This window comes from Sporosarcina sp. Y838 (genome assembly GCF_056786515.1).
Window position 1 is genome coordinate 57,672 of sequence record NZ_JBXCJD010000002.1, and the last position, 93,794, is coordinate 151,465.

Here is a 93,794-nt window from a genome sequence, read left to right on the forward strand (position 1 = left end):
ACCCTTTTCCTGCTTTTCAATTGCCTTTTCAACCCGTTCTCCTAATTCCGACGATGCGTTGTGCAGATACGTCAATACGATGCGTTGCGTTTCAAGGGATATGCCGGCGAGATCAGCAGAAAGATTCGTTATTAGGTGCTCTTGCTGCACAGGGGGAAGCGCGTTATAATATTGCCCAGCTTGCGTAAAATCATCTTGTTTTGGCAAATCGGATCGTACGAGATGACCTTCCACATATCTGCCATTTCCACTTGTCACTTGTGTTGCGGGCGTCCAGTCACTCTGGTGATTGATGGGGATTTTGCGGAAGTTGGGTCCGAGCCGCCGACGCTGAGAATCCGAGTAAATATTGGCGCGCCCTTGCAGCATTTTATCATCAGATAATTCGACCCCATCCAAAAGATTGGACGGTGAAAATGCCACTTTCTCCACTTGTTCCATATAGTTATCCGGATTTTGGTTCAACATCAGGCGGCCAACCGGGATCAACGGGTACTGCTGTTCATCCCAAATTTTCGTATCATCCAATGGATCGTAGGGTAGAGTGGTTGCGTCTTGTGGATTCATGAGCTGCACGTAAAGCCCATAGACAACGAGCTTTCCTGAAGCGATTGTGTCATGTAAGTCCTTACCTGCAATATCCGGATCCTCACAGTTCCACCTGGCCGCTTCTTGAGCGTCTATATACTGCTCCCCCGCCTCAGGAATCCAGTGGTATTTAACATAACTGCGAACGCCTTGCTCATTCCTCCAAACGTAGGTGTTCACACTGTGACCCGGCATGTGGCGAAAGCTTTTTACTGTGCCTGCATCAGAGTACAGCCGAACAACGAAATGGGTTGCTTCTGGCGCTGTGGCTATGAATCCCCAGAATCGTTCGGGATCCATCAAGTTATTTACCGGCGAGGGGAGAAAAGCCTTAATGGAGTCCGGAAAGCGTATGGCATCTCGTACCAAAAATACAGGGATGTGGTTGAAGACCAGATCAAAAATACCCTCTTCTGTATAAAACTTAGTAGAAAACCCACGCACATTTCGTGAGGTATCCGGTGTGCCTTTCGTGCTTACGGCAAACGAAAACCTCACCGTAACCGGGACTTGCTGCCCGGGATTTTGTAAAAAGCTAAGTTTTGTGTAATTTGCCATGGAATACACTGTCTGAAAATATCCGAAAGCACCAAAGCCTTTCACATGAACGGGTCTTTCTATAATTTTTGTATGGACAAAGTCCTCCAATGTTTCATGCAAAATACTGTCCTGCTCCAGTACAGGACCTCTTTCACCTACAGTCTGCGAATTTAATATATTTCTGTTTAGTTGCGTGGGAGAGATTGATTCCCCTCCATGGTTTTCTCTCATAGTAATTCCTACCTCCTGTATCCACATGTTAATTCTGTTAGATACAGTATTATTTATGTGAGGGGGTGGGCGATTATGAATGGGGATGGATGAGTGGACGGGTAAAAGAGGTTGGGAGTCCGCTTTTGTTGGAGGGTTTGCAGGGGTGGTTGGACGGTTGGCTGAGTTGGGTGGAGTCTCTCCGAGGTTTGTTGGACACTTCAGTGAGGTACCAAAACTAATCCATAAAAAAGAAAGCAGGTAAATTTCCCACTTTCAAAACACATTAGTTAAGAAACCCATTCTTTACCTCATCATAGAATTCACCTTCAACTCCCCTATTAGTTATCTTATTCCACGATTATTAATTCATTTAATCTTTCCTCTTCTTCCGATTCTGGAGAATAATATACATAGTAAATCGCTGCTGGGAGGTCTTTAGAATCCTTAATATGGGCAATGAATTGGTTGAACTTTTCTTCCATTACTATGTTTTCTTCAGCCGGTTTCAACAGTTCTAGATCGATTTCAGGAAGATACAGTGGGACTATAGAAGAAATCTCTTCGTCTCGCATATGTTTATCCAACATTTCTTCTATATTCTTTACATCTTCAAATTTCCCTAACTTGTAATCTTCGGACAAAGAAAATGCCAGTTTACGCTCTTCTTCTTTACTCTCAATGAATAATGATCTTTTTGCCTGAACACTTACACTATCAACTTTAACTTTTACATTGTTATCAAATTCCCCAAGCCTATCTAATTCCTGTTCATAAGCTTGCTGAAAAAGGTTTGTTAATAGAAATTCACCAAGCATACCTAAACCGTTTGCACCATTGCCTTCAATATCGACGTCTATGAGTTCCATCGTTCCGTCATCTTTTCTATGTATTTCCGCATCCGCATTAAATGTGAAGATTGGTTGATTTTTCGTCTTCACAGGAATGAGCACCCGTTTTTCATTGACGGTCGGGATTCCATGATTTAAAGCAAACTTGGCTTTTTTCATATTCGAATCCAGTTCAAGGTCGTATTCTTTTTCTCCTTTATCCAAAATTATTTGCTCAACTTCTTGCTTAAAGTTATCTGTCTCAATAAACTGCTTCGCTTCTTTCGATGCACAGCCGACGAGAATTAAGCTAGCCATAACGACAAAAAGAAAACCATACTTCTTCATCTTCTCACTCCTCGACATAGCATTCTTCGGATCAATAACTATTATAGCGTGATTTCCTTGTTGGACAGCGTCAGGTTTTTGTTAAACAAGTTGAAGAGTTTTTTGGAACATTTAATGAGTACCTAGAACCTCACCACTTCGCTTTAGCGGTCGGAATTGTTCAGCCATACTTTCATATACTCAATAAATTTTTGAGCGGCCGGAGAAATGGTTTTGAAAGATGGGGCTGCGATGCCGATAGAGCGATAATGTTCTCCTTCTAAGCTCAGAATACGAACGTTATGCGGAACGCGGTACAAAACCATTTCTGGAAGAATACTAATTCCCAACCCATTTTGAACCATTGAAATAATCGCTTGATCATCCGCAAGTTCAAATTTAATATTAGGGGTTACCTTGTTTTCATGATAAATTCGCATCAAATCATTATCGCTCCCTTTCTTCGACATAATCAGCATCTCATCTTTAATGTCTGCAACACTTACCTCCTGCTGGTTTGCGAGGCGATGCTCGTCAGAAAGAATGCACAGCATGCGGTCTTTTTTCAAGAAAATCACATCAAATGACTTCGAAGTCGGTAACGAAACAAAGCCAAAATCAACCGTACCCGTTGCGATCCAATGCTCAAGCGTATCGTAACCCCCCTCTAATAACTTAATATCGATAGCAGGAAAATCCGCATTAAAACTTTTCAGGATTTCTGGTAGCCATTGAATGGAAACACTCGAAAAAGTTCCAATGCGTACGGTACCAATTTCCAGACCCTTAATGCTGGAAATTTCTTGCATCATTTGTTCATTTCTATTTAATATTTCATGGATATGCTTTAATACGCGTTCTCCATTACTAGTCAACTTGATCCCTGCACGTCCTCTGATCAAGATGATAAATCCCCATTCGAATTCAAGACTAGCAATTGCATGACTCACAGCGGATTGCGTTAAATCAAGAATCTCTGCCGCTTGTTTGAGACTCCCTGATTCTACAACTGTACTAAATATTTCAAACTTGGTAAGAGACAACCTCCTCAATCCTTTCACGTGAATTTTATTCAACTAACGACTTAAAAACATTCATTTTTATTATCTAAATACTACATGTATACTAAAAACTAATCAATAACTATCGTTGAATTTAAATAATAAATGGAACTGGAGGCGTAATATGGATAATTCAATAAGTAAGGGTACACAAGTAAAAGCGGACTTGATGATGGTCATGGTGACAATGTTCTGGGGGGCGTCCTATTTGTTTATGAAGATGGGCCTCGATACGATTCAAGAGTTTAACTTAATTGCATTACGTTTTGGAATTGCTTTTCTTGTAGCTGCACTTGTATTTTATCGACGCCTTCTTAAAATTGATGCTAAAACAATCAAGCATGGATTTTTACTCGGATCGCTTTTATTCTTATGCACTTCCGTTGTAGTGATCGGATTAAAAACGACTTCAGTATCAAATGCCGGATTCTTATTTAGTCTTGCAGTTATCTTTGTTCCTTTGTTATTAGCACTCTTTTCTCGAAAGAAACCTGAAAAAAGAGTGATGGTCAGCTTATGTATCTCGATTACAGGAATCGGTCTATTAACGTTAAACCAGGCATTTACCATCAATACTGGAGATTTCTTGTGTATCTTAGGCGCGTTGTTTTACGCCCTTCACATCATCGTGACAGGGAGTGTAACAAAAAATGCGGATGCCATCTCCATTGGAGTCATACAGCTTGGGTTCGCAGGTGCATGGGGCCTTCTTTTTTCACTGTTATTCGAAAAACCACAACTTCCAAGCAACATGGAATCATGGAGTGCAATTTTAGCATTAAGCATTTTGTGTAGTGCAGTTGGATTTATTGGCCAAACTGTAGCCCAAAAACATACGACACCCACACGTACAGGTCTGATTTTTTCATTAGAGCCCGTATTTGCAGCATTCTTTGCCTATATTTTCGTAGGGGAAATCCTTACAAATAAAGGATATGTAGGGGCTGTCCTAGTGTTAATTGGGGTGCTTGCTGCGGAAGTCAATGTAAAGAAACTATTTAGGAGAAGAAACTTCGTACAAACAATGATTCGGTCTAGAGCAAGCGGACGTAAATTGCCAGGTATCCAGAAAATCTAGAATTCAATGGATACTTGGCATTGTTCATGATAGGTTTTGCATTTTTTTGGGGGTGGTTGGACACTTCACCGAGTTCGTCGGACACCTCCCCGTTGGTTGGACACTTTGAGGCGTTCGTTGGACACCTAGCCAAGTTCGTTAGAAAACTCCCCATCCCACCCCCAAACACCAAAAAACAGAGTCATCCCACAGCCCGGTAATTTCCCGACCCATAGGACAACTCTGATTAATTAAAAGCTAAAAGTTACGAGTTAAAATCATATATCTGACCTTTGATTAAATACGCTGCACTCTCAGCGATATTTGTGATATGGTCTGCTGTTCTTTCAAGGTAACGATTTACAAAGATTAATTGGACAAGCTGATTGGTTTCTTCTGGATGTTCACTTAGATAATCAGTCAGTTTTTTATAGTTGTCACCACTTATTTCATCCACTTCATCCTCTAAGTCGCCAACTTCTTTAGCAAGTACCATATTTTCATCGAAAAAGGATTGGAGTGCTTTTCCAAGCATTTCAACTGATAGATCTTTCATCTTCTCTAGTTGTGTTAAGTCCAGTAAAGATGTTGCTTGACCAATTTTAATCGTTGATTTTGCAATATTGACGGCGAAATCGCCAACTCGTTCAATTTCAGATGAAATTTTAAGTACTCCAATGATTTCACGCAAATCCCTTGAAATCGGTGCTTCTTTAGCCATAATCCAGATGGCAAACTGGTTAATATCCATTTCGATATTATCAATCGCAGTATCGCCCTCGATGGTTTTAATAGCCAGCTCAACGTCTTGTGTTTTCAAGGCTTTGATTGATCTTTCTAGGGCAGTAATGGATAGTTCGCCCATATAGGTAATTTTCTTTTTCAATTCCTCTAAATTCTGCTCGAAGTTTTCACGCATAATCCTCAGTTACCCCCTGTTATCCGAATCGACCTGTGACATAATCCTCTGTTCTTTGATCCTTAGGTGTAGAGAAAATATTATCTGTATCATCGTACTCAACAACTTCTCCGTTCAAGAAAAAAGCTGTTTTATCCGAGATTCGTGCTGCTTGTTGCATGTTATGAGTAACAATAACAATTGTAAACTCTTTTTTCAAATTTGTAATGAGTTCTTCTACTTTTAATGTAGAAATTGGATCGAGTGCAGAAGTAGGTTCATCCATTAAAATCACATCCGGTTTCATTGCAATGGCACGTGCAATACAAACACGCTGTTGCTGACCACCAGACAGACCCAGTGCTGAGGTTTTAAGACGATCTTTTACCTCATCCCAAATGGCTGCTCCGCGTAAACTCTCTTCTACAATTTTATTTAATTCTTTTTTATTAGTGATGCCTTGCCCTCTTGGACCATACGCAACATTGTCAAAAATGCTCATTGGGAATAAATTCGGTTTTTGAAACACCATTCCCACTTTAGTCCGTAATTTGATGACATCACTTGAACTATATATTCTTTCTTGATCAATGACAACTTCACCTGTAATTTTCACACCATCAATTAAATCATTCATGCGGTTTAATGTACGTAAAAAAGTCGATTTGCCACACCCTGAAGGTCCAATTAATGCAGTAACCTCATTTTCACGAATAGCAAGATCGACGCCGAACAGCGCTTGTTTCTCACCATAGAATAAATTCAAATCCGTTACATTAATTTTCGATGTACGTCCTATATTTTGCTCCATATGCGCAAATACCTCTCCTGATTGATTTTGTGTGATCGCTGGTTCCATTACTGCTGTAGTCATCGATAAGCACTCCTTATTTGTTGGTTCCTTTGTTTAATTTCTTTGATATGTAAGTCGCTGAAAGGTTGATGATTAAAATGATAACGATTAGAACAATACCCACTGCCGCAGCAAGTTCAATGTCTCCCGATTCTTGTGTGACTAAGTAAGAGTGAACCGTCAACGTTCGAGCGGATGAAAAGATCCCCTCTGGCATGGCAGCAACAGTTCCTGCAGTTAAGAAGATGGCAGCTGACTCACCAACAATTCGTCCTACAGATAGGATGATACCAGACAAAATTCCCGGCATGGCATTCGGTAAAATCACCTTATATAAGGTTTGTAGCTTCGTTGTTCCAAGTGCCAACGAACCTTCACGATACGAAGCAGGTACTGTTTTCAAAGCTTCTTCCGTTGTTCGGATGATGACAGGTAGAACAATAATCGTTAATGTCAATGAAGCGGCAATAATCGACATGCCTAACTTTAAGGTTGTTACAAAGAATACTGCCCCAAACAAACCGTAAATAATCGAGGGGATTCCTGTCAAACTTTCTGTTGCAAAACGTATGACTCTTACCAATCGACCTTGTTTCGCATACTCTTGCAAGTAAACGGCCGCTAATATCCCAATAGGTGTTGCAATGATCAATGAAATAACAATTGTGTAGATTGTTGTTACAATCATTGGCCAAATACCGCCGCCACCAGTTGGTGAATAATCGCCAAAGATGAAATCGAAACTGATTAAACGAAATCCTTTATAAAAGATGAATCCAACAATCATAACGAGGACTGCAACCGATAAGATTGCCGAGAACCATAAAAGGCCACGCAACAAGTTATCTTTAAATTGTCTCATCTTAGTTGCCACCCTTCGAACTGATTCTGGCTAATACAAAATTCAAAATCAATATAAATGAGAATAAAACAATTCCCGTTGCAAACAACATTCCCTGATGTGTGCCGAATGCATAACCCATTTCCAATGCAACGTTCGTCGTAAGTGGTCGAACACTGTCTGTTAGGCTCGTAGGAACGATTAAACTATTCCCAGCAACTAAGATAACTGCCATCGTTTCTCCGATTGCTCTACCTAACCCTAAGACGACTGCCGTCATAATTCCCGACTTAGCTGCTGGTACAATGACTTTAAAAATGGTCCCAATATGGGAAACGCCAAGTGCCAATGATCCTTCACGATACGTTTGAGGGACAGCACGAATCGCCGTCTCTGCTACAGTTACAATTGTCGGTAACATCATGATTGCCAACACCAGAATAACAGCGAGTAAGCTTTGTCCTTTCACTAAACCGAACGTATCTTGTAAAAATGGAACAATGATTGCAAGTCCAAATACACCATATAATACAGATGGGATACCCGCTAGCAATTGAATGGCTGGTGAAATAATTTTAGCTACCCGTTTAGAGGCAATTTCTGCTAAGAAAATAGCTGTAAATAAACCAATAGGAACTCCGATAATCAATGCGCCAATTGTTGCGTAAATGGAAGCAACAATCATTGGGAATATACCGAATTTATCTTCACTCGGTATCCAATCAGAACCAAAGATGAAATCTATAAAGCTGTAGCCCTCTGCGACAAAGGGATGAGCTCCTTTATAAAATACGAATCCAATGATCAACAATAAAGTGACGACTGAAAGAAGCGCACAAATCAAGAATACTCTTGAAGACACCTTTTCTAACATATACTTCCTTTTATTCGCTTTACCGATTGCTACGGACTGCTTGTTAGTTGTTGGGATAGACACACTTTATTCCTCCAAAATCACGCTAAATATGATGTTTTTGTCATTCTTCATTTTATTGGAATGGCTCCTGTTTCAGCTGCAATGAGTTGTCCATCTTCACTTAAGATGAAATCTATAAATCGTTGACCTGCTTCTGATAACTCGCCTTCTTTATGCACAAATAAGAAGGGTCTAGACAAAGTGTATTGTTCTTTTAGAACATTTTCTGCTGTTGCTGCTACGCCATTAATATCGATTGTCGAAATGGACTCATCGATATATTCAAATGAAACAAAGCCCACTGCATGTTTATTGTTCCCTACTGTTGTTTTAATATTACCGTTACCACTTGCGATAATAGCATTTCTTATTAATTCGCCAGAGCTGAAATCAACAATTTCTTGGAAAGCATCACGCGACCCTGAACCATCCTCACGAGAGACAACAACAATTTCCAGATCATCTCCACCGAGTTCTTTCCAGTTCGTCACTTTACCCGTAAAAATTTCCTTTACTTGCTCCATCGTAAGATCTTTTACTTTATTCGTTGGATGCGTTACTACGACAATTCCATCATAAGCAATAACGATTTCTTTCAATCCACTCGCTCGTTCTTCTTCCTTTAAATCACGTGAAGACATACCGATTTCTGACACACCACTGATTGCATTGGTAATACCAGCAGATGAACCAATTTGGTTTATTTCAATTTTTGTATTATCCTGCTCTGAATAGGCGTGAGCAAGCTTTTCAGCAAGCGGTCCTACAGAGGTTGATCCTGAAATAGCAACTGTGGCATGACTGCCTTTTGACCCTTGTTCGCCGGGTTCATCATTGCTGTTACAAGCGGATAATAAAGTAACCAGAGACAACATTAATATCCCCGTTTTTACATTTTTCAAACTAATCATTTGTGACCTCCTAAAAATAGAGTAGGAACTTTTATGTCGTATTTTGTCTAATACTAGAATAATCGCTTTGTGTAAATTTTCAACAGGTTTATTGTAAAGGTTTTGTAAATTTCGTTAAAAACAAGTGACTTTGCGTTAAAGATTGTTAAGAATTCACTCTTGAGATGATCACTTAGGATGCGTCGATATTACGGTTTAATCCTTTCCATTTATTTCAGAATTGATGATAGGTATTTGTATAGTTAAAAGGCTAGAAAACCGCTATCTTCACTGGACTATGTCGATTGGTTAGAAGTGACTCCCTTTTCGGTTTTCCTGTTGTGAATATTCGCCTGCCTCGTCCCTACAATATCCTAGTGATAAATGCAGTTATTTTAAAAGAAATGAATAGATGACTTCCTATTAGAGAATGTAAATGCTTGAAGATGCAATTTACGACAATATAAGCACCTTGTACATTGTATTCTCTGCTTTTCCCTTAAGCAAGTGACAATTCCTTTAACGGAATATAGAGATATTATAAAGAGGTATAAATTGGATATTTATAGTAAACTAAGGATGAGATTGTGAAGGTTTCTACTTAAAATTAAGAGAAATAAATGCAAAAGAGGTGAATGAGTTGGATTTACATTACCAAGAGTATGGGGATAAGAATGCATCATTAATGGTATTTTTACATGGTGGTGGCGTAAGTAGTTGGATGTGGGATGAACAAATTCAATACTTCAGTCATTATCATTGCGTCACAATTGATTTACCAGAACAAGAAAACTTTTCAATTCAATTAAGTGCAGAAAAAGTAAATGACTTGATAGGGATAATAGCAAACGGTAAAAAAGTAATTGTTATTGGATTTTCATTAGGGGCACAAGTAACGATTCAAATGTTAAGTATTCAACCAAATTTAATCAATTTTGCATTCATAAACAGCGCCTTAGTAAGACCGAATGCATTTGTTAGAAATATGATTAGGCCGGCTATAAAACTAACTTTTCCATTAGTGAAAAATAAATCTTTTTCAAAGCTTCAAGCGAAAGCACTCTACGTTGATGAAAAACACTTTGAAACCTATTACAAGGAAAGTTCTCAAATGGAGGCAGATACTCTAATTAGAATACTAGAAGAAAATATGTCGTTTACAATACCCAAAGATTTCAGCAACGCACAGTGCAATATAGTCGTTACGGTTGGCGAAAAAGAAAAAGCCGTGATGAAAAAGTCAGCGATGGACATCGTTTTGGCGAATGCAAATTGTACAGGAATCATTATCCCTAACGTGGGCCATGGAATACCCTTGGTGAATCCTGATTTTTTTAATCAAATGCTTGAAAAGTGGATCCAGGGAGGTATTTTGCCACAAGGTATGATAACAATCAAGTAGATCATGTTTGTATGCGCTAAGGGGTAGCTTTCACTCCCCCATCAGTTAGACATTTTCGAGCTTTCGTTAGACACTTAACAGGGTTAATTGGACATCTTCAGAGGTTGCTTGGACACGTCGGAGGATTGGTTGGAAACCTCTCGCTTCAAACCACCCAACGGAAAAAGTCAGGAAACTGTCCGGTTATTATGGGGCCACTGAAAAAGTTCTATACTATAGTAAGAACTAGTTGATTGTAGTGGAGAGCGGCAACTCCAGCGGGAACAGCTAGGAAGAGAAAGAAGTTCACTCTTCCCCAGCTGAAGACCCAGCAGAGGAACGCAGTGACGAGGAGGCTGAAGCCGTGCCCGCGGAAAGCGTCCGCTCGGAACGGAAATCAACGGGATTGAAGGAAATCGGAATTATTCAGTGCCCGGTTATTATTCAGGTGTTTTGCGCTAACTCAACCCCACTTATTCGAGAGAAATAAAAGGATTTTGCTTCAATTAAACCCTCTTAGTTGAAGATATTTAGCAACATGACATCAAACTATAAAAACAGCTGTGAAATACTTTCCTTCTCCAAGGGAAGTATTTCACAGCTGTTTTTAGATAATGCTAAAGCTGAGTTATTTAAAAAAACGCTACATATTTTTTAATAACAAGGGAAGAATAAATTTGTCATGATTTAATTAACAATTTTCACATACAAATCATCTCTATTTTTAAAAATAGCTGAGAGGCGGTCTTATATACGATGGATAAAGGAAAAGTTAAACTATGGACAAACCAATATTTAATTATTATATTATTGTCTTTAGTAATGTTTGCTTCATTTTATATGATTACAGCAGGTTTCCCGATTTTTGTATCAACCATTAGTGATGATCCTACGCTTGCAGGAATCATGACCACGACCTTAATGACAGCATCACTAATTACGCGCTTCTTTGCGAGTGTAATTATCCAAAAAGTGAATATGAAATTGCTCCTTATCATATCCCTAGTTTATTTCATGAGCACAATCGGGCTTACTTTTATTAACGACTCCATCGGATTTTTAATAGTCATTAGAGCACTACAAGGGATTGGATTTTGTATGCTGACCAGTTTAGTCTTTACGATATCAAGTAATATTGTTCCTAAATCTCGGTTAGGTGAGGGCATTGTCTATTTCGCAATGTCTACAAGCGTCGGGACAACAATTGGGCCACTAATCGCTATTTCTTATCTCACAACTTATTCATTCCGATCGATGATGATGGTAACTCTAGGTCTTATGTTTTTTTCATTTTTGTGCAGTTTTTTCACAAAAAATACGCTTAAAACAGAAAAGGAAAGTCCACAGGAGTCAAATAAAGAACCTTTCTATACGTACATGTTCGATAAGCGTGTCCTTCTTCCATGTATATTGGTATCCTTCAATTATATGGCAATTGCAGGAACTGTAAACTTTATGGGTCCGTTTGGTAAAGAAATCAATGTTGGAGGAAGTATTTCACAGTTTTTTATCGCACAGGGAATTGCAATGGTATTAGTTCGTGCTTTCTCAGGTAAAATATTCGACAGATTCGGTCACAGAATTCTTATTATTCCTGGTGCCATTTCAGGGGCAATAGGTTTAATCTTGTTAGGTCTCTCAACTAGGATGTGGATGGTTATCGTTTCAGGGGTATTATTCGGTATCGCTTTTGCCATAATCCATCCAATTATTCAAGCTTGGGCATTAACCCTTATTCCACCCGAGAAAAAAGCAACAGCCAATTCTATGCTTCTAATTTTTATTGATTTTGGTTTGGCCGTTGGATCAGTAGGGCTTGGCTTCTTAGCAAAAAATGTTGGGTACGGCATGACTTTTACTTTTTCTGCAGCTTTTATGATTGTTATTCTGTTATTGTACCTAATTGGGAGCAAGAAAACGATGGCATTAGAAGCTAATAAGGAAAAAACAGCCTGAACGAAACATACTTGCATATGAAGGGGATGAAACATAATAAACTGGGGCTGTACCATTGTCAACATTGACTTTGGGGACAGCCCCTACTTTACTTGTTGCAGAATTTTGTTTTAACTTTAATTATACCAAAGTGTTTTTTCACCTCAGACTGTTCATTCATTTTCTGATTTTGCACTAAATGAAGCCTATTTCACTTATAAAAATTCACTATGGTTCTACTGTATATTTTGACAAGAAGTACCCATGCTATATACATAACATTAAAGGAGTGTGACCCTACATGCATTTAGAGAGAGTTGAGTTAGGTAAAAACATGGGGTTAAGTGATGAAAAGCATGTTAAACCAACGGAGTTAGTTACAAATTTCCCCGTCGAACACGAAGAACCCAGCCGCCTGGAATTGAATATGGTGATGGAACTTTTGAAAACTGGATCTACCGATGAACAACATAGGCTTGCACAGACACTATTGGAAATGGTTCGGAAAGTATAAAGTGTGGAAGTAGTTTGATAGTCTAAAATGGGAGAGTTGATAGAATGAGGTATGCGAATCCTAGTTGCCCACAAGAAGCTCTTTCGGAATGGAGACCATCGTCTTTTGGATAGCGGATAAAAACTGGGTCAATCTTTCTAAGTAACGTAAAATGATATTCCTGGTTTAAGAGATAGCGAAATCAGGTTCAAAATAATTCGAAGACGAAGAAAGGAAAGCAAGAACATGGAAAACGCATCAATAGTAGATAAAGTGGAATCCATTAAATCCTTTCAATCGACAATCAATAAATGCGAAAAGGCCTTAGCTCAGATGACTCAGAAAGGCGCTAATACGACCTTATTAATGAAACGACTCAATGCTCTTTACATCGGCTTAGCCATGCTAGATAACGTTTGGAATCAATTACCCCATTCTTACACCCAGGAAGATTTAGCGGAAGCTCGCAATGTGCTTACCGGTTTTTTCCCATCAATTGAGAACATTTATGCTAATTCAAAGGCAGGTAGTTCACAGAGAACGCTTTTAGAAAGAAGAATTAAAGCATTGGAACTAGCTGTTCAAGCAATCGATGATTTTTTCAATGAATAACTTATCAAACTAATAAGGATGCCTTCTTTAACAATTTTAAGGGAAACCCATTATCCTAGGGTTTCCACTTCTTTTGCAATAACTCTATCCTTTTTTGAAATAATTTAACGAGTCGCTGCATAGTAAATTACATACAGCCAGCTAAACAAACCGTGTATACAAGCCCACAATATAGATTTGTGTACACTCCAAGAAATTGCAATAGCTAAAGCTGAACCGAATGTAATGCCTGTAGAAACAGTTGATTTAGTTTTGTTATTCATTTCTGCACATCCCCTTTGTTTCTTATTTCGTGTCAAATGCGACCTAAAAACCCCCATTCTCTTCTTCAGTTGCTGCTGCAATCTCCTGTATGTTTTCTTTGTGCAGCCCAGTCTATTGCCTTAAGAACTAATTCATTAACAAATTCTTGTTTTTCATCTTGATACTTATAATGATTTTCTGGAAACTTTTTTGCCAGCTCTGTTTTAACTTCTCCATACCTTTTAGCATATTCCGGGTGTTCTACTAAGTATTCTTTGAAATCTAAATGTGTCTTTATATTTTCATTACCTACTTGAAATATATGTAGGTGATGGGTTCTATTTTCATTCCCCTTCGGAAAGTACCTTCTTCCTGTGATCCCATTCTCACCTTTAGGTTCATATCCAAATCTCCATAATTCTTCATTAAATAAATCAACCTTTTCAATATTCTTAACGACAACTAAAATATCAATTATTGGTTTTGCGTAACCTACTGCTGGTACAGAGGTGCTTCCGATATGATAAATATCAACTAGTTCATCAATCAATATCCCTTTTAATAATTTCTCTTCGTGACTATATCGCTTTTCCCATTCTTCAGTCCAAGGATGGATTTCAGTTTTCCTCATAATAACTTCCCTCCATTCTTCTATATAAATCTAATAAAAGGATTGAGGGATTCTCCCAACAATCCTTAAAGGCGTGCCGACTTCAAGCGAACATTTAAAACGCTCAAGTCTTGCTCATCGAATTCGATTTATGCGTTTAATTTTATTTTTTAAATGACAACCCTTCTTCTTCTAAAAAAGTTCTCATAGTAGGTAAGGAAGCTGGTCCGATGCCATGAATTTTTAAGATTTCTTTTTCAGTGTACTGTGATAGTTCTTTCAACGTGTCAATCCCTGCGTGAATCAAAGCATTTCTTGCTGGTGAACTAAGTTTCGAGAGGAAGCCATTTTCAGGCTTATTCTCTTTGTCGCACGTAGGACAACTTGTACACTCACTGCTTTTGTAATACGTATGTCCCTTTTCACAAACCCTTGCACTTTTTTCTACTGTCAAAATGATCACTCCTAACAAATTTTGTATCAAATTTCCTCTTAATTTTATTGTATATTAGTTGTACAATCTCGACAAAATCTATGTATGTCTTTTCAGCAATCCTGCCAGTTGATTGAATTTGAGATGCCTTACTGTTGTTCCAGGAAAGCAGCGATGACTTGAATTTAAAAAAGGCTATACTTTTAGTAAAGTAAGCACCTGTTAGTTCAAAATCATGAATTTAAAGTTTCCAGTGAATCGGTCACTGACTTCCATGCCAATGATGACGGATCGATAACCATGAAATGTTCCACCTCTGGAAGTACTACCAAGCGAACTTTATCGCCCTTTTCGATAGCCCTACGATGATACTCAATACTTAATTCAACTGGAACATGGCGGTCTAATTCACCATGAATTAAAATTTGGTCGACATTCATAGGCAACAATTCTATCGGTGAAGCTGATCTATAACGTTCAGGTACTTCTTGGGGTGATCCACCAATGAAAGAAGCTACGGGACTAATCATCCCTTTTTCCTCATGAATTTCCCACATCTTTCTCAGATCCAAGACCCCTGCCAAACTTATTACACTCCGAATAGGTATAAGCAGAGTATTACCAATCTCGTCCGTTTGAACTTTGTTAATTCGGGATGCTAACCAGAGTGCCAAGTGTCCCCCTGCTGAATGCCCAAGGATAATCACCCGAGAGAGATCGAGCTGAAAGCGTTCCTCTAGCTGGATGAGATGATTTACAGCATCAATAACATCAATAAATGTTCCTGGCCAACCCCCACCATCTTCTCCAACTCGACGATACTCAATATTCCAAGTAGCATATCCACGTCGAGTTAAATCTCCAACAATTGGGGTATTTTCTTCAAGTCCGTATTTCGATTGCCAAAAACCACCATGAATCGTAATAACTACTGGACTAAGTCCGGAAATATCTGGCATATGCAATACACCAAATTGGGACGAGTGGTCTCCATATGGTATATGAAAAATTTCTGTCAATGTAAAAACCTCTTTCACTCTATGTTCTTCTACACCACACTACTTCTTTAATTCAACAAGAAAAACCACATCTCCTCTATTCTTGAACTAGTCTGCCTGTTAGTGAAAATACGCCTCCACTTATTGTAGAAACGCACCTGTTACTTTAATAATATTTACACAAGCCCTCACTTATTAAATTCAGCTTTCAGAAGATAAACAACGTCATAGTCTTCTAACTCATTCATATGACCATCAACATTTTTATAAAAATCGGTAGTAAGACTGCCTATCCTTCCATCACTTGAATAACGGATACTCCCTAACACTACCTCTCCTTCAATGATATTGTTCTTCTCTGGGAGGCTGTCCCAAACACTTGACATAGCATCTAAATCATCTGACGTTGTCTCGAAGTCACTTATATAATGCATGCTATCATTACCGCTAATTCCAATATTAAATGTATGTTGCTTTCGACTGCTATCTGCTTTTGAGGTTGCAAAAATAATAGAGCCATTTCCCTCTACCTGTGTTGTTACAGAGCTTATTTCATCATTAACCAATTTACCCGATTCATATTTTTCAATCCACACGGACACTTCCTTATATTCATTGTCAATATTGAAGTCAAAAACAAGTGATTTGTCTGAAGTAGTCGATAGTATTGCATTCTCTCTCTCTGTTAATTCAACAGCAGAAATAGTATTTGATTTCGCATCGTTGTTAATGCAGGCACTTAAAACAAATACCAGTAGGGTTATTAGTGTAAATAACCTTTTCATTATATTTCCTCCCTTTTAGACTTTATCGAGACAAATACTTCTTCAACTAGCCTCCCCCTTAGTTGAACTAGAAAAGGGTACTTAACTCCTATTTGAAGTAAAGCACCCGTTAATGGAGGAAAGTGTAAGCTGAAACTGAAAGTACAAATACTGATGTTATAAACGATATAATCACATTTATTTTTCGTTACCTACCTCACTCGTGACTTCTAATTGAACCAACCTGCTATGTTCAATAATTAATTATTGTACATGAATCGATTTTCGTAAGTCTTCTAAAAGTGGGGACATCGCATCTGCACCTTCTATTGGATATTGAAAAGTAATCACTAGTGCATGTTCATCAATCTCATATGCAATAAATCCTTTCATTGGATGGTCGCCATAAAATTGTGTTTTTCCTATCAAACCATTTTCTTCAACCGGTGTGCTTTTCAATTCATAACCTTCTTCAAAACTTTCTTCATATCCTTCTGTTTCAAATCTTTCTTGCAGGTTCGATACAGATTTTTCAAGATTTGTGTGTTCGATCATTTCTAATGTGATCTTATAGTCATCGTATTGAGTTGAATAAGTTATTTGGTTGTTGCTCACTTCAGGAACACCGAATACTTCATCTAATTGATAAGCAACACCATAGGTTGGTATATGATAATTAATAACTTTAATTTCCTGGTCCTGTCCTTCATTTTTTCTAATGACTGTTTCGGTAGAGCCTGTATGAATCTCCATGCTAGTTTCATTTACTTCAACCACATCTTTTGAATTCGATTGATTTTTATCATTTTCCGGTATTTCTTTTTCCACTTGTTCTTCATCATCATTCGTATCATCGCTGATTAGATTATTATTTGTTTGATTCCCCTCGTTATTACAAGCCATTAATAATCCAATTATTGTAATAATACCCAAAAACTTTTTCACCATTATTTTTCCACCCCTTTAAGTTTAAATTAAGTACTTACAGGCACCGATAAGGAAAAACTTTTGTTAGTTCAGTTAGCAACTAATGGAGCTGAACCTGATTATTCTTTAATTAGTTATGAACTTGATTATTGGTTAAAACAAAAAAAAATTAATGTGTAGTGAACCTTTACCTTATCAAGTAAGCTGATAAGGCTATTGTTTCATATAATAACTTTATTGGTTCGGAGAAAGATTCTGAGATGTTTCTAATGTATGTTTAATTAAATCCTTTAAAACATCGGTATCGATATCAGCTAATTTATTAACATAAATACAAGCCTTACTCTTCGTGTGTTTACCAAAGCTAGCTAATAATTTTTCTCTTTCCTCACTTTCATAGGCCAAATAAAGACTAATTTTTGCCTTTCTTGGTGAAAAACCCACTAAAGGCGCATCCCCTTCATGTCCTGATGCATACTTATAGTGATAGCTACCAAAGCCTATAATGCTAGGACCCCACATTTTCGCGTCATAACCAGTTACCTCTTCAAAAATTTCTAATAACTGAAAGCCATCTGCCTTCTTCTTCTCATGTTCCACACTTTCAATAAATTCAATTACACTACTGTCGGTTTCTTTCATCTTCGGTTCATACATATATGCGCCCTCCTATCCTCTGAGTAAATAATTGTTTATATTATTGTCATAGCTATTACATTCTTGAATACAAGTCCAAATCCCTGCCAAAGAGAATAATCTTTAAATATCCTTTGAATAACCAACTATTCTACAAATACAGAACTTCATAAACTTGCCTCTTATATAAAACATTTTCTACCAAAGTTCCAGTTTTTCGATACTTTTCTATTCATTTTTACTCAAATATGTTGCAGGAAATTTAAAAGTCTTTGTTACTGCAAACACATACCTATTCTATTCATATATTAATTAAGTGTGAATTCTGTTTCAAGAATAGTAACTACATCATTCCAATCTTCTATCATACCGCTCATTCTCTTTCATAGACTATCTCCTATCCCGTATCACCTAAATTAATTCGTATCAAAATAAAGGGGTACCTTGTTCAACTAAAGGGCCGTTAGTTGAATAAGAACAAAGACGCTTATTAAACAATCGCGCCCGTTTGTCTAATATTGTTTCTCTTTATTATTCAGATACTTAGACACTATAATTTGAAAAACAATGATAGCTGCACCAAGAATCAGAATGAATATTGGTCTTTCACTTCGGCTGTAAATATTAAAAATAAAGAATACCCCAATTATCCAAGTAAAAAAAAGAAATGATAGCTACAATTATTTTTGTTCGTTTCAAGAATCCTCTCTCACTTTCATCTCTTTTTTTATAATTCTATTCAACAATCGCACCCTTTTCTTGAATAAACAATAGGTATTATCCTAGCTGTTATTGTTAGATGATATTGTTGTTCTCTTTTTTTCCGAAGAGTAGGGATGTGAAATAAGTAAGTATAGCTGTTAGTAGACCTGTACCAAAGAGTATGCTTCCAGCAATTACAAAGTTGTTTTTATGTGTTTCAACAACCATGTCGTATTCGCTAGTATCAGCGATACCATCTTCTTGGTTAAGAAGCCAAGATGATCCTAGAGAAGTTCCAAATGAAATACTCGAAAACATCAAAACTAATCCTGCGATTGTTAATAAAGATGAAATAATAATTAATCCTTTAATATGTTCTTTTATCAATCGGATACCTCCTCTAAGTTTTAAAACCTTATTTAAGTATCTCGCACGATGATTGAATAAATCTTTTCTTTTCCCATTACTTTTCTTGTTAGTCTTGGTGGCAAACGCAGTCATCAAAACCATAAAAACAGGAAAGAAACTTCCTAAAAATATATACTCTAAAAAAACGCAAATTTCGGTAATGATAGCCTCAAATAGATCTGTAGATATAACATCAGAAACAGGAAGTTAACCAATAATGATCATTGGCTCTTTTTCTTGATCAATTCTTTGTATTCGGTAATCGTATATTCATCCGTTTTTACAACGGTCCATCGATCATTTTTAAGTTTCAGGGAGATTTCTATTAAAAGTTCCCCTCCTGACTCATCGAAATCATTACGCACATAACCAATGCCGCCATGAACCAGAACAATGACCTCTTCGTCGTTTACGACCTTTACTTTCAATCGGTCACGACTTTCAATACTAAAATTGGCATCTATCAATTTAAAACCTTTGTTTAAGGATTCAACTTCATATTTCTCTACATTAACACCTTTTTGAAAATCATAATCTACCTTTAAGTCTGGATACTGATTCCAAAGGAGACTAATATCGTTATGTATCACTGCTTGTGTTCTGTAATACATATATTTCATGATAAGCTTATTATATTTCACCCAATCAGACGCTTCAGGTTCAATAAAACCGGCTACACTCTCTTCTTTAATCTGATTTACTGTTTCACCAGGATTTTGTTGACATCCAAACAAAGAACACACAATAGCAGCCATTAATATTCCGAAAAGATATTTCCTCATATTTCACCCCATCTATTCATATAGCATTGCAAAATGCTTCTTTTCTGTTAAAAGAAAACCAATATTTTTCAACATGACATACCACTACTTCACGGGGCCCTGTCCTTTTGTTCAATTAGAAAAAAGAGCAGCCTAAGCAACCTTATGAATTTAACTAAAGCAAGTTAGTTGAAGATAGTTTTATCTATCTAATTATTTGTCTTATTTTAATTTCCTCTCCATCACTTGTGCGATTTGTTGAGAATTCATATCCTTTTCCTCATATAGTTTATTAACGATGTTCTGATAGTCCTCTTCGTTACGATTTTGACTTAGTTTATCGACAGCTTGAATTTCTTGGACCTTAATCTTAAATCCAACAATACCTTTTAGTTCTTTTTCTAATAACTGTGAAGAAAGTTTTTCCCACAAAATAGGACTCTCTCGATGTTTTTCGTATTTTTGCAGCAACAATGTCAGGTCCTGTTTTAACTCTTCTTCGTTCAAAATGATGGCCCTGCCATATACATGGACAGCTTGATAATTCCATGTCGGGACATTTTCCTGTTCATACCAAGAAGAAGAGATATAAGCGTGCGGTCCTTGGAAAGTAATCAATACATCTTCACAGGTTTCGAATGTTCTCCATTGAGGATTCCCATAAGCCATATGCCCTGTTATATAGTAATCTTCTCCCTTTTCATTCAACTGCAAGGGTAAGTGAGTTGCAATTGGTTTCCCTTTTTTGGTAGTGATAAGTGTTCCAAATGAATTCATTTGAATAAATTCCCTGATTTCCTCAAAATTTGTGACCTTAAAATGTTTAGGTATATACATGATGTTTCTCCCTTCATCAATAATTAGAGTGTTTTGGTCATTATCAGTTATTGTTTCGGTACAACTTGATTGAAACCTATCCTAGCATAATGCAATTTTATTGAAGTAACCTGCTACTTTTAGTGAATAAGAAAAAACAGCCGTAAGATTTAACAAAAATGCATACTAAGGACGCCACGTGGCAAACTAAAATCATGGAGGTGTATATAGTGAGCAACAGCCCGAAGAACAATTTAAGTGCTAACGCTAGTGATGAGCAAGCGGCTAGGAAGAATTTATCAAGGGAGTTTGATCATGAACTTGCAAACAAACCCTTGACACCAGCAGAGAGACATAATAATAAGAAAACGAAGAAGCGGCAATGAGCTAAAATGATGTAAGCCCGATTATAAAAAATAAGCGTCCCATTTTTTAAATCGAATGCACGGCTTACTTCATTTATTTACTATATTCCGCTTAGAACTCTGATTTAGATTAAATATGTCCTCTAGGTCAACCAGAGGACAACGACTGATTACAGCATTGTGCTTTGTCATTCGTTGTCCTCTTTTTTGGGGATTCTGACCTTTATTTTAATTTCACAAACCTGTTAGCCATCCACGCTGCACCACAGACTGTCGCACTCTATACGAGTAGCACTCATGGGAGATTAATCCTATTCTGATTTTTTCACTAGCCTGCCTTTATTATAAGAAAAATGGAGTTGGTTCCTGATTTAACTATCAACTAGGCTCGGAATTCTTTTTCAAGAAAAGTAACTACATCAATCCAATCTTCTATTGGTGAATGTTCTTCATATTCAAATGCTCCAAAATTCACATTAGCATCTGGTTCATCTTCATAAAGTGAAAACTCTCTTATTAACGCACCATTTTTTATTACTATAAGCTCTGCATTCAAACCTTCATCATAGTAAACATAGATAACAGATCTACCATTTGCCAGTTTCGTCCATGCCTGATTCGATAAACCAAAGAATGCTCCTCCTTCAAAGTCCAAAAAATATGTCCATCCATCTTCAGTTTCAGAAATGTGTACTGATTTATCAACACAATTCCCGTACTCATCCAATTCAAATTCAATCTCTTCATTCATCCAACTACAATAACTTTTTTTAGCTTCTTCTAAAGATAAATTAATCTTAAAACAACATTCTTTCATGTTGATTCATCATCCTCACTTCGCTTTACAATTCACCTTTACTTTTCATTCGTATTGAACAATCCTGCCTAGTTAGTTTAATAGCAGAATAGTCAGTCGTTAGGTATAGCGTAACACATTTACAAATATTGGTGTAGAGAGGTGATATAGAAGATTGGTGTTTGCATAACAACCATGTGATTTATAATTTCCTATTACCCAAAGAATCCTAAGAACCACTAGCAGGCGATAGAGTCATCGCTCTATCACTTATCTATGTGTGAAGGCATAACAAAAGGACTTACATATATGAAGTTTAATCATAAACGCAAGTCCTATTCTTCTGAAATAAAGCTACCCGTTAGTGAAACAACCACTTTATGGTTAAATCAAAATCATTTTCTTGATCAATCTTATGAATTCTTCCTGTTTTTGCATTTATCTCAACTTCATATGTCATGTTCTGAGGTGTTAAAATGAAGCCTTCATAGAACAAAATACCGTTTTCCATATCCAGGTCTACATGTAGAACCTGCCCAGGTATCATTTGAAGGGCGATTTGTATTGCCTGTTCGGTAGTAATTCGCTGACTATTATTAGGCATTTGGTTTACCATTGAAAATGGCCTCCTTTTACATAATGTATCTGTATATTATGCAAGAGAAGAGTCATTAGTAACTCCTTATTGAACTAACTCGCTTCGTTAGTTTAAGTGTATACATTCACAATCAGGTCATCTGTTAAGAATAGTTAAATAAACTTTTCAGAGGTGACTAATTATTATGTCGTTTGTTAACTTCAATCGTAATGAACTCCGGCAAATAGCTAGGAGTACATCCTTTTGCTACTATTTCATCTTTGTAAAGACCCGTTTTCTCACCAAGTTTAATACAACGTGCACGATTATTTTCATCATAAACGCCTATCCAGCATGCGGTGAAATTCATAGCCCATTGAACTTCCGGTTCTTCCTGCGTAATATTAGCTTCTATTGCAGATAGCAAGTCTGCGGTGTTATCAGGCGGTGTTTGTCCAGTCCATCTCAATCGTCCTTGATAATACCAGTAAGCTCGCCTTTGAAGAGCAGAAGGACTATTTTCCCATGACTCCATCAATGCAATTTTCTTCTTGTCTTTTGTGAGCTGATTGGCCATTAACCAATCCATTAAGTTATTTCGCTCATCAAAAGTGTGAGTCTGCATATCCTTATCAAGCTTATTTAGCACATCTTGTGAAAGAAGTTTTTTGTCCATAATTAAGATTGCTAATAGTCTGGGCAAAAACTCTTCGGTTGCCCAAAGTTCCATAGCTAGTTCGTGATCTTTTTTAATGTCCTTCGCGATTTTTCGTAAGTCGCCTAGCTTAGTTTTACTATTGATCTGAGGGAGAATATTTTCTGCTTTTGAAGAGCGTTTTATTTCTGTACCTTTATTTTCATTCATTTTATACAACTCCATTATTAAAGCATTGTTTCATGATGTTACCTCTGGCAACCCCATTATTTTTCACTTAAAGCACCCCTTAGTTCAACATAGTTACTTACTTTTATTATGCAGTTCAAATGACTCTTCAAAGTCATCCCATTTTACATTTACTTTTATAACTTCGTCTTCCCCTACTTTTGCTCCCCCTTTTGAACGGCCTGAAGACGAAAACGTTACTGTTGATGGGGGTTCCGTGAACTCTTCAGTGCTATCCCCTCCACTACTATTAGTTTCATAAGAGTATTCAAGTTTTTGTAATGAAGACAACTCTTCTAAAGTACCTTTATATTTTAATCTAAACTCATAACTATCTTCGTTCGAAGAACCGTCTTTTCCTCCCGATTTTTCAGTTCCTTTATAGGAGTATTCAGCTTCCCAATGTTCACTTTCTCCACTAAATTTATAATCATTGTACGTAGTCTCTGAACAAGCTGTTAAAAGCACTATTGTAAATAATAAAGTGATTATTTTCGTCAAATCAATTCTCCCCCCAAAAAAATGTTGAATTGAATTATCTACATATATTAACTATTTCAACACGCCTCTAAAAATACCTCTTCTTCCACTAACCTGCTTCGTTAGTGGAAGAAGAAAAAAGGCTTTACTCCTTCATGAAGTAAAGCACTCGTTAGTGAAAATTATATATATTTTCACAGTACAAATTTTATATATGATATGACCATTCTTCAGTTGTTTCTGTATAGACATCCGTTTGCAATTTGTTATAAATCGACCAACGAGAAAAATGTTCTTGCGTTCATTCATATTGCCTCAAAGTTCTAGGGGGCTTACTCGCCCACCATACCGTCATTATCATTATCGCGCATATAGGGGTATAACCAATGATCGCTCGTTATTGGCATACTAAAACCTGCTGCTTTTGCTTCTTTGATCGTCACCTGTCCATTACCGTTTGTATCAACACTAGAAATATCACCGTTTGTGTTTGAACTAGTTGAATCAGAAGGCTCACTACCTGTTAAACCGAGCGATGCGTTTACTTCATCAGGGTTCACATTGTCAAATATATCAACGATCTCGTTACCCATTAAAGTATAGGTATACTGATAACTCGAAGGAATCTGCGTTTTCGTATCCGGATATGTGATTATTGCCTCAAAATTCGTAGCTCCACCCGTGCTACGAATCACGTTTTCCATATAAGCTTGATCACCATGTCGGTTGAGCGTACTATCTTGTGGGGTAATATTATAAGCATTCGATACACCTCCGAGAGAATCCGCAATTATATGTCCTTCATCTAAAACGTCACTTTCGACGCCAGGAACCTTTGCCTCATCAGAATAGTATCTGCCAGACGATAATACAGTTTCATTGCTGTCATCTTGCATAATGACTTCGTCGGCAATGACACGTACTAGTTGCCCGTATTCATTAGTAAATGCCCAATATTCACGGTCCCCGTAACCAATGTCAACGACGACGTTAGGCTCACGATATCCAGACAAATCACCACCATCAACTTCAATAAGTTTATATCCTGTGAACAGTTCCTTATTTGGTTGGGTTGGTGTTTCCTCTACTACTGGTTCTTCAACAACCGTAGTGATAGATTCTTCTGTGGTTACCTCTTGTGGATCTGTTTCTACTTCTGAAATGGATGCTTCTTCTAAGTTGGTACAACCCACCATAAAGATAGTCGTTAACAGTAAGATTAAATAGTTCATTTTCTTTTTCATTTCAGGATTCTCCTATTTCTGGAATTTCTTTAAATTTTAAGCTGTTCTTCAATACTTTCTTCTCCGATTCCAATATAAGTAACCTTTTTCTCAGTTATGTCCACACGATAGGTTACAATTCCACCCTCAGCAATCTCTTCTAAGAAGGCTAAGAAAGGAAGTGAGATGTTAGAGATTGCCTCAAATACCTTATTTCTATTAAATTTATCTGAGATAACCAAGCTTACTTGGGAATCTGTTTTAAACTCCGCATGAACTCCTTTATATGTGGCTTGACCCGTAGCAACTTCTATTTCGTATTCATTTATGCCTCTTTGAGACAGTTCTTCTAAGAATTGCGAAAAGGTTGTCTCGCCGTTACTTCTTCTACGGATAATCTCTTGAAACTCACTTTCTGTTATGTTGTCATTCATACATATACCTCCTATTAGAATTAATTCTTAAATATCCTTCATCTCTATTCTAACCTGAGTAGCACTTCTAATTCTTGTAAAAATGGGACATACTCGTTTATTCAACTAACCTGAAAAAGAGTTACCTAAGAAAACCCTCGTTTTTTAACTAAACCACCCGTCAGTTGAACAAGGTATCTCAATAAACTAGTTTCTTCGAAAGATAATACTGTTGATTATCTTTATTAGGATGTTCTTCTATTATACCAAATACTTCATAACCATATTTTTGATAGAAATTTGGTGCTTGAAAGCTAAATGTATCTAGTTGTATGCGTTTGCATCTATTTTCTCTTGCAATATCCTCTATATTATCTAATAACTGTTTTCCGTATCCTTTACCTCTTAGGGATTCATCAACCCATAAGAAATCAATATGTAAGTGATACCAAAAAATCGTTCCTGTAATGCCACCTAAAATTTTCTCCTCTTCATCTCTAAGGATAAAGCTAATGTTTTTGACTGGGTGTTTTACATCATCCGGTAGTTTAGAAAGATTGTGTTCAATTACCTTTTTACGAATAAAATCACTGTCTTCTTGATTCCATTGCTGAGTTATTTTCATAACTATCCCTCCATTTAAGTTTTTGAGTATATATTTTATCATAAAAAATGAACCTGAATTTATAAATAATCCATGTTTGCTTATTGATGTAACCTCCTGCTTTAGTGGAACAAAAAAAGAGCCGTCTAAGCAGCTCAACAATCTTCAAGTAAAGCACCCGTTAGTGGAATAACACCTTCAGCAAAACCTGAACTTATTGATTCCCATTTTATCTCTTCCTCTTCATTGTACCTGGTTTGCTTTTAACTTTAACTATACGTTGCACAATAAATCCAACTATTAAGCCGATAGCAAGAGGAAGTATTGCAATATTTGCATCAAAAATCAACCCATTTTCTAACGGTTCATTTAGATCAATTGAAAACCTAAGAAGAGATAAATTAAATTTATTTCCAATCCAATATAATAGAGCCATTGTCCCAACTGATGATAATAACGGAAACCATATAGTTCTCACAAAAAATCTCCTTTCAATACTTGTTATTGAACAAACCTGCCCCGTTAGTAGAATACGCTCAACACTAGACAGGTATTACTCGATAAAATTCCTACAAAAGTACTTAGAGAATTGCATCAATTTTTTTTTGATAAACAAAGGGCAAAATCGAACTTACGAGTAAACCTATTATGATTGAAGAAGTTACTAAAAGTCTACATTTTCGAAGCGATATTTCTTCCCTTTTATAGGCAATATTTAATACTTTAATCATGAAATAAACCGTTATAAATATTATTATAGCTGAGAAGATACTAATCAAGATTAGCTCCATTTTAAAACTCCTTCATCGATTAAATTTTGAACTAACCCTTATTCAACTAAACTGCCTCGTAATCACCAACTTCCACCAATCAATATTTCTTCCATATGTAGTCAACAGGGCAATGAATCCTACATATAACGTAAATTTAAATAATCCAAAAAGGATTTTCATACCATCCCTCATTCTTTTAAATTATTAGTTGGTATTATCCCCTAAATTAACTACTAACAATATTAAATCTGTAACACCGAAAAAAGATAGCATTTAGTCAAATTTGTTAGTCCACTCCTGTTAATTACATAAACAATACTAACAACAAGCATATAATCACTTCACTGGATAAAAACGGATTGAACTAAAAAATACCTTTTTTACAGTAAGGAAAACTGAAATTCTTGTTCAGCTAAACTGCTGTTAGCCATACATGTAGCGCAAAATCAGCGCTACACCCCAGAGGATGAAAATGTGTGCAGAACGGGTATAGATTAGGACGGCTGGCGAGGAAGGTCGATGAACTATGGTGCCATAGAGCCCATCCGTTAGTCTGACTCCAACGACCACGGTGCATCACAGACTGTCGCACCCTATACGGGTAGCACTTATGGGAGTTCAATAACTTTAAATCTGGTGCAGTAAAAGGCTTGTCGATTACTTTATCGGTCAAGCCTTTTTATAATTAACTGTTTAAAGAAGCAGCGCCTTTTTTAAAATATTCCTTCCTATTTGCACCTGATACAGCTTTTAATGCCATTAATCCGAAAAAGAAGAATGCAAATGAACCTATTAACCCCACAGGACGAATCGAAGTTAATTCAGCAGCTAAACCAATTAATACTGTTAAAGCAACAATGAAAGATGCTTCAATAACACTAAAGATGCTTCCGAACCTTCCCATCATCCTCACAGGAACATGATTTTGGTAGAAAGTCAAATACCCTGTATTTGCAAACGTTACAGCAAACCCAATTAAAAATACACCAGGCGCTGCACTAAAAAAGCCATTCGAACTATAAAGTACTATATAACCTATTGAGGTAGAAATGGTACCAAAACCTATTAAAAGATTAACCGCAAGCTGTTTTGAAAATACTGAATTAATAATAGACCCTATTATAATTCCAGCTCCAAAGACACTTAATAAAAACCCATAATTGGTATCTGATATTGAAAGTACTTCTTTAGCAAATGCTGCCTCAAGAGAATCTATTGCAGTCATGAATATAGTAGTACCGCTAAATAATAAATATATCTTTGTGACATAGGTATAGTCCTTACTGAAATTAAAAACAACCCGAAAATCATTTTTCATCATATCCCATGTAAGTCTTTGTCCCTCTGTCTCTTTGAGTCTTGAATCAACATTAGGTAACATCATAATAATAAGTGCCGAAAAAAATAAAGCCACTGCATTCACATGGATGGCAGTATAAGGAGTACCCATCCAAAATAAAACCCCAGCAATGGTAGGACCTATTAGTGAACCACAAGAGTTGATAAAATTACGTAGTGCATTAAAGCGTTGTCGATCTTTCTCAGGTATTAGTTTAGTCATATAAACCATAGATGTAGGTTGAAAAATAGCACTTCCCATATTAATGATAAACGCTAGTATATAAACATAAATAAGTGAAGGTAAAAATGGAATTAACGCAATAAATAGTGCCCGGAAAACATCTAATCCCATCATAAGTCGTCGTGTATTTACCCGATCAATTAAACTACCTGCCCAAGCATTCGAACATATAGTTGCAATTGGACCCAGTATATATAATAAAGCAATCGCAAGTGGAGAACCTGTTTCATTCAATATAATTAAATTTAGTGCGATTAGGTAAACCCATCCACCCACATTTGAAATTCCTATTCCTCCTAATAGCATTAACGGATACTTCCATCTCGACATGTTCACCACTCCTTTTTATTTTTTTGTAAATCAAAATAAAAAAACTCACCCCCAAGATATTTATCTTGGGGGCGAGTCATGTCGCGGTGCCACCCCAGTTCACCTCTACATTTCTGCAGAAGCCTAATCGAGTACTGCTTTATGAATATATCACCTGCGATACTCTATCTCGTTAACGTGAGAATACGTTGCATCATCATTGTTCAAAACAAACAAATCCAATGCACAGCTCCAAGCCTTGTTTCAACACATTTCCTATCCCTCTTTTTCAGCAACCAGAGGTCTCTGTAGATAGTACGTGTGTTTACTCTTCTTTTCACAGCTTTATATATATTTATACATATATTACATTATACAGTAATTATTTACTTCATGCATACCACAGCTTACTCTTCTTCAACTAAACTGCTTCGTTAGTTCAATAAGAAAGGTACATGCACCTTAGGTAAATTAATAGAATTATACAGATCTCCCCCCTCTCGCCTTAGGTTTATTACTCTGTCTTTTTTTACATAAATAATACAGTAAATTAATATACGTTTAATACCTGTATCTTATAATTTAACTACATACTAGAAAGGAGTGTATTTTATGAAATTAAAATCATTAACCGGAATGATCATGATTGCATTTGCTGTAATTTTAATTACAACTAGCTTCACCAATTCCTCCGTTCAAGGGAAGGCCAATGAGAATAAAAAGCTGCAATTCAACTCTGACGGTAAGTATAAGATTGTGCAGTTTAACGATATCCAGGATGATGAGGATATCGATTCCCGCACGATAGAATTGATGAACACGGTGCTTGATGAGCAGAACCCGGATTTAGCCATTTTAAATGGTGACATGCTTACTGCTGAGATTGATACAGCCGAAGAAGTGAAGCAAGCCTTGGATACCATTGCACAACCAATGGAAGATAGAGGCATCCAATGGGCTGTTACTTTCGGTAATCATGATGAAGACCATACACCGAAGACCGGAATGAACGAAGCGGATATGCTCGAAATTTATATGTCTTATGAACACAATGTAAACAAGCCGGGACCCAAGGATATTACTGGAACTGGTAACACAAATCTAGTTATCAATAACTCCAAGAATACAGATCCTGCCTTTAACATTTGGCTATTTGATAGTGGCAGATATGCCCCAGATGAAATTGCAGGACAGAATTTTGAAGGATACCAAACATGGGATTGGCTCAGCCACGATCAAGTCGAGTGGTATTATGAAACGTCAGAAAAACTGGAGCAAACAACCGGACATAAAGTTCCATCACTGGCATTCATGCATATTCCTCTACCTGAATTCGAAAATATGTGGTATGCAAGTCCATCCGACAGAACAGACGAAAGTCATCAGAAAGCAGTAGAGAAACATAACATTGTAGGTGAAAAAAATGAATGTGTATGCACAGGTCCTTTTAACAGCGGCATGTTTGCAGCTATGCTAGAAAGAGGCGACGTGAAAGGTGTCTTCTCTGGTCATGACCATATCAATACATTTGTTGGTGACTATTATGGAATCAAATTGGGCTACGCAGGAAGTGTTGGGTTTGGATCCTATGGCCTTGGCGGCGAGGAAAACGACAGGCTGCGCGGTGCACGGGTATTCAACTTAGATGAAAATGTGGAAGATGTGCTTGTTGACACAAAAATGATTTTCGCTGAGGACTATGGGATAAAATAAACTGATAATTGCTTGGTAGAAAAATATTATTAGCTAAGCCACCTTTTATAAATTTGGGTGGCTTTTTATATGCTTCCCTCTAAAAAAGTGACAGACATCCTGACTATAAAGACTAATGCGGAATTCCACTAAACTTCCCTGTTACTTCAATAAGAAAAAAGAGCCCCCTAAGAAGCCCCTGTTTGAAGTACACCCCAAAAGTTAGAGTCAAAATCTAACTTTTGGGGTGCACTTCATTTGTTCAACTTTTTCTATCCCAAACATTAGATGTACGTTGTACGAATAACAACAATGAATAAAACCAAACAGAAGGCCACTCCATTTAGGATAACTCCTATGAGCTTAACGACACCTTTTTTACCTAAGAAGGCAGATATCATCCCTAAAAGCGGAAACAGAACCATTAAATAAATTAAAAATTCACCAGAAGTACCAAAATTGATTGCATTTATCATCATAAAAGGCATTAAAAAACAAGCAAACAAAAATACAAACGAAAGCAAACTATATATTTTCTCCATAATAACCCTCTCCCTCTTATCTGTTCAGTAAACTACCCCAACCCAATAATTGAAGAAAATACTCTATATTATACATAATCATTACGCTAAACATTAGAAAAATAAGTGTAGTAACATGTTGTTTTGAGTCCTTCAGATACTTCCACTCCAGAATAAACTGAATACCAAATGTTAATATAAAATGGAGAATCCAATACACTAAAGCAGGTTAGTTAATGAAAGTTTTATTGTCTGATTATTTGTCCTTTTTTAAATTCCGCTCCATCATTCGTGCGATTTACTGAAAGTTCATATCCTTTCCCTCATATAGTATATTAACGATGTTCAGATAGTCCTCGTTAAGTTTTTGACTTAGTTTATGTAAAAAATCCGTCACTTAAAGAAGGAAAAAGCGATACATACTTCCGGAATAATCTCCCTTATTTTACCAACTGTATCTCTCCAAACAAAAATGCTAAAGAAAGATCGATTTTACTGTTTAAATCATAATTCTTGAAACTCATCCACAGTCACAAATTTATACCCATCGTTCGTAAGTTCTCGTAAAATATCTTCAATCGCTTGGATTTCCTCACCTGTTTGATCGTACATTGGATGCAGCAAGATTATCGAGCCTGGTTTAATGTTATCCACTACATAATTTACTTTTTCATCAGCATTTGTGTAATAGGTATCCGGTTCTAAAGACCACATAATCGTCTCTCTGTTGTGCTTCTTTAAATAATAGGGTAATCCCACAAATTTCTTCCCATAGGGAGGTCGAAAGTCAATTTCGCTCTTATATCCAGACTTTCTAATTAACTCATCGGTTTTTTCTATTTCCTCTTTAATGAAAGAAGGTGATTTTAAAACCATTCTTTCGTGTGAATAGGTGTGATTTCCAATTTGATGCCCTGCTTCTACCAATTTCTTTGCTTCTTCAGGGTTTTTTTCAATATCATTCCCGATAAGAAAAAAAGTAGCTTTTGCTTTGTATTTATCCAATAAAGGTAGAATTTGAACCACGTTCTTTGTCGGACCGTCATCAAATGTTAAAGCAATGACCTTGTTTTCCGTTTCAACTTGGTATGTTAACCCTCCAAATAATTGAAAGGTCCTTAGTTTCGTAACTTTGAACGTTCCTGCGAATAAAAGAGCCATTATTAAAAATCCAATTCCCAAAAATGTGATTTTCTTTTTCATCTGTGTTTCCTTTCTTTCAAAAGCTATTATATAACGCTTGTATTTTAGCATAATGCAACTTTCTTGAAGCAACCTGCTGCTTTAGTTCAATAAGAAAAAAAGTCATCTAAGCCGCTCAACGATTTTCAAGTAAAGCACTTGTTAGCTTAATAAACTTCCAAAAAAATATAACGACATCCAAGAAAGCTGATAACCTCAAAGTAATAATTACAGTAGTTATACTTCTCGTCATCCCTTTCCAATCTTGAACACCCGAAAAACCTAATAATCCTAAAACGAAAGTTATCAATGTAATATATAAAACCAGATTTAAAGGGTGTGTACCCATTCTTTAAATAATTTCAGAATCTTTCAACTTGTAATTCCATATTAATAATAACACATTACTATCTCTCGTTTTGGGTCATTTATGTCTCTGTAATACAATTAAATCTAAGAAATTTGGGGGGATTTTATGAGAGCTATAGTTTGTAACAAATATGGATCACCTGACGTACTTGAATTAAAAGAGATAGAAAAGCCTTTGCCTTTAGAGAATCAAGTATTGGTAAAAGTTCATACAGCATCCTTGAACTTTAGTAACTTGGTTCTTTTGAAAGGCAAACCGTTCTTAGCTCGCTTTGCTTTCGGGCTACTGAGACCAAAATACGCTGTACCGGGAGGTGACATAGCAGGTATAGTTGAAGCTGTTGGCGAGAATGTGAAGCAGTTTCAACCAGGTGATGAGGTATTCGGTGACCTCTCAGGTTGTGGCTGGGGTGGTTTTGCTGAATATGTGTCTGTCCCGGAATTCGCATTAGCTTTAAAGCCAACCAACATCTCCTTCGAGGAAGCTGCTGCCAGTCCTATGGCAAGTGTGACAGCCTTACAGGGGCTACGTGATAAAGGAAAGATTAAGTCGGGACAGAAGGTATTAATTTATGGGGCATCTGGGGGCGTCGGTACTTTCGCGGTACAAATAGCAAAATCATTTGGGGCTGAAGTAACAGGTGTATGTAGTACAAGAAATTTAGAAATAGTGCATTCAATAGGAGCAGACCACATCATTGATTATACAAAAGAGGATTTCACCCAAAAAAAGGAGCGTTATGATTTGATCCTTGGTGTTAACGGGTCTAATTCCATTTCAGCTTATAAACGTGTATTAAAACCAAATGGGCATTTTGTTCACGTAGGTGGAGCCGAATCCCAGATGTTTCAAACTTTAGTTCTTGGACCTTTTATTTCAATGACTGGGAATAAGAAAATATGTAACCTTTTACAAAGAGCAAACCAAAAAGATTTATTTTATATAAAGGAATTACTTGAGACTGGTAAAGTGAAACCAGTAATTGATAGACGGTATAAGTTAAGTGAAGTATCTGAGGCATTCAACTATTTTCAGGAAGGTCACGCTCAAGGTAAAGTTGTCCTTACTGTCTAATTATTAGCTGAAAAATATACCGAACGCACAATTTTAACCTATTAAAAATGTGCGTTTTCTTCATCTTTAAAGAAGGTGACTTTCCTTCAGAATAAAGATTTGACCTCTCTTATTAAACTAACCTGGCCCGTTAGTTCAATGAGAAAAAAGAGCTACATTACCAACTCGATGATTTTCAACTGGCGCACCCGTTACCTCAATTTTTTTTATCTATTCATCATTTTAATCTTAGTGAAGCCTTATCTGATTAGTTCTATTATCGTTGAAATTATAAAATATGTTAAACATCCTAATAGAAAAAACTTTATATTTCCTTTATTAATATATTTCCTCATTTGTACTACTCCCTTCTCCTTTCGTTAGAAAAGCCAAGAGCGTCTAGAAACCCCGAATGCCAATGTGATAATTGATGTCAAAAATGAAGCATACCAAAGTAAAAGCATACTAACCCCACCCTTGTATTTTTCCACCCGGTTTTTGAACACAAGATAAACAATACTCTTCAACTAACGCAACCGTTAGTCGAAGTACATTTCTTCACAAACTAAAAAAATTGAAAGTAACAAAGAGTCGTACTTTCATTTTAACTAATAGTACTTATTTGATTTCCTCAGCCAACTCCAAAATAATTCCCTCTGGACCACGAACATAGCATAATTTATAACTTTCTTCGTATTGCTGTATCTCACTAAAGATTCCCGTGCCCTTCTTTTTCAATTTGGCAACAACAGCTTCAATATCTTCCACAGTAAATGCAATATGTCGGATACCTAGTGTATTTGCAAAGCTTTGCTGAATATCTTTTTCATCTAACGGCGTATAAAACTTGATTAGCTCTATCCATGTCTTACCTTCTGGCATTCCCAATCCTACACACGCAACTTTAGCACCATTAAGCCCAACTGCATATCCCATCAACTCTCCTTCCATTTCCCATTCCCCTTTCACCACAAGTCCAAAATCGTGAAAAAACTCCTTAGCAGCAGAGAGATCATTTACGATTACACCGACATGATCTATTCTTTGAATCCTCAATTTTCATACCTCCTATGTTCCTGTTAATTTGTAATATCCTTTATTCAAATTCTAGTATTAACAAATGGACGATTACTATGATAAAAAGACATCTGCATTTCTGATTGTGCGTGCATTCTACTCATCATTTCTACCTACAAGGAGAATGTTGCATATTTTACCGAAACTTTGTTATTCAGCAATCCTGCTCCTTTAGTTGAACAAGAAAAAGAGCCGTCTAAGCAGCAAAGCACTCGTTATTTAAACACTCCTTGTTCTTTCCATTGATCGAAATACTTTTGATAACCCATTTCTTCAGCAGTCATGGTGTATTGCGTATCCTCCAATGTAAAAGTATGAGATCCCGACAAGGCTTCATAGGTTGGACTCCCTTTTACACCCTCGAATAGCGTTTCGAATGTATTTACATCCACTGATGTTGTGTTTCCATTCTCGTAGGTTTCAAATAGAATGAAATCAACCACTCCTTTATCTGTTTCACCCTTAAACATCAAACCTGCTTTACTTAATGACAAATATAATTGGTTCATAATCAACCTTCACTCTCCCTTTTGTAAGGTATTTAAGAAGAGAGTTAGTTTCCTAACTCTCTTGTTGTATGTGCGTAATCATATAGCTGGTAAAATAGTTCTTTATTTTTTTGAAATTTAGTGCAGTGTATAGGATAATCCCTTGTGCATCATGATCGAACGTTAAAACCATTTCATCACCTGATTTGAAAATTCGATTACGGCCAGTTCGGATATCCATCTTATTTTGAGACACGATGAATGTGTCGTTTTGATAGGCTAAGTAAAATAGCTCTTCGAACACAACTTTTAATTCATCGGTATTTTTTACTGTTAAAAAGAAACCTGGGACCTCTGCATGATACATTCCTTTTGAAGAGAGGGTAAACACACGCTGTCCGGAGTCTATATATTCTACAGCATACTTTGCCCAATCCTTTTGCATTTGATGCTGCTCTCCATCGTGCGTTTCAATATAAATAGACAATGGATAAACATAAAGGTTTTCAATTGTTTCAAAAGCAAGTTTTTCTATACAATCATAGTCCGTACTAATATAATACGATTTAGCCTGTTCTTGTAAATCTACATCACACTCTCTATCATCTTCACGAATATAAATTTCAAGTTGAATTGGTAGCTCTTTCACCGACAACACATTACATGACACAGGCACTTTTTCATAAAAGGACACATGTCTATTAAAATCAGCAATCGCTTTGTCTTTTTCATCATATACAACGCTTGTACATTCACTAATATTATTTGCTAAAATCCAACTTCTTGCTGCGTCGTCTAAAAAGAACTTGTAGCATTTACCATGATGATCTGTTTTTACTCGCTTATTTTTAAAAAGCTTCTTCATTTGCTTTATCATCTTTTCTTCATCTAAACCTCGGTATACCAATATATCCACAGTAGAGGCCTTCGTAATAAAATAATCAAAAAGCATTTCCCGCTGATTTTCAACTTCGTCATTTCGCACATCGAACTCAGGTAAATCGGCATCCCATTCGTTCGTTTGATCTAAAATATACATCACTTCACCTCAAGCTCCGTTTATTAAACTTTTTCATTACATCTCCACATACCCATAAACTCAAATGACATTGTTAAATACTTCTCCTGTAACATACATTCCTTTAGATAATTTCATTCTTTATTTCATCATGATATTTTTCCGGAACTTCAATCATTGTATAACTTTCAATAATATCATTCGGAATCAGAATTCGATATCTTACAAATTAATCGTCCTTAATGAAAACTGAACCATTATTTATACAATAAAGAATGATTATATTTCACAATCGCACTCGTTAGTTGAACAAGAAAAAAAGCTTTACTCCATTCTTGAAGTAAAGCACCCGTTACTTTGCATTAATTATTTACAGTTGCTAATACTGTTTGTTAAAACACTTGGTCCTAACTGTCCTGTTTTAGAATTTGAGAGGCGTACCTGAACTTCGACATTCTTCATTTCTGCAGTAATTAAATCAAATCGTCCAGCCCAACTTGGACCATTATCCTCCGGGGTTGGATAAAGCTTAAAACGCCAACTTATTTCTTTGGGAATAGACGCAAAGCCTTCATAGCTATCGAAGTCACCATAAGTAGATGGTTTGGGAAGATGAACAGCAAGAATACTTATACTAGTTCTTGCAAAACTTTGTGGGTTTAATTGCACTTTATAGATTAATGCAACACCTTTTGCATTCGTCAGACTTTTATCAACAGGTTCCAATATTAGACTACACGGCTCTGAAATGGCTTCTAATAATTGTTGCTTCTCTTTGTTTATTGCCTTTACTTTTGTTGTTTTTTCCCAAGTTACATATAACAACGTTGTTAGACTTAATAGTAATAGTACACATATTAATGATATTTTTTTCATCTAACCACCTACCTAATTTTAGGTAGTATATCCTTGTTGTAAGACAATATTCTTGTTCCACTAAACCGCCCTTTAGTTGAACAATAAAAAGAGCATTCAAAGCACCCGTTAGTCCAATATTGAAATAGACTATTTCAGACTTAATTCATAATGATAATATTGTGAATCCCGAATATATCCATTTTTTTCATATAGCCTTTGGGCATAATCGTTATCTGGTGCTGTACTCAGACTAATACTTTTAGCGCCTGATTCAACAGCGAAAGATCTAGCTTTGTGTAAAAGCATTTCTCCAACTCCTTGTTTTCTGGCTTCATCATCTACATATAAGTCATTTAGTATCCAAGCTCTTTTCATAGATATGGATGAAAATGTAGGATAAAGCTGCGTAAATCCTACATACTTTTGTTTGGCTTTGACGACAAATATAATGGATTCCTTGCCTTCAATACGTTCTTTTATGTAATTTTCAGCACCTTCTAAATCTGATTCCTGTTCATAAAACATCCGATACAAATTAAACAAATTTGACACACCTTCTAAATCCTCAATCGTCGCTTGATATATCTCCAACAATTTCCCCGCCTTTCCTTAACCAAATTTCACATTAGATTTGGTGTTTTTGTTATTGACTAAAATTTCCGTTAGTTGAACAAGGTTTCGTTGAATGGCTGTGCAGGTATCGAATTCGTTAGACTATTGCATTCTCAAATGAAACTTTCAATTTCCGGCTTGTTTTTTACAATCTTTACTAAATTCTAACTTTTTCATTTCCAATTCTACCTTTTTTTCTTCAAGCTCTAATTCTTTCATTTTTAAATCAGTATCTTTTTTCTTAACATATCCATAATAGATAAGAGAAAAAACAATAATTAATACAATATAAAAAAATAAATCCAACCTTTCCACCCCCTGATATATATAAATAGCAGCACATTTTCGATTTTCAAGTAAAGCACCCGTTAGCCATACATGCAGCGCAAAATTAGCGCTACACCACAGAGGATGAAAATGTATGCAGAACGGGTATTGGATACTACGGCTGGCGAAGAAGGTCGATGAACTATGGTGCCATAGAGCCCATCCGTTAGTCTGACTCCAACGACCACGGTGCATCACAGACTGTCGCACCCAATACGGGTAGCACTTATGGGAGATTAATCCTACTCTGGTTACTGCACCAGCCTTGCCTATATTTTCTGTAGGATGGAGCTGATTCTTGATTTACCTTTCAATTCAACAGCAATAAGAAAAAAGAGTCCCTAAGAAGCCCCTGTTGTTCGACTAAAGCACCAGATTGTTGAATAAGAAAGGGAAACTATCTAATCTGTTCTTCCTAAAGTGGACCTCCTTCAAAACCAATAGGCCATCCATTTTCTTTGAATTTTACTTTATACTGAAATGCGTAAGGATAATCTCCATGAATAAAAGCGATTGTAAAGCCCCTAAAGAGATACTCATCAAAATTAATCATCTCTCCAAATGATATTGTGGATTAATCATAGTCATCCAATTCTTGAGTAGGAAAGAATTCATTTAAAGATACTTGAAAATAAACAGGCATATTTTCCGAATACTGTGTTTCCAATCCATTTCAAAACCTAAGTAAGTTATGTAAAATGAATTGGCTTTTTCAATATCAAAAATTCGAAAGATAGGTGTAATCATGTAATATAGCACCCCTGTTTCATTCATTTTAGTTAAGTGATTTAATTATGAAGTTCGAGTACTCCTTCTTGAAGTAAAGCTACCAAGTTAAATCATTTAAGAATGTTAGAATATCTTTGTTCACATCGTTAATGTCCGTGCCTAATGTCATTAAATGTTTAGAGTTCGGATACCCCTTGATTGTTTTTTGATGCGTCGCAACGCTTTGAAATATTACTTCTGCGCTCTCTTTATATAATGGTTCATCTAATTCACCATACATAATACGAATTGGTGATTTTAATAGTGTTAATTCATCCATCGTACTATCAATTAGCTGTTGGAACTCAACTAATGAATCGATAGACATATTTTGAAGACGTTTCATTTCTAAATTGATTTGTTCTTCATTTTTCCCTTCAAGTTGTTTGTATCTTTTTGCATAATGAAAGACACGCTTTTGTAGAAAAGTAGCTTCTCTATGTATAGGCACTGACATTGTCACAACGCCATTTACCTCCAACTCCTGACCCACTTTTAATGCAAACACACCACCAAGTGAAAGACCAATCACAGCTATTTTTTCAAACCCTTCATCCTTTAACAACTGATACCCGTTTAGTACATCTTGCCACCAATCTGACGGTTTATATGTGAGTAGTTCTTCCGCTGTTAGACCATGTCCACTGAATAATAGTGCATAACAAGAGTAATTTTCCTTTTGTAAATACTTCCCCAACTTTTTCATATCAGAGGGATTGCTTGTAAATGAATGTAAGAGTAATACAGCTTTCTCTCCACCTTGATAGAAAAAAGGCTTAGGGGGTACTATTTTCATCATTATTTTGGATACCTCACTTTGTATTTTAAAAGGTCAAAATTATTCGTTCAATAACTACTTCTATGAACTACTAGTAAAAACCTGCTACCTCGCAGTGTTAGCGAATAAGAAGGGCATTATTGTTCGATCAATAAAGCAACCAGATAGGCTAATGTGATTTTTTTCAGTATAATGAGTTCATTCAGAAACGGGGGGAATTATCATACCATTTTCAATATCACCGTTTACTCCATCTATGAACTTACATAAATAACAGAATAAGAATCTGAGGGCTATACGCTCTTTCGCAGATTTGAAGGAGAATACGATGAAATCTAACATTCAGTTCTTACTGTCAATGATACTCTTCGGCACAATTGGTGTATTTGTAAGATACATTGATTTATCTTCGAGTGAAATCGCTTTATTGCGTGGTTTAATTGGCGGTATATTTTTAACAGCAGTCCTGTTCATCATGAAGAAGAGAATTTCATGGGCTGTGGTTAAAGTAAATGCTTTAGTATTGATACTTTCGAGTATTGCACTCGGGGGAAATTGGATTTTCTTTTTCCAGGCATTCAAGCATACGACCATTTCCAACGCAACATTAAGTTACTATTTTGCACCTGTGATTTTCCTGATTCTTTCACCACTTGTCCTCAAGGAAAAGTTATCTGCTAAGAAAATAATCTGCATTGGTATAGCCATGCTAGGGATGTTATTCATTGTTGGTAATATTGGGATTAGCACGTCTGGAATGGATGATTTAATTGGGATTGGATATGGATTAATGGCAGCTGTACTATATGCTTCATTGATGCTATTAAATAAATTCATCAAAAATATGGATGGGTTAGAAACCACATTACTTCAACTTGGAACGGCGACAATACTTCTCATTCCGTATGTTTTCTTTACGGAGGGATTCGGAATTTTGGAAGTATCGAGCTCCTCCATTCCATTTATTTTAATCATAGGGATTGTACATACAGGTATTGGATTCTTGTTATTCTTCTCAGGTATGCAGAAATTAAAAGGGCAAAGCATCGCTGCACTAAGCTACGCAGATCCAATCACATCATTACTAATTTCAGCTATTATCTTGCAAGAGCAAATGACATTTATTCAAATGCTAGGTGGTGCATTGCTTTTAGGTGCAACATTTGTGAGTGAAACGAAATCAATGAAATTGTCTAAAGGTAAATTAATTTAACAAAACAGTGTGAGGCAAATGCTTCACACTGTTTTGTATTTTAAAGCGATTATGTTACATGACTAAAATCTCGAAATCATGGCTAATTCGCTTCGACAAACATACGATATATATAATCAAGAAAGTTTCTCGGAAGGGATTTATACAATTATGCAACGGATAAAGTTTGCGCTTAAACAATTCCTATACGAGCCTATGTGGTTTAGAATATTAATCTCGACAACTTTGCTCATTTCAGTAATTTTTAGTAGTTCATTTTTCTCGAGTAATGCTTACTTTCAAAGTAGTTCCAAATTAGCCGCTGCTATCTTTTTTTGTGCTTATGGTATTAAAATGAGAAGAAATTTTAGAAACTCCTTCATTTTATTTACTTTAGCACTAATATGTATTTCCCTATCAATCCTAGCAATATATTAGTGAGTATATTCCTCTAAATAATTTCCAATCTGCCCTTCGAAAAAACACATCTTGGTCAAAGATAATTGGCTTTTCAGACTAACGAATGGAGCTGGAAAAATGGATTTATTTTTGTGGATTACTGTTTTCTCAGGTACCTTTATCGCAATTTTCGCCGCTAAAAAGAAAAAGAAAAAATGAAATTTGTTTATGTTGAATCAGGACTGTCGATCGACAACTTGCTGTCTAGGTAGTGTGAATTTCTTGGTATTGCCAACTTCATTTCCTCTTTTGTTGAAGAGCATAAATGCCTACTTTGCACTTGTTAGTGGAAGCTAGACGCATTTCATAAACTAGGTTCCACTAACAAGGCTACCTCGAATACATTTATCTAACAAATGTAATAAAGTCGATATTAACTGGTTCAAAACCATCTGCTCGAAGTCGTGAGTTGATCTGTCCTCGATGGTACTGACCATGCAATGCTACATGAGTCAAAATATCCCTTGCAGATTCCTTAAACTCTGTTCCTTTGCTATTGGTATAGACTATTAATTTATCTATATCAGCTTCTACTAAATCAGTAAGATACTCTTTAAAACTCACTTCATTACGCATTACAAGTTCTGCACAGATTTCAATATCAACGTCTTCCCAGACCGGCAATTGTGAACTGTCCATTCCTTGTAATCTGGCAATCCAAATTCTTTCTCCAAACAGGATATGAGAAAACAAACGATTTGCCTCTTGATTTCCACCTTCAATACTTTGCAATGTTTCAAGGATACGTTGGTTAGCCCAATTTAAATGGTCATACATCTTTTGAATCGTTTTCAATGAGAATCACACCGCCAATGATTGAATTTTTCAATAGTATTTCCCCTTATAAAAATCATAATTCCCCAAACATAATATCACAACATAACCCCATTAGTTCGAGAGATTTAAAAAGATTCCTCTTCAACTAAATTGCTTCATTAGATCAATAAGAAAAAAAGAGTTGCCTAAGCACCCCATGTTATTCAACTAAAGTAACCGTTAGTTTAATAAGAACAGAGACGCTTATTAAACAATCGCGCCAGTTTGCCTAATATTGTTTCTCTTTATTTTTCAAATATCTAGACACAATAATTTGAAAACCAATGATAGCTGCACCAAGAATCAGAATAAATATTGGTCTTTCACTTCGGCTGTAAATATTAAAAATAAAGAATACCCCAATTATCCAAGTAAAAAAAGAAATGATAGCTACAATTATTTTTGTTCGTTTCAAAAATCCTCTCTCACTTTCATATCTATTTTATAATTCTATTCAACAATCTGGCCCGATTTTTGAACTCAAGTTAAACAACACTCTTCAACTAACCTGCTCTTTAGTTCAATTAGAAAAAAGGCTTTACTCCTTCTTGAAGTGAAGCAACCATTAGCGAAAAAAGAAAATAAATATATATGTTAAATTAGTTGTACTAACTCTGGATTAAAGGCTACGAAATGAGGCATCCAACAATCAGAGTGTTCCGTACCGATTTCGTGATTATTTAAGCAATTCCTATTCATACCATCACAACCATCTAATCCGCAACAACCGTTTAATCTGCTTTGATCCGAATGATAGTTTGAATTGATTAGATCCTTAATGTTTATTATGATAAAACCTTTTAATCCTACTTTGTAAGTTATTCCATCATCAACTACATAAAAACCTTCAGGAATATAACCGTGACCAACATTCATATCCAATAAATTCAGGTCTTTTAACTCCGATACTGGTTTGGAAACTTCTAAATTACAGGATTTACAAATCAGTTTCAATTTAGTGTTCCTCCCCTTAATATGGATATATGTTTCATTTTCTGCTATTAAGCTATATTATTATTGTTGAACTAACTTGCATCATTAGTGAAAAAGCGTCTCCACTTATTGTAGAAACGCTTTCGTTAGTTGAACTAAAAAAGTCGATTTATACTTAAAAAGACTCAGTTAACGAGTTCCTTTGATTCAAATTTTAATGTTAGTTTTTATTGCGGACTTTTTTTCGATTGCCATACGTATATTTGAGAAGACACCAAGAAGCAATATTAACGACATAACCATTTTTTCAAAAGGCGTTCCTAACAATTGTTGTATGAATCCAAAAGACCAAAGTACTACAAAAAACCAACATATAACAGTTATTGTTCTTTTGTATTTGTATATCTTATTTCTGCCAACAATTAGCGTGAAAACTAATCCTATGATAGAAATAATGATATTGGAAATAGATATTGGCAGTTGAGTTGCTAAGGATTCTGACCTTCCACCATTTACCCATGTAAATGGAATAATCCCACTAATAATAAGAAATTGTATTAAGAATGTCAAAGAGTAAAAACAGATCCCCATATTTACAGCCGTTTTCATATTAACTTTTCTAAGCTTTTCTAACATACAATCACCTCATTTCTTCTCGTTAGTGAAAAAGCGTCTTCACTTACTATATGAAAAGCGTAACTGTTGTTCCAGTAATGCAATTATTAGCTTGAAAAGTATACATGAAGAGGGATCTGTTCCTTCTTCTTTTTGTTTTGCTCTAGTAATTCAGTGCATCGCATTCTTAAATGCCATATGAAACCTGGAAGTAGATCCTATCGTTTCCATTTAATTTTCTGATGAAAACCATCTTCGATTTCGGCTTAGATTTAGACCCTCAGCAAGCCACGGAAGCCCCTTGCAGCATAGTAGGAATCTGCTCCATTGTGGTATAGAAAGACAGTGTCGTAGCGAAGATCACAAAAGAGAGCCCCGCCGAGATTTCTAATATTGGCAGGTGTTTGCACCCAGCTCGACGTTTTCATATCGAAATTCATAATTTTCTGCAGGTCCCGATATTGTTCTTCCGTTAAAATTTCAATGCCCATGGCGGTTGCCATATCCATAGCGTTATTTTCTGGTTTGTGTTTTTTCCTAGATTCGAGTGCTTTAAGGTCGTAACAAACACTTCTGCGACCTTTGGGACTTTCTACGGAACAATCACAAAAAATATATTCGCCTGTCTTTTCATCAAAGCCAACAACATCTGGTTCCCCTTCAGTTGCTTCCATTTCATTAAGAGACCATAGTTTTTCAGGATTCGCTTCGAGCTTAGCTTGTACTGTAGCCCATTCAACACCTTCATGGCGGTTCCTATTTTTCTCAAAACGAGTTTGCAATGTTGCGAGTAGTTCCTCACGTTGTTCTTGTGACAACTGTTTATTTGCTTTTGTCATATTCGTTTCCCCCTTATTGTTTTAACTACTTACTGCTATTTTTGCCAAGTTTGGTGTTTTAATTTCATGGAAGCTGATTAAAAGCATAGTTCTGTATTCGTTATTTTTCATACGTATTCCTCTTTCATTCGACAACTAAAAATAGCAAACTCGATGGACCGCCTTTATTTGCCTACCAGAAAGCCAAACTAGCCAAAAATGTACAAAGAACCAATCACATCACCAGGGAATAAACGAGACCAAAACCCTTGATATGAATGGTTCTTTTTTAGAGTTTGTGTGAACTAAGAAACCAAAATCACTTTATACTACTGGATATAAACATAGACGCGTCTTGATTCATGAAAATTTCATTTCCATGATGGAATGTCTTCATTTCATTTGATTTAAATCCAACTTCGGCTAATCCTTTTTTCAGTTCTTCATGCGAAAAACCGTTATGAACTTTCGGATGATTTATTTTATCGTTTTTATCAAAATCAATAATAATGAGCTTGCCGCCCTTATTTAAAATATTGAACAAGCCTTGCAAAATTTTTAGAGTATCTGGTATATGAAGAAGGACGAGCGACATTAAAACGATGTCTGCCTTAAGTTCAGTAGTTTCTTGAGTGAAATCTGAATGAAGTACTTTGGCATTGGTAATGCCTTTGTGAGCAATTTTAGCTTTCGCGACTTCCAACATTTGTTCTGATGAATCCACCAACAATACAGAATCTACCAGATCTGACAATTCCAAACTAACTAGCCCTGTACCACTCCCATAGTCGATTAAAGATAATGATTTACTATTTCGTAATACTGGTCTTACTTCCTTCACTACAACTTTAGCCAGTTCAATTCTAAACTCTGTATCATATCTTTTTGCCATCTGTTCAAAGACGTTGTTTTCCATATTCCGCTCCTCTGTTAATTAGATAATTTTAGCTTTTCCATCATTATAGCAAAAATGAAAACCTTAAGGGACTATTCTCCCTCTAGGCTCTGAATACGGATTAAACGAGGTAAGCGACCATTTGTTGATATGGCTGCATTTCTTTTATTTGCTTTATGTAATAAAGTGTAGTGCATAAAAGAAACAAAAAGATCCCCCTCCAATCAAAAATACCATGAAGGGGGATTTATTCTAATACTACGCATTGCCGTAATTACCGAAAGTGACGACCTACTAATTATTTACTCTTCAGAAGAACGTGTTTGCTGTGTAGCCAGTGTATCCCAGAAACGAATGTCCTGGTTTTCGATAGAACGGTTTGCTATCGCACGCACCGTTGCATCAAGCGTCGTGATTGTCTGCTTAATCAAGTAACCGTTGCTTTTTTGTCCTAATACGGCAGACTCATTATAATGATCCGACATGCCGCGCATCTCAAACAGAAGCGTAGAAATACCATATTCAACCGCTATTCCATTACGGCTAATCGTTTCAGCTGATCCTCCATTGTATTTACCTAGGTGTCCCCAGCCTGTTGAATCGACTGCATCAAACACAACCGCACCCAGTTGTTTTGACTTCAGTAATACATCTGAACTGACATTCGGTGTTGTCGGGTAAAGAATGGAGCCCGACACTAGTTCTCCATCACGCTCACTTTGGGCGCTTTGGTGGTGTAAATCAATCATATAGTCAATATCATATGCCTGCATAACATTGTCATGAAGCGCTTTCGTTTCAGGTTGAAATTTCGTTACGTGATCCCGGTTCAAGTCCACCCCTAGCGCATTATAACGGGTTAAATTTCGTCCTCCGCTAGCAACATAATCATCTAGGGAAAAATCGACATCTCCCATTGCGCCGTCTGCATTGAGCATTGGAACAATTAAGATATTAACCCCGTCAGTGACACCTTTCATCTTGCCCGTACCGAGATGTTTGATGAACTCAAGTGTCCCTTCCGTTGTCAGCTGCTCATTCCCATGCTGTTGCGTAAGAAATAGAATCGTTGGATTTTCGGGATTTTTCATGTATTTAACTAGATACAAATCTCTTCCTTTCACGCTTTGACCAATCACTTCAAGTTTCATATCCTTTTGTTTGGCTTCCTGCTTCTTGAGACTATCCACCATTTCGTCATACGTGTGTAGGATGGATGTATTTATTGTTTCATTACCGCCATAGTTAGGCCCGTTTCCTACAGCTTCTGCAATAGGGGATGCAAACGGGGATGCGCTTAGTACCATTGCTCCTGCAAGTGAAAATGCGAGTATTGATTTTTTCATTCTTTTCTCTCCCTTTTCTTTAACAATGTATTGTTTACGATGATAATTTTCCGCTTCAGTTCGTAGGCCTGTAAGCAGTCAATGGAATATTCTCGTAGTCATCAGGGTTTAAATTTTCGACTGATCCGTCAGCAACTGCGTGAATAATACCACTCAGACCTCTTTCAACGGCTTTTACGAGTTGTCCTTTTTTCTTTTGCCCCATATTTTGTGTTTGGCCAGTTACTTCAAAGAGTACAGTGCCACTGCCATTCAAAGCGAATGTACCAAGTGCTGTCCCAGGAAGGTCGAGCCCCTGCGAATAAAGCGTAATATTCTTGAACGGCGAATTGCCGTAGGACTGTAATTCATTATAGGCAGCAAGGTTCAACTGTCTTGAGAAATCATAATTGTATGCATCTTTATACTGCGCATATTTTGCGCCCGCCGAAGTATTCGGGTCCGGAACAAATTGCGCTGATAAGGATAATGTTACTTCATCGGCAGTGCCTTCGACATAATACATTCCTTGATGATGAAGGTCGACAAAGACATCTACTTTTCCATACTCCTCTTGTAACGATTTGTATACATCGCGTACGGTTTGCGCTTCAGGTGTGATAAACCAGCCTGGTGAACTAGAGTTACCTGGAAAGTCTTTTGCCTGAGGGACATAATTTAAATCCGGATTGAAGTCTCGATTGACGTCAAAGCCAGGATTTTTACTATAGTCATACATTTGGCTAATGCCACGGTTCAGATAGTTCCAAGCAGGAGCTGCTTCACTTAACTGTGGGAAGTCCGCAAGTATCTCTTGCCAAGTCATGTCGTTCCGTCTTTTGTCCATCTCTGACGCATCAGGATTCATTTTCGGTAGAAAGACAAGTGTTACTTCATCGCGAATCTTCTTTGCTTCAGGTGAATTACTTGACCCTATTGATTTGAGTAAATTGAGGACCGCTTCAGTCCCAGTCTTTTCATTCCCATGAATTTCGCTCTCAATGAGGATAACCTTCTTGCCTGTCCCAACGGTCGCTTTGTAAATATCCCGGCCTCTATTGGATTGACCGACGACTTCTACAACGACATTCCCCTTGCTCGATTTCTCAATTTGCTGAAGCGTCTTTTGCATCTCACCATAATTCGTGAATCCCGAGATGGAATTGTTATGATGCGATTCTTGATTGTCCGGCTTGTCCGCCGCATATGCAGGCACAGCGAGACTTGCGCATAGCGTCAGGATGCCAACCGTACTCATGATTTTATCCTTCATAAAACAAACACTCCCCTTTGTCATTTTCACTGAACCCTCTCCTGCCAATAAATCTACTTACCTAGTCAACCCCGGCACATCTTTGCGCACGACATCGAACACACCCGCTCCGATAATTTCTAAAGCAGATTGCATACGTTCAACGGAGATATTGTCAGCTATTGTATCTTGTGGCGTGTGATACACTTTTTCAATATGGTAAACTAGTGGGTCCCAGCTATCGATCCCCATCCAAATAAACAGTGCTGCAGGAATACCTGCATTATGGAAAGGAACATGGTCACTAGATCCAAATTTCCCTGGTAAAATATCAGAATTACCTAACCGTGCGCCCGCCGCTACAGTCGCGTTAGTTGCAAGATTCTTACTGCCATCTACAGTCATCGCGTAAAGGTTTGTAGCCGCTTCGTATTTTGTTGCAACCATATCCGGATTAAAGACGACTTCGATATTAGCTCTTTCAGCTGGGGTTAATTGTTCTACATAATACCTCGCCCCTAGCAAGCCCCGTTCTTCAGATCCGAAGGCAATAAACTTGAGGTCCTTGTCCGTGTTATATCCTTTGTAAACGCGTGCTAACTCAAGCATTAAGCCTACGCCAGATGCATTATCATTGGCCCCAGGTGCACCAACAACACTATCCATATGTGCACTTAACAACACTTCTTTTCCATTCCCATTTTTACTCTTCGCTTTTTTCGTTCCGATTACATTCACAGATTGCAAGTTCGAATGGCGTTTTGCAGTTAATCCAACAGTGACGGTTCCTTTAGCCAACCGTTCTTTTAACCATTCACCCTGGATATAAGCCGCTCCGAACACTGGAATATCAACTACTTTTGTCAGGCTTGGATTAAATGTCGATCCATAGTTTCCACGACTTCCACCAACACTATGAAGAATGACACCCTCTGCTCCAGCATTGATTGCATTCTCAACTTGCAAACGGTAGTTAGCTGGCGAACTTGCCTGCTTCACTAATACGACCTTCCCTGCGGTATTCTCTGGAAAGTCACTTGCCTTTGTTCCATCTTCGACGTAGATGACTTCCGAATTCACTGACACATCACTTACTACGCCATTCGCGGCCGCTCCCATTTGCCATACAGATCCATCGGCAAACGTAACGTCCGCTATTAATTGATCCGCAACAGGGAAATATTGATACTCAATGTCATATCCATAGCTTTTTAATGTATTCGCTACATAATCGGCGGCTTGTTTTTCAGCCTCTAGTCCGCCGGGTCTTGGACCGATTTTTTCTGACAAGTATTTGACATGTTCAACCGCTCTTTGTGCTTCGACCCTTTTTACAACTTTATTATCATGCGCGGCGCCAGATCCCCCATTTTCTCCAGCGACCGTGTAACTAATCGGCGCTTGTTTAACAGGTGCAGCGCTTGCTAATGTAAACGGTGAGGAGCTTAGTACCATCATTCCAGCTAGCGTGAACGTTAGTAATGTTTTCTTCGTTCTACTTTGATAAATTCCGACTTTTTTCAATATAATCCTCTCCCTGTCTCTATTTTTCTTAATAGATGTATCAATTTTATATTTGCTTATTTTAAATGAAAACCCTAACATTAATGAAATTTCGTAATCAAATATTCTTTTGCTTAGATGGGTTCCGTTGATTGTAACGGAAGGCGGCGACTCCAGCGGGAACAGCGCGAGCTGAAGACCCCGCAGGAACGCAGTGACGAGGAGGCTGAAGCCGTGCCCGCGGAAAGCGTCCGCCTGGAGTGGAAATCAACCTGGTTCGGATTTTAATACAAAACTCTTTATTATGAAATCGACTCAAATGTACTTAAAATCCCTTTCTTTTACACGTCTGTCACTAGCCCTGTTTCCATCTCATTTCCCAATCAATTTATAAACCGAGGCACCAACTAGATCTCCAGCTTCTTTAAGCCTTTCCCTACTGATGTACTCAATCGTGTCTTGCGGAGTATGATAGTAAGGCTCCAAGTTGGCGGTGCCTGGTTCACGGCGAATGAAGTTCACTGCCGCAATCCCTGCATCATGGAATGAAACATGATCAGATGCTCCTCTTTGATAAAGAATTAACTCGGAAGGTGTGGCGATTCTTGCTGCAGTCTCAGCAGCCGTCTGTGAAACTAGATTCGAATTGCCATCAACCGTGTTCATATAAATTGCCGTTGCATTTTCCCACGAAGTTCCGACCATATCCATGTTAAAGTTACCAATGCTGCGACCGATTTCATCCGCGGTCAATTGGCTGACATAAAAGCGGGAACCGACCAAACCGATTTCTTCAGCACCTACAAAAGCAATTCTTAATTCCTTTTCAATTGGATAACTTTTTAATACGCGCGCGATTTCCAATGCAACGGCCGTCCCTGAAGCATTGTCGCTTGCACCGGGTGCAAATGGAACACTATCGTAATGTGCAGATACATGTACAATATCGTGTTTGCCATTCTTTTTCGGGGTACGCTTTGCAATAATGTTTTGCGAAGTCATATTCCCTAAAAGCTTCACGTTTAGTGTGACAGTTTCATTTTTCAACAAGACATCTTCCCGTAAAGCTTCACCGCTCATTTTCGTGATTCCACCTACTGGGATTGGCGCATTATCACTAATGGACGGATTCAAAGGGCTAGCCTGATCAACATTGTTGTAAATCAGCACAGCAACTGCGCCAGCTGCATAGGCGTTCTCCACTTTCTGCTGGAATGTTAATTCTCCCCTCGAAATTAATGCGATTTTCCCTGCGGATTCCGCATTGAAATCAGCCGTACGCCCTAAACCCGCATCATAAAGCTGGGCTACCAATCCTCCATCGGCTGTAGCCGCTGAACCTGCGGGAATGGTAATAAGCACTTCATCTCCATTAGCAGTTTGTAAATGACCTATCGTCTTATCCGGAATGCTGAATTCTTGTACCTCAATTTCATACCCGTAGGATAGAAGACGTTCCTTTATAAAGTTTGCCGTGTATTTTTCTTCCTTGGTTCCCGCCACACGTGGACCAATCGTTTCACTTAAAAAAGCCGCATCTGTATACAAGTTTGCCGCACTAATTCGAGCAATGACCTTTTGATCGAAAGCCGCATTGCTTTGCCCTTTTTCCGATGCAGCAACCGCAATCCCCGACTCAAAAACATGTCCAGGCATACCATTAATGCTAGATATAGCAATTAAAGCAGTAAGCATGACAATCCTAAACTTCTTTTTCATCTTCACATGAGCACACTCCTATCCCCTGAAAATTTTGACTACTCAAAGGGGTATTCCCTTCCTTACTTACCAATCCCTTCCATTAAAATCAAAACAGTTACAATCTCATACCTTTTAACGAAAGAAGAGTTCATAAGCATTACAGACCATATGTGCATTTTGAACTACTCGTAATGACTTCGAATTTTTCTTCATTACTGTATATTTAGAACTAGTAAAATTCACTATTTCCCGATTGTTGAAACTGCGAATTTTGGGTGATTTTTGTATTTCATATTCTATATCTCATGGCAGTTATGTAACAAGATTGGCTGAGCATAACCCATCAATTGTCGATAAAAAAAGTAGGGACGCAGTTACGTATCTACTCTCCAGTTAGTGATATATCGCACACTAAAAAAGTCACGCGCCTCCCTATACAGAAGGCGCGTGACTCAGGTATTCTATTCCCTTACGAACGCTAACAAACTCAATGATCTCGGTTCACGATATAATTCAAGAAATGCTTCAAAAAAGTCGTATTGCGTGGGATTTCTTGCAGTGTTTCCATCGCAGAACAATAATGGTCCCACATCGCTTTTCTGGCACCAACCGCACCTAGGATGGATACAAATGTCGTATTGTTGTTTTCTGCATCTTTTCCAATGGGTTTTCCTAGTACGTTGTGATCGCCTTCCACATCAAGCAGGTCATCCTTAATTTGAAATGCGATGCCGGCATGACGGGCGAATTTTTTCAATGCTGCCATTTCCAACTCCGTTGCGTGGGCGAGAATGGCAGGCATGATGAGAGAGGCTTCAAATGCGATTCCGGTCTTATAAAAGCACATCTCATTCAATTGTTCCAGTGTCAATTTTTCCCCTCTGGAATTCAAGTCCATCGCCTGTCCCCTACATATATCCGCTACGATTTGAGACGAATAGCGAATCAAGCGGAGCACCGTTTTCGGTTCGTACCCGTCAAGTGAGGTTTGTTCTTCAACCGCTTTTTGGGTCAGGAAAAGTCCAGTTAATTCAGCTGTGGCACTGTCATACACCTGATGTAGGGTTGGACGCCCTCTCCGCATGGGCGCATTATCCTGGGATGGCATATCGTCGAAAATAAGGGATGCCGTATGCATATATTCCAATGATTTCAGAAGTGGCACGATTGACGACTCATTTAGCCCGTATCCGTTAACACCCATAACCCAGGTCATGATTGGCCTGAGTCGCTTGCCGTCACCTGCCAAACTGTAATTTGCCGCATCGATGATTGGCTCTTTCATCAAAAATGCATTCCCTACCTCTGGAATAGGTAAAAATTCGTTGATTTGATTGCGTACAGTTTCGATTGTATCTAAAAAGGACTCCTGCTCTTCCCGTTCACTCTTTAGATTCGTAATCATATGATCGCGCAGCAGTTTATCAAAGAAATCCACATCATCTGCTTTTCGAACCATATGTTGAATAACACGATTGAATGAAGGATTTCCCGAAGCGAATAACTCCATAATCTCATTGTACTTTTTAGTGCCCATACGCTTTTTAAATCGTTTCAGCCCGTTGATGGCACGATCGAGTATCACCTCACGCGTTTTGCTATCTGAGTCATAGACATTATGGATCAAATTGAAGATAACCGTCCAGTACATTTCAAAGGGATTTATGAGATCCGCGCGTGTATCATGGTATTTCATATAATAGGTATAAGGTGTGACGCTTCCTTCATCTAAGTCATCGAACATATCCGCAAAATCATCCGCTAGCTGATTGTAAATGCCATATAAGAATGTGCGGTTATGGAAGCCCTCGTCTTCAGGCGCACTTATGACTGAACGTGTAATCAATCGTGAAGAAGAGGATTTTAAAATGACTGGGATATAAAGTTCTTCATTGGTGTAATTCGCATTAGATAGATCCTTTACACGATCCACTTCCTGGGAATTAAAAAACACATAGGACTGCTCGAAAAAACTTTTTCTTGTCTCTGGCCTCTGAAGGCCCTTAATATACTCAAAGGCATCTCGGAGTTCCGCATGAGCAAATCGGATGAGTTCCGCGTTTTCCCCAGTCCACTTATCCAATTCAGGAACAGATTCTGTGATAAGTGTGGACCGAATTAATTCGGAATAACGTTTTTTCTCTTTAGTTGATAAAACACTGGCATCCAAAAGATCGTCAATGAATGGATACGTCAGCCCGTAGGCATACCCAAGCCTAATCGCCTCATGAAGCTTTCGAGTACGTTCTTCAGGTGTAATCTCAGCGTCCATCTCTTCAACCACATGCAGGATGACCCCCGCTATGATTTTGATAAGTTTTCGCTTGGCTTCCTCAGCATCCATCCCCTCCGGAATATGGGCGGATACAGACTTTATTTTGTCCATCACCCAAATCATGCTGGATTCAACGCCCTCCTTCTGGGCAAGCCGATACATCCCAGCCATGCTAAACATCTCCAATTTGCTTCCAGGGTTTTTTGGATTGGAATCAATTAGGTGATTTTTCAAACTGTCAACTGTACTTTGGACCCTGGATTGTGTATCAGGTGAGTTTAAGGCTTTCCCCAGATCGCGCATGTAAATATAGGAAATGCTCCGATCCAAGTAATTTTCTAGTTTACCTGTGTAATTCAGCCATTGGATATAAGTGTGATAGCCCTCTGAACCAGTTTTTCCCTTTCTGCGCGAAAAAACAGATAGCATCGGGAAAGGATGAATGTGGTTCTGTTTCCAAGACTGTATATCTTTTATCAAAACAGGGACATACGTTTTTTGCACGAGCTGTTCAGAAAGTGATTTAAAATAATCAGCAGCCTTCTGCTCCGCCAACCGATAACTTGCATCGGCATTTATCATTAACTTCTCATTCATACCATCAATACCTCTACTTAAAGTTTTCATATATAAATGTATGCAATATTGATCAAATCAATGTTACCAACCTAAACCCTATCCTAAACTTTTCACAAAAACTAAATTATTTTATTCAAGAAACGATACACCGACTTAAAAATAGTGCTTGTGCATTAAACGTCGTAGACAAGCATTTCACAGTAGTTAGTCATACAGTCAGCCATACAGCTGATTTTGATTGTATTATTATCAAATTGTAGCGTATACTCCGACTTTTTTCATGAACAGCGTACCTGAAGTGCATTCTTTGGCTTTCTGTTGGATGGTTTCGGGAGTTTGTTGGAAACCTATCTGTTGGTTGGACACTCGAAAGTGTTCGTTGGACAACTTCCGGCTTATGTTGGACACTTCGAAGAGTTTGTTGGAAACCTCCCTATTGGTTGGACACTTTCGGGGTTTGTTGGACACTCCCTAGCGTTTGTTGAAACCTATCTGTTCATTAATAGGCACCTGTAATTTTTTATCCGAATCTTCTTACAGGTTTTAATATTTGATAGCAGGGTATTTCACTTACTAGCACCAACACTATTAAAATAATAAAAATCCTAGGAGGAAAATTGATATGGCTGACAAAAATTTTGTAGGTACATTCCAAAATGAAACCGAGGTTTTGAACAAGATTGGCGATTTAAAAACACAGGGGTATTCGGATAATGATATTTATATTGTGACAAATGATGCGGATCGATTATCGATTGTCCGTGGGCAAACAGATGTCGACCTTCGCACACCGGAAGGCAACTGGATGGACAAATTCATGGCTTTCCTCAGTGGAGATGAACCCGTCAAAGGCGCATTTACAAACATGGGGTTCAGCGAAGAAGAATCCAACCGCTATTTCAATGAAGTCAAAGCTGGTGGAATCTTGCTTTACGTAGACCGTGAATACGGAAACCTTTATGGAAATCCTGACAAGGAATACCAAGCCGGGTATACAGATCCGAACATCGGCTCAAATCTTGTCGTTGATGATTATGATAATACAAATAGAGCAATGGATGCAGAACGAGAAGAAAGTCTACAACTGCATGAAGAGAAGCTCAATGTCGACAAAGAACGCTATCAGGCGGGCGAAGTGAACGTCACTAAGCATGTTGTAGAAGATATACAAACGGTTGAGGTGCCCGTAACACGGGAAGAAGTGTATATTGAGCGGCGCGCCGTAACTGACCAGACTGCTGCCGGCGAAGTGTTTGATGATGGCGAAAACATTCATATTCCCGTCATGGAAGAACGGGTTGAAGTGACAAAACGTCCTGTCGTCAGCGAAGAAATCATCGTTGGCAAGCGCGAAGTTCATGACACGGAAACGGTCAGTGAAAGCGTGCGCCGTGAAGAAGCTGCTATCGACCGAACGGATAATCTGTTGGATGCAGAAGAGGAAACGGTCTTTGATCCATTGGAAGCGAAGCGATTTGAGCGAAGTGATTTAAATGACAATCCTTTGACCGATCCTTTGAATAATCGTAATCGACTTTAATCTTTTGAAAAGGAGTTTGCTTAGGCAAGCTCCTTTTTTTGCGTAAGAAAATTGGGTTCTACGTGAGAGTTCTTCTTTCTGCACTTTCTTTTTTGCCATGCAAGAAATAGTACAATACGGCAGTCCCCAAAATGACAAAGGCTAAAATGACAAATAATATTCTGTAACCGGTAACTGGTATGACAAAGCCCAGTAAGAATGGTCCAAAACCAAGGCCAGCATCCAGGGCAATGAAGAATGTCGATGTGGCAAGACCTAATCGATGTGGTGACGTTAACTTAACAGCGATGGCTTGGGTGCTTGATTGCATATTACCGAAGCCAAGTCCAATCAGGCCACCCGCTATAAGCAATGTAGCCCCCGTACCTACTGAACTAAGTAGGAACATTCCAGCTGCAAAGATGATGAAAGCGGGATACATCACGAAATTGGAACCTTTATTATCCATTAAGCGGCCCGTGAATGGACGGGATAATAGTATCACGACTGCATAAACAACGAAGAAAAAGCTTGCAGTTTCCACTAAATCAATTTCGATGGCATAGAAATTGATGAACGAAAGGATGCTAGAGTAGCAAAAAGAAACCAGCAATGTGATGAATGCGATAGGTAATGCTTTGGGCTCAATGAAATTCGAGAACTTGAATTTTTTGGATTCTTTCACTTTAGATACTTCAAGTTTCGGTACATGTACGAAGAATGCAACAATTAAACAGATGACTCCTAAAATAAGACAGAAAGTAAAGATCATCTGAAAGCTCGTAACTCGGCTCATGTAAAGCCCTATGAAGGGTCCAATCGCGGTAGCCAGTGTCGCACTCATGCTGAAGTAGCCAATGCCTTCGCCCCTTCGTCTTGGTGGAATAATCTGTGCCACAATGGTGCCGGCTGCCGTACTCGCCATCCCAAGTGACATCCCGTGGATTAACCGGTTAAACAACAGGAAAGGAACGCCTAGATTTACGAAATACAATGCTGTTGTCAAAGTGAACAGGACTAACCCGATTATCAAGGTTTTCTTGCGACCGATTATATCAATGACCCGTCCTATATAGAGCCTTCCAAATAAAGTCCCAACAATAAAAACACCTGTAATGAGTCCGGCATCACTTGTAGAAGCCCCTAACTCCGTGACTGCATATACGGCGATCGTCACCATTAATAAATAAAATATTAGCATTAATAAGAAATTGGCAGAGGAAACAATCAAAAAATCCTTTGTCCACAGTTTTTGTTTAGATTGATTCAAAACGCTATCCCCTTACTCTCTCAAATTATTCTGTATTTCTTCCATAATTCTGATTGTCTCAAGTTGTTCCTCTTCTGAGATTCCTTTTAAAATAACTTGTTCGAATTGATCAATGGTAGCACGGATATCTATATACACTTTTCCCCCAAGCTCTGTTAGCTGCATCCTTTTTTCTCGTTTGTCTTTGCTTGGAGCATGGCTAATATAACCCATCTCCTCCAAACGTTGTATGGTCCTGGTAATGGTAGGTTTTTCTACGCTTTGATAATTGGACATCTCAACGAGTGTTCCTGAGCCATTATTGTATATGTAGGTCAAAGTAGACCATTGTGCTCTGTAAAGCCCATACTTACTTAGTTCGACGTTAAGATGATGCTCAAAAGGCCGATACAATAACATGAATTGTCTAAAAAACTTTCGATATGTATGTATTAGTAACACTCCTTTTAAATAGTTATCGTGGGTAACAATTACCCTAGGTAACTACATATATTATCAGAATCAAATTACATTGTACATAAAAATTGGTACCTACTTGCGTCGCATAGCTGTAAAAACACTTACAAATAATAATGTTTGAAAATGCAAAAAGGAGCTCCGCCTGTAAAATAATAACTGATGACTAAACCAGTTTTTAACATATAGAAAGGAGACTCCCCATGGGAAGCATCAATATAGTACTTATGCGTCAGAAAATCAGCGAACCACTTCCGAACCTACAATCCAGTCCGGAGCTTGTGTAGCCTAAATCAGTATCCCCGATTGCAGTAACGGTTTGGAGATTTCTTTTAGGTTTTAATAAAACCTTCTTGCACAGACGGTATTCATTTTTGATATTTAGCCTATTAACGTATATGTATTCTCGCAAGTAGTATGGTATAATTTGTCTATGAAAAAATTACTTGTTTTGATAATTCTATTAGGAGTTTTGTTCTTTTCATCGGGGCAAACGTATGAGCAGCAATCGCTAATCCCAACTTTGGAGAAGTGGCTGCCGGGCGAGCCGTTAGCATCATTGCTATCGAATTTGCGCATCCCGTATTGGGGTGAGACGATTTCAGTTGATGAGCGTGGCTATTACGCATTTGTAGAGTTTCTGCTTCGAAAGAGTGCACATTTCTTCATTTTCGGCTTCATCGCTACTGCAATTTATCTCGTTTTGCCGAAGCATCTGTTTCGTTTCATGACGGCTACTTGGCTGACACTGTTTGTTGCAATTGGAGATGAGTACCACCAGTCCTTGACGGGTGGACGGACGCCGGCGGTTCAAGACGTACTTCTCGATATGGCGGGCGCGGCTACGTTTCTCATCATTTTACGGCTAATTTTGTTTATGAAACGACCTAAAAAAAGAAGAAAACGCTGAGACAAAATGTCTCGTGCATTTTCTTCTTTTTTGTCTTGATTGGTGATTGAGTACTTTACTTCATAGGCTATTCGATGTGCTAGTATCTTAGCATTGTAATCCTTTCCGAAACTTTGTGCGTAGGGTTTGTCGTAGAAGTAGCCATAGCTGGCGCTTTCACCATTTGCTTTCTTTGTCGTATACTCTTTTTTCGCGTGGCCGTCCAATGTATTCAATCCGCCATCCGCTTGTGATAGGAGACTGTCAAGCGATAGAAATACCCTGTAGAAACAACGATAATGAGTAAGACAATTAGTATAAGTTCTACGATGTAGCGAAACACGCAAAGTTCGACATTTCGGATTAATGCATGTCTGCTAGTTCGACAGATTGCCGATTCGTGTGGGACTTTTGGTTTGTGATATAATTTCGATGAGTTGGTACATTTTTCATTCATTCAACAAGGGGGATATTGCATGGCAAACTTAAAGGCAGACGAACAAATTGAATTGATGACACCGTTAGAAATGATGGACGATTGCCTTGCGGGTTATGGTGATGAATTAACGAGTTTGGCTATTCACAAAGTCGTTCAACACGTTTTCGGTATCAATTTAGAATTGGCACCTCTTTTACCTGACCGCTATCGTGGTTCAAGCGTTGTACCCTCAACTAGAGCCTTGATGGATGAGTATATCACTCAATACGGCAAAACGATGACGGGTGACGAAGTTCGGGTGATGATCAATCACTTTTTAGGTATGAATTTAGTTGGCATTGCTTCACTTAAGATGTCCGGCATTTCGTTGTATTCCAAAGGGCAATGGATTGTTCAACATGACACCGATTTAGTTGTTGTCGATACGGGAGTTGGCGATGTAGATGTACGTATCTTTCCAACGGACTATTTCACGGAAAAAACTGGAGAGATTGATTTGCCTAGCGACTTACAACACTCTTTGACACAACTCGGTTATACCCGTGATGGGAAGACGGGACACTATTCGTATGTAAATCCCACAGGAGAAGCGGTTCACAATTCTTTTAAAAAACAAACAATGGACATGCTAATTGAAACAATTCGGAGATGGAGCGCTGATGTTTAATCAGATGAGGACAGGTACTTAGCCTGCCCTCGTCTTCCATCTACTTTATTTCCCGAACGACGATAGGAATTTCACACGGTCGCCCATTGGTGGAACCGTTTCATCGACCAAAACGATTTCCAAGATGGAAGGTCCATCTACTTTGAGTAAGCTACTCATGACGTCTTGATGAAGATCGTCCAAAGATTCAATTCGCGCACTCGGAATATTCATAGCCGCCGCCATTGCGGCAATATTAACGGGTTCTTGTCCAAAAGAAGCATGCGTGCGTTTGTACTGCTGGGAATGGCCATGGTAAACCATTCCTAAACGAGCGTTATTCATAATGACGAACACAATCGGCAATTTATGCTCTTTGGCCGTCAGTATTTCCATGCCGTGCATGAAGAAACTGCCGTCGCCTGTTATACAGACAACTGGACGTTCAGGTTCGGCTAATTTTGAGCCGATTGCTGATCCAATGCCGCTTCCCATGGCACCAAAGTGGACATTAATGCTATAGGTATCGGAAGCCAGCACATTCATATGGTGAATGACGTAAGCCATGTATTCGCCGATATCGATTGTGTAACGCGTCGATGCTGGGACGAATTTTTGGAGTTGCACTAAGACGTTTTTGGTGTTGTATTCGATTGCATCTTCACTCTTTTTATCCTGTTTTACTACCTTCACACTTTTCTTCGTTAGACCAAGTGCCTTTAATTCCTCAATTAATACTTGTACACTCCACTCGATATCACCTAGTACTGGGATATCAATGGCATATTTCCGGTTAAAGACGGTTTCGTCAAAGTCCATCTGAACTGTAAAACGGTCTTTTGTCAGATTGGCATTCCAGTTATTTGTTGCTGTTTCACCTAAACTTGAACCGATGACTAGCAGTGCCTGGCTGTCGCCTTCATTGATGAGCAAAGAGGCTTCTTCGTGCCCCGCAAACCCGAACACGCCTACGAGTAAGGGGTGATCCTCTTGAATATAGCCTTTTGCCACCGGTGTTGTCATGATTGGCCAGTTTAGTAGTTCCGCCAGTTCGATCACTGATTCAACAGAATTTCGAATTCCTTGTCCCACAAATAGATAGCCATTTTCTCTATTCACTAGCTCTTTGGCTACGGTTCTAATCGTGTCGCGGTTCGGTTCAATCGGCGCTCTACGCGGAAAACGCGGAATTTCAAGCGGTTCTATTTCCTCAAGTTGGACATCAATCGGCATAGCGATGTGAACAGGCCCCGGCACGCCGGATAGCGCTATTTCAGTTGCTTTCACCACTTCTTTCAATAGGTCTTGAGCGTCCGTAATTGTTACACTATACTTTGTCACGGAACGGAAGATGGGTTCAGCATCCAGTTCTTGAGACGCATTTAATCCGACGGTGTTGACTGGAACGGCACCGGTTAGGAACAATACTGGCAAATGTTCCCGCATGGCATTGGCAGCTCCTGTTACAAGATTCGTTCCGCCCGGGCCGCTGCAAGCGATGCATACGGCTAGTTCTCCTGCATATTTTGCATAAGCCGCTGCCATATAAGAAGCTGCCCCTTCATGCTTTGTTACGATAGGTGTGATTTCGGGCGTATCATACAGTTCGTCAAAAAACGCATTGACTGATCCTGCAGGTATACCAAAAATATGCGTAACCCCATTGTCTTTTAAATAATCTACAACTGCGCGTACTGCTTTCATATGATTCCTCCTTGGTTTATGAGATATTTTTGTTCGAATTCTTCTGCAATCATTGGCCGGCCGAAGTAAAAGCCCTGCATTAAGTAACAATTTCTTGAAGCCAAAAACTCTGCCTGTTCAATGGTTTCGACGCCTTCCGCAATGACATCAAGGTTAAGATTTTGAGCCAGCGTAATAATGGTATTTGTAATCGCCGCACTATCATCGTCTTTTCGTAATTCTGAAATGAATGATCTATCAATTTTCAACAAATTTATGGGAAAGTCCTTCAAATAGCCTAGTGATGAATAGCCTGTACCGAAATCATCGATGGCTATTTTGATGCCGATTTCTTTTAACTGCTCCATCGTTTTTAACGTTAACGCTGTATTTTTAATGATTTGATTTTCCGTGAGTTCCAGGTGTAAAAATTCCGGGGATAACTCGACTTCATCCAAAATCGTTTTTACAACCATAAACAAATCATTTTTTTCAAACTGACGGACCGATAAATTGACGGCCACGCTGAGCCGTGGATATCCCTGTTCCTGCCATTGCTTAATTTGTCTGCAGGCATTCTCAAGCACCCATTCGCCAATAGGGACGATCAAACCCGTTTCTTCTGCAATCGGGATGAATTTGTCGGGCTGTATCATCCCCTCAATTGGATGATTCCATCGGACTAACGCTTCCACTCCGATAACTGTTTTCGTTTTAAAATTGATTTGCGGTTGATAAGCAATCACGAGCTCCTCATTATCAACGGCCTTATACAACGCATTTTCAATAATCAGACTCTCAAAAGTGACCGTATCCATACCGGCTTCATAGAAGTGGTAGCTGTCCCCCGCCAGTTTTTTAGACTGATACATCGCAATATCCGCATTTTTTATCAACTGTTCGGCTGTATCCCCGTTTTCAGGGAATAGACTGATCCCAATACTGCTTTTAATGTAGACTTCAGTCTCTCTAAGTGTGAACGGCTTGACGAATGTTTCATTGATGGAGTTAATGACATCTAAAACATCGGATTCACTCGTAATACTCGGTAATAGGATGATGAACTCGTCTCCGCCTTGCCGCGACACCGTGGCATCTTTTGGAATACAGGTGGCTAGTCGTTTTGCCACATAACCGAGCAGCAAATCCCCATAACTATGTCCAAGTGTGTCATTGACAGTTTTGAAACGATCCAGATCCATATACAAAACGGCCAATTTGCCTCCATGGTTTTTGGAATAGGTCAGCCCTTGTTCCAGTCTGTCTTTTAACAGAATTCGATTCGGCAAATTTGTTAAGCTATCGTAATAGGCATGGTATTTGATCTCTTCTTCCATCCGCTTCCTTTGCACGATGTCTTTAAACGTCACGACGTACCCAACGATTTCGTCACTCTCGATAATGGTGGAAATGACGTATTCAACCGCTAGGATGGACTTATCTTTTCTGATAAAGCAGCCTTCTGCACTGTACTTCTCTTCTTTTGCTTCTATAAAATCCGATACTAAATCCAGGTCTCGCGATTTGGCTTTATCGAAAATAATTTTGTACGTTTTTCCAATCAGCGCGCCTTTTGTTTCATAGCCCAGCATCGATTCACCTGCCGGGTTACAAAATGTAATCCTCCTTTCCAGGTCCAAACCGAATATGCCTTCCCCTGCCGAGTTAAGAATAAGCTCTTTTTCACGGCTTAGGTGCTGCAGCTCTGTCACTACGTCTTCAAGTTCCTTGTTTTTTTCCGTTATTTCCGACGTTCGCTCTTCGATAATGACTTCCTGCTTTTCCATATACAATAAATTCGACAGCGTGGAAGCAGTTGCGTCAACAATTGACTGTGCAAGCTGTTGGTCGGCAACTGAATAAACCATACCTGTCTCCTTCAAATCGACGACGGCAATGACACCTAAACTCTCGCCCATTGACACTAATGGAAGTAGAAACATTCCTTTAATGCCAAATTCACGGCAACCGTCGTGGTTTGTTCGTTCATCCGCAAAAACGTCCGGAATGAGAAGCGCTTTTTTCGTTCGAAGGACTTCCTGTAGCGCAGCATCCGTACTGGCTTCGATTTTAGTTTTGCCGTGGGTCTCCATCCAATCTTCTTCCGTCCAATCACTGTCCTTGCTTAAGTGCGCAGGCTTAATAAGGCGTTCTGCGGAAGGATCGAGTAAGTGCACCCCAACATTGTTATTATTCAGCACTTTTCCAACGTAGAAAAAGCATTTCTCAATCCCCTCTTGCATCGACGAACACATGGATAGATCACGCGTCACATCCAGTAGCAATTGCTTTTCTGCGATCAAGTTTTCCTTGCGCGTTAAATTCGCAGCGTTTTGAATCGCGACAGCCGCCATATTGACATACGCTTCAACCGACTGAATCTCTGACTCTGTTAAGTTCATAGGAATTCCATAGTCGAATAGAAAAACAAGCCCAAACAGTTCAGATTCATAAGAGATCGGCAGAGCCAATAATGATTTAATCTGAAAGGCATTCACCGCTCTTGGATCGGGACGATTGTCCTTACTTGTATCGGCTATATAAATTGTTTGTTGCGTCTCAATGACTTCTTTTGCCAACAAATCGTATTCCGTTTCGATGACCTGCATATCGAGCGTCATTCCATTAATGATCTCCGGTTTCCCAACGACCCCCCTGAATGATCCGTCCTCCTCCGGCAAATAGATGCCCACTGAATCGCATTGAACGATTTCTTCAGAAATGGCGGTTACGACCACTCCAAGTACATCCCGTAGTTCGAGTTTCGTATTGATTAGCTTCGTAATATTAGCAAGCCTGGAATATCTAGTTTGTTCTTCCACTTTAGCTACCCCTTTCTAGATTGTTGCACTTTATGGTTGTGTTTCATCGGATGATTTTTGGTGTTTTCTTAATAGTACCACGAAGGGGGTGATTTGTTGGATATTTCCGGGGGATTTGGGCGGTTGATGGCACTCTTCGGGCGGTCGCGTGTGGGGATTGGGCGGTTGGAGGCGATTTTTGGGCGGTCGTACATTGAGCTTGAGCGACGGATGCAGGAGTATCAACAACTTGAATTTGATGGTTTTCTTTTGACATTTTGATTAAAACCTATTATCTTGAATACAAGATATATTCTTAATTTTATATCGAATTCAATTTATTATTCTAAAGTGGTGTTTTACATGACCGATTTGAAAAATAAAGTAGCAGTTGTAACAGGTGGAGCAAGCGGAATTGGATTGGCAACGGTTAAAGCTTTTGCTGAAAAAGGTGCAAAAGCAGTTATTGCTGATTTTAATGTAGAACTTGGTAAAGCGAAAGAAGCAGAATTAAAAGCAGAAGGCTTAGATGTTCTATTCGTTAAAGTGGATGCTGGGAATGAAGAATCTGTGGCTAATCTTGTCTCTGAAACGGTTAAACATTTCGGGAAAATAGATGTAATCGTTAACAATGCTGGAATTGGCGGGATGACAGATACGCATGAACTAACATATGAAGCATATCAAAAAATCATAAAAGTAAACCAAGATGGTGTATTTTTCGGGATGAAATATGCGATTCATGAATTCTTGAAAACAGGCGGCGGTTCTATTATCAATACCGCGTCTATTTTAGGCTCTGTTGGACAAGAGGGTGCTTTCGCTTATGCCGCTTCAAAAGGTGCCGTCAACCAAATGACGAAAGCAGGAGCTCTGGAATACGCAAAGCGTAATATCAGAGTAAACGCTATTGCGCCAGGATTCATCGAGTCAGGACTTGTAAACAAAGAAGCTTTAGGTGATTTCTATGACGGACTTGTTGCCAAGCATCCAATTGGAAGACTTGGAAACCCTGAAGAAATTGCGCATGCGGTCATCTTCTTGGCTGAAAACGATTTTGTTACAGGTACAACAGTCTTCGTCGACGGCGGATATACTGCACAATAATGAGTGAAAAAAGAAAATCCTCTGTAACATTAAGGATAAGTGATTGTCCATGAGGTTAATTAAAATCATGACGTGTTTATAATGTTGCATATACTATTAACAAAAAGCACATCACTAAGATATTTTAGTGGTGTGCTTTTTGTTTTATCAGGGCATAAATATAGTAAATTTAAGGGACGAATAGCAGTCTCTTTTTCATCATCAGTTTACCCCTATTCTGGTTCGGTGGACATTCTCCAACTGCATGAAGTCCAGATGTTTAATCTAACAAATTCACCCGATTGAATAAAAACAAAATGAAGATTAGCTATTTATCCAAATAGCCAATCTTCATCAGATGAAACACTCAGTATTTAAAGAAGCCTTCTCCTGATTTCCTTCCGAGACGTCCGGCGCGTACATATTTTCTGAGTAAAGGAGCTGGGCGGTATTTGGAATCATTTGTTTCGTTATAAAGCGTTTCTACGACAAAAAGCAACGTATCCAGACCAATCAAGTCAGCTAGTGCAAGTGGACCGATTGGGTGACCCGCTCCAAGCATCATCCCTTTATCAATGTCTTCCGCTGAAGCGATTCCTTCCGACAAGACAAAAATCGCTTCATTAATCATCGGCGTCAAGATGCGATTCACAGCGAACAATGGTGCTTCTTTTACTGAAATGGCGACTTTATGGAACTCTTCAGCTAGTTCATGAGCGGTTTGGAAGGTTTCGTCACTCGTTTGTTCGCCTCTGATGATTTCAACCAATTCCAAAACAGGAACGGGATTGAAGAAATGCATGCCAATCACCTGCTTACTTCGGTTAACTACACTCGCCATTTCAGTAATGCTTAGCCCAGACGTATTCGAAGCAAAAATGGTCGAAGGCTTACATATTTGATCCAGTTCTTTAAACAGTTCTTTTTTAGGCTCTATCTGCTCAATAATTGCCTCTATGACAAAGTCTACATCTTTAAGATCTTCTATTGAAGTAGTTGGCTGAATGCTGTTTCTGATTTGATCGGCTGCAGATTGATCTATTTTCCCTTTTTCTACATTGCGCTTTAACGTCTGTTCTATTCGCTTAATTCCACGGTCAAGACCCTCTGGATTTTTATCTAACAGAATTACTTCATGACCTGCTTCCGCTGCTACCTGAGCAATCCCATTGCCCATTGTACCTGCGCCAACTACAGCAATTTTTCTTATCATACTGTCACTCCTTTTGTTACTCTTTTAAAATGTCTTGGTCATTCTGTTGCTTTCATTTAATAAATTTAGACTCTACTAAGCGAGGCGACCCCGTCCTCATATTCCTTAATTAGTAATTCCACAATTTCCCTAGTTGTTTCACGCGTTGTAACGGTTGTTACACCTTGACCCGCGGACCAAATATCGCGCCAGGCTTTGACGTCCACCAAATGCGTTAAATCTACATCATCTTTTGGTTTGAGTGTTGCTGGGTCAATGCCTTCTTTTATAATGCTTGGAATTAGATAATTTGCATGTACGCCGCTAAATGAATCTGAGTAAACAATGTCCTCTATTGTTGAATCGATGACCATTTGTTTGAATTCCTCTTGTGCGCTGCTTTCTTCTGCCGCTAAGAAACGCGTGCCCATATAGGCATAATCTGCCCCCATTAACTTTGCAGCCGCAATGTCTGCGCCTGTTGAAATGGTTCCTGATAATATGATTGTCCCCTTATAAAAGCTTTTTACCGCTGCAATAAATGCAAATGGATTTAATGTCCCACCATGGCCCCCTGCACCAGCGCACACTAAAACTAAGCCATCTACTCCCGATTGCGCAGCTTTTTTCGCGTGTTTTACATGTGCCACGTCTGAATAAACCAGACCCCCATAGCCATGAACGACTTCTTTTACTTCCCCCGGATGCCCGAGGGAAGTAATGACAATAGGAGGTTCGTATTTCCGAATTAATTCCAGATCGTCCTCATAGCGTGTATTTGTTTTTTTATGGCAAAGAAAGTTCACTGCCCAAGGAATATCATTTAACCCTTCCTTCACTTCTTGTAGCCATTCAGCACATTTCTCTATTGGACGTGCATTTAATAGAGGGAATGAACCAATGACGCCTGCTTTTCCTGCCTCAATCACCATTTTTGGTGTAGAAACTAAAAACATAGGGGCAATAATCACAGGGATTTTAAGCATTTTCAAGCACCACTGCAATGCCTTGTCCGCCGCCTATGCACAGGCTCGCCACGGCATATCTCGCATTACGCCGTTTTAATTCATAAGCAGCTGACAATAAAATCCTTGTGCCACTTACGCCTACTGGATGTCCCAGTGCAATCGCGCCGCCATTTACATTTGTTTTCGAACGATCTAGTCCCAACTCTTTTTCGACGGCTAGGTATTGTGCTGCAAATGCTTCATTCACTTCCACAATATCCATATCTTCAATGGTCAGATTCGCCCGTTTTAATGCTTGTTTGATGGCAGGAACTGGACCTATTCCCATAATTGTTGGATCCACGCCAACGACTCCCCATGAAACAATACGTGCGATTGGCTTTAATCCATTCGCTTGTACAGCTTTTTCACTGGCGACAACAACGGAAGCTGCGCCGTCATTAATCCCCGAGGCATTTCCAGCTGTAACCGTTCCCTCTTTTTGAAATGCAGGTCGGAGCTTTGCCATTCCGGCACCATCCACATCTGGTCTAATATGCTCATCTTTGTCAACCAACACTGTATTTCTGCGTGTTTTCACTTCAACGGCAATAATTTCCTCAGCAAACAAGCCGTCCTCAACTGCTTTCGCTGCACGTTGATGGGACTCGACGGCAAATGCATCTTGTTCTTCCCTGGAAATCGAATACTGTTCAGACAGTTTTTCTGCCGTCATGCCCATACCGCTTCCTGTGTGTTGATCTGTCAATGTCGCCGTTAACATATCTTCAAATTGCAAATTTCCTAGCTTCGAACCACTGAAACGTTGTTCAAAATTGGCGTACGGAGATTGCGACATGTTTTCCGCCCCACCAGCTAAAACAATCTCTGCTTCGCCCAATAAAATATGTTGTGCCGCTGTTACTACGGATTGCATACCTGACCCGCATAGTCTGTTTAACGTTAGTGCAGGAACTTCTTCAGGAACGCCCGCTTTTAATCCAATGTGGCGCGCAATATAAGCGGCCCCTTTTCCTGTATGAATCACATTGCCATAGATGACATGATCGACTTGTTCAGGTTGCACATTCGAGCGCCTCAATGCTTCCACTGCGGTTGCTGTACCGAGCTCCGTCGCACCTACCTTCGCAAAAGATCCGCCAAACTCTGTAAATGCCGTTCGTGCTCCATCGACGATGTATACATTACTCATATCCCATCTTCCTCTCCCCATAAATCACAATTTCCTGTGAGTTTTATTTCTCCCAATGAATCGGCTATCTCATTATCTATAGTTGCTTTCATGTAATACCAATAGCGTTAATCCTGCACTTCATATAGAATCTGACTCACGCCTTTGCTTCAACTTTCGGCCAAAGTGTGTGCTTCAACACTTTTCCGGATGCATTTCTCGGCAGTTCATCCAAAAACTCCACTTCTATTGGCACTTTGTACTTCGCGAGTTGTGTTGCACAGTAGTCAATAACCTGCTTTTCAGTAATCGATTTACCCTCTTTCATCACTGCAAATGCTTTTGGTACTTCGCCATAAACTTCATGCGGCACACCAACAACTGCCGCTTCCAACAACTCTTGAATTTGATACAATACTTCTTCCACTTCAACCGGGTAGACATTTTCTCCACCGCGATTAATCATATCTTTTTTCCGATCAACGATATATAGAAGTCCATCTTCATCAAATCTGCCTAAGTCGCCCGAGTAAAGCCAGCCATCTTTAATCGCTTGTCGGGTTGCTGCCTCATTTCTTAAATAACCTTTCATTACTTGTGGTCCTTTGACGACAATTTCCCCCACTTGACCAACCGGAAGCGGCTTTCCGGTTTCATCAACTACTCTGATTTCAGTTTGCGGAAGTGCCTCTCCTACCGAACCTATTTTTTCAAGTGCAAGATGATCTTTTAATGTCGAAGCGGCTGGCGTATTTTCCGTTTGACCATATAGATTTTGCACTTTGACATTCGGGAAAGTTTCTTTTAGTTTCTTTACTAATTCATAAGGCATCGGAGCTGCACCGTACGCAAATAATCGAAGTGTCGGAAGCTTCATATCATGAATTTGAGGTAAGTTCAAAATGATTGTGTACATTGCAGGTACACCAAAAAACATTGTCGGGCCTGCCCCTTGTAACAGGTTAAGCGTTTGGACTGTGGAAAATGCTTCTTCGATAATGATTGAACCACCCTTATACGTTACCGGTACAACAAAAACATGACTTGCCGCACAGTGGAATAATGGCGTTGAGACTAGCATTCTATCCCTATCCGATACACTCATTGCTTCTGACCAAATCTCTGCAGTCGCAAGAATGTTTTGATGTGTCAACATGACACCTTTTGGCTTGCCTGTTGTGCCCGAAGTGTACATAACAACGGCTGTGTCGTTTGCATTTAATTGGACAGGAGAAAATTCGAGGGAAGACTCTTCTAAAATACCCCCTTGTAGTTCTCCCCCGTCAATTGTTAATTTATCTTGAAATACGTGTTCTATCTCATTAATTATTTGTTCAATCCGTATATCATAAATGAGTGCTTTTGCTTCTGATTGATTGCAAATATATTCCACTTCAGGAGCAGCTAATTTTGTGTTGATGGGCATGACAGAAAATCCACCTAATTGAATACCGAAGTAACATACAAGAAATACATCTGAATTCAGTGAATAAAGCGCAATAATATCGTCCTTTTGATATCCTTTAGATTGAAAGTTAGCGGCTACTCTTTTTACTTTTTCGTAAAATTCGCCATATGTCCATTCGCGTCCGTTATATAAAGTGAAGACTTTACCCGGTTGATTTTCAGCATAATTTGCTAAAACTTCTGGCATGAACATTTCTTCCCATCCCCTCATTTCAATAATTTAACAATGTAATCTCCAAAATAGGTTTTCAATTCATCTTTCGGGATTCTTCCACTTGGGTTATACCACTGTTGAATCCAGTTCATCGCGCCGAGTATCATCATTCTTACGATGATTGTCTCTGTTGGGTGAAACTCCTTTGAATTGATACCCCTTTCGATGATCCGATCGAATAACTCCGCGTAATCTTTACGAAGTTTTAAAACCTCTTCTAATTGATCCGCATCGTAGATTTGTCTAGGTTCCAAAATCATATTGAATGTCTCTTTTTCTTCAATTGCGTAATCTATATGCATTGCAATCATTCTTCGAAGGACTGCTTCTGCCGACCCTTTTCCATCTAATTCATTTTCAAGTTCAATCGTTGCTTGAGAGAGTACGAAACTATGACATTGGTACATCAAGTCGCTCTTACTTTTAAAGTAATAATACAAAGAACCTTTCGTCATCAAAAGCTCTGCTGCAATTTCCTCCATCGTCGCTCCATCATAGCCTCTTTGATTTACAACAGTGATTGCTGTCAATAATATCTGTTCTTTCTTCTTCAATGTTCTTTTCTCAGAGAGCTTCATTTTTCCACCTCTACGCAAGCGTTTTCATTTCGGTAATGGTTTTTTGGATAGAACCTTTTTGGATGGTACCTTCTTGCTATTTTATATTCTTTCATTTAATCATTGTTAAATTAACTGATAATTCTAACCTTGTAGTTATTTTAGCAATCTACAAATTAGATTGCAAGTCCTTTTTGAACATTGTTTGAATTTTAAATTTAAGTTCAAATGTGTGTGTAACGGGCGGTTGGAGGCGATATTTGAGCGGTTGTGTGTGGGGATCGGGCGGTTGATGGCGGTATTCGGGCGGTCGTGTGTGGAGATTGAGCGGTCCAAACCCATATTCGGGCGGTCCGATTTCTCGTGGCAATCCTCACTCCAAAGTGCACTTTTCAGTTCTCCTTGTCTCTCTGTTGTTCTACTTTAGTGTAGTGCTGTTACACTTTAGTACCAGCTCAATGTTCTTTTGAATGTACTTCTATTAGAAGAACTCTTATCATCATTTGCGTTTGGGCGGGTATTAAGTAGCAGAATAATCTTAAAACGATAAAATATATGCTAATAGTACAAAAATAGAACCTCCCCAACCGCAACAGGTGACGTAATATTCAACCTAAGTTGGTTATACTGAACTATATAAAGTCAGCGGGGGAGTCCCCCACCCCCAACTGATGGTTAGTTGACTCATTCGGGCATTTATGGGCAGTGGGTTCCCTACTGTTGTTTTCATTCCCGAGAATACTAGACGTGGGGATCGAAGAATATAATGAGCGGAAACTGTGAAGTACATCCTCCATGTGGGCACCTTGGATGTATGGAGTTATTGGTGCAACCGGCCTGATTAGAGTTGGACATTATGTCCAATTCAGTCGGGTTTTTATTATGATGGGAGGAATGAGTGGTATTAATAAAATCCTAGATAATAAGGTACAAGCGTGCAGTACGTCAGGACCCTCTTTTGCTTTAGGACAGGCTTATGTCGATGAAATTATTCGTGATGAACAAAACCGTATTGCCAATGAAATCCATGATAGTGTCTCGCAAAGGTTGTTTGGTCTGTCTAGTTCCCTGCTTAGTTTGCAGATGAATGGTCAAGATATGACTTCTGATGAATTGAATGAAGAGTACCAGTTTTTATCTCAGTCGGTGAATATGACCATTATAGAACTTCGAGCAGCTATCTATCAACTCAGTTCCATCAAGAAAGGCGAGGACGATTTTCTTATCCGCCTTAAAAACTTTTTTTACGAGTACGCACGTCTCGTTGATGTACGGATAGATTACCAAATTACGGGTGACGAAGCGTTTATTTCGGAGGAATTAAAGCAGTCGCTTTATCGGATCATTTCTGAAGCGTGTGGCAATGCGGTTCGTCATGGTGAGTGTACTGCCATTGAACTAAGGTTGTTTTTATTGGAAGAGAAAACGGTGTTGGAAATTAAGGATAACGGGATCGGCATTAATGTAGACACGCACGAGAGTCAGCAGGAAAAAGGAATCGGTCTCGCTAATATGAAAGATAGTGTTCGTTCTTTCTTTGGTACATTTTCAATTGGTGGATTACAAGGCATTGGAACAGAAATTCAAATTGAAATTCCCAATTTAAATATGAAAAATGAGGTCATCGGATAATGCGAATTGTTAGTGTTGACGATCATCCACTGGTTAGAAAAGGGCTAGCGTCGATCCTTTCTTCAGACGATGCAATGGAAATTGTTGGAGAAGCAACGAATAGCCAAGAGGCGCTTATCCTTTTTCGCACAGCTACGCCTGATTTAGCGATTGTCGATCTTCGATTAGGGAAAGAATTCGGTTTGGATTTGATCGCAGAAGCGAAACAACAAGACATCACTTGCAAGTTCGTTGTGCTCACTTCATCAATAGATGCGCTCGATTTTGAACTAGCCAAACAAATAGGTGTCGATGGTTATATTTTAAAAGAGGCATTCCCTGAGGAACTTCTTCACGCTTTGCGAATTATTGACAAGGGCAGGAAGTATTATGACCCTGGGGTGCTTGACTTTGTTACGAAGTCTGAAGTGCCTGTTGAGGAAGACGTACATATCGAACAGCTGACTCCAAAGGAAAAGGAAGTCTTGCTTGAACTCGGCATGGGCCATTCCAATAAGCAAATCTCACAGGCATTGTATATCACCGAGTACACTGTAAAAAAACACGTATCCCAGGTCTTGGCGAAATTGGATTTAGCTGATAGGACGAATGCCGCGCTGTATGCCAATGTGAAGGGGTTGGTGACTTATCACGCGAATTAAGTGGGTTAACGGGTGAAAAAACGTCCATAGACATTTTCCATTCGGACGGTCGTGTGTGGGGTGAGCGGTCCATATCGTGATTCAGGCGGGCGTGCGTGGGGATTGAGCGGTTGAAAACGATATTCAGGCGGTCGCGCGTTGAGTTTGAGCGGCCCAAACCATTATACGGGCGGTCGGCCTTGCGCCGCCCCCCACAATTCAACTACAAAAAAATCGCCTACACGAAAAATACGTGTGGACGATTTTTGTGGACGATTTTTGTAGACTATTTTATTGCCTATTTCTCAAAACTCACTAAACCTAACACCATTGCCATCGATTTCCTGCAACAGTTGAATCTCTTCTTCTGTCACTGGAACAAACGATTCAAAGTCTTCGTGTTTTTCGACAGTGAATCCTGTTTTTTCGATGACTTCATCGTATGTAACAGTTGGGAACAGGGACAACAACTTCAAACGCTTATCTGTTTCAGATATTTTGAATACGCCGAGTGGTGTGATGACGGTTTCTGTATTTCCGGCAGCTGTGATGACGTCGAGCTTGTCGACAAGCCCTCGTTTGTCGTGGGTTGTTTTCCACAAGATGCCTCTTTTCACTGTCGGAAGCAATGCTGCACTTCCCGCTCCGCCTGGTAAACGGACTTTTGGTTTATCGAAAGTACCGATTGCGCTTAAGTTTAATCGGCCTTGGCCGTCAATTTGTGCGCCGCTTAAAAACGCGACATCCAGTCCACCGCGTGCCGACAAGTCGAAAATATCCGAGAGTGGAAAATCGACGATTGCGCCTTCACTTAACGATGCATCCGCTGTCGAAACGCTTGAGTAATTTGAAGGTTTCGCGTCCACGCCGCCTGCGATACTTAGATAGACGGCGTTTTTAGCGTGCAATCTTTTCGCCAATTGAATGGCAATTGCTGGCATCGGTGAAGCGACACCATGGAAAACGCGTTCCCCGTCATTAATGAGCCGCGCCATGGCCACTGTTATATAATCACCCGTTTGTAAGTTAGACATGCGTGACGGCCCCCTTTGCCTGTTCTAAATAGCTTGCGGGATCTTTTAGATAGCTAGCCACTTCAACTTCCTCAATTGCGTAAAACGGTGCACAACTTCCCGGCGCCGCCCCTTTCTCGGCAAGGACAACACTTTCAACAAGGAATCCAGGGATTTGCGGTTTATTTTCCCAACTACTAGAATCAATGATCTTTTCTGCAGTTACAATTACTCTTTTAGCTGCTTTGACCATGATCAAGTCTTCAAACAATGCGCCATTTACATAGGCATTTCCATTTTCATCAGCGATATTGGCATGGATTATGGTGACGTCAGGCTGTAATGCAGGAACGACAGCTGTTTCTTTATTGGTAAATGGACAGGTTACGTAACGGACCAATCCTGTCAGTTCGGGTAGCTCGCTTCCTTGAAAGCCATTGATTGGCTGGAAGGGAGCGCCGTAAATGCTTGCCCGAAGACCAGCGATTACACTAGCGCAGGCGTGTTCATGGACGACAATTTCTCCATTTTGAACGCCTTTTCGGTAATTTTGCGCCAAACCGAGCATTTCAAAACCGATATAGCCCGCGTACACCGAACGGATTGATTTTGCCAAAGCAAGTAAATCGATATCGAGTGCACCCGCTGTTTTAATGATTGAAAGGTCTTTTTTCTCCTGCCGAATTAATTCCACAACAAAAGCGAGCGGAGAGCGATGCAATGCATTACCGCCGAGTGCTAGCAGCGAGCCATCTGTAATCGAGGCGGCTGCCTCCTGTATAGATAATTGTTTAGACAAATCAAATCCCCCATTTCAACTGATTTAAAATCACCCTATTACAATCCCATCAGGATCCAAAGCATACAATGTATCCAGCTCAAGTTTGGTCGGCGCATCAACATACGTCCAATCTTTGCTAATTGCAATTGGGAAACTGCTTTGTTCCTGCACGTCGTCTAGCGTAAATCCTTTGAACAGTTGCAGTAATGTCATTTTCTTTGTTTCATCATCAAATCCGTAAATCCCTAGCTGTGTAATGACACGATATGGGCCTGTGTTCGCTGGCAATCCAGCCTTTTCCCGCTCGCCTTTGCCTGTTAAGTATCCCGGACTCGTTAGGAAATCGAGTTCAGCGACAAACTTCTTACGGTCTTGCCTCATTAAAATAATTGTCCGTTCACATAGGGAAGCGATATCCGCTCCTCCGCCTGAACCTGGGAGTCTCACTTTTGGATTTTCCCAGTCACCGATGACGGTTGTGTTTAAGTTTCCATATGCATCAATCTGGGCTCCGCCCAAAAAGCCATAACGGATCCAGCCTGCTTGCGCTAAACTCATGACGTAGTCCATCGAACCTACTGTTACACCGTTTTCATATGTTAATGATTCACTTACTTGAATCGGTAGTCTGCCGGTTGGTTTCCCACCGACACCGCCACCTTCATAGACGAGTAGAATGTCGGGTGCGTGCGTATTGAGTGCCAGCACGGATGCGAGTAACGGCATCCCTGTTCCAACGAAAACAGCCGTGTCTTTCGGCAATACGCGAGAAGCCGCGATGATCATTTTTTCTGTTTCAGTTGCCATCTTTACCCTCTCCTTTTCGCTACTTTTGGATATGGTGCCAGTTTCTTTTCAATCTTTTTCAATTGATTGACAACACGGACGCCGCCGATTTTCTCTAAGTACTGAAAATGGTCTTTGCTTCCGTGGACGTATGTTTCCAAGTAATCTGCAACACCTTCATCTGATACGGATGCGTCAAGCCAGATTTGCCAATGGTCTTCATCGAATGAATACAAGCCCGGGACTTGATTTGGGTGGGAACCGTATGGGGTTTCGACCACCGCATCAACGACGAAATAAGGAATTTTCGTCAATGCTGGATCATTCTGAATGACTTCATCATGCACGATTTCTTCAGCAGTGATCAAGACAAATTTGGCTGCATGTGCAATTTCGATGTCTTCCGCAATATTGCCGTCTATTTGACAATTGCCGTACCGATCTGCACGATGGACATGAATGATGGCTACATCTGGATAGCATGCCGGAAGGAGTTCCACGGGTTCATTGGTAAACGGGTCAACAATTGTTTTAGAACCGCTATACTGCAATGTATCTGTTCCAAGAGATGATCTGGTCGGATAAAATGACAGTCCTTTCATTGCAGCTGTGAAACGCCATTGGAATCCTGCATTCGTCGTTTCCGATAAGACTTTAAGGCGTCCCGATTCAACTGCCGCTCTTGCAGGCCTGGCCAATCCGCGCACTTCATCCGCAAACCCGTAAGATACTTCTGCTTTCGTTACGTTGCCTGATGCCGCGAGCAATTGCCAGTCATGCTGAGATCCTTTCGTTCCGATTGTTAGGTCTCCAACTTTTTGACGAATGATTTCGTGGACCGCCGCAAGTGGGTTGCGGACCGAGCCCATGCCGCCGAACACGACGTAATCGCCTGCTTTGACGCCGCGCGTTACCGCCTCTTCAATTGTCGTCAATTTATCTCTTTTCACCATCGATTTATGCTGTTGACGGTAAGCCCTCATCTCGTCTGGGTGCGCCCATCCGTATAACTTGGATGAAGCTGTTTCTTGTGTAGTAGTCATTTTTTATTCCCCCTTATCTTCTATCGACTGCTTTTGCCGAGCGGTCTCCGGCGAATTGAATGAGCTGTACAATGATGATTAAAATGACGACAGTTGCCAGCATGATTTCATTTTCAAAACGATAGTAACCGAAGCGAATCGCTAAATCACCGATACCACCTCCACCAATCATCCCGGCCATTGCCGAGTAGCTCAGTAAGCTGATAACTGTGACAGTGAGACCGGCAATCATCCCTGATCTCGCTTCTGGAAGCAACACATCTTTGATGATCAACCACGCAGATGCACCGGTTGATTCGGCCGCTTCAATGACGCCTTTGTCAATTTCCCGCAAAGATGTTTCCACCAAACGGGCATAGAATGGGATTGCCGCAAAGGTCAGCGAAACACTCGCTGCAGTGGGTCCCATTGTCGTACCGAGAATAAGTTTCGTCACAGGAATCAAAACGACGAGTAGTATAATGAAGGGAATCGATCGAATAACATTGACGATTGTCCCTGCGACACTCTGTAGGACTCGGTTTTGCCAGAACATCCCTTCACTTGTTACAAATAGACCAACGCCTAAAGGAACACCGATGACGATTGCAAATGCGACGGCAATCCCCATCATCCAAGACGTTTCAAGAAAAGCATTTCCGAAATCAGTTATAATATCAGGCGGCATTTGCGAGCACCTCCAATTGGTTTGTCCGTGTTGTAATATAGTCGATTGCATTCTGTAATTCTGTTTTTTCTCCATCAATTTCAATGATGAGCGTTCCAAGCGGACGGTCCTGTATGTACGTTATCTGACCGTGAAGAATATTGATGGCGACGTTGTATTTCTTCAACGTTTCTGCAATGACGCCTTCTTCAGCAGATTCCCCGCGGAACACGATTTGGACGATTGACCCTTTTCGGCCCGTTAGCAAGCGATCTGGCAATGTTAAAGAATGGACCGTTTGCACAAATTGCTTTGTTAAAGCCGTTGCTGGATTCGCGAACAAGTCATAGACGTCACCTGCTTCAACGACTTTTCCGTTTTCCATCACGGCGATGCGGTGGCAAATCTGTTGTACGACTGCCATTTCATGCGTGATCAAGACAATTGTAATGCCTAATGTCTGATTGATTTCCTGAAGCAATTCTAAGATGGACGCTGTCGTTGTCGGGTCAAGAGCCGAGGTTGCTTCATCACACAGCAACACTTTCGGTTCATTTGCCAGTGCACGTGCAATGCCGACACGTTGTTTTTGTCCACCCGATAATTGAGCTGGATAATGTCCCGCACGATCCGATAAGCCAACCATGTCAAGTAATTCCGCTACGCGTTTCTTGATTTCACTCTTGCTTTTGCCCGCAGCTTTCAATGAAAATGCGACATTATCTGCGACCGTTTTCGAGCTAATCAAGTGGAAGTGTTGAAAAATCATGCCAATCTTCACACGTTCTTTCTTAATCTCTCTCTTCGTCAATGAAGTCATTTCTTTTCCGTCGATGAAGATTTGCCCCGCCGTCGGTGCTTCCAACATGTTCAAGCAGCGCAACAATGTACTTTTTCCGGCGCCACTGTAGCCAATAATTCCGAAGATTTCACCTTGCTGAATGGTCAGGGTGACATCTTCAACGGCTTTCACGTCTTTATATTGTTTTGTCACATTGACGATTTCAATCATTTAATTCACTCCTTTTCTGCTTGATAAGGTGGTAGCACATAACCCGCTGCATTTTCTTTCGTGTATTCATAGAATTCGTCGGAATGATACGCTGCCTTCAATGCTTTGGCAAACGGCTTATCTTCGTCTTCTTTTCGTATCGTCAAGTAAATCAAGTAATCTTCAGATGTTTTCTCCACATCGACCGCTTCAGTTAATTTCAAACCTGATGCCAGAGCGAAGTTCCCATTGACGAATGCGAAGTCAGCATCACCGAGTGACCTAGGTGTTTGCGCCGCATCCAGTGGTTGGATTTTCAAGTTGTATTTATTGGTTTCCACGTCTTTTTCGGAAGCTGTTATCGGATTAACATCCTCAGAGATTGTGATCCAGCCGTAGTCTTCCATCATGTTCAAAGATCTTGCCAGGTTTGTTGGGTCGTTTGGCAACGTCACCGTCATGCCTTCTTTTACATCCTCAAGAGCTGTATGTTGGTCCGAATAAAGTGCAATTGGAGCAGTCGGAACGCCATATGCAGGTACGAGGTCCATGTCATGGGATTCATTGAAATTCACTAAATAGTTTCGATTTTGGAATAAGTTCGCGTCGATATTTCCTTCATTTAGCGCATTGTTCGGCTGGATATAATCATTGAACTCGACAATCTCAACCTCGAAGCCGTCTTTTTCAAGTATAGGAATAATCCCTTCCTTCAATTGATCACTATAAGGACCCGCTGTTGCGCCGATCTTAATCTTCTTTTCATCATCCGCAGATGCAGACCCGCACCCCGCCAATACCAGTACACTAATTGCAATTAGCAATAAATTTCTAAACACTTTTTTCATCTTCTATTCCCCCTAAATTTCTAATTTATATACAAAAAAGGCCTCCAGCAATTCGCAATATTGTCTTTGAACAATATCGTGAAAGTCAAGAGGCCTCCGGTTGTCCGGTCAGCTTCACTTCTTATTTTCAGTTTTCAGTACTGGGAACCGTTTTTTCTCAGTTCGATCGATTTGAACGATTTGTCCTTCATGGATGGTAATGTGTACCTCTCCAAAATCCAAACCTTTCAGCGCCTGCGTAATCGCATCGATTTTAACTACATCATTCACTTTCAAAACCATTGCGCATCCTCCTTTTTTTCTGAGTGACGGTCACAACGTCTAATCTGATGATTGGCAATCAATTACGCCTCGGCGTAATTGCGTCCAGATTTTGAATCGAGCTTGCTCGATTAACTCCTTTCAAAATCTGTGACATCCGCCGGAGGCTTTATCAGGGAGGAATTGAACTTCATTCCTCCTCGTTCAGCGGGCGGTTGGACACCCATTGAACAGGATAACAAAACCACATTCATCTCCCACCTATAGAGGTGAGAGTCTTCTGCTGAAAAAAGATAAAAAAGCGGCCTCTTGTGAACTAAGAGGTCGCCGCAACACGTAGTTTGTAGGCAAAACCTCTCATCTGTCAGATGACGAACGACATCTGCTGGAATTGGCACCGTTTGAATGAATTCAATGGTTGCTGAGGCGTCAAAGGGCCAGTCCCTCTGCCTCTCTTTATAAGAGTTTTGTTTATGTAATTGATATTCATAATAATCCATCTATTCCGATGTGTCAACTATACTTTAAAACTATTTACTTTTTAAGTGACGCCTCTACCAATTTCCCATTCCAATTCTCGCGAATGAAGGGCGCTCTTCCCGACTCTTCTTTGAAGACTTTATATTTTTCTGGGTTCTTTTGATAATAGTCTTGATGATAGTCCTCGGCAGGATAAAAGATTGTGGCTTGAACGATTTCAGTAACAATTGGTTTTTCAAAGCGACCACTTTGGATTAACGCCTCTTTTGAGCGTTCCGCAACTTGTCGCTGTTCCTCATGATGGTAAATAATCGCCGTGCGGTAAGAAGTTCCACGACTGCCAAACTGACCATCTGCATCCGTCGGGTCAATTTGCTGCCAATAGAGGTCTACTAGTTTTTCATATGAAAAGACAGTCGGATCGTATGTGATTTGAACCGCTTCCGTATGTCCCGTAACCCCCGCACGCACTTCCTCGTACGTCGGATTTTCAGTGACGCCTCCAATATAACCGGAAACTACTTTTTCAATACCGGGTTGCGTATCAAACGGCTGCACCATACACCAAAAACACCCACCCGCAAATGTTGCCAATTCAATTTTTTTCTGAGTCATCATAATCCCCCTCTTCGTTATAATAAACGCCCCTGCCATATAAAAACGACCCCTTCCTAAAAGAAGAGGTCGCCGCATAACAAATATCGCGTGCAAAACCTCTCATCTGTCAGATTCATAATAAATCTGTTGAAATTGGCACCGTTTGAACACTGTTCAATGGTTGCCGAGGCTTCACAGGGTCAATCCCTCCGCCTCTCTTTATAAGAGTTTTAGCTATGTAATTGATATTCATACTAGTCTATCCATTTAGATAAGTCAATGTCTGAAAATATAATTTTGTGATTTTTTACTATATTGAGTAAGATATACGATGTTTGAATGTTTTATTGGTTGTGAGGAAAGAACTAGATCCGTTCAGTTTCGATAATGCTTTTAAGTTGGTGAGTAAGTGAGTGAAATAGGTGCTCTTGGCACTTTCGGATTACAGAAAATTATCCGATTTAAATTTGGTAGGGTTTCTTTGTTACTTCTTAACGGTTTTTCTGGATAGCGTTTTGTGTGACTTAGTGACTGTCGGTGCGTCGGTTTTGTGGGGTGTGGATATCGGCGGTTGGAAACCATATTTGGGCGGTCCCCACATGATTCAGAGATGGGCGTGTGTAGGAATATAATCCGTCGGCTACCAAAACGGCTGCCTTGGAAATACTCATCTCTCTGGGGGCACTTGAATCGAATGTTTTGTTAAATATTCCTTTTTAAAGTTGGGATAGTGAGATTTCCACAAGGTATGCACGAAATACAAAAAGGGCAGCGCGGCTATTGGCAATAGGAATAATAAGAACCAATATGGACTTTCTGTAATTCCTAGGATTGCGCCGCCTATGATTCCAAACAGAATATAAAGAATAGAACCATAACAAAGGCTTGCGTAGACAAGCAAAAAAACGATATTCATATAAACTAATACATACATGGTCATCTTATTCCTTTTACCTTCTACCTGTTGACTTAACTTCCAGTTCGCCTTGATTTCCGAAGCGGACTGTTTCAATACTTCTCTTATATTTATCATTATTTTTTTCATTTATTCGAGACCTCCATTACTTCTCCGCATACAAAAGCTGTAGCACTTTTCTTATTTCTCCAATTCGTATGTTGCGTTATCAATTTTCATGATTTTATTTTCCTGGGTCAACAATTTAAGAACTTTTTCCCCTTCTGGTGTTAGTGGTAGGGTAAATGGGATCGCATGGTTTGGCTGAATAACACCTGCATATCGCTCAGGTAGGAGTATCTCTTCACGATTGAATATATATTCTACTGTTCCTTCCGTCTCCACGCCCAACGTGTATTCTAACGTAATATCTTTGATTCCCTTTTCTAACCGGTTAATGCCTAAGAATAACATGACACTCCCACCAGCCTTTGTTTTTACAAGGTCAAGTGCGTGAATACTAAAGTCGTCCGCAACGCCAATAGTTGGATTAGCTTCTACAAGACCCGACAATTCTTGATATACCCCATCTTCCAATGTGACACCATTTTCCTCGTCTACTTTTAATACTTGCAACGAAAGCGCTTGTGGCTCTTTATTCTTTTTCACGTTTTCTTCATCCGTTGTCTTCTGTTGCTTGTCATCGGAGGCATTGCACCCCATTAATAGTATTGCGACGAATAAAATTCCAAGTAACTTCTTCATTTTCAAACTCCCCAATCTTGAATTAACAGTACTGTCGACTATGTATATATTTACTATAAAAACAGAGTTCCATATTGCAGATACGCATTTGTATCTCCAACCTTCCTATCATTTAGCTACTGATTCGGTTCTATGGGCGGTTGCAATCGATATTTGGGCGGTACACCGCGTACTTCGAGCGGTCGCACGCGATTTATGGGCGGTACACTGTGAGCTTCAATTACTTTTCGTTGTATAAGCTACCTTGTTCATTAAAATTAAAGCTTTTACACTATCTTTTTCCATCTAGCAATCCCAATTTATTTTAAATGCCCAATTGCCAGTTGGTTAACTGAATATATGTAATCCGTCAATCTACCACTTACTGCCTTCTTTATAAAACAACATCAAACGGTTATTTTGTATCTAATTTCTGATGGAATGATTGACTTTGTATTCAGCGTTTGCGACATATCGAAAATATCATTTTCCGAAAACTCGGGAATCATATCTTCACTTCCTACTTTCACTTTTTTAAGATTCGTCTTGTCTTTCATTCAGTGGTAAACCAAACTCTGGATAAACCTGCTTTACACTATCTATATTTTTAACAATATAAAAATACCTATGGATATAAACAGAGAAATAGGCAGTGATAATCGATAGTAGAGAAATTAGAACTACGATAATAAGCATTATTGTAGATTCACCGTAGACAGTTGATAAGATAATCTGACCTATTACATATCCCATTCCTGCAACTGAAATCCAGCGGACATTGATGTTCTTTTTTTGTTGTAATTCATGATACGTTCCCGTATAAAGCGCTTTTACATTTAGCCAGTTAACGATCAAAAGTAAACCGACAAGTAGAAACAGTCCTATAATAAAAGGTGCTTTTCCCTCCACTCCAACATGGTAATACAGCAATTTCTGCACTGATAAAAAATAGACATACGTATTAACGACCCCATATACACCAAAAAAGAGATAATAGGACTTCTCAAATTTGTATGGGGCGAATAAATAAAGCAATGCCCAAATTTGTAGGATTACTACCGGTACAATTGCCGCCATAAAGTAAGTGAATGAAAATGGCACACCTAAAATTGGAATCATACCAATTACATATAATAATATTAAGAAAAATGCGATGACGTTTGATCTATTTTCTTTAGGTGTTTGGAATTTCAAATAAGATAACGCAATCTTATCAATTTTTTTCTTTTCGATTTTAGGTTCTCTCCTATCCTTTAAACCAAGAAACATTATCGTCAATGTTTCTTACAACTTTTTTGATAGCATCTGTTTCTCCGTCGTTATGCCGCGTGACACCGACCTGGGAAGAAATAACTTATCCTTTCTTATCTTATAAAAAAAGTATTTTTGCTGATTCACTATAAAGGAGTGATAAGGCAAGTTGGACGATTACATATCCCATTGAACAACTAAAAGCGTTACAATCCTGAAAATATCATTTTCCGTGAATTTAGGAATCATACCTTCACTTCTTTCTTCTCTTGATTTTCTTATTTACTTTATTTATGCTTCTTTCGCTTTTTCACTGGCAGGTTCCTTTGATTTTTCGGTAACCCAAAATGAGGATAAATTTTCTTGAGTGTTTCCTCATTATTGCTTAAAAAAATGTACCTATGAATGGATGTTGAAAAGTAAGCGGTTAATACAGAAGTAAGGGAATATAAAAATATGATAATAATCATCTTTATTGATTCACTAAAAATAAACGTCATTATCATTTGTGCCAATATATAACCAATTCCGGAAGCAGTAACAATCCAGGATGCATTTCCTGCTTCTTTAATTTGTAATTTATAATAAGTACCACTATGTAAAGCTTTATAATTTATCCAATTCATGATTAATAAAAGACTAAGGAAAAGTACAATCCCGAAGATGAATGGGTACTTACTTGAAACTTGGAGATGTAAATAGAGGAACTTTTGAATGACTAGAAATAAGACATACGTATTAACAATACCGTAAATTCCAAAAAACAAGTAATAAGATAATTCAAAACCGTATGGATCCACAATGTAAATAATCGCCCATATATGCAACAAGGCAGTCGGGATTATTGCTGCCATTAAAAATTCATAAGAGAATGGTTCAGCCAGTAAGGGGAAAATCCCAAAAAAATCTAGGAACAAAAGGAAAAATGTGATGATATTTCTCCGGTTTTCTTTAGGTGTTAGTAAATTTAAATAAGACATGGTAATTTTATCTACCTCTGTTTGACTACTCATTTTCTCCATCTCCTAAAACATCATTTAAAGCAAGATGAAACGTTATCAATCAATCCTTTCGTTCCTTTCTTTATTGCATCCCCAACCGAATCCCTTTCCCCGTCATTATCCACATCCATTATTTTTAATTCACTTAATAAATACGTGCTAACTACTCAGGCGACTAAACCTACGTCGGCACCAACTACAACCCCCAAAGGACCACCTAACGTACCAACATACACTCCCACCTGAACTCCGGCCCATGCAGAAGCTGCAATCGAGGCTCCCGCAACAGCAACGTCTCCAGTCACATTAGCAGCAGACGGAATAAGAATTCTATCTTTCATTTGCACTTTTTGTTTTTCAACGCCAGCAAGCATACGTGGATAGATGACGCCATTCCATGTGTCGTCGGGAGCACCGTGCATATAGAGTGTGTAAATATTATCCAAAGTTCGAGAGCATTCAACTACATTCTCTGTACCGAAATAAAATATGCTTTTCTTTTTCCCGTCAGTAAGAATTTCCACAGTCAAATTCGTTCTGGACATAATCCAGAGCGTATTGGCGAACCCTTCCTCTAACTTAACTTCACCGTCGACGAGGTTAACAAGCCCACGAATATGAAGTTTCTTATACGTTTTCTCCCATCCCTTTTCTATTTCCTGTTTTGTTAACGCTATAAATGGATTGGAAAAACCGATGATTGACTTGTATTTAGCGTATGCAACATAACGAAAATATCATTTTCCGTAAACTCTGGAATCACATCTTCACTTCCTTCTCTTACTTTTTTTAGATTCGTCTTGTCTTTCATTCAGTGGTAAACCAAAAGAGGGGTATACCTGTTTTACGTGATCCATGTTTTTACTAATATAATAGTATCGGTGAATGTAGACTGTAAAATAAGCCGTGAATAGTGATAATGACGAGAGTAATACTATGAAAATCATCATTTTTGCCGATTCACTATAGACGAATGTTAATATGAGTTGAGCAATTACGTACCCTATTCCCGCAAATGTTAAATAGCGAACGTTAATACTCTTCGACTGTTGCATTTTATGATACGTTCCTGTGTAAAGTGCCTTTATGTTAAGCCAGTTTATCGACACCAATAAGCTGACAAAGAGTATAAATCCAATAATGACAGGAGCCTTTCCTACTGATTCTAAATGGAGATACAGTAACTTTTGTATTGCTAAGAAATAGACAAATGTATTGACTACCCCGTATATCCCGAAGAAGAGATAATAGGACTTCTCAAACTTGTAGGGGGCAATTAAATATAGCAATGCCCATAACTGGATTAACATAATGGGTACAATTGCTATAGTAAAATACATGGCTGAGAATGGTACAGCAATGATTGGAATCATTCCGGTCACGTATAGAAAAATAGAGAAGTACACAATAATATTCTTTCTGTTTTCTTGTGGCGTTTGGAATCTTAAATAAGACAACGTAACATCATCAATACCTTTTTTTCCGATTTTCGATTCGCTCCTATCCTTTAAACCAAGAAGAAACATTATCGTTAATGTTTTTTACAAATTTTTCATTGCATCTCCAATTGAATCCATTTCTCCTTCGTTATGCCGGGTGGCAGCGGTCTCTCTCGATATATGGTCGGTCCTCCGAAATATACGAGCGGTCTCAATCCATATACGGGCGGTCCACGCGATATATAAGCGGTCCCCAACAAGCTTACGGCGGTCGCATCCACTATTCAGGCGAAACAGCTAAAAACGTTGCAATCATAAGTAGCATTGCAACGCTTTCTTCATTTTACAGATTCAAATTTAAAATTATCCATCTTCACGACTTGGTTATCCTGTTCGAGTGTGTCAATGAGTGCTTCTTGTTCTGGCGTTATGCCGAGGGAGAATGGAACTGCATGATTCGGTTGAATGATCCCGGTATCTGTTTCGGAAAGGTTCACTTCGACGCCTCCCCATATGTTTTCTCCAGAATCGAGGCCTAACGTGTAATCGAATGAAATATTTTTCATAGGTTCATCCAAGCGGTTGATGGCTAGGAAAAGCAATGATGCGTTTTCTGTTCCACTGTCCACGATATCGATAATATTAATACTGAAATCATTGGCGAGTCCATAGCGGAGTCGAGTACGTCTAGTTGTTCGTCATTTGATTTACGCATCTTGTCCTCCCCTCTAGCTAGACTTGGGTAGCAAATGCATCATCTGCTTTAATCCTCAAATTTTACTGATTTGACTAATTCCCAAAAATGATCTTCAATACTTTTTGTATCTGCCGTGCAATTTGTTGTCCAATCACTGCAATGGTGATCAAACATTAGCCCTAATGCTTTATCACTGTTTTTATCTTTAATGAAGCCTATATGTGAATAGACGGGAATTTTTTCTTCTCCTTCTTCTCCAACCTCAGAAATTCTTTTACCATAGTAATAAACAGTATTCTTATCTTCACTTTTACTATATTCACCTTCAAATTTAGCATAGTCAGACAAGTGTTCTAAACCTACCTCCTCAGAATCAGGTCGGTCTTCAAATTGCGCAAATAAGCCGTAGGATAGATTTTCTTCGTTATCTAGCCACGCATATGAAAATCGCTCCCAGTGCTTTTCTCGTTTTTCATAAAAACCCTCGGATAGTTTAGCATCCACAGGTATCCACATCGTATAGGCCTCTGTCCATGGTTTAAAGGCATAATGCCCTTCTGCAACTTCGTCTGTTGAAACGAGGAATGAGCGTGTAAACTCGTCTTGTACTGCAATTGTATCCGGAAGTTCCTTTGTTGTTTCTTCTTTAGCGCCTGATTTCTCCATGCCTGTACATCCCCCTATCAAAATCGAAAAAACTATCAAGATTGGAATTAGTAATCGTTTCAACTCATAGTCTCCTTCCAATGTATCCTTCGTTTGTAAGTCGGTTTGTATTTTTTTGTAAATTTTTTGTATGTGTTTTTCATGTAGGCATTTAATCTTGATGGAATACGACTTCGCAAAATAAATCTAACAACTTCGGAGTACGCTGCTTAGATTATCTAGGAAATTCAAATAAGTCATTTTCACTAGCCGGCAAATTTAAGTATTGCGTGATTTTTTCTCACTCTTTTATTAATAAGCTAGTTTCATTCTAATAATAAATACCACTCTGCTAACCCACTGTCAAAGAACGCCAATATTTCACGAATTAGGCTTAGATAGTTTAGCCCACTTAACCATGTAGTCTCTATTTTATGAAGTGATAAAAAGTTGTTTCAAATCTAGTCTACTGGTACTTTTTTGATATAATATCAATATACCCACTCTAGACTCGTTACTTTGGATTCATTTTAAGTTTTTGAATATTTAATATTTATCTCGATATAAAGATGCTTGAAAAGAAGGGATTTATTTGGCACTAGAATTGAGTGGGGGTTTTTGTTTTTTGGGAATAGCGGAGTGGTGCTTGATTTGGTATGGGGTTTGGGCGGTTGCATTCGTTATATGGGCGGTTGGACGCGGGGTTTAAGCGGTCGCATTCGTTATACGGGCGGTCGGACGCAGGGTGTGAGCGGTCGCATTCGTTATATGGGTGGTCCCTCCCTTATTCCCCAACAAAAAAGGCAGAGCGCCAAGCAAACGCTCGACCCTCTACCTATTTCTTATTATTTTCCCCAGTGCTCCGCGATGAATTCAGTGCGGCCAGAACGGGCACGGTTGTCTGTGTAATGTTCTTTTTCTTTTATGTAATAATCTTGATGGTACTCTTCTGCCCGGTAGAAGGTTTCTGCGGGACGGATTGCTGTGACAATGGGTTTAGAGAAAATACCGCTTGCCGCTAGGTTGGCTTTTGATTTCTCAGCAATTTCCTGTTGTTCTTCTGTGTAATGGAAAATGGCAGTTGTGTAAGATGAGCCGCGGTCATGGAATTGACCTTCTGCGTCTGTTGGATCGATTTGTTGCCAGAATACTTCGAGCAACTTATCGTATGAGAATAAGGCAGGGTCAAAAGTGATTTCAACGACTTCTATGTGGCCGGAATCGCCTTTTTTCACGTCTTCATACGTTGGATTATCGAGATGTCCGCCCATATAACCTGATACGATGTCTTGGACGCCTGGCCATTCTTTAAATGGTTTCACCATGCACCAGAAGCATCCACCTGCAAATGCAGCTTTTTCAAACTTTTTTTCAGTCATTGTCTATATCTCCCTTCATTATATAGCGCGTGTACAAAACGCCTCTTTTAGTAGACCGGTACCCATCCTTCTTGTGTTACGAAGATGCGTGCAGCTACTACTTTGCGATCGGCAGCGAGTGTGAAGTAGTGGCGGATGTTTTCCGGAACGGAGATTAAATCGCCTGGGTTTAGATGCACTTCAAAGAAACGGTCGTCTTTTCCTTGGATGATGAATACGCCATGTCCACTGACAATGTAACGTACTTCATCGTCTGTATGATGGTGTTCTTGTTCGAAATTTTTCAGAAGCTCGTCCAAATTAGGTGTCGCATCTGATAGTGAGATAATGTCTGCCGTTTTATAACCGCGGCGTTCTGAAATGTCATCGATTTCTGTTTTAAAAGCCTTTAGAATCTCTGCTTTTTCTTCATCCGTTAAATTGAATTTTTCACGAAGGTTTTCGGGCAGCTTTGCGATATCCCAGTGCTCATAAACGACTTCTTGTTGCTCTAGAAATGCTGCAACCTCTGTGTGTGTTTCAATAACTTCGTTTGTTCCTTGAATTGTAATTGTCGCCATTTTACTCATCTCTCCTCTAATCGATTTTTGGTTTTTACTTACACTTGCACATTCAAGCGGGCTTCAATGATCCGAATACAGTCATGGAAATTAGTGAATGGAGAATAAGGAATGTTCAATTCCTCGCATTTTTCAATTAAGAAATCCCTAGCAATGATGATATCGGCAAGCTTTGCCGCTTCTAGGTCTGTAATCGAGTCACCGATGACAATGCTCGTTTGCTGTTCGGTCGTGTTGTCGCGAATAATTGTCGGCTTACAGCAACCGCAGCCTTGATTTACACAGTTTTCATCACATTGATGCGGGTAAAGGATTTTGATGTGTTCTCCTGAAAAATCGCTTTCGTTGCAATAGACTTTATCGAACGGCCCGAATGGTTCAAGCAATGGGTGAATGAAAAAGTCGATGCCGCCGCTTACGATATAGAGCGGTATGTTTTTCTCGCGGGTGAACTGAACAAATTCACCAAAACCTTCCCTGATTTCCGCATCCTCCAAAACGAACGACACGATCTGTTCTTTTTGGGAAGTGGGCAATAAAGCAAAGAGTGACTTGACCCCTTTTTGAATGGACACCTTTTGTGACATAATATCGTCCTTGATCTCTACCCATCCAGCAGGAGCGAACTTGTCCATAATATTGATAATATTATCTTTCATCGTAATTGTACCATCGAAATCACAGAAAATTACTGGATTGAACTCTGCACTCATCTATATATCCTCCTACCATCTATCAATAAAACCCCTTCTATTAGAAGAAGAGGTCATTGATACATCTTCTTATCTACAACAACACATAGCGAGAAATAGCCTAGTGTCCCTCTACCTAGATAAGAAATCTCGTATTTTTTTCAATTAATTGTGATTATTTCATCTGCCCATAACTTTGTCAATCAATGCCTACCCGACAATGGTTTTATGAGGTAACCAGCGTAGCTTTTTCCTGCGCCTTTCGCTCTTCCTCTTCCGGTATACGAATGAATTTCACGATGATCGCACTCACTACATAGAGTGCACTGAAAATCCACACGACCCCTTCTGCTCCTACAAGGCCGATAAACGCTAAAGCGATTGCTGGTGCTACGAATGTAGACAGACCCGCGGCAAAGTTCAACACGGACATTGCTGCGCCTTTATCCTCACCTGCAACGGACGGTACGAGGGCACCGATTGGAACGTAGCCCGCTACCAAGCCACCCCAGATGAATCCAACAATACTCGTCATGAGAATACTACCATTTGTAATCACTGGTACATAGAACAGAAGTGGCGTGAATATCGCGCAACCGATTCCACCAAACCAAATGATTGTGTTTTTCCAACCGAATTTATCCCCAATGAAACCGAACACTAAATTGAAAATGATGTTTCCTAAGAAAAACGTTCCCCATAATTGCAGCCAAGCACTTGTTTCAATGCCATGTTGCGCCATATGCATCGGTAAGAATACCGGGAATCCATAGACACTTAAACTATTGATAACACGGACAACCCCACCTGCAGCAACCCGTTTGTTTGTTTTCAAAATGGTGATACCCTTCAATAATTCCGTGACCGCTTCTTTTTTATTCGCGAGTTTTTTCTTTTGGAACTTGTCTTTATTGAGTACTAAAGCAAAGAATGCACCGAGACATACCCAGAAAATAGATGACCACATTGTATTGATGTAACCGAGATACTGGATTGCGTAACTTGAATAGTATGCGCCCAGCACCATCATTCCCGCACAAAACGCAAACCAGAACCAACCAACGGCAGAACTCAATTTGTTTTGTGGCGTTTTATAAATGACCCATGTCAAGAAGGAATAGGCAAACAATGGATAACCGAAACCTTTAATGAAATAAGTGAGTAGCATAATCGGATAATTCATCGTTGAAAAACCGAATGTGATAAACCCTGCGGTACCGACAATATAAACAGCTAAGCCGATTGCCATTGTACGTTTTGGACCAAATACCTCTACACAGACGCCTGAAAACCAAGAAGACAGCGCGATCGAGATTCCGTAGACTGTGAAAATAGCAGCTGACTGTTGAATGGTTAACCCGCTTTCAATTAGAAACGGACTTAGCCAACCAGCTTCAATTCCGTCTCCCATCATGAACAGCATGACTCCGAAAAAGCCCCATCCTAAATTTTTCGTAATTCCAATTCTTTCTAACATACTGTTCTCTCCATTTCTATTTATAGATGTTGGACAAATTGATTGAAAAATAAAAAAACCCTTCCTGTAAAGACAGAAAGAGTTGGTGGCATACATCGCTAGCGCAATATAAATATGCTTTACCCTTTCTATCTCTCAAGCTACGCTTGCTGGATTTGGCACAATTATGTTGCCGAAGTTTCATAGGGCCAGTCCCTCAACTTCTCTCGATAGAAGATTAATATGTAATTGGTCGAAAAGTGTCGAAAGTTAAACTAATGAGTTAACTGTATAGAATAACTAATCTTAAGTCAACCACTTATTGAAACTTTCTAAAAAAATAGTTTGAAATGTGCTATACTATCTAGCATAAATCGTTTGTTTGAAAGGATTTTTGCTATGAAATCGTATATTGATATAGAAAATGGTGTTGTCCCCTCGGTTTGTGCGCTTGATTGCCCAGACCAATGTGGATTGCTTATTCATAAAGAAGACGGGAAAATCGTTAAAATTGAAGGCGATCCCGATCATCCCATCACAAAAGGAAGTATTTGCAACAAAGTTCGACATATGACTGAACGCCTTTATGACCCAAAAAGGATTACTACCCCTTTAAAACGCGTCGGGGAAAAAGGCGATGGACAATTCGTTCCAATCAGTTGGCAAGAAGCCATCACAACCATCACAGATCAATGGAAAAAACTGATTTCCGAAGAAGGTCCGGAATCGATTCTTCCTTACAGTTTCTATGCCAATATGGGGAAACTCAGTTCCAAAGGGATGGATCGCCGTTTCTTCAACCGCCTTGGTTCGAGTCAACTAGACCGGACAATTTGTTCAGTCGCTGGCGAGGTCGGCTACAATTACACGATGGGCGGGCGTTTTGGAACAGATCCGGAAGAGATGGCGGAAACGAAATTATTTGTTTTCTGGGGCATCAATGCCGTCAGTACCAATATGCACCAAATCATGATTGCACAAAAAGCGAGAAAAAACGGTGCTAAAATCGTGGTCATTGACGTCCATAAAAACCAGACCGGACGCATGGCTGATTGGTTCATCCCCATTCTTCCCGGAACTGATGGAGCGCTTGCACTCGGAATCATGCATGTTCTTTATAAGGAAAAACTGGTCAATCAATCGTTTTTGGAACAGTATACAATCGGCCACGAAGAGCTCGGCGAGCATGTATTGCAGCACTACGATCCGCAAACGGTTTCCGCCATTACGGGCGTGCCAGAGGAAGATATCTATGAATTGGCGCGGATGTACGGGACCGTCTCCCCTTCGATGATTCGCATCGGCAATGGGCTGCAGCATCATGATAACGGCGGCATGATGGTCCGGACGATTTCCTGTTTGCCTGCTTTGACAGGGCAATGGGCATTGAAAGGCGGAGGGGCGCTCAAATCGAATTCCGATTATTTGACGCATAATACTGCCGCACTCGAACGTCCCGAACTTCAGGTAGTGCCGACGCGCAGATTCAATATGAATTTATTGGGACAAGCATTAATGGAGGAACAACAGCCGATTCGCTCTTTGTATGTCTATAATAGCAACCCCGCAGTTGTCGCACCGGAAGCCAATAAAGTACGGAATGGCTTAGCCCGTGAAGATTTGTTCACAGTTGTTCATGATTTGTTTTTGACAGACACTGCCTTGTACGCGGACATTGTTTTGCCAGCGACATCCGCTTTCGAAAACACGGACATCTATACGTCTTTCTGGCACCACTACATCCATTTGCAGGAACCCGTCATCGAAACTTACGGGGACAGTAAATCCAACCCGGACGTATTCAGATTGCTGGCGCAAGCAATGGGCTTTGACGAGCAACCATTTCTAGACAACGATGAGGAAATGGTTGACCAAGCGTTAAGCCATTTGTCCAACCCTCATTTATCCGAAGTGTCGTATGCTGCTTTAAAGGAAAAACGCTATATGAAAGCAAGCGGTACCGGCAATCTATTGAACAATTTAAAGACGCCGAGTGGAAAAATCGAGTTGTATTCAGAACAGATGAAATCAGCAGGATTCCCGGCTCTTCCAACGTATATCCCGATTATTCAGGATTCCGATCATCCTTTACTTTACGTACCGGCAATTAATCACAACTTCATGAATACGATTTTTTCGAACAATGAAAAACACATCAAGCTTGAAAAAGTGCCTAAGTTGTTCATGAATCGACTAGATGCGGAAAGTCGAGGAATCGAAGACGGAGCAGATGTCCGTATATGGAATGAGCGCGGTGAATGTGAGTTTACTGTTTCTGTCGGTGAGCAAGTTCTTCCTGGCGTTGTTGTGAGTCAAGGGATATGGGGAGATCAATCGGGTCAAAAACGTCTGGTTAATGCATTGACGCCAGATCGGATTGCGGATATGGGCGGCGGCGCAACGTTCTTCTCGGGGCGTGTTGAGGCGGCGGGTTTGTGACTAGATATGTGCGCTGGAGTTTTCCGTTATTGAGAGAGATTTAATTCGGAGTGGACATTTTAGATCGCTTGGCGCTTTGGGGATGCCTATCGCCCTGAGCCTGGATTAGCGCTTCGCATCCAGTCTCAGGGCTTCGGCTACCCCTTTGCCGCGCCTTCGCTAGAGCGTCCAATATCGATAGAGTTTTAATTCAGAGTGGACATTATTGAGAGAGTTTCAATTCAGAGTGGACATTTTAGACCGCTTGGCGCTTTGGGGATGCCTATCGCCATGAGCCTGGATTAGCGCTTCGCATCCAGTCTCAGGGCTTCGGCTACCCCTTGTCGCTTCTGCGCTGGATTTCTCCATTATTGAAAGTGATTTTGAGATGTATAGACTGAGATTATAATGTGATTACTATTTGATACTAATTTCATTGAAAAATGACGCACTCTAGACTGTAGGTCTTATCCCTGATAAAGAAATGCGCTTTCTTAAAGAGACCATCCAGCGAAGGCGCGTCCAGTGGTAGCCAGAGCGATAAGACTGAAAGTGCTCTCCTTTCTGGCTTATCACGGGAGGCATCCACAAAGCGGCGAAGCGGTATTAGCAAAATTTCTGATTCTACACACTGTATTGAAATATTTACTAGTCGCCGTCGCAATGATAGATAACGAAATACGCTTTCTTACATAGACTTATCCAGCGAAGGCGCGTCT

General features: G+C 39.3%; 96 protein-coding genes, 1 pseudogene, 4 riboswitches and 1 other annotated feature (1 of these 102 only partly in view). Of the genes and pseudogenes, 19 read left to right on the top strand and 78 right to left on the bottom strand.

Annotation, left to right across the window (positions count from 1 at the left end; translation table 11 throughout):
* Positions 1-1,359 carry the 5' portion of a catalase gene (locus AC1TO4_RS03020; RefSeq protein ID WP_482104091.1) on the bottom strand. The gene continues 3 nt to the left of window position 1, outside the view, so the window shows 1,359 of its 1,362 coding nt (coding positions 1-1,359); the start codon lies at positions 1,357-1,359; its stop codon lies off the left edge, out of view.
* Positions 1,360-1,438: 79 nt separating this feature from the next.
* Here AC1TO4_RS03020 and AC1TO4_RS03025 point away from each other — a divergent pair, with 79 nt between their 5' ends.
* Positions 1,439-1,603, top strand: a complete 165-nt coding sequence (locus AC1TO4_RS03025) for a hypothetical protein (RefSeq protein ID WP_482104092.1) — start codon at positions 1,439-1,441, stop codon at positions 1,601-1,603.
* Between the two features lie 85 nt (positions 1,604-1,688).
* On the opposite strand, the gene AC1TO4_RS03030 is transcribed toward AC1TO4_RS03025, so the two are convergent.
* Both AC1TO4_RS03030 and AC1TO4_RS03035 read right to left on the bottom strand, forming a co-directional pair.
* On the bottom strand, positions 1,689-2,516 hold the full coding sequence (locus AC1TO4_RS03030; RefSeq protein ID WP_482104093.1) for a hypothetical protein: 828 nt from the start codon (positions 2,514-2,516) through the stop codon (positions 1,689-1,691).
* A gap of 143 nt (positions 2,517-2,659) precedes the next feature.
* Positions 2,660-3,538, bottom strand: coding sequence for a LysR family transcriptional regulator (locus AC1TO4_RS03035; RefSeq protein ID WP_482104094.1), 879 nt, complete (start codon positions 3,536-3,538; stop codon positions 2,660-2,662).
* A 142-nt stretch (positions 3,539-3,680) separates the two neighbouring features.
* Between AC1TO4_RS03035 and AC1TO4_RS03040 the strand changes: the two genes are divergently transcribed.
* Positions 3,681-4,634 (top strand): DMT family transporter, encoded by a 954-nt coding sequence (locus AC1TO4_RS03040; RefSeq protein ID WP_482104095.1) that lies wholly within the window; start codon positions 3,681-3,683, stop codon positions 4,632-4,634.
* A gap of 244 nt (positions 4,635-4,878) precedes the next feature.
* On the opposite strand, the gene phoU is transcribed toward AC1TO4_RS03040, so the two are convergent.
* From phoU to AC1TO4_RS03065, 5 genes are all read right to left on the bottom strand, one after another.
* Positions 4,879-5,532, bottom strand: coding sequence for a phosphate signaling complex protein PhoU (phoU, locus tag AC1TO4_RS03045; RefSeq protein ID WP_482104096.1), 654 nt, complete (start codon positions 5,530-5,532; stop codon positions 4,879-4,881).
* Positions 5,533-5,551: 19 nt separating this feature from the next.
* Positions 5,552-6,322, bottom strand: coding sequence for a phosphate ABC transporter ATP-binding protein PstB (gene pstB, locus AC1TO4_RS03050; RefSeq protein ID WP_482102202.1), 771 nt, complete (start codon positions 6,320-6,322; stop codon positions 5,552-5,554).
* A 76-nt stretch (positions 6,323-6,398) separates the two neighbouring features.
* Positions 6,399-7,226, bottom strand: a complete 828-nt coding sequence (gene pstA, locus AC1TO4_RS03055) for a phosphate ABC transporter permease PstA (protein ID WP_482104097.1) — start codon at positions 7,224-7,226, stop codon at positions 6,399-6,401.
* Position 7,227: 1 nt separating this feature from the next.
* Entirely contained in the window at positions 7,228-8,142 is a 915-nt protein-coding gene (gene pstC, locus AC1TO4_RS03060; protein WP_482104098.1) for a phosphate ABC transporter permease subunit PstC, read from the bottom strand.
* 47 nt (positions 8,143-8,189) lie between these two features.
* The gene (locus tag AC1TO4_RS03065; RefSeq protein ID WP_482104099.1) at positions 8,190-9,032 is read right to left on the bottom strand and encodes a phosphate ABC transporter substrate-binding protein; all 843 of its coding nucleotides are present in this window, start codon (positions 9,030-9,032) and stop codon (positions 8,190-8,192) included.
* Positions 9,033-9,651: 619 nt separating this feature from the next.
* Here AC1TO4_RS03065 and AC1TO4_RS03070 point away from each other — a divergent pair.
* From AC1TO4_RS03070 to AC1TO4_RS03085, 4 genes are all read left to right on the top strand, one after another.
* Entirely contained in the window at positions 9,652-10,413 is a 762-nt protein-coding gene (locus AC1TO4_RS03070; protein WP_482104100.1) for an alpha/beta fold hydrolase, read from the top strand.
* 735 nt (positions 10,414-11,148) lie between these two features.
* The gene (locus AC1TO4_RS03075) at positions 11,149-12,348 is read left to right on the top strand and encodes an MFS transporter (protein WP_482104101.1); all 1,200 of its coding nucleotides are present in this window, start codon (positions 11,149-11,151) and stop codon (positions 12,346-12,348) included.
* Between the two features lie 280 nt (positions 12,349-12,628).
* Positions 12,629-12,841 (top strand): DUF3243 family protein, encoded by a 213-nt coding sequence (locus AC1TO4_RS03080; RefSeq protein WP_482104102.1) that lies wholly within the window; start codon positions 12,629-12,631, stop codon positions 12,839-12,841.
* Between the two features lie 225 nt (positions 12,842-13,066).
* Positions 13,067-13,432 (top strand): hypothetical protein, encoded by a 366-nt coding sequence (locus AC1TO4_RS03085; protein ID WP_482104103.1) that lies wholly within the window; start codon positions 13,067-13,069, stop codon positions 13,430-13,432.
* Positions 13,433-13,536: 104 nt separating this feature from the next.
* Here AC1TO4_RS03085 and AC1TO4_RS03090 read toward each other — a convergent pair whose 3' ends face one another.
* The 10 genes from AC1TO4_RS03090 to AC1TO4_RS03135 form a co-directional block, all read right to left on the bottom strand.
* A complete protein-coding gene (locus tag AC1TO4_RS03090) occupies positions 13,537-13,695 on the bottom strand; it encodes a hypothetical protein (protein WP_482104104.1) in 159 nt (52 codons plus the stop codon).
* Between the two features lie 65 nt (positions 13,696-13,760).
* Complete coding sequence (locus AC1TO4_RS03095; RefSeq protein ID WP_482104105.1) at positions 13,761-14,306, bottom strand: GrpB family protein; 546 nt, start codon at positions 14,304-14,306, stop codon at positions 13,761-13,763.
* 142 nt (positions 14,307-14,448) lie between these two features.
* A complete protein-coding gene (locus AC1TO4_RS03100; protein WP_482104106.1) occupies positions 14,449-14,739 on the bottom strand; it encodes an RNA polymerase alpha subunit C-terminal domain-containing protein in 291 nt (96 codons plus the stop codon).
* A gap of 212 nt (positions 14,740-14,951) precedes the next feature.
* Positions 14,952-15,737: an alpha/beta hydrolase family protein gene (locus tag AC1TO4_RS03105; protein WP_482104107.1), complete on the bottom strand. Its 786-nt coding sequence runs from the start codon at positions 15,735-15,737 to the stop codon at positions 14,952-14,954.
* A 167-nt stretch (positions 15,738-15,904) separates the two neighbouring features.
* Complete coding sequence (locus tag AC1TO4_RS03110; RefSeq protein WP_482104108.1) at positions 15,905-16,501, bottom strand: hypothetical protein; 597 nt, start codon at positions 16,499-16,501, stop codon at positions 15,905-15,907.
* 243 nt (positions 16,502-16,744) lie between these two features.
* On the bottom strand, positions 16,745-17,428 hold the full coding sequence (locus tag AC1TO4_RS03115) for a hypothetical protein (RefSeq protein ID WP_482104109.1): 684 nt from the start codon (positions 17,426-17,428) through the stop codon (positions 16,745-16,747).
* 213 nt (positions 17,429-17,641) lie between these two features.
* A complete protein-coding gene (locus AC1TO4_RS03120; RefSeq protein ID WP_482104110.1) occupies positions 17,642-18,064 on the bottom strand; it encodes a DUF1801 domain-containing protein in 423 nt (140 codons plus the stop codon).
* 774 nt (positions 18,065-18,838) lie between these two features.
* Complete coding sequence (locus tag AC1TO4_RS03125) at positions 18,839-19,132, bottom strand: hypothetical protein (RefSeq protein WP_482104111.1); 294 nt, start codon at positions 19,130-19,132, stop codon at positions 18,839-18,841.
* A gap of 242 nt (positions 19,133-19,374) precedes the next feature.
* A complete protein-coding gene (locus AC1TO4_RS03130) occupies positions 19,375-19,935 on the bottom strand; it encodes a hypothetical protein (RefSeq protein WP_482104112.1) in 561 nt (186 codons plus the stop codon).
* Between the two features lie 201 nt (positions 19,936-20,136).
* Positions 20,137-20,751, bottom strand: coding sequence for an FMN-binding negative transcriptional regulator (locus tag AC1TO4_RS03135; protein ID WP_482104113.1), 615 nt, complete (start codon positions 20,749-20,751; stop codon positions 20,137-20,139).
* Between the two features lie 209 nt (positions 20,752-20,960).
* Between AC1TO4_RS03135 and sspO the strand changes: the two genes are divergently transcribed.
* Positions 20,961-21,116 carry a small acid-soluble spore protein O gene (gene sspO / locus AC1TO4_RS03140; protein WP_482104114.1) on the top strand — a complete coding sequence of 52 codons (156 nt, stop codon included), beginning with the start codon at positions 20,961-20,963 and terminating at the stop codon, positions 21,114-21,116.
* A 361-nt stretch (positions 21,117-21,477) separates the two neighbouring features.
* On the opposite strand, the gene AC1TO4_RS03145 is transcribed toward sspO, so the two are convergent.
* The 9 genes from AC1TO4_RS03145 to AC1TO4_RS03185 all read right to left on the bottom strand — a co-directional run bounded on the left by AC1TO4_RS03145 (position 21,478) and on the right by AC1TO4_RS03185 (position 28,756).
* On the bottom strand, positions 21,478-21,912 hold the full coding sequence (locus AC1TO4_RS03145) for a hypothetical protein (protein ID WP_482104115.1): 435 nt from the start codon (positions 21,910-21,912) through the stop codon (positions 21,478-21,480).
* A gap of 340 nt (positions 21,913-22,252) precedes the next feature.
* Entirely contained in the window at positions 22,253-22,507 is a 255-nt protein-coding gene (locus tag AC1TO4_RS03150) for a PepSY domain-containing protein (RefSeq protein ID WP_482104116.1), read from the bottom strand.
* 157 nt (positions 22,508-22,664) lie between these two features.
* The gene (locus AC1TO4_RS03155; protein WP_482104117.1) at positions 22,665-23,333 is read right to left on the bottom strand and encodes a DNA alkylation repair protein; all 669 of its coding nucleotides are present in this window, start codon (positions 23,331-23,333) and stop codon (positions 22,665-22,667) included.
* 93 nt (positions 23,334-23,426) lie between these two features.
* On the bottom strand, positions 23,427-23,852 hold the full coding sequence (locus tag AC1TO4_RS03160) for a hypothetical protein (RefSeq protein ID WP_482104118.1): 426 nt from the start codon (positions 23,850-23,852) through the stop codon (positions 23,427-23,429).
* 311 nt (positions 23,853-24,163) lie between these two features.
* A complete protein-coding gene (locus tag AC1TO4_RS03165) occupies positions 24,164-25,075 on the bottom strand; it encodes a DNA/RNA non-specific endonuclease (RefSeq protein WP_482104119.1) in 912 nt (303 codons plus the stop codon).
* 29 nt (positions 25,076-25,104) lie between these two features.
* Positions 25,105-25,488, bottom strand: coding sequence for a DUF1398 family protein (locus tag AC1TO4_RS03170; protein ID WP_482104120.1), 384 nt, complete (start codon positions 25,486-25,488; stop codon positions 25,105-25,107).
* Between the two features lie 178 nt (positions 25,489-25,666).
* Positions 25,667-26,092, bottom strand: coding sequence for a GNAT family N-acetyltransferase (locus tag AC1TO4_RS03175; protein ID WP_482103426.1), 426 nt, complete (start codon positions 26,090-26,092; stop codon positions 25,667-25,669).
* A 208-nt stretch (positions 26,093-26,300) separates the two neighbouring features.
* On the bottom strand, positions 26,301-26,549 hold the full coding sequence (locus AC1TO4_RS03180) for a hypothetical protein (RefSeq protein ID WP_482103425.1): 249 nt from the start codon (positions 26,547-26,549) through the stop codon (positions 26,301-26,303).
* A 980-nt stretch (positions 26,550-27,529) separates the two neighbouring features.
* The gene (locus tag AC1TO4_RS03185; protein ID WP_482104121.1) at positions 27,530-28,756 is read right to left on the bottom strand and encodes an MFS transporter; all 1,227 of its coding nucleotides are present in this window, start codon (positions 28,754-28,756) and stop codon (positions 27,530-27,532) included.
* Positions 28,757-28,820: 64 nt separating this feature from the next.
* Positions 28,821-29,085 (bottom strand) — a binding site (T-box leader).
* Between the two features lie 262 nt (positions 29,086-29,347).
* Between AC1TO4_RS03185 and AC1TO4_RS03190 the strand changes: the two genes are divergently transcribed.
* A complete protein-coding gene (locus tag AC1TO4_RS03190; protein WP_482104122.1) occupies positions 29,348-30,448 on the top strand; it encodes a metallophosphoesterase family protein in 1,101 nt (366 codons plus the stop codon).
* A gap of 263 nt (positions 30,449-30,711) precedes the next feature.
* Here AC1TO4_RS03190 and AC1TO4_RS03195 read toward each other — a convergent pair whose 3' ends face one another.
* Both AC1TO4_RS03195 and AC1TO4_RS03200 read right to left on the bottom strand, forming a co-directional pair.
* On the bottom strand, positions 30,712-30,969 hold the full coding sequence (locus AC1TO4_RS03195; RefSeq protein WP_482104123.1) for a hypothetical protein: 258 nt from the start codon (positions 30,967-30,969) through the stop codon (positions 30,712-30,714).
* A 483-nt stretch (positions 30,970-31,452) separates the two neighbouring features.
* Complete coding sequence (locus tag AC1TO4_RS03200) at positions 31,453-32,151, bottom strand: polysaccharide deacetylase family protein (protein ID WP_482104124.1); 699 nt, start codon at positions 32,149-32,151, stop codon at positions 31,453-31,455.
* A gap of 454 nt (positions 32,152-32,605) precedes the next feature.
* Between AC1TO4_RS03200 and AC1TO4_RS03205 the strand changes: the two genes are divergently transcribed.
* Positions 32,606-33,574, top strand: coding sequence for an NAD(P)-dependent alcohol dehydrogenase (locus AC1TO4_RS03205; RefSeq protein ID WP_482104125.1), 969 nt, complete (start codon positions 32,606-32,608; stop codon positions 33,572-33,574).
* A 597-nt stretch (positions 33,575-34,171) separates the two neighbouring features.
* Here the strand turns inward: AC1TO4_RS03205 and AC1TO4_RS03210 are convergent.
* The 8 genes and pseudogenes from AC1TO4_RS03210 to AC1TO4_RS03245 all read right to left on the bottom strand — a co-directional run bounded on the left by AC1TO4_RS03210 (position 34,172) and on the right by AC1TO4_RS03245 (position 39,500).
* Positions 34,172-34,609 carry a VOC family protein gene (locus tag AC1TO4_RS03210; protein WP_482104126.1) on the bottom strand — a complete coding sequence of 146 codons (438 nt, stop codon included), beginning with the start codon at positions 34,607-34,609 and terminating at the stop codon, positions 34,172-34,174.
* Between the two features lie 236 nt (positions 34,610-34,845).
* Positions 34,846-35,139 carry a hypothetical protein gene (locus AC1TO4_RS03215; RefSeq protein ID WP_482103431.1) on the bottom strand — a complete coding sequence of 98 codons (294 nt, stop codon included), beginning with the start codon at positions 35,137-35,139 and terminating at the stop codon, positions 34,846-34,848.
* Positions 35,140-35,191: 52 nt separating this feature from the next.
* Positions 35,192-36,157, bottom strand: a complete 966-nt coding sequence (locus AC1TO4_RS03220; RefSeq protein WP_482104127.1) for a hypothetical protein — start codon at positions 36,155-36,157, stop codon at positions 35,192-35,194.
* Between the two features lie 345 nt (positions 36,158-36,502).
* On the bottom strand, positions 36,503-37,012 hold the full coding sequence (locus AC1TO4_RS03225; RefSeq protein WP_482104128.1) for a YoqH family protein: 510 nt from the start codon (positions 37,010-37,012) through the stop codon (positions 36,503-36,505).
* Positions 37,013-37,141: 129 nt separating this feature from the next.
* On the bottom strand, positions 37,142-37,585 hold the full coding sequence (locus AC1TO4_RS03230) for an N-acetyltransferase family protein (protein WP_482104129.1): 444 nt from the start codon (positions 37,583-37,585) through the stop codon (positions 37,142-37,144).
* Between the two features lie 147 nt (positions 37,586-37,732).
* A complete protein-coding gene (locus tag AC1TO4_RS03235) occupies positions 37,733-37,912 on the bottom strand; it encodes a hypothetical protein (RefSeq protein WP_482104130.1) in 180 nt (59 codons plus the stop codon).
* A 631-nt stretch (positions 37,913-38,543) separates the two neighbouring features.
* Positions 38,544-38,680: pseudogene (locus AC1TO4_RS03240) on the bottom strand (glyoxalase superfamily protein); the annotation flags it as partial.
* A 79-nt stretch (positions 38,681-38,759) separates the two neighbouring features.
* On the bottom strand, positions 38,760-39,500 hold the full coding sequence (locus AC1TO4_RS03245) for an alpha/beta hydrolase (RefSeq protein ID WP_482104131.1): 741 nt from the start codon (positions 39,498-39,500) through the stop codon (positions 38,760-38,762).
* A 307-nt stretch (positions 39,501-39,807) separates the two neighbouring features.
* Here AC1TO4_RS03245 and AC1TO4_RS03250 point away from each other — a divergent pair, with 307 nt between their 5' ends.
* Positions 39,808-40,692 carry a DMT family transporter gene (locus AC1TO4_RS03250; RefSeq protein WP_482104132.1) on the top strand — a complete coding sequence of 295 codons (885 nt, stop codon included), beginning with the start codon at positions 39,808-39,810 and terminating at the stop codon, positions 40,690-40,692.
* A 783-nt stretch (positions 40,693-41,475) separates the two neighbouring features.
* Here the strand turns inward: AC1TO4_RS03250 and AC1TO4_RS03255 are convergent.
* The 10 genes from AC1TO4_RS03255 to AC1TO4_RS03300 form a co-directional block, all read right to left on the bottom strand.
* Entirely contained in the window at positions 41,476-41,925 is a 450-nt protein-coding gene (locus tag AC1TO4_RS03255; RefSeq protein WP_482104133.1) for a DinB family protein, read from the bottom strand.
* Positions 41,926-42,540: 615 nt separating this feature from the next.
* Positions 42,541-42,900, bottom strand: coding sequence for a hypothetical protein (locus AC1TO4_RS03260; RefSeq protein ID WP_482102471.1), 360 nt, complete (start codon positions 42,898-42,900; stop codon positions 42,541-42,543).
* A 186-nt stretch (positions 42,901-43,086) separates the two neighbouring features.
* Positions 43,087-43,515, bottom strand: a complete 429-nt coding sequence (locus AC1TO4_RS03265; RefSeq protein WP_482104134.1) for a hypothetical protein — start codon at positions 43,513-43,515, stop codon at positions 43,087-43,089.
* 251 nt (positions 43,516-43,766) lie between these two features.
* Entirely contained in the window at positions 43,767-44,333 is a 567-nt protein-coding gene (locus AC1TO4_RS03270) for a DUF4256 domain-containing protein (protein WP_482104135.1), read from the bottom strand.
* A 298-nt stretch (positions 44,334-44,631) separates the two neighbouring features.
* Positions 44,632-45,228 carry a class I SAM-dependent methyltransferase gene (locus AC1TO4_RS03275; protein ID WP_482104136.1) on the bottom strand — a complete coding sequence of 199 codons (597 nt, stop codon included), beginning with the start codon at positions 45,226-45,228 and terminating at the stop codon, positions 44,632-44,634.
* 281 nt (positions 45,229-45,509) lie between these two features.
* Positions 45,510-46,553 (bottom strand): M14 family zinc carboxypeptidase, encoded by a 1,044-nt coding sequence (locus AC1TO4_RS03280; RefSeq protein ID WP_482104137.1) that lies wholly within the window; start codon positions 46,551-46,553, stop codon positions 45,510-45,512.
* Between the two features lie 55 nt (positions 46,554-46,608).
* Positions 46,609-47,805 carry a M14 family zinc carboxypeptidase gene (locus AC1TO4_RS03285; protein ID WP_482104138.1) on the bottom strand — a complete coding sequence of 399 codons (1,197 nt, stop codon included), beginning with the start codon at positions 47,803-47,805 and terminating at the stop codon, positions 46,609-46,611.
* 57 nt (positions 47,806-47,862) lie between these two features.
* Positions 47,863-49,242, bottom strand: coding sequence for a M28 family metallopeptidase (locus AC1TO4_RS03290; protein ID WP_482104370.1), 1,380 nt, complete (start codon positions 49,240-49,242; stop codon positions 47,863-47,865).
* A gap of 417 nt (positions 49,243-49,659) precedes the next feature.
* The gene (locus AC1TO4_RS03295) at positions 49,660-51,006 is read right to left on the bottom strand and encodes a M28 family peptidase (RefSeq protein WP_482104371.1); all 1,347 of its coding nucleotides are present in this window, start codon (positions 51,004-51,006) and stop codon (positions 49,660-49,662) included.
* A 469-nt stretch (positions 51,007-51,475) separates the two neighbouring features.
* A complete protein-coding gene (locus AC1TO4_RS03300; protein WP_482104139.1) occupies positions 51,476-53,860 on the bottom strand; it encodes a polyprenyl synthetase family protein in 2,385 nt (794 codons plus the stop codon).
* A 604-nt stretch (positions 53,861-54,464) separates the two neighbouring features.
* Between AC1TO4_RS03300 and AC1TO4_RS03305 the strand changes: the two genes are divergently transcribed.
* Positions 54,465-55,382 (top strand): YsnF/AvaK domain-containing protein, encoded by a 918-nt coding sequence (locus AC1TO4_RS03305; protein ID WP_482104140.1) that lies wholly within the window; start codon positions 54,465-54,467, stop codon positions 55,380-55,382.
* 58 nt (positions 55,383-55,440) lie between these two features.
* Here the strand turns inward: AC1TO4_RS03305 and AC1TO4_RS03310 are convergent, their stop codons facing one another.
* Positions 55,441-56,631, bottom strand: coding sequence for an MFS transporter (locus AC1TO4_RS03310; RefSeq protein ID WP_482104141.1), 1,191 nt, complete (start codon positions 56,629-56,631; stop codon positions 55,441-55,443).
* 12 nt (positions 56,632-56,643) lie between these two features.
* Positions 56,644-57,030 (bottom strand): MarR family winged helix-turn-helix transcriptional regulator, encoded by a 387-nt coding sequence (locus AC1TO4_RS03315; protein ID WP_482104142.1) that lies wholly within the window; start codon positions 57,028-57,030, stop codon positions 56,644-56,646.
* 490 nt (positions 57,031-57,520) lie between these two features.
* On the opposite strand from AC1TO4_RS03315, the gene AC1TO4_RS03320 reads away from it, so the two are divergent.
* Together AC1TO4_RS03320 and AC1TO4_RS03325 are read left to right on the top strand one after the other, a co-directional pair.
* A complete protein-coding gene (locus tag AC1TO4_RS03320; RefSeq protein ID WP_482104372.1) occupies positions 57,521-57,997 on the top strand; it encodes a VanZ family protein in 477 nt (158 codons plus the stop codon).
* Between the two features lie 455 nt (positions 57,998-58,452).
* Positions 58,453-59,082, top strand: a complete 630-nt coding sequence (locus AC1TO4_RS03325; RefSeq protein ID WP_482104143.1) for a hypothetical protein — start codon at positions 58,453-58,455, stop codon at positions 59,080-59,082.
* Between the two features lie 45 nt (positions 59,083-59,127).
* Here the strand turns inward: AC1TO4_RS03325 and AC1TO4_RS03330 are convergent, their stop codons facing one another.
* Together AC1TO4_RS03330 and AC1TO4_RS03335 are read right to left on the bottom strand one after the other, a co-directional pair.
* Positions 59,128-60,765 (bottom strand): thiamine pyrophosphate-binding protein, encoded by a 1,638-nt coding sequence (locus AC1TO4_RS03330; protein ID WP_482104144.1) that lies wholly within the window; start codon positions 60,763-60,765, stop codon positions 59,128-59,130.
* Positions 60,762-63,566 carry a bifunctional diguanylate cyclase/phosphodiesterase gene (locus AC1TO4_RS03335; RefSeq protein WP_482104145.1) on the bottom strand — a complete coding sequence of 935 codons (2,805 nt, stop codon included), beginning with the start codon at positions 63,564-63,566 and terminating at the stop codon, positions 60,762-60,764. Before AC1TO4_RS03335 ends, AC1TO4_RS03330 begins: the two co-directional genes overlap by 4 nt.
* Before the next feature lie 96 nt (positions 63,567-63,662).
* Here AC1TO4_RS03335 and AC1TO4_RS03340 point away from each other — a divergent pair, with 96 nt between their 5' ends.
* On the top strand, positions 63,663-63,827 hold the full coding sequence (locus AC1TO4_RS03340; RefSeq protein WP_482104146.1) for a hypothetical protein: 165 nt from the start codon (positions 63,663-63,665) through the stop codon (positions 63,825-63,827).
* A gap of 81 nt (positions 63,828-63,908) precedes the next feature.
* Positions 63,909-64,652 (top strand): SDR family NAD(P)-dependent oxidoreductase, encoded by a 744-nt coding sequence (locus AC1TO4_RS03345; protein ID WP_482104147.1) that lies wholly within the window; start codon positions 63,909-63,911, stop codon positions 64,650-64,652.
* Positions 64,653-64,998: 346 nt separating this feature from the next.
* Here the strand turns inward: AC1TO4_RS03345 and AC1TO4_RS03350 are convergent, their stop codons facing one another.
* From AC1TO4_RS03350 to AC1TO4_RS03370, 5 genes are all read right to left on the bottom strand, one after another.
* Positions 64,999-65,844 (bottom strand): 3-hydroxyacyl-CoA dehydrogenase family protein, encoded by an 846-nt coding sequence (locus tag AC1TO4_RS03350; RefSeq protein ID WP_482104148.1) that lies wholly within the window; start codon positions 65,842-65,844, stop codon positions 64,999-65,001.
* Positions 65,845-65,909: 65 nt separating this feature from the next.
* Positions 65,910-66,809: an NAD(P)H-dependent flavin oxidoreductase gene (locus tag AC1TO4_RS03355; protein WP_482104149.1), complete on the bottom strand. Its 900-nt coding sequence runs from the start codon at positions 66,807-66,809 to the stop codon at positions 65,910-65,912.
* Positions 66,802-67,983 carry an acetyl-CoA C-acetyltransferase gene (locus AC1TO4_RS03360; protein WP_482104150.1) on the bottom strand — a complete coding sequence of 394 codons (1,182 nt, stop codon included), beginning with the start codon at positions 67,981-67,983 and terminating at the stop codon, positions 66,802-66,804. Before AC1TO4_RS03360 ends, AC1TO4_RS03355 begins: the two co-directional genes overlap by 8 nt.
* Positions 67,984-68,119: 136 nt before the next feature.
* A complete protein-coding gene (locus tag AC1TO4_RS03365) occupies positions 68,120-69,622 on the bottom strand; it encodes a class I adenylate-forming enzyme family protein (protein WP_482104151.1) in 1,503 nt (500 codons plus the stop codon).
* Positions 69,623-69,636: 14 nt separating this feature from the next.
* Positions 69,637-70,221, bottom strand: coding sequence for a TetR/AcrR family transcriptional regulator (locus AC1TO4_RS03370; protein ID WP_482104152.1), 585 nt, complete (start codon positions 70,219-70,221; stop codon positions 69,637-69,639).
* A 742-nt stretch (positions 70,222-70,963) separates the two neighbouring features.
* Positions 70,964-71,045, top strand: a riboswitch (cyclic di-GMP riboswitch).
* Here AC1TO4_RS03370 and AC1TO4_RS03375 point away from each other — a divergent pair.
* Positions 71,011-71,832: a sensor histidine kinase gene (locus tag AC1TO4_RS03375; RefSeq protein ID WP_482104153.1), complete on the top strand. Its 822-nt coding sequence runs from the start codon at positions 71,011-71,013 to the stop codon at positions 71,830-71,832. Its footprint overlaps the riboswitch before it by 35 nt.
* Positions 71,832-72,473, top strand: coding sequence for a response regulator (locus tag AC1TO4_RS03380; protein WP_482104154.1), 642 nt, complete (start codon positions 71,832-71,834; stop codon positions 72,471-72,473). The genes AC1TO4_RS03375 and AC1TO4_RS03380 overlap by 1 nt, the downstream gene beginning before the upstream one ends.
* Before the next feature lie 284 nt (positions 72,474-72,757).
* Here the strand turns inward: AC1TO4_RS03380 and AC1TO4_RS03385 are convergent, their stop codons facing one another.
* The 11 genes from AC1TO4_RS03385 to AC1TO4_RS03435 form a co-directional block, all read right to left on the bottom strand.
* The gene (locus tag AC1TO4_RS03385; RefSeq protein WP_482104155.1) at positions 72,758-73,486 is read right to left on the bottom strand and encodes a CoA-transferase subunit beta; all 729 of its coding nucleotides are present in this window, start codon (positions 73,484-73,486) and stop codon (positions 72,758-72,760) included.
* Positions 73,479-74,264, bottom strand: a complete 786-nt coding sequence (locus tag AC1TO4_RS03390; protein WP_482104156.1) for a CoA transferase subunit A — start codon at positions 74,262-74,264, stop codon at positions 73,479-73,481. The genes AC1TO4_RS03385 and AC1TO4_RS03390 overlap by 8 nt, the downstream gene beginning before the upstream one ends.
* A 30-nt stretch (positions 74,265-74,294) precedes the next feature.
* Positions 74,295-75,053, bottom strand: coding sequence for a CoA-transferase subunit beta (locus AC1TO4_RS03395; RefSeq protein ID WP_482104157.1), 759 nt, complete (start codon positions 75,051-75,053; stop codon positions 74,295-74,297).
* Between the two features lie 2 nt (positions 75,054-75,055).
* A complete protein-coding gene (locus tag AC1TO4_RS03400; RefSeq protein WP_482104158.1) occupies positions 75,056-76,075 on the bottom strand; it encodes a CoA transferase subunit A in 1,020 nt (339 codons plus the stop codon).
* Between the two features lie 13 nt (positions 76,076-76,088).
* A complete protein-coding gene (locus tag AC1TO4_RS03405) occupies positions 76,089-76,742 on the bottom strand; it encodes a methionine ABC transporter permease (RefSeq protein ID WP_482102446.1) in 654 nt (217 codons plus the stop codon).
* Positions 76,732-77,733, bottom strand: coding sequence for a methionine ABC transporter ATP-binding protein (locus AC1TO4_RS03410; protein WP_482104159.1), 1,002 nt, complete (start codon positions 77,731-77,733; stop codon positions 76,732-76,734). Before AC1TO4_RS03410 ends, AC1TO4_RS03405 begins: the two co-directional genes overlap by 11 nt.
* 5 nt (positions 77,734-77,738) lie before the next feature.
* Positions 77,739-78,560, bottom strand: a complete 822-nt coding sequence (locus AC1TO4_RS03415; protein ID WP_482102444.1) for a MetQ/NlpA family ABC transporter substrate-binding protein — start codon at positions 78,558-78,560, stop codon at positions 77,739-77,741.
* 114 nt (positions 78,561-78,674) lie between these two features.
* Positions 78,675-78,842, bottom strand: a complete 168-nt coding sequence (locus AC1TO4_RS03420) for a YezD family protein (protein ID WP_482102443.1) — start codon at positions 78,840-78,842, stop codon at positions 78,675-78,677.
* A 333-nt stretch (positions 78,843-79,175) separates the two neighbouring features.
* A riboswitch (SAM riboswitch) is annotated at positions 79,176-79,286 on the bottom strand.
* 69 nt (positions 79,287-79,355) lie between these two features.
* Positions 79,356-79,916, bottom strand: coding sequence for a peptide-methionine (S)-S-oxide reductase MsrA (msrA, locus tag AC1TO4_RS03425; RefSeq protein ID WP_482104160.1), 561 nt, complete (start codon positions 79,914-79,916; stop codon positions 79,356-79,358).
* Between the two features lie 99 nt (positions 79,917-80,015).
* Positions 80,016-80,126, bottom strand: a riboswitch (SAM riboswitch).
* Positions 80,127-80,565: 439 nt separating this feature from the next.
* A complete protein-coding gene (locus tag AC1TO4_RS03430; RefSeq protein WP_482104161.1) occupies positions 80,566-80,943 on the bottom strand; it encodes a hypothetical protein in 378 nt (125 codons plus the stop codon).
* 51 nt (positions 80,944-80,994) lie between these two features.
* On the bottom strand, positions 80,995-81,558 hold the full coding sequence (locus tag AC1TO4_RS03435; protein WP_482104162.1) for a hypothetical protein: 564 nt from the start codon (positions 81,556-81,558) through the stop codon (positions 80,995-80,997).
* 40 nt (positions 81,559-81,598) lie between these two features.
* Here AC1TO4_RS03435 and AC1TO4_RS03440 point away from each other — a divergent pair, with 40 nt between their 5' ends.
* Entirely contained in the window at positions 81,599-81,796 is a 198-nt protein-coding gene (locus AC1TO4_RS03440; RefSeq protein ID WP_482104163.1) for a hypothetical protein, read from the top strand.
* A gap of 275 nt (positions 81,797-82,071) precedes the next feature.
* On the opposite strand, the gene AC1TO4_RS03445 is transcribed toward AC1TO4_RS03440, so the two are convergent.
* From AC1TO4_RS03445 to AC1TO4_RS03495, 11 genes are all read right to left on the bottom strand, one after another.
* Positions 82,072-82,815, bottom strand: a complete 744-nt coding sequence (locus tag AC1TO4_RS03445) for a hypothetical protein (protein ID WP_482104164.1) — start codon at positions 82,813-82,815, stop codon at positions 82,072-82,074.
* Positions 82,816-83,075: 260 nt separating this feature from the next.
* On the bottom strand, positions 83,076-83,801 hold the full coding sequence (locus tag AC1TO4_RS03450; RefSeq protein WP_482104165.1) for a hypothetical protein: 726 nt from the start codon (positions 83,799-83,801) through the stop codon (positions 83,076-83,078).
* A gap of 155 nt (positions 83,802-83,956) precedes the next feature.
* A complete protein-coding gene (locus AC1TO4_RS03455) occupies positions 83,957-84,313 on the bottom strand; it encodes a hypothetical protein (protein WP_482104166.1) in 357 nt (118 codons plus the stop codon).
* 243 nt (positions 84,314-84,556) lie between these two features.
* A complete protein-coding gene (locus AC1TO4_RS03460; protein ID WP_482104167.1) occupies positions 84,557-85,246 on the bottom strand; it encodes a hypothetical protein in 690 nt (229 codons plus the stop codon).
* 320 nt (positions 85,247-85,566) lie between these two features.
* Positions 85,567-85,794 carry a hypothetical protein gene (locus AC1TO4_RS03465; protein WP_482104168.1) on the bottom strand — a complete coding sequence of 76 codons (228 nt, stop codon included), beginning with the start codon at positions 85,792-85,794 and terminating at the stop codon, positions 85,567-85,569.
* Positions 85,795-85,817: 23 nt separating this feature from the next.
* Positions 85,818-85,943, bottom strand: a complete 126-nt coding sequence (locus AC1TO4_RS03470; RefSeq protein WP_482104169.1) for a hypothetical protein — start codon at positions 85,941-85,943, stop codon at positions 85,818-85,820.
* Positions 85,944-85,991: 48 nt separating this feature from the next.
* Positions 85,992-86,654 (bottom strand): hypothetical protein, encoded by a 663-nt coding sequence (locus AC1TO4_RS03475; RefSeq protein WP_482104170.1) that lies wholly within the window; start codon positions 86,652-86,654, stop codon positions 85,992-85,994.
* Between the two features lie 761 nt (positions 86,655-87,415).
* Positions 87,416-87,949, bottom strand: a complete 534-nt coding sequence (gene msrA / locus AC1TO4_RS03480; protein WP_482102427.1) for a peptide-methionine (S)-S-oxide reductase MsrA — start codon at positions 87,947-87,949, stop codon at positions 87,416-87,418.
* 47 nt (positions 87,950-87,996) lie between these two features.
* A complete protein-coding gene (locus AC1TO4_RS03485) occupies positions 87,997-88,509 on the bottom strand; it encodes a 1,2-dihydroxy-3-keto-5-methylthiopentene dioxygenase (protein ID WP_482102426.1) in 513 nt (170 codons plus the stop codon).
* Between the two features lie 38 nt (positions 88,510-88,547).
* Positions 88,548-89,222, bottom strand: coding sequence for a 2-hydroxy-3-keto-5-methylthiopentenyl-1-phosphate phosphatase (locus tag AC1TO4_RS03490; RefSeq protein WP_482104171.1), 675 nt, complete (start codon positions 89,220-89,222; stop codon positions 88,548-88,550).
* 205 nt (positions 89,223-89,427) lie between these two features.
* Positions 89,428-90,678: an MFS transporter gene (locus tag AC1TO4_RS03495; RefSeq protein ID WP_482104172.1), complete on the bottom strand. Its 1,251-nt coding sequence runs from the start codon at positions 90,676-90,678 to the stop codon at positions 89,428-89,430.
* A gap of 125 nt (positions 90,679-90,803) precedes the next feature.
* Positions 90,804-90,894: riboswitch (SAM riboswitch) on the bottom strand.
* 162 nt (positions 90,895-91,056) lie between these two features.
* Here AC1TO4_RS03495 and AC1TO4_RS03500 point away from each other — a divergent pair.
* Positions 91,057-93,096 (top strand): molybdopterin oxidoreductase family protein, encoded by a 2,040-nt coding sequence (locus tag AC1TO4_RS03500; RefSeq protein ID WP_482104173.1) that lies wholly within the window; start codon positions 91,057-91,059, stop codon positions 93,094-93,096.
* The last annotated feature ends 698 nt before the right edge of the window (positions 93,097-93,794 follow it).

Coding starts and splice junctions, on each gene's coding strand:
- AC1TO4_RS03025 (WP_482104092.1), top strand. CDS start 1,439: ATGGGGATGGATGAGTGGACGGGTAAAAGAGGTTGGGAGTCCGCTTTT.
- AC1TO4_RS03030 (WP_482104093.1), bottom strand. CDS start 2,516: ATGAAGAAGTATGGTTTTCTTTTTGTCGTTATGGCTAGCTTAATTCTC.
- AC1TO4_RS03040 (WP_482104095.1), top strand. CDS start 3,681: ATGGATAATTCAATAAGTAAGGGTACACAAGTAAAAGCGGACTTGATG.
- phoU (WP_482104096.1), bottom strand. CDS start 5,532: ATGCGTGAAAACTTCGAGCAGAATTTAGAGGAATTGAAAAAGAAAATT.
- pstB (WP_482102202.1), bottom strand. CDS start 6,322: ATGGAGCAAAATATAGGACGTACATCGAAAATTAATGTAACGGATTTG.
- pstA (WP_482104097.1), bottom strand. CDS start 7,226: ATGAGACAATTTAAAGATAACTTGTTGCGTGGCCTTTTATGGTTCTCG.
- AC1TO4_RS03065 (WP_482104099.1), bottom strand. CDS start 9,032: ATGATTAGTTTGAAAAATGTAAAAACGGGGATATTAATGTTGTCTCTG.
- AC1TO4_RS03075 (WP_482104101.1), top strand. CDS start 11,149: ATGGATAAAGGAAAAGTTAAACTATGGACAAACCAATATTTAATTATT.
- AC1TO4_RS03080 (WP_482104102.1), top strand. CDS start 12,629: ATGCATTTAGAGAGAGTTGAGTTAGGTAAAAACATGGGGTTAAGTGAT.
- AC1TO4_RS03085 (WP_482104103.1), top strand. CDS start 13,067: ATGGAAAACGCATCAATAGTAGATAAAGTGGAATCCATTAAATCCTTT.
- AC1TO4_RS03090 (WP_482104104.1), bottom strand. CDS start 13,695: ATGAATAACAAAACTAAATCAACTGTTTCTACAGGCATTACATTCGGT.
- AC1TO4_RS03095 (WP_482104105.1), bottom strand. CDS start 14,306: ATGAGGAAAACTGAAATCCATCCTTGGACTGAAGAATGGGAAAAGCGA.
- AC1TO4_RS03110 (WP_482104108.1), bottom strand. CDS start 16,501: ATGAAAAGGTTATTTACACTAATAACCCTACTGGTATTTGTTTTAAGT.
- AC1TO4_RS03115 (WP_482104109.1), bottom strand. CDS start 17,428: ATGGTGAAAAAGTTTTTGGGTATTATTACAATAATTGGATTATTAATG.
- AC1TO4_RS03120 (WP_482104110.1), bottom strand. CDS start 18,064: ATGTATGAACCGAAGATGAAAGAAACCGACAGTAGTGTAATTGAATTT.
- AC1TO4_RS03130 (WP_482104112.1), bottom strand. CDS start 19,935: ATGAGGAAATATCTTTTCGGAATATTAATGGCTGCTATTGTGTGTTCT.
- AC1TO4_RS03135 (WP_482104113.1), bottom strand. CDS start 20,751: ATGTATATACCTAAACATTTTAAGGTCACAAATTTTGAGGAAATCAGG.
- AC1TO4_RS03145 (WP_482104115.1), bottom strand. CDS start 21,912: ATGAAAGAATGTTGTTTTAAGATTAATTTATCTTTAGAAGAAGCTAAA.
- AC1TO4_RS03150 (WP_482104116.1), bottom strand. CDS start 22,507: ATGGTAAACCAAATGCCTAATAATAGTCAGCGAATTACTACCGAACAG.
- AC1TO4_RS03155 (WP_482104117.1), bottom strand. CDS start 23,333: ATGAATGAAAATAAAGGTACAGAAATAAAACGCTCTTCAAAAGCAGAA.
- AC1TO4_RS03165 (WP_482104119.1), bottom strand. CDS start 25,075: ATGAAAAAGAAAATGAACTATTTAATCTTACTGTTAACGACTATCTTT.
- AC1TO4_RS03170 (WP_482104120.1), bottom strand. CDS start 25,488: ATGAATGACAACATAACAGAAAGTGAGTTTCAAGAGATTATCCGTAGA.
- AC1TO4_RS03175 (WP_482103426.1), bottom strand. CDS start 26,092: ATGAAAATAACTCAGCAATGGAATCAAGAAGACAGTGATTTTATTCGT.
- AC1TO4_RS03185 (WP_482104121.1), bottom strand. CDS start 28,756: ATGTCGAGATGGAAGTATCCGTTAATGCTATTAGGAGGAATAGGAATT.
- AC1TO4_RS03190 (WP_482104122.1), top strand. CDS start 29,348: ATGAAATTAAAATCATTAACCGGAATGATCATGATTGCATTTGCTGTA.
- AC1TO4_RS03195 (WP_482104123.1), bottom strand. CDS start 30,969: ATGGAGAAAATATATAGTTTGCTTTCGTTTGTATTTTTGTTTGCTTGT.
- AC1TO4_RS03200 (WP_482104124.1), bottom strand. CDS start 32,151: ATGAAAAAGAAAATCACATTTTTGGGAATTGGATTTTTAATAATGGCT.
- AC1TO4_RS03205 (WP_482104125.1), top strand. CDS start 32,606: ATGAGAGCTATAGTTTGTAACAAATATGGATCACCTGACGTACTTGAA.
- AC1TO4_RS03215 (WP_482103431.1), bottom strand. CDS start 35,139: ATGAACCAATTATATTTGTCATTAAGTAAAGCAGGTTTGATGTTTAAG.
- AC1TO4_RS03220 (WP_482104127.1), bottom strand. CDS start 36,157: ATGTATATTTTAGATCAAACGAACGAATGGGATGCCGATTTACCTGAG.
- AC1TO4_RS03225 (WP_482104128.1), bottom strand. CDS start 37,012: ATGAAAAAAATATCATTAATATGTGTACTATTACTATTAAGTCTAACA.
- AC1TO4_RS03245 (WP_482104131.1), bottom strand. CDS start 39,500: ATGATGAAAATAGTACCCCCTAAGCCTTTTTTCTATCAAGGTGGAGAG.
- AC1TO4_RS03250 (WP_482104132.1), top strand. CDS start 39,808: ATGAAATCTAACATTCAGTTCTTACTGTCAATGATACTCTTCGGCACA.
- AC1TO4_RS03265 (WP_482104134.1), bottom strand. CDS start 43,515: ATGTTAGAAAAGCTTAGAAAAGTTAATATGAAAACGGCTGTAAATATG.
- AC1TO4_RS03270 (WP_482104135.1), bottom strand. CDS start 44,333: ATGACAAAAGCAAATAAACAGTTGTCACAAGAACAACGTGAGGAACTA.
- AC1TO4_RS03275 (WP_482104136.1), bottom strand. CDS start 45,228: ATGGAAAACAACGTCTTTGAACAGATGGCAAAAAGATATGATACAGAG.
- AC1TO4_RS03280 (WP_482104137.1), bottom strand. CDS start 46,553: ATGAAAAAATCAATACTCGCATTTTCACTTGCAGGAGCAATGGTACTA.
- AC1TO4_RS03285 (WP_482104138.1), bottom strand. CDS start 47,805: ATGAAGGATAAAATCATGAGTACGGTTGGCATCCTGACGCTATGCGCA.
- AC1TO4_RS03290 (WP_482104370.1), bottom strand. CDS start 49,242: ATGATGGTACTAAGCTCCTCACCGTTTACATTAGCAAGCGCTGCACCT.
- AC1TO4_RS03295 (WP_482104371.1), bottom strand. CDS start 51,006: ATGAAAAAGAAGTTTAGGATTGTCATGCTTACTGCTTTAATTGCTATA.
- AC1TO4_RS03300 (WP_482104139.1), bottom strand. CDS start 53,860: ATGAATGAGAAGTTAATGATAAATGCCGATGCAAGTTATCGGTTGGCG.
- AC1TO4_RS03305 (WP_482104140.1), top strand. CDS start 54,465: ATGGCTGACAAAAATTTTGTAGGTACATTCCAAAATGAAACCGAGGTT.
- AC1TO4_RS03315 (WP_482104142.1), bottom strand. CDS start 57,030: ATGTTATTGTATCGGCCTTTTGAGCATCATCTTAACGTCGAACTAAGT.
- AC1TO4_RS03320 (WP_482104372.1), top strand. CDS start 57,521: ATGAAAAAATTACTTGTTTTGATAATTCTATTAGGAGTTTTGTTCTTT.
- AC1TO4_RS03325 (WP_482104143.1), top strand. CDS start 58,453: ATGGCAAACTTAAAGGCAGACGAACAAATTGAATTGATGACACCGTTA.
- AC1TO4_RS03330 (WP_482104144.1), bottom strand. CDS start 60,765: ATGAAAGCAGTACGCGCAGTTGTAGATTATTTAAAAGACAATGGGGTT.
- AC1TO4_RS03345 (WP_482104147.1), top strand. CDS start 63,909: ATGACCGATTTGAAAAATAAAGTAGCAGTTGTAACAGGTGGAGCAAGC.
- AC1TO4_RS03350 (WP_482104148.1), bottom strand. CDS start 65,844: ATGATAAGAAAAATTGCTGTAGTTGGCGCAGGTACAATGGGCAATGGG.
- AC1TO4_RS03355 (WP_482104149.1), bottom strand. CDS start 66,809: ATGCTTAAAATCCCTGTGATTATTGCCCCTATGTTTTTAGTTTCTACA.
- AC1TO4_RS03360 (WP_482104150.1), bottom strand. CDS start 67,983: ATGAGTAATGTATACATCGTCGATGGAGCACGAACGGCATTTACAGAG.
- AC1TO4_RS03365 (WP_482104151.1), bottom strand. CDS start 69,622: ATGTTCATGCCAGAAGTTTTAGCAAATTATGCTGAAAATCAACCGGGT.
- AC1TO4_RS03370 (WP_482104152.1), bottom strand. CDS start 70,221: ATGAAGCTCTCTGAGAAAAGAACATTGAAGAAGAAAGAACAGATATTA.
- AC1TO4_RS03375 (WP_482104153.1), top strand. CDS start 71,011: ATGTATGGAGTTATTGGTGCAACCGGCCTGATTAGAGTTGGACATTAT.
- AC1TO4_RS03380 (WP_482104154.1), top strand. CDS start 71,832: ATGCGAATTGTTAGTGTTGACGATCATCCACTGGTTAGAAAAGGGCTA.
- AC1TO4_RS03385 (WP_482104155.1), bottom strand. CDS start 73,486: ATGTCTAACTTACAAACGGGTGATTATATAACAGTGGCCATGGCGCGG.
- AC1TO4_RS03395 (WP_482104157.1), bottom strand. CDS start 75,053: ATGGCAACTGAAACAGAAAAAATGATCATCGCGGCTTCTCGCGTATTG.
- AC1TO4_RS03400 (WP_482104158.1), bottom strand. CDS start 76,075: ATGACTACTACACAAGAAACAGCTTCATCCAAGTTATACGGATGGGCG.
- AC1TO4_RS03405 (WP_482102446.1), bottom strand. CDS start 76,742: ATGCCGCCTGATATTATAACTGATTTCGGAAATGCTTTTCTTGAAACG.
- AC1TO4_RS03410 (WP_482104159.1), bottom strand. CDS start 77,733: ATGATTGAAATCGTCAATGTGACAAAACAATATAAAGACGTGAAAGCC.
- AC1TO4_RS03415 (WP_482102444.1), bottom strand. CDS start 78,560: ATGAAAAAAGTGTTTAGAAATTTATTGCTAATTGCAATTAGTGTACTG.
- AC1TO4_RS03420 (WP_482102443.1), bottom strand. CDS start 78,842: ATGGTTTTGAAAGTGAATGATGTAGTTAAAATCGATGCGATTACGCAG.
- msrA (WP_482104160.1), bottom strand. CDS start 79,916: ATGACTCAGAAAAAAATTGAATTGGCAACATTTGCGGGTGGGTGTTTT.
- AC1TO4_RS03430 (WP_482104161.1), bottom strand. CDS start 80,943: ATGAAAAAAATAATGATAAATATAAGAGAAGTATTGAAACAGTCCGCT.
- AC1TO4_RS03435 (WP_482104162.1), bottom strand. CDS start 81,558: ATGAAGAAGTTACTTGGAATTTTATTCGTCGCAATACTATTAATGGGG.
- AC1TO4_RS03440 (WP_482104163.1), top strand. CDS start 81,599: ATGTATATATTTACTATAAAAACAGAGTTCCATATTGCAGATACGCAT.
- AC1TO4_RS03450 (WP_482104165.1), bottom strand. CDS start 83,801: ATGAGTAGTCAAACAGAGGTAGATAAAATTACCATGTCTTATTTAAAT.
- AC1TO4_RS03465 (WP_482104168.1), bottom strand. CDS start 85,794: ATGAAAAATATTTCATTCGATTACACGTTAGGCCTCGATTCTGGAGAA.
- AC1TO4_RS03470 (WP_482104169.1), bottom strand. CDS start 85,943: ATGCGTAAATCAAATGACGAACAACTAGACGTACTCGACTCCGCTATG.
- msrA (WP_482102427.1), bottom strand. CDS start 87,949: ATGACTGAAAAAAAGTTTGAAAAAGCTGCATTTGCAGGTGGATGCTTC.
- AC1TO4_RS03485 (WP_482102426.1), bottom strand. CDS start 88,509: ATGGCGACAATTACAATTCAAGGAACAAACGAAGTTATTGAAACACAC.
- AC1TO4_RS03490 (WP_482104171.1), bottom strand. CDS start 89,222: ATGAGTGCAGAGTTCAATCCAGTAATTTTCTGTGATTTCGATGGTACA.
- AC1TO4_RS03495 (WP_482104172.1), bottom strand. CDS start 90,678: ATGTTAGAAAGAATTGGAATTACGAAAAATTTAGGATGGGGCTTTTTC.
- AC1TO4_RS03500 (WP_482104173.1), top strand. CDS start 91,057: ATGAAATCGTATATTGATATAGAAAATGGTGTTGTCCCCTCGGTTTGT.